The following is a 115,343-nucleotide window of genomic DNA, read 5'->3' on the forward strand; positions in this document are numbered from 1 at the left end:
ATTATTTAAGTGTGACAGCAGCATTTTTATTAAAAATAAACATTGATTATGATTATATGAAATTAACTATGTATATTATTATGTTTACTATCGGCAATATAGTGCTGTTTCCGCCGTCGATAATATTGATAGATTTATTGGTTCCCTCAATGGTTCAGCTGGATATCTATCTTTGTTTTGCCTCTATCTCAGAAGATGACGAACTGGCAAATAATGCTATCGCAATGACCTCACTTATTCTTGCTGCTATTTTAGATCTGGCTCTTCTGTTCAGCATTGCCTGCATTTGGCTTCGTCTAACGCAAGGCAAAAGCGCGAAATAGTCTCATGCTGTTCAAAAAGGAAAACGCAGCAATTGAACATCCTCAGCCGTCACTTTCACCATCGACCCTTCCGTATGCCAGGCACCGAGCACGACGCGATACGCGGGTTGGCCGTTAGCGCTCAATGTATGTACATCCGGGCGATGCGTGTGCCCGTGAATCAGCCACTGCACGTGGTGCTTTTCCATCACATCCACAACGGCCTGCGGGTTCACATCCATAATCTCCATCGATTTATGGCTGTTGGCGGCTTTACTGTCGGCGCGCATGCGGGCGGCAATTTTCTGGCGGATAAACAACGGCAGTGCCAGGAATAATTTCTGGATCCACGGCGTATGCACTTTGGCGCGAAACGCCTGATAGCCTTCGTCATCGGTGCAGAGCGTATCGCCGTGCAAAATTAGCACCGGGCGACCGTACAGCTCAAGACGTTGTTCCTCTGGCAGCAGTGTCATGCCGCTTTCCCGGGCAAAGCGTTTACCGAGCAGGAAATCACGATTACCGTGAATGAAATAACAAGGAACACCGGAATTGACCAGCGCTTTTATGGCGTGGGCTATTTGCTGGTGCAGGGGATTCGGATCGTCGTCGCCAATCCAGGCTTCGAAGAGATCGCCGAGAATGTAGAGCGCATCGGCGTGACGCGCTTCACCGGCTAAAAAACGCAGAAAACCGGCGGTGATCGCCGGTTCTTCTGTCTGCAGGTGCAAATCTGCAATAAAGAGTGTCGCCACGATTACTCGCTGACGGTCACGCTTTCGATAATAACGTCTTCTTTAGGAACGTCCTGGTGCATACCGCTGCGGCCCGTGGCGACAGCTTTGATTTTATCCACCACGTCCATACCTTCGACGACTTCTGCGAATACGCAGTAGCCCCAACCCTGCAGGCTTTCGCCGGAGAAGTTCAGGAAGTCGTTATCAGCCACGTTGATGAAGAACTGCGCGGTTGCGGAGTGCGGAGCCTGAGTACGCGCCATTGCCAGCGTGCCACGGGTGTTTTTCAGACCATTGTTGGCTTCGTTTTTGATAGCCTCTTTGGTCGCTTTCTGATTCATGCCCGGCTCAAAGCCGCCGCCCTGAATCATAAATCCATTGATTACACGGTGGAAAATCGTGTTGTTGTAGAAACCTTCGCGGCAGTAGTCCAGGAAGTTTTTAACTGTTTCCGGCGCTTTGTCATCAAAGGTTTTGATTACGATATCGCCGTGATTAGTGTGGAAAGTAACCATTTCTGCATCCTGTTCCGTTATAGTGGTGCGTTAACTCGCGTGCGAGTCGTATATAGGCGCCTGTTATAGCATAACCGCGAGGTTCGATCACCTTGCAATGTGTGCTGCTTCAGAGTTGAATTAAAGGTAGAATACGCCGTTTCAGGCGCAAGCCCAGATCACACACGTCAACATGGAATTATCGATGCTAAAAATCTTCAATACAATGACCCGCCAAAAAGAGGAATTTAAGCCTATTCACGCCGGTGAAGTCGGCATGTACGTGTGTGGAATTACCGTTTACGATCTCTGTCATATCGGTCATGGACGTACCTTTGTTTCCTTTGACGTGGTAGCCCGTTACCTGCGTTTTCTTGGCTATAAGCTGAAATACGTCCGCAACATCACGGATATCGATGACAAAATCATCAAACGCGCCAATGAAAACGGCGAAAGCTTTGTGCAGCTGGTTGATCGCATGATTGTCGAAATGCATAAAGACTTTGATGCGCTGAACATTCTGCGCCCGGATGCCGAACCGCGCGCGACGCACCATATTCATGAAATCATCGAGATTACTGAACGTCTGATTGAACGCGGTCACGCATATGTTGCCGATAGCGGCGACGTGATGTTCTCGGTGCCGACCGATCCGAACTACGGCAAACTGTCGCGTCAGGATCTGGAGCAGTTGCAGGCCGGTGCGCGCGTCGAAGTCGCGGAAGTGAAACGTAACCCGATGGACTTCGTACTGTGGAAAATGTCGAAAGCGGGCGAGCCGAGCTGGCCATCGCCGTGGGGTGAAGGCCGTCCGGGCTGGCACATTGAATGTTCCGCGATGAACTGCAAACAGCTGGGGCATCATTTTGATATCCACGGCGGCGGTTCTGACCTGATGTTCCCGCACCACGAAAACGAAATCGCCCAGTCTACCTGTGCGCACGATGGCGAATACGTTAACTACTGGATGCACTCAGGGATGGTGATGGTTGACCGCGAGAAGATGTCAAAATCGCTGGGCAACTTCTTTACCGTGCGTGACGTGCTGAAGTATTACGACGCGGAAACCGTGCGTTACTTCCTGATGTCCGGCCACTATCGCAGCCAGCTGAACTACAGCGAAGATAACCTGAAACAGGCGCGTTCCGCGCTGGAGCGTCTCTACACGGCGCTGCGCGGTACCTCGGCTACGGACGTTGAATTCGTTCGCAGCGCGCAGTATGTCGATCGCTTTAAAGAGGCGATGGACGACGATTTCAACACCCCGGTGGCTTACGCCGTACTGTTTGATTTGGCGAAAGAAGTGAACAACGCGAAACAGGCAGGCAACAGCGAAGAAGCGAATGCGGCGGCCACTTGTCTGCGCACACTGGCGGCTGTTCTCGGCCTGCTGGAGCAAGATCCAGAAGCATTCCTGCAAAGTGGTGCTCAGGCGGATGATGGTGAAGTCGCGGAAATCGAAGCCCTGATTCAGCAGCGTCTCGACGCGCGTAAAGCGAAAGACTGGGCAGCAGCGGATGCGGCGCGTGACCGTCTGAATGAGATGGGTATCGTGCTGGAAGATGGCCCGCAGGGGACGACGTGGCGTCGTAAGTAACCCCTCACCCTAACCCTCTCCCATCGGGAGAGGGGACCGATTGTGTCAATGTTTAAGTGAGTGCGGTTTTCTCCCTCTCCCTGTGGGAGAGGGCCGGGGTGAGGGCATCAGCGCCTTTGCCACCACAATATTCCCATCAACATGGCTCCCGGCAGCCATACCCACAACAACTCCGAAAACATCACCTGATGACCATAGGGCGTGGTGTAACTCGACAGCGCGAACGGCGCGACTTTTATTACCTGCCACGGCGCAAAGAAGCGTTCCTCTGACCATGGCCACAGCCAGCCGACGCCTTTTCCGCCTGTGGTCACTGAATCCAACAGACTGTGCGATAGCAGCGATACGCTCAGAAATAGCCAGCAGCGGATGAGCCCGGACCGGAACCATTGTCGACCAATCATCACGCAAAGTAGCGGAACCACGAAAGCGAAAAGCAGTGAGTGGGTAAACCCGCGATGACCAAACGCATTGCCGTAAGCCACGCCAAACTTAAATGCCAGCACGTCGGCGTCTGGGAGCATGGCGAGCACAACGCCGGTAAAAAGTAATCGGGGAGGGATGACTCTGCTGCCAAGGCCTAAGCCCAGGCACAGAGGAACCGCGGCGTGTGTGATAACGGTCGGCATGGCTAAATATTCCCGGGAAATCAGGAGAATATAGCAGCAATTGGGCGCATCAGGCCCCGGGCACAATTCCGAAACTACGCCGATTCCCGCGTAATCAATTGACCAGAAAGTGTAATTTTCTGCGTTTGCAGTTCAGGTTCTTTAAGCTTCCGCATCATTAAGCCCGCAGCCTGTCGACCGGTCTCTTCGCTTGATGATGAGACATAGGTAAAAGAGGGGGAGGTGAGGTTCACATTAAGCATATCTTCAAAGCCAATCAACGCGACTTGCTGAGTCAGAAACACATCTTTCCCCACGGTACGCCCAACCTGATGAATTCCGGTTATGCTGCCAATCATCGCCGCAGGCGAGTGGCATAATAGTGCAGTGAAGGTGTTATTTTTCTCAAGCAACTGACGTGTGACGAGACTTGCAGCATGGGTATCCTCGCTACAGCACGGCGTCGCTTCTTCGCGATTCACCAGCCCATATTGCGTTAACACGCTGCGAAAACCCGCCAGCCGCTGCTGGCGAATTAAATCGTCTTCGCGCCCGCCAATGTAGGCAATGCTGCGATGCCCACGCTCAATCAGATACCGTGCTGCAAGAACGGCGGCCTGACGGTTATCGCGCATCACCAGGTTGCACTGTTCATCAAGCGGCGACTGGGAAACCACCACATAAGGTAGCGGACAGTGGCGTATTTTGTCCGGAATATGTGGGCTAAAGGCGTCAGATGCGAGGTAGATAACCCCCGCTACGCCTTGCTGTTTAAATGACAGCAGGCAGCGTTCTAAATGATCATGGCTGTTGAGCGGTTGACCGAGAAAAACCATAAATCCCTGTTTTTCCAGCTCCTGCACGATGCTTGCCATCACTTTGATGGAAAAACTGTCGCTGAAATCCGGGAGGATAAGGCCAATCAGATTGGACGTGTTGGCGCGAAGGTTAGCAGCCGCGACGTTGTGAACGTAACCGAGCGCCTCGATAGCAGCATGGACTTTGCCGATGGTTGCGTCAGAAATTTTCCCTTTCTGACGCAGTACCAGAGATACGGTCGACACTGACACGCCTGCCTGCTTTGCGACATCAATAATGCTGACTTTCTTCAATTCCGCTCCCTGAAATAATCGATTTATATCACGACGCCCCCTCAGCCTAACGGAGGCGCCGTCGAGCGGCATAGTATTATTTGCCAATCATCGTGGACATGGTCTGAGCGATAAACTGTGCTCTGGCACCGAAAATAACCTGAATACCTTTATCCCCGACAAACACCACCCCGCGTGCGCCGACACCGTTAAGGCCGTCTTTATCCACCTTATCACCCTGCGTGACTTCCAGACGCAAGCGGGTGATGCAGGAACCTACCGAATCGATATTCTGCGCGCCGCCCAGCAGAGCGATAATTTCCGTTGCCAGTTCGGTATCGGTTTTATCTTTGGCATCAGCCACCACATCGGCGCGGCCCGGCGTTTTGATATCAAAGCGACGGATCACGAAACGGAAGGTGAAGTAGTAGATAATCGCCATCGGAACACCGACGATTGCTGCGCTGAGGAAGTTGGTCTGATAACCGTTAAACGACGGTAGAATACCGAACGAGATGTAGTCAATCATCCCCGCAGAGAAGGATTTCGCGATGTGTGCGTGCAACAGGAACATACACATGTACGCAAGACCAGCCATGATGGCGTTAAAGACGTAAAGGATTGGCGCAACGAAAATAAAGGTAAACTCGACTGGCTCGGTGATCCCTGTCAGAAAGCAGGTGAGGGCGGCGGAGAACAGAATACCGAAAGCGATTTTCTTGTTTTTGCTGTTCGCTTCGTGATACATCGCCAGACAGGCGGCAGGCAGCGCAAACAGCATCAGCGGGAATTCTCCCTGCATGAATTTACCGGCATTCTGGTAGGTATCGCTGCTGAAGGATTTCACCCCTTCTTCCAGCATTTTGAACCAGATAGTCTGGTCGCCGTGGATGACCTGGCCTGCCTGCGTGGTGTAGTCCCCAAAGGAGTACCAGAAAGAGGGATACCAGATATGATGCAGGCCGAGCGGAATCAATGCGCGTTCGACAAGACCAAAAATAAACGTCGATGCTGCCTGATTATCACCGTTCACCACCGTGGAGAGCGCATCAATACCCGCCTGGATATGCTGCCAGACGTAAGGTAGCAGCAGGCCGAGCAGGAATGACAGCACTGCCGTGGCAATCGCGACAAAACGTTTGCCGGAGAAGAACCCCAGAAATTCCGGCAACTGCATGGCATGGAAGCGGTTATAACACCAGGCCGCGAGAATACCGCAAATCAGGCCGCCAAAGACGCCCATTTGCAGCGTCGGAATACCGACCACCATCGCATATTTCCCGCCCTGAGAGGCCATTTCCGGCGTAATCCCCAGCACGGTACCGATAGTGATATTGGTGACAAACACGGAAACGGCGGCAGAGAGTGCTGCGATACCCGATTCCGATGCCAGCCCGACTGCAGAACCAATCGCGAACAACATCGGCAGATTATCGAAAATAACCCCCCCTGCGTTCATCATTAGCGGCAAATGGAATTTATCACCGAACGCCAGCAGCAAACCCGCCGCAGGCAGGAGTGAGATTGGCAGCATTAATGCGCGACCAATCATCGATAGTTTTGACAATGATTTAACAATACCGGACAGCAAACCCATACCCGTTCCCCCGACTGGAGATAATGAATTGCGCGTAAAGCGCGCTGTTATTGTAAGTAGAACGTTCTAGTAGAACGTTCTACTTATGGTCGGAGAAACGTAAAATTTCCGCAACAAGATTATGACGCGTAGCGATAGGAGATTGTGATTATTTGAAGTTGATCAATAAGTGACCGCGCTGAAAGCAGGGGAATATAATAGGTGTGTGACGAGTGAAATAATACCCGGCAGGTTGCCGGGTATTAACAGGCTTATGCGATAACGCTAATGCTTTGTCCGGCAAAGCTCACCGTTTGCCCGGCGACGATTTTGCAGCGTTTGCGCGTTTCAACCGCGCCGTCAACTTTCACCTGACCATCGGCGATGACGATTTTCGCCTGCGCGCCGCTTTCGGTCCAGCCTTCCAGTTTCAGCAGATCGCACAGTTCAACGTGCGGGTGTTTTCCTAAAGAGAATGTGGCCATTATGCTTCCTCGACGTCGTGATACTCTTCACAGGCCTGAAGCGTATTCTGAATAAGTGTTGCAACGGTCATCGGGCCGACGCCGCCCGGAACCGGCGTAATGTAAGACGCGCGTTTGGCTGCATCTTCAAAAACTACATCGCCCACTACTTTGCCATTTTCCAGTCGGTTAATGCCGACATCCATGACGATAGCGCCTTCTTTGATCCAGTCGCCCGGAATAAAGCCCGGTTTACCGACGGCGACAATCAACAGGTCGGCATTTTCGACATGGTGACGCAGGTTTTTAGTGAAGCGGTGAGTCACGGTGGTGGTACAACCGGCCAGCAGCAGCTCCATGCTCATCGGGCGACCTACGATGTTAGAGGCGCCGATAACGACGGCATTGAGCCCATAAGTGTCGATGTTGTAGCGTTCGAGCAGCGTGACGATACCGCGCGGCGTACACGGGCGCAGACGCGGCGCGCGCTGGCACAGGCGGCCCACATTATACGGGTGAAAACCGTCAACGTCTTTATCGGGTGCAATGCGTTCCAGCACTTTCACGTTATCGATGCCTGCCGGGAGCGGCAACTGCACTAAGATACCGTCAATGGTTTTGTCGGCGTTCAGGGTGTCGATAAGGGTCAGTAGCTCGGCTTCGCTGGTGGTTTCCGGCAGGTCATAAGAGCGGGAGACGAACCCCACTTCGTCGCAGGCTTTGCGTTTGCTTGCGACATAAATTTGTGAGGCCGGGTTGCTGCCAACCAGCACAACGGCAAGCCCGGGGGCACGTTTTCCTGCTGCAACGCGCGCCTGCACTTTTTCCGCAACCTCAGAGCGCACCTGCTGCGCAATCGTTTTACCGTCAATAATCTTAGCTGCCATCAGAGAGAAGATTCCATCTGTCACTTTCGAAAGGGGGATGGCCATATTTTGTCAGATGCGGGGCTTTCTGTCAGTCATCCTTTACGAGTTTTCGCGCGAAAGCCCTTCCTGCTAGCGATAGTCTTACGGTTTACAGGGTTTTGTCCTGGTAAAAATTAGGACGCGGCTTAGCCTGAGCTCAGTGTTTATACGTATTTTCTCTTATTTAATTTCTGTACCTTAGCGTCGAAATAAATTCTTCCGGTGTTATCGCCGGAATATCTCACTGCCTGTTATTTGGTAGTGCTTTTAACTCTCTCAAGGACGCTGAGGTTATGCGGTCTGGCAATTATTTGCCGTGCTATGTCATGCGAGTCGTACAGGATATTCGGTTCGTCACAATGTTTTAATTCATCAAGGAATACCTATGAAACTGAGTACTATTGCCTCTACTGTGATGGCGTCTTTCGTATTAATGACGGGTGCGGCGCAAGCTGCGGCAGTTTCCGTAAATGGCGGCAGCGTTCACTTTAAAGGTGAATTAGTCAACGCAGCGTGTGCGGTAAATACTGAGTCTTCAGATCAAATTGTTGAACTGGGCCAGTATCGCACGGCGAAATTTACTGCAGTCGGCGATACCACCACCAATATGCCGTTCACCATCGTTCTGAACGATTGCGATCCGAGCGTATCGGCTACCGCTGCTGTTGCATTTAGCGGCCAGGCTGACGCCACCGACGCAACGCTGCTGGCAGTGAACTCTTCCAACAACAATACCGCGGCGAAAGGCGTGGGTATCGAGATCCTCGACAGCAAATCGAAAACGCTGAGCCCGGATGGCGCAACCTTCTCTTCTGCACAGACTCTGCTGCAGGGCACCAACACCCTGAACTTCTCCGCACGCTACAAAGCAACGGCGGATACCGCAGAGCCGGGTCAGGCGAATGCGGACGCGACCTTTGTGATGAAGTACGAGTAATTGCTCATACAGGGAGTGACTTTGCCTCAGGGATGAGGCTCGAATCACCTGAAGAGAGCCACGAATGAGAGGGATTGTGTTCCTGCTGGCCACGCTGATGCTTTCTCTGCCCGCGCTGGCGCACAGAGTTGTCATCGAAGGTGGAAAAGTACAAATGCGCGGCGAGCTGGTTAACAGCGCCTGTGCTGTCGCCACCGAAAGCCAGAATATGCGCATTGAGATGGGGCAGTACCGAACCAACGCGTTTACCGGGCCGGGAAGCTTTGCCACCACGCAGGTGCCGTTTACGCTGCGCCTGGTCGATTGCCGAAAAGATGTTTCGCAGACCGTGGGGATTGCCTTCCAGGGGCTGACGCCAACGGAAGATCCGCTGGTGTTTATGACCACGTCGCGCGTCGATGGCCGTCAACCAAACAGCGGGGTAGGTCTGGCGTTATTTGATAACAGCCAGCGGCATATTATTCCGAACGCCCAGCCGGTTTCTTATTTTCCAATTAATGATGACGAGCTGATATTTCATTTCAGCGCGCGCTATCGGGCTATTTCTGGCCAGGTTATGCCAGGCGCAATTCAGTCTGATGTCTGGTTTACGTTGCTTTATCCCTGAAGCGTCAAAAAGAGAAAAGGTATTGTTGTGATTAACGCAATTATTAAATCAAGCATGGCCCTGTCATTTTTACTGCTGTGTGTTTCATTACCTGCACAGGCATCCGGGGGAGTGGCACTGGGCGCTACGCGCGTTATTTATCCGGCGGACGCCAAACAGACGTCGCTGGCCATCACTAACAGCAATGATAAAGAACGTTATTTAATTAACGCATGGATTGAAAACGACCTCGGGAAAAAAGAATCAACATTTGTCGTGACGCCTCCGCTGTTCGTCAGTGAGCCAAAAAGCGAAAACACCCTGCGTATTATTTATGCTGGGCAGCCTTTGCCGTCCGATCGCGAGTCGCTGTTCTGGATGAACGTGAAGGCGATTCCGTCCGTCAATAAAGCAAATATCGAAGGGAAGAACGTTCTGCAACTGGCGATTTTGTCGCGCATCAAACTGTTCGTTCGCCCGAAAAATCTGGCTATGCCACCGGAAGAGGCCCTGTCGCACCTGCGTTTTGAGCGCAGCGGCACGCACCTGAAGGTGACCAATGCGTCGCCTTATTACGTTACGCTTGTCAATTTGCAGCTTGGCGGTCAGCGCATCAACAACCTGATGATTGCGCCGAAAAACAGCGCCCAGCAGGCGATTCCCGCCTCGGCAAGCGGTACGCTTTCGTGGCAGAGCGTGAATGATTACGGGGCTATTACCCCCGTTCACCGCGTCAACCTTTGATGAAGTCAGGGCAGGCCGACACCATGAAAAACCTTCACCCGCTCAGTATGCTGACGCTGGCTGTGATGGCGGCGCTCTGGTCACCCAACGGGCGCGGCGAGAGCTACTTCAACCCCGCATTTTTGTCGGAAGATACGGCCACCGTGGCCGATCTTTCGCGTTTTGAGCAGGGGCATCAGCAAGCGCCGGGCGTATATCGCGTCGATATCTGGCGCAACGATGAATTTATCGGTACTCAGGATCTCACCTTTGTCGCCGCCGAAGGGGCGGCGCCTCCTGCTGCGGGCCTTGCGCCCTGTATTCAGCGTGATTTTTTACAACGTTTGGGCGTCAACATGACGGCCTTTCCGGCGCTCGCCAGTGAGCCGAAAGGGAACTGCGTGGCACTGGAAAACCTGCTGCCGGGAAGCGTCGTGGCGTTTGATTTCGCCTCGCTACGCCTGCGACTGAGCCTGCCACAGGCGGCGATGAGCAACAGCGCGCGCGGTTATATTCCGCCGGACGAGTGGGATGAGGGCATTCCCGCGCTGCTGTTGAACTATAGTCTGACCGGTAACAAAGGCAGCGATGACGACAGTCATTATCTCAATTTGCAAAGCGGCCTGAACTACGGCCCGTGGCGGCTGCGTAATAACGGCGCATGGCGCTATACCCGTAATAACGGGCAGCGCCACAGCGAATGGGAAAATATCGGTACCTGGCTCCAGCGCTCGATTATCCCGCTGAAAAGCGAAATGGTGTTGGGCGACAGCAATACCGGCAATGATGTATTCGACAGCATCGGTTTTCGCGGCGGCCGATTGTACTCCTCAGACAGCATGTATCCGGACAGCCTGCAGGGCTACGCCCCGACAGTCCGCGGGATTGCGCGTACGCCAGCGAAGGTGGTGATCCGCCAGAACGGCTACGTGATTTATCAAAGCTACGTGCAGCCGGGCGCTTTTGCGATAAGCGACCTGAACCCGACCTCTTCAAGCGGTGACCTGGATGTGACCGTAGAGGAGAAAGACGGTAGCCAGCAGCGCTACACCGTACCCTATTCCACGGTGCCATTGCTGCAACGTGAAGGGCGACTGAAGTATGACCTGGTTGCCGGGGAGTATCGCAGCGGGAATAGCCAAAAAGACACGCCGTTCTTTGGTCAGGGCACGATGATTGTCGGCCTGCCAGGCGGTTATACCGTTTATGGCGGTACGCAGATGGCGTCGCGCTACGCGGCAGCAGCCATTGGCGCGGGGAAAAACCTTGGCGACTGGGGCGCAATTTCTCTTGATGTGACCCATGCGCGGAGTCAATTGGCTGACGATAGCTGGCATGAAGGGCAGTCTCTGCGTTTCCTGTACGCCAAATCCCTGAACGGCTTCGGCACCAACTTCCAGCTTCTGGGCTATCGCTACTCGACGCGTGGTTTTTATACCCTTGATGATGTGGCGTGGAAACGGATGTCCGGGTATGAGTACTCCGAAACGGAAAACGATAAAAATGGCGTGCCGGATGTCGTGAGTTATCACAACCTCACATGGAGTAAAAAAGGACGTTTTCAGGTCAACATTTCGCAATCGCTGGGCGATTACGGTTCGGTGTATCTCTCCGGTAGCGAGCAGACCTACTGGGGAACCAGCGACTCCAATATCTGGTATCAGCTCGGCTATGCCGGCGGCTGGAAAGGCATCAGCTACTCGTTGTCCTGGTCCTGGAACCGCTCCGTGGGCATTGATGGCACCGATCGCATTGTTTCTGCGAACGTCTCTATTCCGTTCAGTCTGTTTACACCGAACGGCTATCGTCGCGATAGCGTGCTGGATCGCGCCTATGCGACAGCTTCCGCCAGCCGTAATAAAGACGGTGATAGCAGTTGGCAAACCGGCGTGAGTGGCACGCTGCTGGAAGGACGCAACCTGAACTACAGCGTGACGCAGGGCCACACCAGTAACAACGGTTCCAGCGGCAGTGCATCGGCGAACTGGCAGGCGACATACGGTACGGTTGGCGCAGGCTACAACTACTCCCGTGACCAGCATGATTTCAACTGGCAATTGGCCGGTGGCGTGGTCGGTCATGCTGATGGCGTGACGTTCAGTCAGCCGCTGGGCGATACCAACGTACTTATCAAAGCGCCGGGCGCCAGTGGGGTGAAAGTTGAAAACCAGACCGGAGTGAAGACCGACTGGCGCGGTTACGCTGTCATGCCTTACGCCACGGTGTATCGCTATAACCGTGTGGCGCTCGATACCAACTCCATGAATGACCATACGGACGTGGAAAACAACGTCAGCAGCGTGGTGCCAACCCGTGGCGCGCTGGTGCGTGCGGCGTTTGATACGCGAATTGGCGTGCGTGCGTTGATCACCGTTCGCCGTGGCGATCGTTTTGTACCGTTTGGCGCAATCGTGCGCGAAGTCAACAGCGGCGTCACCAGTATGGCGGGTGAAGAGGGGCAAATCTATCTCAGCGGCCTGCCGTTGAGCGGGGAGCTGCTCATTCAGTGGGGCGACAGCGCGCAGGAACGCTGTCGTGCAACGTATACGCTCCCGCAGGAGAGTTTAAATCAGGCGATTACCATGATGGGAGCACGCTGTGAACGTTAATAAGAGAATGAAAGGCGCCCTTGCACTGGCGGGGGTATGTCTGGGAATGACGGCGCTTCCCGCCTGGGCTACGGTGTGTGCGAACTCGGACGGTGTGTCAAAAGATATTGCTTACAACCTGACTGATGTCTTTACCAGTGCCAATAACCAGGTGGGGCAGATAGTCACGTTGGCGCAGAAATCGGGCTTAGTCGGTGTTAACGCCATTTGCCCCAAAGGAACCTCAGGCAATACGACCATGCGAAGTTACACCACCGATCTCACGGTCACCAGCGTGGAAGATAAATTTCAGTATGTAAAACTGAATGAATATCTTGATGGCGCCATGAAAATAACGGATGACTTTGCTGGGGAGTTTTACCCTCCTGTGAAATATATCCAGATGGGATCACACCCTAACGTATCGAAAAACAAAGCTTTTCCGGTAACCGATTCGAAGCTGGTTTTCCGCCTCAAAGTGACCCGGCGCTTTATCAATATGGTGGTCATTCCCCAGCAGACTATGTTTCGGGTCTATGTGACAACCACAAAGGGAGACCCCCTCACCACGGTGGTCTACACCATTAGCTACAGTGGCATCATTGAAGTTCCGCAAAGCTGCGAAATTAACGCCGGGAATGTGGTTGAATTCGATTTTGGCGATATTGGCGCATCGCTGTTTTCTCAGGCGGGAGCCGGCCAGCGCCCGCCGAGCGTGCCTGCGCAGAGCAAAACCATCGGGATTAAATGCACTAACGTGGAAGCGAATGCCTATCTGACGATGCGTATCGAAGCTGAAAAAGTGTCGGGTAATGCGCTGGTTTCCGACAACCCCGATTTAGGCTTCGTGGTTGCCGATGCAAACGGCAATCCGTTAACACCGAATACGCTGGGCAGCACCATTCCGTTCCGCCTGGATGACGCCGCACAGGCGCAGGTGGGGATTCGCGCATGGCCGGTCAGTATTACCGGCAATAAACCGGCAGAAGGGATATTTACATCGCGAGGCTATTTGCGTGTTGATTACGATTAAGAGAGGCAAGATGCCACGTTATTTCACTTATGCCCTGTCATTGCTGGCGATGATAAGTACTTCGCAGGCAGCAACGCCATTGGGCGAAATCAACATAGAACTGCGCGGTAATATCGTGGACTTAAGCTGCGTGGTAAACGCCAGCGATAGCGCGAAAGAAGTCCAGTTGGGATCGTGGCCCACGAAGCAGTTGCAAACCGCAGGCAGCAAAACTCAGGCGATGCCATTTTCGATTCGCTTGACCGGTTGCCCGCCGGGGGCGGTATCAATCACTTTTGCCGGAACACCCGACGATCAGGACAACACCTTGCTGGCGCTGAATGGCGCAAGCCAGGCCAGTCGTGTTGCGGTGGAGATCCTTGATGAGGACAAAACTCGCCTACCGTTACAGCAGGAGAGTAAAGAGGTGGCTATCGACGCACAAGGGGATGCCACATTGTCGTTTTACGCCAATTATATTTCCACGGCAGACAACCCTCAGCCAGGCAGTGCCGATGCGGATGCGACCTTTACGCTTAACTATAACTGACTTCCCGGGCCCGTTTCAGGGCCGGGATTCATGAATGACTAGAGTAATTCGTGGGCTTTCGCATAATCAATCAATTCCACGATAGTATGCACGCCAAGTTTGGTGAAAATATTTGATTTATGTGCACTAATGGTTTTATTGCTCAACAAGAATTGGGCTGCTATCTCTTTATTAGATAAACCATTAGCAAGATAACGTAGTACGGTAATTTCTCGGTTGGATAACGGCATGTCGCTAAACTTATGACGCATGTTACCGCCACCAAAGATATTCATGGAATCTGCCGGGAAGAATGAATATCCGGAGAGAAGCATCTCCACTGCTTTATAGATATCACACAGATCCTTCCGCTTGCTGACAAAACCATTTGCGCCAGCTCTAATCGCCCGACAGGCATAGAACGACTCAGATTTAGATGACAAGAAAAGAACTTTGGTGCTTTCACTGATGTTCTTTATCCGTTTGAGTAATGAAAACCCGTCTGAGCCGGAAAGCTCAATATCAAGTATTACCATATCTACGTCATTATTTCTAATATATTCAATAACTTCATGGCTATTGTCTGACTTGAGAACGACCTTAATCTGTGGGTTTTTTTGGAGCAGGACCTCGATCGACATTCTGACTATAGGGTGTTCGTCCATAATGATAACGGATGCCGGTTTCATCTTTATATGCCTCAGACTGGTGGAATAGTTACGTGGGATTCCTTTACGGAAACTATTACAAGTCGAATGGATAAATAAAAAATTTAATTCTTGTCTTACTTCCAGAGGAGTTATCTATCCCTACTTGTACCATTATAAAGTGACAATTTTGTCCGGTACTTAAACAATGCCTAAACCCTTAAAAAGGCTTTTCTTATAACACGATAAGTACATGGCTATTATACTTGCTATGAATTGTCCGAAAAGCATTATTAAAGTCGCAACAATCAGTAATTAATATGATGTTCTAGTCAGAAAGTTTATTCAAATTATTTTTGGTATTTACCTCCAGGTGTTTAAAATCCTGTAGAGGAGTTAACTTTTTTCTCTGGCATAAATATAAATAGATGCTAAATGTTGAAAACGTGTTAATTGATATGGCGCAATTATTGGGGAATAATCGATCGGTAAACATATCTGGAATGACGCAATTCAACGATTATTCCACAAAAAATTCCTTTTGATCTCAACTCAAGCTATGGGGAGGGCTTAAGGAAAATATTTTATCAGCACAATGCAAAACCCTACTATATCTGGTGGTTACCGACTGACAGGCCTACAAATAGCGCTAATCAGGAGGTTCCTGCCTGAATGTGCGACAGAGTAATGCTCTTTAGAGGCCTTTTTCCATAGTGATTTTTGCTATCCAAATCCGGGTCTTAGGAATAGTTATAAACTTTGCAATATTGTTAAAATTTAACAAAAAAAGATCATTTTGATTAAGTAATTTCTTAAAACAATCTAAGATTTAAGAGGTTAATGAAATTGTCAGTTTGAACTAGCAGAAAGATTTTGCAGCAAGTGAATAAGTTCTGAGCGATGCTGAAGCTTGAGTCGTTCCACTATGCGCCCCAGACGATAGATAATCCTGTGGTAATCTTTGTCATGATCGCTGGCAATAGATTTCAACGAACGCCCCTGGGTCAGCGCCATCAGAATGAGCCACTCATCGCGCGAAAAATGGCTTTTCCGGTTGAACTGTATCGGCTGAGGCATGAGCAGTTTTTTACGCAGGGTACGAAACGGCGAATGTCGACTGATTATCCGAAGTGCCGTCACTGCTTTCATAAAGCGCAGGGCTTTTTTATCCTGTGTCGGCGCAATCAGATGAATATAATTTTGTGGATACTCGAAACTGATGCGGCGCAAGCGATCCAGCGTTTCGATGGCGGGCGCATCAGTGTAATAAATATCGACCAGCAACTGTACGCCAGGTGCTTTGGGGAGCAGGTCCAGCGCATTATCCAGCGTTGATGTTACCCAGCCGTTACTCAGCGGATAAGGGGCGAAACGAAACCCGTGACGCAAGAATTGATCGCTGCTGACCAGTATAAAATGGGGAGAGTCGGTTTTATGCGTGAGGGCAAGTGAGTGAGTAAGGCGTTCGAGTCTGTCAAAAAATGGGGGCCAGTCATGTGGATTCTTAAATCCAGGGTGATCGGTGCCTGAACGACGCCTCCTTTCTCTGCGAATTGCGATGCGCATGCTTCTCTTCCTGGCGCCGTCACGCGCGTATTCACTTATAGCTTATCTAACGGTGCGGTCAAACAGCCAGTAGCAGACATTGTGACACCAGAGGCAGGTTCTTCCCTAAGGCAATACTTAAAGTAAGGTAAGGGTTTTCGCAGTGCTCGGGCTGAAACAGGAAGGGTGGTTAAAAATAAGACAAGGGCTGCTCGCGTTATGTGCATCATCGCGAACAACCCTGATTTAACATTGAAATGGATTGACTCACCGCCCGGTGACCGTATAATTCCTCGCGTTTCACTCCCGTGAAGTCACAACTTCTTCAGTGCGCCCTTAGCTCAGTTGGATAGAGCAACGACCTTCTAAGTCGTGGGTCACAGGTTCGAATCCTGTAGGGCGTACCATTTCACTGCAAACCGTTATTTTCCCTTAGCAAGATAGTTCTCAAGCCACGGCAATAACTGTTTTTTACGGCTCAGCATCCCTTCTACAACACAGGGAGCGTCTGCTTGCTGGCCTTCCGGCGCGGCAAAGTAGAGAGTCGAATACCCAGCATTGATATCCGTCAGCATGACCACCACCCGTTGCGCGCCGGTTTCCTGGATATTCCGCGCCATCTCTTGTTGCAACTCATCCAGTACTGCATCCACCTGACTCAATGAAAACAGTTCGATCTGTGCGGCGTTAACCTTCACACCCTGAATCTGGAATGTTTTGATATCTTTATTCAGCAGCGCTTTCCCGCTTAGCCCCTCAATACTGGTTTTCGCGGTCAGTAGCCCGGCAATAAAGGCATCTTTCTCGATACCCGCGAGAGCCGACAGTTCTTCAACGGCAAGCGTGTCATCCGATGTCGTGGTGGGGGAGCGAAGCGCGACGGTGTCGCTTATCACGGCTCCCAGCATTAATAGCGCTTCGGCGGGCGTTATCATGCGGCGGATCTCTGGCGTCATCAATTGCCAGAGCAGCGTACTGCTGCTGCCTACCGGCTTCACCCACACTTCCGGCGGCAGGCGCGTGACCAGGCCACCAAGACGATGGTGATCGATGATACCGACAACATTACTTTCCGCTAAAGAGGCGGGGCCCTGAGTGGGCTCGGTAAAATCGACCAGCCAGACATCGCGATCGGCGAGAGAATCGGTGAGTAAGGCGGGAACTGGCAGTTTTGCCTGTTCAAAAATAAACTGCGTTTCGCGATTGATTTCCCCACAACGCCAGGCCTGTGCCTGAAGACCGCGCAGCGTAAGCCAGCGGCTTGTCATATACGCGGTGCAAATGGCGTCGCTATCCGGGTGAAGATGTCCAAGTACATTTATCATTGCATAAACCTTTTCAGGGAAGCATGCTGAGCCGGAAAAAAAAGACCAGCCTGACACGCCCCATCGTGAATGAGAGTCATATCAGGCGTCATTAGCCTACGAACGAGGCGGTTGGGGAAGGTGGAACGCCATCACCTTGAGGGGAGTTTGAACCAGGTGGTATCCGCTTTCAAGTTTCTTTCTCGTCAACCTCGCCAGTACTTAAAACCAGAAATTGTGATCGTATTGCAAAACTTATTTAAATGACAAGCGCTTAGGTGAAGAGAAGATGATTTAAGCCAACCTAATAAAATGAACCTCCATTTTAAAATTATGGATAGTAGGTCTAATAAAACTGCTCCCCTCTTAGCCAGTGCGGTAAAATGATTTCCCACTGAGATCGTTGACTATTGGTATTATCACCTTCTTAGAATAAAAAATTTTTTAGTGGCAAAATTCTTAATGCCGGTGTCATAACTCTTAGTTTAATTCGTCTAAAATCTGATGCTTGCTATTTTTTTTGAGTGTTTTGGGACTCTTGTTAAGAACATTTTTTTTGAGCTGCTAGGATTATTCTCGTATATCGAAATTTATTGGCGATTGGTATGATCATTCACCGAATCAATGGATGTTGACAAGGCTTTTTGTCAGTGAAATTATACAAAAACAAAGGGAAGGAGGGAGAATGCCGGATAGGTTTAATCTTCAAAAGATGAATTGTATTACGTGCCCTCTTAATTGTGAGATAAAACCCAAAACATCTTTGCGGGTGTCATTTTGTCAAAATTTCTGTTTTGGGACATGGCCAGAGGGAAGTGGTTATTTTTCAATAGGTATTGTAGAAGGAGTGCTGAAGCAAAGTCATAATTATTTTTACAATGGTTGTGTGTTTGTTGATTTTTCGATCAGTTTTCTCAGGTTGCTAATGGACAGGCAATGGATCGATTACCTTCTGGAAACTCGATTGAATATTATTGTCGTTTGCGATAAGCATTTGCAACCGTTAGCGAATTATTGGCTGAAAAACGAGTCGGGGATTTTTCTAATTATCTACCCCAACGACAGTATGCCTTATGTTACTGAAAAAATTAAAAATAAGTTTATCGGGCGAGGTGCCGTACCCGTAAAGGGAGAAACCCTGTCGAAACTAGAGCTAAACGTATTACGTGAATTAATGGCGGGCCGTGATTGTACTTCTGTTGCAGCACTTTTCAATATTGATATTAGAAGTGTGTATGCGGCAAAGCAGCGTGTAGAAAAGAAGATGGGAAATGATGTTAACGATCTCTTTCGCTTTTCTTTGGCAATTTGATTAATTTTCATGAAAAATCGCAAGAACTGCGGTTGATATAACAATTCGTTCTTTCAATTTTTGCATCTGGTTTGTCCGATAGATGCTCTGGTTGGCTATTGTCTCCTGTTAGCCGTATTCCTCGAATACGGCCATTGTTTATTATTTACATCAAAGAACATTGTTTATTTCTAATGCTTTTAACAATGAGGGGAAACCCAAGGAGCTCTCTATGATGTTGATACCTCTAAGGCCAAATAAGGTTGCGTTGTATATATCATTTGCTTTAATGACGTCCGGAGGCTATATCTCAGCCTCCAATGCGGCTGTACTGGATGCCACAAGCACACTCTATTACTATGGTTCGAATAATCCCAATGGCGCAGGACGCGATTACACAAATTATGATGAAGTTAACATCGTTACCGGAGTAACGGCAAAAACGAGTCCGCTACAAGGTTGGGCGATTTATTTAAACGATGGTTCAACGTACAAATTTAACGATCTCACTGTCAACACAACGGGCATGCTGTCAGACGGCATTCATACTAAAAATGGCGGCGGGCAGGTCGAAATTGAAAATTATAATGCCGTTACCAGCGGCTTCAGTTCCGATGGGATTAACCTTGGACGAGAACTTACTGCGAACTACGCCAAAGTCACTATAAATAATGAAACCAATATCAAAGCAACAGGAATGGGCGTTCGTGCCAATGCCTCAATAGGCAGCGCAAATGCGGTGGCAACGATCACGCTCAATGGTCAGTCTACTATAGAGACTACCTCATCAGGAGCGACCTGGTCGGGATATGCCGTGTATGCAGGGCAGGATACGGAAAATAGCACGACGCCATTAGGCAAAGCCGAAATATATATCAATGGCGACAGTAAGATAACTACCGTCGGCAATAATGCGCATGGGGTTTATGCCCGCGCAGCGGGGATGATCTCACTGGGTAATGTGAATATTTCAGCCACAGGGAAAACCGCAAACGGGATTTTTGCTTCCTCCACAATTGCAGATAAAACTGCTGCAATTTATCTTGCGAAAGATGCAAATATTAGCGTAGGGACGGGGTCTGCAATCTATGCCACCGGGAGTGAAGCGTTAATCAAATCTTGGGATGCGGCCTCTAATGCTGAGACATCGGGTGCCTACACTATCAATGGCAATATTCTCAGCGATAAAGGAGCCCTTGTGTCCCTCAATATGGCGCAAGGAAGTGCTTTTAAAGGGATAACAAACTCCTATTCCGATACGGCTGATGCAGGCACGCTGAATTTATCGATTAATGGCGATAATAGCGTCTGGACCATGACGGGTGACTCGGTATTGAATTCGCTCAACCTGGATAGCGGTGCAACGCTGCAATATGACACCGTCGCGAATATCAGCACCGATGAGTTTGTACTCAATGGCGGCGGTGGAGCAGTTGACACTAACGGTTATGACAACACTCTTGGTGAAGTGATTTCCGGTACGGGATCACTCAGCAAAACGGGTGAAGGCACGCTTCTGCTCACGGGAGTCAATACCTACACGGGTGGCACGAATGTAAAAGAGGGCACATTACAACTCGACCCGACAACGGCAACGTCACAGGTAAATCTTGGTAGCGGTGTAGCCAATATCGCACTCGACGCTACGCTCGCCACGCTTGCCGACGGCGCGTTTACCTTCAACAACGCGCTGACCGGCGATGGGTTGTTAGTTGCATCGAACAACGGCGAAGCCTTTAATTTCTCTTCAGCGGTCGGCACAGCGTTTACCGGTACGGCGGCACTGGCTAATAACTCATTTGCGCTTACAGGCGAGAATACCTCCGCCTTGAGCCAGGCCACGTTACGGCTTGATGCCGGCAACATCACCACGGTAGGCGATGGTTCATTAACCGATACGAATCAACAAATTGGTGGCCTGAGTTTTAACGGCGGGAAGGCGATATTCAATGCGAATGTCCCTGCCGATAAAAAAGCCGTCAGCACGATTACGGCGGGTGAACTTGATATCACCGGTACCGGCACTGTACAGGTCACCGTTCCGGCAGATTTCAACAACAGCCAACCCGTACCGGATACGTCTTTATCGCTGCTTGAGCAGGACGACCAGGGGGCGATGGTACAACTGGTCAGTGCCAGCAATGTCACGGGAACCGGCGGCGCTATCGATTTAGTCGATCAAAATGGTAACGCGATTTCCGATGCACGCACGCTGGGTATTACTCAGGATGGCGTCACTGTGGCGGAAGGCACCTATGATTTCGGTCTGACAGCGGGAACAGCATCTGACGGTTTGTATGTTAATTATGGACTTCAACAGGTGAACCTGCTCGGCACGGGTGAGCAGGCGTTAGTGTTGACGCCTGTTACCGGGGCGACGGGGGCGGCAACCGACCTGGGGGCAAAAGTAATTGGTACAGGCGACCTGGCCATTGTTGCAGGTACAGGCCAGCAGGTATCGCTCTCCAACGGAAGTAACAGCTACAGCGGCGTAACCGATGTGCGCTCAGGCACGCTGGTATTGGCCAACAATAACGTACTTGGTCAGACCTCGGCGCTGAATCTGGATGCGGGTACAACGGCAGACATGCAGGGTTACAATCAGGCTGTAGGTGCATTGAATACGGCACAAGGGAGCCAGATGACTCTCTCAGGGGCACTCACTATCACCGATAGCCAGCGTGCCGCAGGTGATCACCTCGGAGGCATGATTGAAGCGGGTACGTTGGCGGGTAACGGTTCTCTGAACATTGATCCGAGCGTCGTTCTGGTCAATGGAGCTCAGGATGATTTTACCGGACAGATTGCTCTCACTGGTGGTGCCGAACTCAAGCTGAACGCTGCCAGCGCCTTTAACAGTGCGCAGGGGATCACCCTTACAACGGATGCCGATAGGCTGACTTTTGGCAACCTGAGCAGTGACAATGCCGCATGGACATCGCTCCCGGTAGGTGTGGCAAGCGTAGCGATTGCCGGGCTGGGTAACGTTCAGGCTCAGCAAGGCACAGATATCACGCTTGCGGGGGACAACAGCCACTTTTCTGGCCATTTCCAGGTGGATGAGGGGGCAACACTGCAGGTTTCTGAAGCGAAAAACCTGGGGAGCGCAGATGTCGCAACGGAAGGGACCCTGGTCGTTAACAACGCAACTGACTGGATGTTGGCGAATAACGTCACCGGTAGCGGCCTGACGCTGAAAAACGGCAGCGGTACATTAAGTGTAGGCTCTTCGATGTCAGGCTTCAGCGGCACCACTGAAGTGGCATCCGGCACGTTGGTAGTGGGAGAAATGGATACGGCGTCCTCAGCACTAGGCGGTGATGTCACGGTAGGGACTGGCGGTATTCTGTCAGGAACCGGCAACGTTGTGGGTCATGTGGATAATGCCGGCGTGATCGCCGCGTATAACGCTCTGGCGGCGATCTCTGGCTACGGTGACGCAAACCGTGCGACCAACCTGAATCTCGGTTCGTTAAATAATACCGGCACAGTTCAACTGGCGGGTTCCAGCGTTGGAAATACGCTCACCATCAACGGTGACTACGTCGGCGATAACGGTACGCTGGTGATGAATACCGTATTGGGTAGTGATAACTCATTAACGGATAAGTTGATTGTTGAGGGTGATACTTCCGGCACGACCAACGTGGTTATTAATAATGCGGGCGGTAGCGGAGCAAAAACCATTAACGGTATTGAAGTCGTTAATGTTGGGGGAAGCTCCGACGGTGAGTTTGTTCAGTCCGGGCGTATTGTGGCGGGAAGTTACGAATACTTTCTGGGGCGTGGGGAAGGCAGCAACACCGGAAACTGGTATCTGACCAACACAGTGCAACCGACTGATCCAACCGACCCGACGGACCCTACAGACCCAGTCGATCCAACAGACCCGGTTGATCCAACGGACCCGGTTGATCCAACAGAACCAACCGACCCGACCGATCCGGTGCACCCTGGCCCATCAACCCATCGTCCTGAAAGCGGCTCTTATCTCGCTAACCTGGCGGCGGCTAACACGATGTTTAACACCCGGTTGCACGATCGCGTGGGCGACACACAGTATACCGATCTGTTAACAGGCGAAGAGAAGGTGACCAGCCTGTGGCTGCGTCAGGTCGGTGGGCACAACCGCTTTGATACGGCGAAGGGACAGTTGAAAACGCAAAGTAACCGCTATGTCGTGCAGTTAGGCGGCGATCTCGCTGCGTGGAGCACCAACGGCCAGGACCGCTGGCACCTTGGCGCGATGGCGGGTTACGGTAATAGCAAAAGTAATACGCAATCGAATGTCACAGGCTACCGTTCTCGTGGACAGGTAACGGGATACAGCGTGGGGCTTTACGGCACCTGGTATGCCAATGAAGCTGATAAAACCGGTACATATCTTGATAGCTGGATCCTCTATAACTGGTTCGATAACACAGTTTCAGGTCAGGGGCTTGCCAGTGAGAAGTATGATTCTGACGGTATCACCGCATCGGTGGAAGGTGGTTACAGCTTCCTGACCGGCAGCAGTGAACGTTCAACATACTGGGTACAGCCGAAAGTCCAGGTAACCTGGATGGATGTGCAGGCAGACAACCATACAGAAGCCAATGGCACACGCGTTAAGGATAAAAGTGACGGTAACCTGCAAACGCGTCTGGGCGTAAGGGCATTCATCAAAGGACATAACGCGATTGATGATGCAAAAGACCGTGATTTCCAGCCGTTTGTTGAAGCTAACTGGATTTACAACACTAAAACCTATGGCGTCACCATGAACAACGTCTCCAGCTACCAGGAAGGCACGCGTAATATTGGTGAAGTGAAAGTCGGTGTTGAAGGCCAGCTTAATAAAAACCTGCATATCTGGGGCAACGTTGCTCAGCAATTGGGTGATAAAGGCTACAGCGATACGCAAGGTATGTTAGGCATTAAATACGCATTCTGATGTTCCCCTTCAGGTAGTGGCATCATCGCCACTACCGGTTTTTTCTTTCCTGCCAAAAACGTTGATTCACTCCACACTTCTGCGTCATTGTCGAAAAGTGCAAGTTTTGCTTAGAAACTGGCCTTCTTTTTCTCTTTCAGCCTGTCAAAAATGCAGATGAAACAAAATTAAAACATAAATTAAACAAATTAAAACATTCATCTGCGAGGTATCCTATGAACAATCCTGGCAAGCATCTCCTTTTGTGGGATAAGGGGAGAGGCTTATGGCGATGAAGCAACCGGCACGCGAGTGTGACGTTCTGGTGGTCGGTAGCGGGGTAGGCGGGCTTTCGGCGGCTGTGACGGCTGGCCTGAATGGGCTGGATGTACAGGTCATTGAGAAAGAAGCCGTTTTCGGCGGCACCACGGCGTTTTCCGGGGGCGTGCTGTGGATACCAGACAATCATCTGGCGCAGCAACAGGGCATTGAGGACTCTCCCGATGCGGCGCGTACCTATTTGCGTAGTGAAGCGGGCGAGAGCTATCGCCCGGAGCTGGTGGAGGCTTTTCTGCAACAGGCCCCGCAGATGCTGCGTGTTTTTGAAGAGAAAACCCATTTTCGCTGCAACCTCTATCAATACCCCGATTACCATCCGGATGCGCCGGGGGGCGTGATGCGTGGGCGCTCGGTAGTGCCGGAAGCGTTCGATATCCGTCAGTTGGGCGATGACATGAAACGTCTGCGTAAACCGTTACGCACCATCACCTTTATGGGAATGATGTTCAGCTCGTCAAACAACGATCTCAAACACTTCTTCAATGCCACCCGTTCGCTCACATCTTTCGTCTATGTGCTGAAACGGCTGAGTCGCCATCTGCTGGAAATTGCTCGCTATGGTCGCGGCATTACCGCTAACGGGGGTAATGCGGTGGTGGCTCGGCTGGCCTGCTCGGCGCGTGACCTGGGCGTGCCGATTCATACCGGGATGGCTGTTAAAGAACTGATTGTGGAAAACGGCGTGGTACGCGGCGTGGTGGCTGAGCGCGACGGCGAGCGAGTGTCTCTGTATGCGAAGCGCGGGGTGGTGCTGGCTTCCGGTGGTTTTGCCCGCGATGATGAACGGCTGAAGAAGTTGTATCCGCACGTTAAACGTGGCGGCATTCAGCTTTCACCGACACCGCCGGGCGCGGACACCGGCGATGGTATTGCAATGGCCGAACGCATTGGCGCGCGTTTTGATAACAGCTATCCGAACGGTGCGGCATGGATCCCGGCATCGAAAGTACAGATTGGCCGCCAGCAATTTGTCTTCCCGCATCTGGTCGATCGCTACAAACCGGGTTTTATCATGGTCAATCGCCACGGTGTGCGTTTTTGCAATGAAGCGGACTCCTATCATGACGTCGGCATCGCCATGATTGAAACCTGCCGCGACGATAATGAAACCTTTGCGTGGCAAATCTGCGACCACAAAGCCTTGCGTAAATATGGCATGGGATTCGCCAAGCCTGCGCCATTGCCCGTTTCGCTCTATACCCGCAACGGTTATCTGCTGAAGGGCAAAACGCTGACGGAACTGGCAGAGAAGATGGGGGTCCCCGTTGCCGCGTTAAATCATACGGTTACCGCCTTTAATGCTGATGCGCGGTGTGGGAAAGATACCCAGTTTGGCCGTGGAGGGTCGGCGTATAACCGCTATCTCGGCGATGCCAATCATCAGCCTAATCCCTGCGTTGCGCCCATTGAACAAGGGCCGTTTTATGCCGTGAAGCTGTTCATGGGCGACCTGGGCACGTTCCATGGTCTGAAAACCGATGGTGAAGCGCGCGTGCTCGACTTACAGGGCCTGCCCATTCCCGGCCTGTACGCCGCCGGGAATGAGATGGCAAGCATCATGGGCGGCAGTTATCCGGGCGCGGGTATCACCCTCGGCCCTGCCGCTACCTTCGGGTATATCGCCGCCAACTCCCTTGCCGCACGCGGTGAAACCACAGCGCTGCCTCAGCGTGAAGCATCCTGAATTCGGAGATAATTATGTCTACACTCTTTACGCCCCTTACCGTAGGGCCGTTAACGCTGACCAACCGTATTGTCGTCCCGCCGATGTCGCAATATTCCGCCGCCAGCGATGGCATTGCTACGCCCTGGCACGTCCAGCATATCGGTGGCCTGGCGATTTCCGGCGCGGGGCTGGTGATTTGTGAAGCAAACGGCGTCACGCCGGATGGACGTATTACGCCGCACTGCCTCGGCTTGTGGAATGACGAACAGGCGCAGGCATTGAAAAAGCTGCTGGACGATATTCGCACCTACAGCGCCACGCCAATCGGTGTGCAGCTTAACCATGCGGGGCGTAAGGCGGGCACCAATCCGCCGTGGCGCAATCAGGGCGCCTCTCTGTCTGACGAAGAGGGCGGCTGGCCGACGGTCGCGCCCTCCGCCATTCCTTACAAACCCGGCTGGCGGGTGCCGGAAGAACTCGACGAAGCGGGCATGACGCGCATTATTGACGGCTTTGTCGCAGCGGCTTTGCGTGCGCGGGAAGCGGGCGTCGATTTCGTTGAGTTGCACGCCGCCAACGGTTATTTACTGAATCAGTTCCTGTCGCCGCTCAGCAACCAGCGCCAGGATGCTTACGGCGGCAGCCCGGAAAACCGAATGCGTTTCCCGCTGCGGGTGGCAAAAGCGCTGCGCGACGTGTGGCCGAAAACGCAACTGCTGGGGGTGCGTTTCAACGGCGGTGAATTCGCAGAAGGCGGGTTAGGGCTGGAAGAGGTGGTGCAGTTTGCCCGCGAACTTCATGCGCTGGGCTATGATTATCTTCATGTTTCTGGCGGCTACAATATCTACAACCAAACCCCGCCGGCGGATAAACCTGGTTATATGGTGCCGTTTGCGGCAGCGGTAAAAGAGGCATTGCCGGAGGCGGTAGTGATAACCGTAGGGCTGATTTATGAAGCGCAGCAGGCGGAAGAGATCCTGCAAGAGGGAAGGGCCGATCTGGTTGCGATAGGGCGCGGGATGCTCGACGACCCGAACTGGCCGATTCATGCCGCGATTGCCCTCGGCGAAACGCCGCCGTGGCCGAAACCGTATGACCGCTTCGGGCCGCTTGGTTGGCCGACGCATCAGACCCAGGAGGCCAAATGAATACAATGCCGATTGTCGATCACCGCATTTACACCATTCGCCTGCGTAAGATGAACGAGTTCATCGAGGTTTTTGATTCGCTGGCGATGCCGATTTTGCTGGAAACGCTGGGGCATCCGCTGGGGTTCTACACGAGTTTTGTGGGGCCACAGAACCAGTTCGTTCACCTGTGGGGGTACGAAAGCCTGGCGGAGTATGAACGCCGTAGCCGGCTGCGCGACTCGCATCCTGGATTCGCCGCCTATTTAAAAGCGTCGGAACCGTTTATTGTGGCGCAGGAGACGCGGTTAATTCGGGCAACGATGGAATGTGCGCGCTGATGCCCTCACCCCGGCCCTCTCCCACCGGGAGAGGGAGAAAACCGGCGCAGGGACGAGCAACTGAGCACCATCAGTCCCCTCTCCCTTGAGGGAGAGGGAGAAAACCGGCACAGGACGAGCAACTGAGCACCATCAGTCCCCTCGCCCCTTCGGGGAGAGGGTTAGGGTGAGGGGAAAATGCGCACGCCGATGTTCCCCATGATTTCTATCCAATGGAGGCACCATGAACCTGAGCAACAGCATTCCGGTCTTTAAGCTCTACGGTGAAAGCCTGCACTGGCCGACGCCGGATTTGCTGCATTGTGAATCCATTCACAGCCGTAGCAGCCTCTATGACTGGTGTATCCGCGTGCATCAGCATACGGATCTCATCCAGCTTCTCTACGTCCACAAAGGGCAGGGCGAAATTGAAATCGAAGGCGTGACGCACACCTTCAAAGACGCCTGCATCCAGATAATCCCCGCGCTTTGCGTGCACGGTTTTCGTTTTTCACCCGGAACGGAAGGTTTTTCCCTCTCGCTCGCCGCACCGCTGGTGGCGCAGTTCGAGCAGCAGTTTGGCCGCCCGCTCCAGGTGTTAAATCAGGCCACCTGTGTCCCGGTCGGTAATTCGCGAGAGAAAATTCAGTCACTCTTCGAGACGCTCCAGCAGGAATACCAGGCCGATAACGATGCGCGCGATATGATGATCCACTCCCTGCTCAGCGCCCTGATGGTATGGCTGAACCGCCAGGCCGCACCGCAGCCGAGCGCCAGCGACAAAGTCGAGCGCAAGCGCGCCGCCATTCGTCGCTTCAATCAACTGGTGGAAAATCATTATCGCGAGCACTTTCCGGTGGCGCATTACGCCAGTGAAATTGGCATGTCCGGCGTTCATCTCAACACATTGTGCCGGGAGTTTCACGGCTGTAGCGCCCTGAGCGTAGTGCATCAGCGCCTGCTGCTGGAGGCCAAACGTAGCCTGCTGTACACCAGCATGACGGTGAGTCAAATTTCAGATTATCTTGGCTTCAGCGATGCGACCTATTTTTCACGCTTTTTCCGCCGCGCAACAGGCGCCTCCCCACGAGGATTTCGTGACAAACCAACCGCAGCCTGCGAGACGCCTGCCCACGCCTAGTCGCGGGCAGGCGTTTGTTTTTATTTTCCGGTAAACCCGGGTCGCGGCAGTTTCCCCATCAGCATGGTGGGCAGGCCGCCATCGACGCCCAGTTCCGCGCCATTGATATACCCTGATTTGTCGCTCAGCAGGAAAAGTACCGCATTAGCGATATCTTCCGGCTTGCCAATTCGCTGGCTGGCGGTAAAGGCTTCGCGGCTCTCGCGTACGCCTGGCTGCGCATAATAGTCTGCGGTCAATGCCGTTTCGATCATCCCAGGTGCTACCACATTGCTGCGTATTCCATCAGTCCCCCATTCCACGGCAATCTGTTGCGATAACAAACCAACCGCCGCTTTGCCCGGGCTGTACGCGCCGCTCCACGGCTGCGGAATGCGCCCTGAGATGGAGCCAATATGCACAATACTGCCGCTACCCGCCTTGCGCATATCATGGGCAAACTCGCGCGCGCACAGCAAATATCCGGTCAGGTTGACCGCCAGTTGAGCCTGCCATTGCTCAACGCTAATGTCCGCAAGCCCAGCCGGGCGCAAAATTCCGGCGGCGTTCACCAGCCCGCGGCACGGCCCCAGTTTTTCTCGTACGCTCAACGCCGCCTCTTTGATTTGCGCTTCGCTGCTTACATCGCAGGCCACCACTAAACGTCGCCCTGGATATGCCGACAGTCGTTGTTTTACCCCTTCGCAGCCTTCGGGGTTTCGGTCGAGCAAAGCGACATCCGCGCCTTGATGCGCCAGCGCCGTGGCGATGGCTTCACCAATTCCACTTGCTGCGCCGCTAACCGCGAAGACGCGCCCGGCAAGCCCTAACCAGTCGTGAGTTTGATGTGATTCGCTCATTGGGTTACTCCCTTGTTATGTGATGAATGCAGGTGTCGAAGTCAGTTAATTGTTTGATGCGCACGGAAAAAAGGGAATGGACGAAAAGAAAGCGGACTGACACTTTTCGATGCGAAAAGTCTTTTTGCGAACCCGCGCATGGTTGAGTTCATAAAACTGTTAGTGTATTTTTATTCATTAAAATCGCATAATTAACAAAATTGATTATTTAGGGGATGAATCATGTTGAAGAAAATAGCACTGGCGGGATGTGTTCTGGCGGCGCTGGCAGCGCAAACTGTCGCGGCGGCGCAAACCTATGTAGTGGGCTCTGGTGGAACCTATCGTCCGTTTGAATTCGAAAACAGCCAAAAACAGCTGGAAGGCTTTGATATCGATATCATCAAAGCGATCGCTAAAGCGGAAGGTTTTGACATCAAGCTGGTGAATACGCCATGGGAAGGGATTTTCGCCACCCTGAACTCCGGCGACCGTGACATCATTATTTCCGGCATTACCATCACCGACAAACGTCAGCAAATGGTGGACTTCTCTGCGCCTTATTTCCCGGCCGATCAGTCCATTGTGGTGGCAAAAGACTCTGCGGTGAATTCACTCGCCACGCTGAAAGGCCAGAAAGTCGGCGTGGTGAACTCCAGCACCGGCGATATCGTGGTTTCGGATGTGTTGGGAAAAAACAGCACCGATATCAAACGTTTTGATAATACCCCGCTGATGTTGCAGGAGCTGTATGAAGACGGCCTTGGCGCGGCGGTAGGCGATGTCGGCGTGGTGAAGTACTACATCAAAAATCACCCGGAAAAAGCCTTTAAACTGGTGCAGGATGCCAAATTCCAGCGTCAATATTTTGGTATCGCGGTCGCCAAAGGGAACGATGAACTGCTGGGCAAAATCAACGCTGGCCTGAAGAAAATCGTTGCCGACGGCACTTATGCCAAAATTTACACCCAGTGGTTTGATGCGGATGTGCCTGTCTTACCTGCGCAATAACAACGCGGATACTTATTTTAAAAACGGACAGGATGTGTCATGACCGGATTTCGTTGGGAAATCATCCAGGAGTATGCGCCGCTCTTTGTTGATGGCGCGTGGATGACCATTAAATGCACCATTATCTGTGTGATTTTGGGCACTTTGTGGGGGTTATTACTTGGCCTCGGGCGGATGGCAAAAGCCGAGCATGGCCCGTGGCGCTTTATTTTGCGCTACTTTGTGCAACTGCCAGTGCGTATTTACGTCAGCGCATTTCGCGGCACGCCGCTTTTTGTGCAGATTATGGTTGTGCATTTCGCGCTGGTGCCATTGCTGATAAACCCGCGCGATGGCGTGCTGGTGACGAGCGGCATCATGTCGGTCGATTTCGCCCGTATGCTGCGCTCGGACTACGGTGCGTTTCTTTCGTGCATTGTGGCGATTACCCTCAATGCCGGGGCGTATGTTTCTGAAATCTTCCGCGCCGGCATTCAGTCTATCGACCGCGGGCAGATGGAAGCTTCACGCGCGCTGGGTATGACGTGGGGCAAAACTATGCGCAAGGTCATCCTGCCGCAGGCGTTTAAACGTATTCTGCCGCCGCTCGGCAATAATGCGATTGCCATCGTGAAGGATTCTTCGCTGGCCTCGGCGATTGGCCTGGCCGATCTCGCCTACGCCGCGCGGACGGTTTCTGGCGCGTATGCCACCTATTGGGAACCGTATCTGGCTATCTCGATTATCTACTGGGTCCTGACGTTTATCTTGTCGCTGCTGGTCCAGCATATGGAAAAGAGGTTGAGCAAAAGTGATTCACATTGAAAATCTGCAAAAACGTTTTGGTGCGACTCACGTGCTGCGCGGGATCTCCTGCGAGATTAAGCCTCAGGAAGTGGTGTGCGTTATCGGCCCATCCGGCTCCGGGAAAAGTACTTTTCTGCGCTGTTTGAATGCGCTGGAAACGCCTGATGACGGTAAAGTATCGGTGAATGGGTTTGACATTCATGAGCCGAAAACCAATCTCAATAAGATGCGTGAAAGCGTCGGCATGGTGTTTCAGCGTTTTAATCTTTTCCCGCATATGACGGTGCTGGAAAATCTGATTATGGCGCCCATGTCGGTGAAAGGGCTGTCGCGTTCCGAGGCGATAAGTCGTGCGGAAGTGCTGCTGCGCAAAGTTGGGTTGCTCGACAAAATCGATGCCTGGCCGTCCAGCCTGTCCGGCGGTCAGCAGCAGCGCGTAGCAATAGCCCGCTCGATGGCGATGGACCCCTCCATTATTCTGTTCGATGAACCAACCTCCGCGCTGGACCCTGAGCTGGTGGGCGAAGTGCTGGAAGTGATGAAAAATCTCGCTCAGGAAGGGATGACGATGGTGATCGTCACCCATGAAATGGGCTTTGCGCGAGAAGTGGCTGACCGCGTGCTGTTTATCGATCAGGGCATTATTCAGGAAGAGGGAACGCCGGAGCAGATCTTTACCGCGCCGCAAAACCCGCGCACGGCAGCATTTCTGAGTAAAGTGTTGTGAGATTCGCCCGGCCTTTGCCGGGCGTTATTTCAGTGCAGGCCAAACTCCGCCATCAACTGTTGGCGCAGTTCCACAAATGCGCCGTCGCTGCGTTCGCGCGGGCGGGGTAGATTCACATCGATAATTCTGATGGGGTTGCCTTTCACTTTCGGCAAAATCAACACCCGATCAGCCAGATAAATCGCCTCTTCCAGGTCGTGCGTCACCAGTATCATGGTGATATTTTCCGTGGCGCGAATGCGTTCCAGCTCTTCCTGCATGGTGATTTTGGTCATCGCGTCCAGCGCGCCGAGCGGTTCATCCAGCAGCAGAATTTCCGGGTCGATTGCCAGCGCGCGGGCGATACCCACGCGCTGGGCCATGCCGCCGGAAAGCTGGCCGGGCAGGGCATTTTCATACTGACTCAAGCCGACCAGTTCAATGGATTGCTGTGCACGAAGGCGCGCCTGTGCTTTTGACTTGCCCTGTACGTCCAGGCTGAAGCTGACGTTATCCAGCACCGACAGCCAGGGCAGCAGGCGTGGCTCCTGGAAAATCACCGCGCGTTCGCGGCTCATTCCCTGTACTGCGCGCCCGTCGATGACCACCTCTCCGGCATCGGGCTGCTCGAGCCCGGCAAGGATACGCAGCAAGGTGGTTTTACCGCAGCCGCTGGGCCCGACGATGGCGATGCTTTGCCCGCTTTCAATATGCAGATTCAAATCGCGAAATACATCAAACGGCTGGCCGTCGAGAGAAAACGCTTTATGGAGACGGCGAATGGCGATATCGCCGCGCGGTAAATTCGTGTGTGGGATCGTCATGGCGGTCTCCTCAGACTTTTAACAGAATATCGCTGGTTTTCAGCTGATCTTTTTGCAGCACACCGCCGCGTTGCAGAACATCCAGCCAGAACTGTACATCGTGATCTTCCGCCAGCCCGCCTTTACGCACGCCGTAGCCGGTGAAATATTTCGCCAGTTCCGGGTTTTCGCCGCGTTCTTTCAGCTTCTGTGCCAGAATTTCGCGCGTTTTTTCCGGGTTCTCACGGGCGAAATCGAGTGCACGCGCCGATTGCAGCACAAAGTCACGCGCCGCCTGTGGGTGTGCTTTGACGAAATCCGCACGCAAAACGGTAAATCCACCGGCGATAGGGCCAAGCACTTCTGTGTCATTAAGAATCGGGCGCAGGCCACCGTGGCTGCGGGCGACACCTTCAAAGGTGGTTTGCCAGTAGCCAAACGCGGCGACATCCACCTGGCCGGAGCGCAAAGTTTGTTCAAGCTGCGGGCCCGGTACAGCCACCAGGCGCGCGGCTTTTTCCGGTAGCCCGGCTTTATGCAGCGCTTCCCGGACGGTGTAATCGAGGTGCGCGCCTAACGTATTGATAGCAATGCTTTTCCCCGCCAAATCTTTCACTGATTTAATCGGGCTATCTTCCCGAACGTAGAAAATCGATTTGGTGGTGGCATCGATGCCGTTGGTCGGATAAGCGGCAACAAACTGATTGCCTCCGGCGATGGAGTTGATCACCGCAGGTGTGGCTGCAGAGCCGATATCGATGCTGCCAGACGCCAGCGCGAACAGCGATTCTGGCCCGCCACTGGCGTAACCGGCACTTTTAAAGGTAATGCCTGTGCCCTTGAAATACCCTAAGGCATCCGCCAGTTCATGGGCCGAAATGCCGCCGTGGCTGGTCATATAGCGCATCGTTACGGCATCCTGCGCCTGTGCTGTGGAGGAGGCGCCAAAGAGCATCAGCGTGGTCGCCCAAAAAAGCGGAAGAATTTTTTTCATGATCTGTTCCTGTCTGCGATGAGTGTTTTCTTATAGTGGGTGGTGCAAAACATTACTGGTCACGCGGATTCCAGCGACACAGGCGGCGCTGCAGGAACACCAGAATGGTATTGGCGAGCAGCCCGGCCAGCGCCAGCAGGAAGATGGCGGCAAACATCAGCGGGATCTGGAAATTGTACTGGGCGTTCATCACCTGGAAGCCAATTCCGCGATTTGCGCCAATCATCTCGGCGGCAATCAGCAGCAGCAGGGCGGTGGTGGCGGAGAGACGCAGGCCGACGAAAATGCCCGGAATTGAGGCCGGAACGATCACCCGGCGGAACAGCGTCAGTTCGCCTGCGCCGAACGTTCGCGCCATTTCCAGCAGCTTGCCATCGACCTGCTTCACACCGCTAATGGTTGATAACAGAACCGGGAAGAGCGCGGCCCAGAAGATGACGAACACTTTTGACGTTTCGCCAAGGCCGAAGAGCAGAATAAAGACCGGATAGAGTGCCAGCGCGGAGGTCTGACGGAACAGTTGCAGAATCGGATCCAGCGCGCGTTCAATCGGGCGGATTTGCCCCATAAACAGGCCCAGCGGAATACCGATAATCACCGCCGAGAAAAACGCCAGCCCGGCGCGTTGCAGGCTGATGGAGATATCGCCCAATAATGCGCCGGAATGAACGCCGTTCCATAATGCCAGCACCACTTTATCGAGCGGTGGGATCACCGCCGGGTTCAGCCAACCGACGCTGCTGGCGACCTGCCAGCCCGCGAAGAAAAGCATCAGCAACCCGTAACGAGCGAAAAAGTTCAGGCTGCGCGTGGACCAACGCGCCGCGGTTTTTGCCGCCGCACGCGGGCGGGAAAGAGGGGCGCCAGTGGAGGGATATAACATGCTCATCATTCACTCCTCAGGCGACTTTGGCGCGGTGCAAGGGGGAGTGCCGATTCTCGGCAAACGGCAGCCCGAGGTTTTCGCGCAGTGTCGTGCCTTCGTACGCGGTGCGGAACAGCCCGCGCTGTTGCAGGATGGGCAGCACCAGTTCAATAAAGTCATCCAGCCCGCCCGGCAGCCACGGTGGCAGAATGTTAAACCCATCGGCGGCTTCGTTCTCGAACCACTGCTGGAGCGTATCGGCCACCTGTTCGGCATTGCCGACGATGGTAAAGTGACCACGGGCGGTGGCGACCCACTGATAGAGCTCGCGAAGGGTGAAGTTGTTTTCATCGGCGATCTGGCGGATCAGCTCCGGGCGCGATTTCATCCCTTCCGTCACCGGCAGAGGCGGCAGCGGCCCATCGAGATCGTAGTCCGCCAGATTGATCGCTCCTCCGACCAGACCATTGAGCAATGCAATACCGTCAGACTCGACAATCAGCGAGGTAATTTTGCGGTACTTTTTCTGCGCTTCTTCTTCCGTGCGGCCAACAAACGGCGCGACGCCCGGCATGATCAACACGTGCTCCGGGTCACGGCCTGCTGCTCTGGCGCGCGTTTTGATATCGCGGTAGAACGCCTGTGCGGTGTGCAGATGCTGATGGGAAGTAAATATCACCTCGGCGGTGGCGGCGGCCAGCGCGCGTCCGCTCTCGGATTGGCCGGCCTGGACAATCACGGGTTGCCCCTGCGGCGAGCGTGGCACGTTCAGTGGGCCCTTCACCTTGAAGAATTTTCCCCGGTGATGTGTGGCGTGCACCTTCTGCGCATCAAAGAAAACGCCGGAGGCTTTATCGCGGATGAATGCGTCGTCTTCAAAGCTGTCCCACAGCTTTTTCACTACATCAACATGCTCGGCCGCACGCTGGTAGCGATATTCATGAGGATGTTGCGTATCGAGATTAAAGTTGTGCGCGGCGGCGTCGGTCGCGGTCGTCACCACGTTCCAGCCTGCACGACCGCCGGAAATGAGATCCAGCGAGGCGAATTTGCGTGCCAGGTTGTAGGGCTCTTCATAAGTGGTGGAGGCGGTGGCGATAAAGCCGATATTTTTGGTTAACGGGGCGAGGGCGCTGAATAAGGTGACGGGTTCAAAACCGGCCACTTTGGCGCTGCCGCCTTCGGTTCCTCCGGCTGCGGGGACCGCCAGACCGTCCGCCAGAAAATAGGCGTCAAACAAGCCGCGTTCGGCCGTTTGCGCGAGCTGTTTATGAAACTCGAAACTGGTTGCGCCATCTGCTGGCTGGTCCGGATGACGCCATGCCGCGATGTGTTGACCACCGCCGGGCAGAAAAGCGCCGAGCTTTATCTGTTTAGTCATGTGCCTTACCTCCTGATGGAATGCGGGATGTTCCGCCTGAAGGCCAGAATAGCGAGGGTCTTTCGCCAATTTGAAATAACAAATGTTGAATAGATTATCTGTTTTTTTGTTATAGCCTCGCGAGACCAGGTAATGCGTTATCTTTTGAACTAATGTTGTATTAATTGTTACGCTAACTTAACGACAACTTTACCTGTAATCGAAAGTACGACTAAGTGGGTAGGTTATTATTTAGTTTTACCAATAGTTTTCCCGCTTTTAATTTGCAATAACGTATAATGAAAAATGCATTGCTGAGTAAAATAACAATAAAAAAGATCGTGTATGGGTTATACTGAATAGACACGATAACTAAAGTGATCGTATTATTTATTAATTGCAGGGTCTTCAATCTGCCACGGGAAGGCGACGGTTTATCATAGGTTAAAAGAGAGAAAAATAGAATCGTATCATGTATATATCCCTGCAATTATCAATCAAGTTTATTAACGAAGTTATAAAAATCGTCTCTCCGGAGTTAGTGAAACACATGGAACGGACGACCATTGTCGCGATGGAGCTTTGCGAGTATTTGGGGCTGAGTAAAGAGCAGCAGAAAAATCTCTATATTGCTGCGTTACTCCATGATATCGGGGAGCTTATCGATATACGTACTCGTGAGTGTGGCGATTTTCATTCTAATAACGAATTGCACCAACGTTATACTTATAACATGCTGAATGGTCTGGATATTTTTGAACAGACTAAAGCGATTGTTTACACCCGTCGTGCTGGGGCTGAAGACAACTATCGGCTGGAAAAATCCATCCTCTCTTTCTGCGATCGGTTTGAGTACGATTTACGTCTCTATCCGGAAAACCTGGCTTCCTGTAGCGAGGATATCTGCAACGGATTTGCTCAGCGTTACAGTGATTTTCCTGCTGAGTTCTACGATTTTCTCAATGCCGTCAGCCAGAGAGAATATTTCTGGTTCCGTTTGCAAACCGATAATATTCCTCGGGTTGTTAATGTTATCTCGCCGATAAGAGTCATTCATCTGGATATCGATGACTTCCAGCAAATTTGTACGCTGATTGCCCGTATTGTCGATACCCATAGCGGATTTACAGCGGCCCACAGCATGACCGTAGGGCTTGTGGCGAGAGAGCTGGCATATTACAGCGGAATGACCAGCTACGATCAGCAGCGAATTGAAATTGCCGGTTATCTTCATGATATCGGCAAGCTGTATGTTCCTATTAGCTTGCTTGAGAAAAAAAGCGCGCTCTCGCGCAAAGAGTACAGCATGCTGAAAGAGCACAGTTATAAAACCGCAGAAATTCTCAGCGTTGTGACGGAATTAGGCGAGATTGCAGCCTGGGCAGCGAACCATCATGAACGGCTTGATGGTTCAGGATATCCTTACCATCTGAACCGTATTTATCTCGATATCCCCAGTCGTATTGTGGCGGTGGCAGACTTCTTTACCGCATTGACAGAAGTCCGTCCGTATCGTGGTCCTCTGAGTATTCAGGATGCGCTGGACATCATGGATAAAGCTGTAGAGGACGGTTCGATTGACGGTGAAATCGTCGCGTTGCTGTATCAGCATAAAGAGGCTTTTTACAGTATTGTTAACCAGGCTCGCGAAGGGGGTAGGGCGCTGGTGCGGGATGTGGCGTCTATTCCTTAATAGTTGGGCTGCGATCGGCATAGATAACCAGCCCAATCCCTGACAATGTCACCACGATCGACATCAGCATTCGTACTGTTAATGCCTCACCCAGAAACACCATTCCACCCAACGCCGCCAGACAAGGCACGCTAAGTTGTAGGGTACTTGCCGTGGCCGGGCTGAGCATCGGTAGCAGGGAATACCACAGTAAATAGGCGGCGCCTGACGCCAGCGCGCCCGAGATGACCGCCAGTATAAATCCGCTCGCATCTATATGGCTTTGCATTCCGCTTAGCAGAAAAACGAGCAGCGCAATCGGCACTGCCAGAATAAAATTCCCGGCGGTGGCAGCGGCGGCATTTTGTACTCGTTTCCCGGTAATGCAGTACGCGCCCCAGGCGGCGCCGGATGCGATCATCATTAACGCCGCGCTGAGCGGCGGATGCGCAGCACCTGGCAGCAACAGTAGCACCAGCCCTGCCATGGCGGCGATGATACCGACAGTTTTCAGTAGTGTCAGGCGCTCGCCGCCCAGAAATCCCCACCCGGTCATGACCAGCTGTACTGTGCCAAATAACAGCAATGCGCCCATTGCCGCGCCCATCGAGACATAAGCAAGAGAAAACGCGAAAACGTAGAGTGCGAGCAGGCAAGCGTTCAGCCAGTTAAATTCTGGTTTCTGCTTAAGGGCGGGTAGCTGGAGCAAAAGAAAAAGCGCAATTGCGCCGCTGAGCAGGCGCACGCTGCTGAAAGAGACCGCATCCATATGCAGACCCTTTAATGCCAGACGACAGAGCAGGGAATTTGCCGCGAACGCGACCATCGCCAGAATAATTTTCAACAGCACCGATATTCCCCCTCTGTATAAGCGCTCCATTCTACAGGCTCTGCTTCGTGCGTCATCCCTTTCATTACCCGGCTAATTATGCTTGATTGCTAAAATTTAATGAGTATAGTTCTCGTTCTCTTTATCGTTTGCGGCGAGTTCTGACGCTGTTCATCGGGCGTACAGGCAAATAAATAAGCATCGCCGCAAACGTCATCTTCAGCGTCTTTCACGAGCGAATTATGCACAACACAAAGGGTTTCACTTCTCCATTACGCAAAACGCTGCTGGCGTTAGCGATAGGCAGCATCGCACACTCCGCCAGCGCGGCAACCACCAGCGATACTCCGGCTAAAAAGGCCCAGGAAGAGACGATGGTGGTTCAGGCCGTTGAGGGCAGCGATTTTAAGCCGGGCGGCGACCAGCCGGTTCCGGCCTATCTTGATGGACAAATCGCCCACGGCGGGCGTCTGGGCATGCTGGGTGAGCAGAAAGCGATGGATGTGCCCTTTAACGTCATTGGCTACACCTCAAAACTGATGGCCGATCAACAGGCAAAAACCATCGCCGATGTGGTCAGCAATGATGCGGGCGTGCAGACGGTGCAGGGCTACGGTAACTTTGCAGAAACCTATCGTATTCGCGGCTTTAAGCTTGATGGCGATGACATGACCATGGGCGGCCTGGCCGGCGTGGTGCCACGTCAGGTAATGGATACCCAGATGCTGGAGCGCGTGGAAGTCTTCAAAGGCGCGAACGCCTTGCTGAATGGCGCGGCGAGCAGCGGCGTGGGTGGGATGATCAACCTTGAGCCAAAACGGGCTGAAGATACGCCAATCACCCGCGTGGGTGTGGACTACACCTCTGACTCTCAGGTGGGGGGTTCGCTGGATCTGGGGCGTCGCTTTGGTGATAACAACCAGTTCGGCGCGCGCGTGAACGTGCTGCACCGCGAAGGAGAGGGGGCGGTCGATAACGACAAACGCCGCACGACGCTGGCGTCGGTGGGGCTGGACTATCGCGGCGAGCGATTCCGTTCATCCCTTGATTTTGGCTACCAGAAGAAAACCTTCCACGGTGGCACGATGGGCGTCAACATCAGCGGCGTCGATTTCGTTCCTTCCGTTCCGGATACCACTAAAAACTACAGCCAGAAATGGGGCTACAGCGATATCGAAAATGAATTCGGTATGGCGAAAGCTGAATATGATCTGACCGATAACTGGACGACCTACGCGGCCTGGGGCATGCAGCATGGTCATGAGCAGGGAACCTACAGCGCGCCGAAGCTGATTAATGCCAATGGTGATGCGACGGTTGGTCGTCTGGATACCAATCGTCTGATCGATTCTTACAGCGGAATGGGCGGCGTGCGCGGTAACTTCGATACCGGGCCGGTCAGTCATCAGGTGAATATCGGTTATGCCGCACAGGTACGCAAAGATGCGACGGCATGGCGCATGTCCTCCAATAACCCGACCACGAACATCTATGATAATCATGATGTTGCGATGCCAGATAACGCGTGGTTTGGCGGTAATTATACCGACCCGCTGACCACCTCGCGCAGCCGCGTTCAGGGCTGGCTGTTCAGCGATACGCTGGGCTTCTTTGACGACAGCGTGCTGCTGACGGCGGCAACGCGCTACCAGAAAGTGGTGGTACGTAACTACAGCAACGCCACGGGCAATGAAGACCTCTCTGGCCGCTACACGGAAAGCCGCTGGACGCCAACCGTGGGCCTGGTCTACAAACCGTGGGAAGAGGTCTCGTTCTACGCCAACCATACCGAAGCACTGCAACCGGGCTCTAACGCACCGAGCACCGCCGCCAATGCCGGGCAAAGCACCGGTATCGCACATTCCAAACAGAATGAGCTGGGCGTGAAGGTGGATTACGGCAACGTCGGCGGTTCGCTGGCGCTGTTTGAAATCAAAAAACCAAATGCCATTTCCGATGCGCAGAATTATTACAAAATGGACGGCGAACAGCGCAACCGTGGCGTTGAGTTAAACGTCTTTGGTGAACCGATGCTGGGCCTGCGCCTGAACGGCAGCACCCAGTGGTTGAACGCGGAACAGCGTAAAACGGCTAATGGCGCAACCGACGGCAAAGATGCCGTGGGCGTGGCAAACTTCTACATGGTGCTGGGCGCTGAGTACGATATCAAACCGGTGGAGGGCTTAACCGCCACCGCACGCGTGAATCATACAGGCTCTCAATATGCCGATGCGGCAAACACCAAGAAACTGGATAGCTATACCACCCTCGATCTCGGTATGCGCTACCGCATGCGTCTGAACGCGGATCAAAACGAAATGGTCTGGCGCGTCGGTGTGAACAACGTGACCAACGAGAAGTACTGGTCTGGCGTGGATGATACCGGCGTTTATCTGTTCCAGGGTGAACCAAGAACGCTGAAAGTCTCAATGACGTACGACTTCTAATCGCGCTATTTTGTGGTCTCGCGCCCCGGTAAGCCTGGCTTATCGGGGCGTTTCATTAATCACCACTCTGAATGTATTGCCTTGCGACAACGGCATCGAAGTGTTAAAAGATGCGCCTTCATAAAAAAGCTACAGGGGTTTGACGTGAAAGACACGTCCTCAGCATCCGAGCGTATTCAGGATGCTTCGTCGGAACAGGTTCCGACGCTGCAACGCGGCTTACAAAACCGACATATTCAATTGATAGCTCTTGGCGGCGCGATTGGCACCGGTCTGTTCCTCGGCATTGGCCCGGCGATTCAGATGGCGGGCCCGGCGGTTCTGCTGGGCTACGGCGTTGCCGGGATTATCGCATTTCTGATCATGCGCCAGCTCGGTGAAATGGTCGTGGAAGAACCGGTATCCGGGTCGTTTGCTCACTTTGCCTACAAGTACTGGGGGCCGTTTGCGGGCTTCCTCTCCGGCTGGAACTACTGGGTGATGTTCGTGCTGGTCGGCATGGCGGAGCTCACCGCAGCGGGCATTTATATGCAGTACTGGCTGCCGGATGTGCCTACCTGGATCTGGGCGGCAGGCTTCTTTGTGCTGATTAACGCCGTCAACCTGGTAAACGTTCGCTTATATGGCGAAACGGAGTTCTGGTTTGCGCTGATTAAGGTGCTGGCTATCATCGGCATGATCGGCTTTGGCCTGTGGATGTTATTCACCGATCATGGTGGCGATCGCGCCAGCATTGATAATCTGTGGCGTTATAACGGGTTCTTCGCCACCGGCTGGAATGGGCTGATTACCTCACTGGCAGTGATTATGTTCTCCTTCGGCGGGCTGGAGCTGATTGGTATTACCGCTGCAGAGGCGCGTAACCCGGAGACCACCATTCCAAAAGCAGTAAATCAGGTGGTGTACCGTATCCTGCTGTTTTATATCGGTTCGCTGGTGGTTCTGCTGGCGCTTTACCCGTGGGTGGAGATCAAGTCCGATAGCAGTCCGTTCGTGATGATCTTCCATAATCTGGATAGCAACATCGTGGCATCGGCGCTGAACTTCGTAATTCTGGTGGCGTCACTTTCGGTGTACAACAGCGGCGTCTACTCCAACAGCCGTATGCTGTTTGGGCTCTCAATGCAGGGTAACGCGCCGAAGTTCCTCACCAAAGTCAGCCGTCGCGGTGTGCCGGTGAATTCACTGCTGCTTTCCGGGGCGATCACCTCGTTGGTGGTGCTGGTGAACTACCTGTTGCCGAAAGAGGCCTTCGGCTTGCTGATGGCGCTGGTTGTTGCCACGCTGCTGCTGAACTGGGTGATGATCTGCATGGCGCACCTGAAGTTCCGTGCGGCGATGCGTCGCAAAGGCCGTGAGCCGAAGTTTAAAGCGCTGCTGTCGCCTGCAAGTAACTACATCTGTATCGCCTTCCTGCTGATGATCCTCGGCCTGATGTGCACCATGGACGGCATGCGGCTGTCGGCAATTCTGCTGCCAGTGTGGGTGGTGTTCCTGTTTATTGCGTTTAAGACGTTGCGGCGCAAAGGGTAAAACTCAGTCGGCGAAAACGTCTCTGTTTTCGTGCACGCATTAAGCCCGGTGGCGCTATGCTTACCGGGCCTACAAACATCGTACCCGCACAGATACTGCTTCCAATATTTTAATCGTGACCCATCTCCCAGATCCCACTTATGATCCGCGATCTTCTTATTGTAATCGATTACTTTTCTTTTCAGGGTTAATTGTAATCGATTACTTTTTGAGGGTGGCAAACATGGTGTCAACAATCGAAAGTCGTAATGGCCTCGCCGTTCAGCATCGTATGCTGGTTCCACGGCTGTCGTTAATGATGTTTATGCAGTTCTTTATCTGGGGCAGTTGGTCGGTCACGCTCGGGCTGGTGATGACTCAGCACAACATGTCACTGTTAATTGGCGATGCGTTCTCCGCAGGCCCCATTGCGTCTATTCTTTCCCCGTTTGTGCTGGGCATGCTGGTGGATCGCTTCTTTGCGTCGCAGAAAGTGATGGCGGTGATGCATCTGCTGGGCGCGGCGATCCTTTGGTTTGTACCGCAGGCGTTAGTGGCGCAAAACGGCTCGCTGCTGATTGCGCTGTTGTTTGGCTATACGCTTTGCTATATGCCGACTCTGGCGCTGACCAATAACATTGCCTTCCACAGCCTGGCGAATGTCGATAAAACGTTCCCGGTGGTGCGCGTGTTCGGCACTATTGGCTGGATTGTGGCGGGTATTTTTATCGGCGTGACGGGGATTTCCGATACCACGGGCATCTTTACCCTGGCGGCGATGTGTTCGGTGGCGCTGGCGGTCTACAGCCTGACGTTACCGCATACCCCGGCTCCGGCAAAAGGGTTGCCGGTTAAGCTGCGCGATCTCTTTTGCGCCGATGCTTTCGCGCTGCTGAAAACGCGCCATTTCCTGGTCTTTGCTATCTGCGCGACGCTTATCTCTATTCCGCTGGGCACCTATTACGCGTATACCGCGTCCTATCTTGCCGATGCGGGCGTGGGAGATGTCAGTACTGCGATGACATTCGGTCAGATGTCCGAGATTTTCTTCATGTTGGTTATTCCTCTGCTGTTCCGCCGTCTGGGCGTGAAGTACATGCTGCTTATCGGCATGCTGGCGTGGTTTGTGCGCTATGCATTCTTTGCGCTGGGCGTCAGCGAAGAGGGGCGCTTCCTGCTGTATCTCGGCATTTTGCTGCACGGCGTATGCTATGACTTTTTCTTCGTGGTGGGTTTTATCTACACCGACCGCGTGGCGGGCGAGAAGGTGAAAGGGCAGGCGCAAAGCATGGTGGTGATGTTCACCTACGGTATTGGCATGCTGCTGGGCTCGCAGATTTCCGGTGCGCTCTACAACCGTCTGGTGGCCGGGCACAGCGTGCCGCAGGCATGGGTAACCTTTTGGTGGATCCCGGCGGTTGCCGCCGCCGTTATTGCCATTATTTTCCTCTTCTCGTTTAAGTATGACGATAAGACGCAGGCGTAGTGTTTAAGGAGGTGGTATGAAAACAATCAAAGGACCGGGCATTTTTCTTTCTCAGTTTATCGCAGGTGATGCGCCCTTTAATACCCTGGATGGCCTGGCGGAGTGGGCTGCCGGGTTAGGCTATAAAGCGCTGCAAATTCCCTGCAATCATCCGGCGATATTTGACCTGGAAAAGGCGGCTGCCAGCCAGACTTACTGCGATGAGATTCGCGGCAGTTTGGCTGAAAAAGGGCTGGAGGTAAGTGAGTTATCGACGCATCTGGAAGGGCAACTGGTGGCGGTGCATCCGGCCTATGATGATGCGTTCGATCACTTCGCGCCGACCGCGCTACGCGGCAACCCGCAGGCGCGCCAGCAGTGGGCGGTAGAGACGGTGAAGAAAGCCGCGCAGGCATCCGCCCGGCTGGGGTTATCGGCGCACGCAACCTTTTCTGGCGCGCTGGCGTGGCCCTATTTTTACCCCTGGCCGCCGCACAATGCCGCCCTGTTGCAGGACGCCTTTGCTGAGCAGGCGCGTCGCTGGCAACCGATTCTGGATGTGTTTGATGAGCACGGCGTGAACCTGTGTTATGAAATTCATCCGGGTGAGGATCTGCATGACGGTCTGACGTTTGAGCGTTTTCTGGAAGGTGTAGGACATCATCCGCGCTGTCATATGCTTTACGACCCCAGCCATCTGCACCTGCAAAATATCGACTATCTGGCGTGGATCGATATCTATCATTCACGCATTAAAGCGTTTCACGTTAAGGATGCCGAGTTTGAGCGCAACGGGCGCAGTGGCGTGTACGGCGGTTATCAAAACTGGCTCACCCGAGCCGGGCGCTTTCGATCACTGGGCGACGGACAAATCGACTTTAAAGGGATTTTCAGCAAGTTAACCCAGCATGATTACGATGGTTGGGCGGTGCTGGAGTGGGAGTGTTGTCTGAAATCCGCAGAAGTGGGGGCACGCGAGGGAAGCGAGTTTATTCGTCGGCACATCATCCCGGTATCCACTCGGGCGTTTGATGATTTTGCCGCCGGCAGCGAGGCAGAGAAATGATTCAGGTAGGAATTATCGGCAGCGGATTTATTGGCCCGGCGCATCTTGAAGCGCTACGTCGTCTCGGTAACGTGCAGGTGGTGGCGTTATGCGACAGCAGTCTGGCGCATGCGCAGGCGAAAGCGGATGAACTTTCGGTGCCGCACGCGTATGGCGACGTCGACGCCTTTCTGGCGCATCCGGGCTTGCAGGTGGTTCACAACTGCACGCCCAATCATCTGCATGCGCAGATTAACCGGCAAATTCTTGCCGCCGGGAAGCATATCTTCTCGGAAAAACCGCTGTGCCTGACGCCAGATGAGGCGCGGGAACTGGTGACGATGGCGGAGGGCGCGGGCGTCGTGCATGGCGTCAGCTTTGTTTATCGCCAGTTCGCGATGGTGCAGCAGGCGGCAAGTATGCAGCGCAGCGGCGCAACCGGGCGGCTGTTCTCGGTTTACGGTAGCTATTTACAGGACTGGATGCTCAACGAAACGGATTTCAACTGGCGCGTAGATGCCGCACAGGGCGGGGCATCGAGGGCAATGGCGGATATCGGTTCACACTGGTGCGATACGGTGCAGTTTGTAACCGGCAAGCGCATCGTAGAAGTGATGGCGGATCTCGCGATTGTCTGGCCGACGCGCAAAGCGAATGTTGCAGGTTCCTCAACGTTTAGCCCGCAGACGCAGGCCACGCAGTACGCGGATTATCCTGTCACCACGGAGGATGCGGGTTCGGTACTGTTTCGATTTGACGATGGCAGCAAAGGTTGCTTTAGCGTCTCGCAGGTGAGCGCCGGGCGTAAAAATCGTCTTAGCTTTGAGCTCAACGGCAGTGAATGCTCGCTGGCGTGGGATCAGGAAGTGCCGCAGCAGCTGTGGATTGGCAAGCGTGAAGGGGCAAATCAACTGCTCAGTGACGACCCTGGATTGCTGAATCGGGATATTGCCGATAGCGCCCATTTTCCCGGTGGCCATATTGAGGGCTGGCCGGACGCCTTCAAAAACATGATGCAGAACTTCTATCGCGCGGTGGCGCAGGGGGAAATGCCGCCAGCCAGGTCGCGACGTTTTGCCTCCTTCCGGGACGGTGCAAATGTGATGTATATCATTGACGCAATTATGAAAAGCCATCAGCAACAGCGTTGGGTACGCGTAGCGGATTAAGCGTCTGCCCGGTTCGCCGGGCGGCGTTTTTATGATAGCCTGCATCCCACGCGTTAATAGCAGGATATCTCCTTCCTATGTCCATTCAGAAAATTGCGCGGCTGGCCGGTGTGTCGGTCGCCACGGTGTCGCGCGTGCTGAACAACAGCGACACCGTAAAGCCAAAAAACCGCGAGCGGGTACTGCAGGCGATTAAAGAGAGTAACTACCAGCCAAACCTGCTGGCGCGTCAGCTACGCACAGCGCGCAGTTCGATGATCCTCGTGATGGTTTCTAACATCGCCAACCCGTTTTGCGCCGAGGTGGTGAAGGGCATCGAAGAACAGGCCGAGAAAAAGGGTTATCGCATTCTGCTGTGCCATTCCGGTTCTGATATCGAACGTTCGAAATCCGGTTTGCGCTTGCTGACCGGTAAGATGGTTGACGGCATTATCACTATGGATGCGTTCAGTAAGTTGCCGGAGCTGAAAATGATTATCGGCGATGCGCCATGGGTGCAGTGTGCGGAGTATGCCGACACCGGCTCGGTTTCCTGCGTGGGAATTAACGATGTCGATGCTGCTCAGCATGTGGTGAGTCATCTGGCCGACAGTGGCCGCCAGCGCATTGCGTTGATTAACCATGACCTGAGCTATAAATATGCCCGTCTGCGCGAGCGGGGCTACAAAAGCGTGCTGCATGTGCGTGAGCTGGAGTATCAGACAGTAGAATACGCGGCCGAGCTGAGTTCTGCGGCGGGGAAAGCGGCAATGGAAAAATTACTGGCGCAACAGCCGAGGCCGGATGCGGTGTTTGCCGTTTCTGATACCCTGGCCGCCGGGGCGATGCGCGCGATTGAACAGGCGGGGTTGAAGGTTCCGCAGGATATCGCTGTGGTGGGGTTCGATGGTACCGAGCTTGCGGAGATGGTCTCCCCGCAACTGACGACGGTGCAGCAGCCTTCGCGCGAAATAGGCGCGAAAGCGGTAGAACTGCTGCTAAAAAGAATTGAAAACCCGGCCTCACTGGCCGAGCGAGTGATGATGGACTGGCGCTTTATTTCACGCGCCAGTGCCTGATTATTGCGGTTGAATCGCGCCTGCCAGCGAGCGAATATCGTTCCCGGTAGGCGACTGATATACGCGCAGGCCAAACTCTTCCACCACCGCAAAAATATGGTCGAAGATATCCGCCTGAATGCTTTCATATTCCGCCCATACTACCGTATTGGTAAAACAGTATATCTCCATCGGCAGGCCGTTATTATCTGGCGCAAGCTGGCGGACCATCAGCGTCATATCTTTACGAATACGCGGATGGTTGCGTAAATATTCGTTGAGATACGCGCGGAACGTACCGACATTGGTCATTTTGCGCAGATTCAGTACCGAGGCTTCGCTACCGTGCTCGCGGTTCCATTCATCGATTTCCTGATGGCGCGAATCCATATACGGTTTTAGCAGTTTAGCCTGAATCAGACGCTGCTGTTCCTGCTCATCGAGAAAATGTACGCTGGTGGTGTCGATATTAATGCTGCGCTTAATTCGACGCCCGCCGGATGCGGACATACCACTCCAGTTTTTAAAAGAGTCAGAGACCAGCGACCAGGTTGGAATGGTGGTAATGGTGTTATCCCAGTTACGCACTTTTACCGTGGTCAGGCCGATATCCGTTACCGCGCCGTCTGCGCCATATTTTGGCATCTCCAGCCAGTCACCAAGCTTCAACATGTCGTTGGCTGAAAGCTGAATACCCGCAACCAGGCCCAGAATCGGGTCCTTAAACACCAGCATCAGCACGGCGGCCATTGCGCCGAGGCCGCTAATCAGAATCGCCGGTGATTGCCCCAGTAGCAGAGAAATAATCAGAATGCCGACCAGGATGGCGCTGACCAGTTTCACGCCCTGGAATATACCTTTAAGCGGTAACTGAGACGCAGCGGAAAATTTCTGGCTGAGATTAAAGATGACGTCTAATAATGAGAAGAAAGACAACAGGGCATAAAGCATGACCCACAGTTGGGCACAGGTTGTCAGAATTTGTGCCGCATCACTGCCTTTTTGTAGCCATAAAACGGCCTGTACGTTGACGATAATCCCTTGCAGGGTAAACGCCAGTCGATGGAAAAGTTTATTCTGGGTAATGATTTGCAGCCATAATTTGCTGCTGGCCTGTGCGCGTCGTTCAAACGTCCGTAGCACAATGCGGTGCAGGATAATATGTACGACAATTGCGGTAAGTAAAATAATACCAAAGATAATCACCAGGGAACTGGTGTGATTTATTTCGATGCCGAGTTCTTCGACCTGAGCTATCAATTCCTGCATAACATCTCCTTTATAACCAGTGCCTATAATGGCTGCTGAGGGAATATTATGCAAATTGGGGGCACGGTGCAGTTTGGTGCCCTCACCCCGGCCCTCTCCCACAGGGAGAGGGAGAAAACCAGCACCAAAATTTCACCTGGCGCGATCGGTTCCCTCTCCCTGTGGGAGAGGGCTAGGGTGAGGGGGATAAGTTAAATCTCAGTCAAGATTTCTGACAGCGGCAGACGCGATTTTGGCAGTGCAGCGTTGAAATCTTCCACGCTGTGATGACCTACCGGCACAACCACCAGGCTGGTGAAGCCTTTCTCTTTCAGGCCAAATTCGGCATCGAGCACGGCGGCGTCGAAACCTTCAATCGGTACCGCGTCCAGGCCCATCGCGCCCACGCCCAGCAGGAAGTTACCGACGTTCAGGTAAACCTGTTTTGCCATCCATTGATCGTCGTCTTTCAGATCTTTGCGATGCATATCGGCGAAGAAGGTACGACCTTTGTGGTTTGCGGCTTTTGCTTCCGGGGTGGCAAAGCGGCCATCGGCCTCTTCCTGATCGACCACTTTCTCAAGCCAGGCGTCATCCATTGCAGTTTTGGCGCAGAAGACCACCACGTGAGAAGCGTCCAGCATTTTACGTTCGTTGAAGACGTAGTTACCGGCAGCGGATTTCGCGACGCGCGCTTTACCTTCATCGGTGCTGGCGACGATAAAATGCCACGGCTGTGAGTTGGTGCTGGACGGGCTGAATTGCAGCAACGTCTTCAGGTTGTCTGCCTGCTCAGCGGTCAGTTTTTTGCTGGCGTCGAAGGCTTTAGTGGAATAGCGCTTTTTGGCAACGGAAATGATATCCATAACAACTCCTGAATGATAAAAAGCACCGCGCAAGCGGTGCGTTAAGTCGGAAAAGGGTACAGCGCGGAAGGCGATTTGAGAAGTGTGAAAAATGCGATAACAGTTATTGATAAAAACGGAAAATCATTGAGGACGAAACCGTTTTTGCTCTCGTTTTGGTAACTTATCGACAACGCGCTCCCATGAATCGGTAATCAGCGATTCCAGTAACTCAGGCGTAATATCATCACCCGGATAGACGGAGATCCAGTGCTTTTTATTCATATGGTATCCCGGTTTGATGCTGGGATAGATAGCCTGATTGAGCAGCGAAATTTCCGGGTTTGACTTCAGGTTAACCACCGGCAGACCACGCGTCCACAGGTTGATCATAAAGATTTTCCCGCCGATACAGAACACATCGTACTCCGGGCCAAAAGGCCAGGTCAGCTCGGCAAACGGCATCTCCAGCGCCAGGCGTTTTGCGCTGGCATGCAGTATTTCACTGTCCATAGCGCCTCCATTTTGCAAAACGGGAACGGCGGCACCGTTCCCGCCAGATTTACAGTGATTTTGCCAGGCGATCGACCGCCTCAATTAACCCCTCGTGTGACACGGTGGAGTAAGAGAGACGCAGCGTCGTAACATCTGGTGCGTCGTTATAAAAGGCCTCGCCGGGTACAAAGACCACGCGGTTTTCCAGCGTCTTTTTCAGCCATTCGGTGGCATTAAATGGGTAGCGGAAATGGGCCCACAGGAACATCCCGCCTTTCGGACGGCTGAAGGCAAGATGATCGCCCAGTTTGGCTTCCAGCGCACTCGCCAGGGTTTCGCATTTTTTACGATAATCTTCGCGGATCAGCGCAATTTGTGCGGGCAGGCGATTAAGCGAGAGATATTGTGCCGTGATTTGCTGCGACAGGGTGCTGGTATGCAGATCGGTCGCCTGTTTTATGATAATGGCTTTGCTCGCCAGCCATTCCGGCATCACCAGCCAGCCCACACGCATCCCCGGTGCCAGAATTTTGGAGAAGGTGGAGGTATAGATAACCTGGTCAGTGCAGCCGAGCGCCATGGCATGTTGATAAAGCGGCTGCGGGCGTTCATCAGTAAAGCTGATTTCACCGTACGGGTCGTCTTCAACGATGATAAAACCGTGCTGTTTTGCCAGCTCGACCAGGCGACGGCGGCGCGGTTCACTGAGGGTTTTACCGCCCGGGTTACCAAAGGTAGGCACCAGATACACCACTTTGACCGGGCTGGTTTGTACTAAATCGGCCAGCTGTTCAACCAGCATGCCATCTTCGTCAGTATCGACACTCTGAATGTTGGCCTGCGCCAGCTGGAAGACCTGCAACGCTGCCAGGTAAGTTGGGCGTTCGACAACCACCACATCGCCAGGGTTAAGTAACGTACGGGCGACAATATCCAGCGACTGCTGAGAGCCAGACGTGATGTAAACCTGTGACGCGTCGCAGGCCACGCCGCGCTGGCGACAAATATCGGCAATCGCCTGACGCAGCGGCGGGTAACCTTCACTCAGGCTGTACTGCATCGCTTCCTGAAATTGTGACGCCATAACCTGCTGTACCGCGAGTTGAATACCTTCGTTATCAAACAGTTCTGGCGCAGGAATGCCGCCGCCCAGCGAGATAACGCCGGGCAGTTTGCTGTGTTTGAGAAGTTCGCGGACGGCGGAAGGTTTCAGCCCTGTGGCGCGCGATGCCAGCTGATGTTCGAACATAATGACCCTGATTTCATGATGATGAGAAGAGGGTCTACTATAAAACAGTCTGCGGCAAAATGGCCGCAGCTTTTTAATTTTCAGAATATCGTGCTGTCAACGTGGGGGAATCCGCTCTCTGTCGGATGGGGTTAAGGCTTTTCCTCGGCCAGGGCACGCCACATCGCTTCAAAGCCCAGTGCTTTGAGTTTGTCCGCACGCGCAGGCTGCTGGCTGGCGAATTCAATGGTGGCTTCCGCCAGTGAAAGGAACAATGCGTCGCCGAAGGTCTCGAACTCGCCGGACAGATACACCGGGCGCACCGAGCGTTGGCACAGGCGGTTGAGTTCCGGGAACATCTCTTTCACCTGCAGTTTTGTCTCTTCGGTGATTTTCTCGCTCATCGACATACGGCGCATGGCGCGGTTGCCGACCGGATTGCGCACGCCCCAGTCGATGTAACTGTTCCAGATACTGTGAATCACCTCTTTTGGTGCTTCAGAATTGCTCAGTCCGGCGATCATCGCCTGGCAAAGGTCGTATTTCAGATGCAGGTAAAGCGCATTGAGCAGATCGTCTTTGGTAGCAAAATAGCGGAACAGGGTGCCTTCAGCGACTCCCGCGTTGCGGGCGATCAGCGCCGTAGAGGCCGCAATGCCGGATTGGGCAAAAGCCACCGTTGCGGCATCCAGTAACGCCTGCTTTTTATCTTCACTCTTGGGACGAGCCACTACACTTTACCTCACTGCGAAAAAGTAGAGATTGAAACACGCAACCCGGCCTCACTTCAACGAGGCAGGTCAAAATTCGAAAATCGGCTTGACGATTTTTTCTTCCTTTCTCTATAATGAGTGCCTACTCACTCATAATCAAGTTTTTCACGCTGCTTCAGGATGAGGCATCTGTCTGGTCAGGAAATGAAACCTTTCATCATCAGTGTGGTTGTCATCATGCTTATTGCATCCGCAGCGAGTCTGCCATTTGTTCTGAATGCCGGTTTCGGCCAGGCTCCCCAGGGGGCGGAGAAAAGCCGGGTAGAGGCGTCGCCAAACTACCGTGACGGTGTGTTTAACAATCAGCTGCCCACGCCGGGGTTTACCAGCGACAAAAACATGCTGGTGGCCTGGTGGGAGTTTTTGACGGTCAAACGTGAGAACGCGCGTCCGGCGCAACCGCTGCCGATGGTCGCCACCGATCTGGCAAACATCCCGTTGCAAGAAGACGTCACGGTTTGGCTGGGCCATTCATCGTGGTACCTGCAACTGGCCGGGAAACGCATTCTGATCGATCCGGTGTTCAGCAGCTACGCCGCACCGTTCTCGTTTCTGAATAAAGCGTTTGCCGGGGACTATCCATGGCGTGCGCAAAATATGCCGGAAATCGATCTGCTGATTATTTCGCACGATCATTACGATCATCTGGATTACGCGACGATTAAGTCGCTGATCCCGAAAGTAAAAAGGGCGGTGGTCCCGCTGGGCGTTGGGTCGCATCTGCGTTACTGGGGAATGAATGAGGCGCGGGTGACCGAGGCCGACTGGCAGGAACAGGTTGAAATCAGCCCGTCGCTGAGCGTGCATGTGTTGCCCGCGCGGCATTTCTCCGGGCGCGGTATTAAGCGCAATCAGACCCTGTGGGCCAGCTTTATGTTTGTTACCCCGCAGCGAAAAATTTACTACAGCGGTGACTCCGGTTATGGGCCGCACTTTAAAGCCATTGGTCAGCAGTTTGGTTTTGTCGATGTCGCGATTCTGGAAAATGGTCAGTATGACCAGGACTGGCGTTACATCCATATGCACCCTGAAGAGACCGCGCAGGCCGCCGTTGACCTGCATGCCGCTGCCGTGCTGCCGGGCCACTCCGGGCGCTTTGTGCTGGCAAAGCACACGTGGGATGACCCGTACAAGCGGCTTGCGCAAGCCAGTCAGGGTAAGGCTTATCGTCTACTTACGCCGATGCAGGGCGAGCCCGTAGCGCTTGCCAACCGTACACAACAATTCCGGGCCTGGTGGGAATAATCACCAGCAGTAATAAAAAAAGAAGGAGAGGGAAGCATGACTATTTCCGCTCAGGTTATCGACACTATCGTTGAGTGGATCGATGACAACCTGCACCAACCGCTTCGCATTGACGATATCGCACGTCACGCGGGCTACTCGAAATGGCACCTGCAACGACTCTTTTTGCAGTATAAAGGCGAGAGTCTGGGGCGCTATATTCGCCAGCGCAAACTCAGCCTGGCGGCGCAGGAACTGAGGACGACCAATCAGCGTGTGTATGATATTTGTCTGAAATATGGCTTTGATTCGCAGCAGACATTTACCCGCGTTTTCACCCGCACGTTTAACCAGTCGCCGGGCGCGTACCGTCGGGAGAATTATTGTAGTCAGATGCATTAGTGGCGGGTGCGACCTGTTCCCCTAACCCTCTCCCGTAGGGAGAGGGGACCGATGGTGCCAGTGGTCAGGCATGTGCGGTTTTCTCCCTCTCCCTGCGGGAGAGGGCCGGGGTGAGGGGGAAGCAACCCTCACCCAGTCCCACCTCACCTATTGAAAACAATTCCCATTTGCATTAGCGTTGTTAACAAATTTCAACGGGAATGTGTGTTCGATGAAGCTGGCGTGGAGTGGATTACTGATTGGGCTGACGGCGCTGCCTGCCTCGGCGATGGAGTGCGAAACCTCTCCCAACCGGGGCGAGCAGAAAGGGAAATTTGATGCCAGCGGCGAGGTTTGTTTTACTCTGCCGACACTGGGGGAGAATTATGTGTCGGCGCGCTTATCGGGCGTGACCGATGCGCGTTTACTGGATGAGCAAAATAGGGCCATCCGCACGCTGGTTTCCGGTGGTCCGGCGGACGGGCAGCATACGTTGCTGTTTTCTCTGCCTGTTAAACAGGCCTCTTCGCTGGTATTACACGGTGAAGCAGGCTCCGCCTGGCATTTCCAGTGGCAAATCAATGAAACTCACGCGCTGGCAGTGGAAGAGCAGCAGTCGCCTGCCAGCCCGCAACTACAAAAACTCTCACGTGAACTTGCCGCAGGCGGAAATACTAACGCGTTCTGGCTGGCGCGCCAGCACGAAAGAACGCCGATGGTAGAGCCGGTCGACGCGCAGCATAAACGGGTGACTTTTCTGTGGCGCGGCGCGCGCAGCAATGTTTATTTGCTGGGCTCACCCGGTGGCGATCATGATGCGCTGTTTCGCTTAGGGCAGTCGGATGTTTGGTTTCGCAGTTACGTTGTGCCTGCCGATACGCTGATGCAATACAAACTCGCCCCGGATGTGCCTAAAGTCGCAGGCAGTTTGCGCGAGCAACAGCGCGCTATTCAGGTCAGCGCGCAGGCAGATCCGCTCAACCCACAGACGCTAAGCCCATTGAAGCTCGATCGCTGGAACCGCTTTTCCTTACTGGCGCTGCCTGCTTCTCGCTATTTTTCCACGCAACGCATGGCGCAGCCTATCCGCTACGGCAGCCTGACGCGACATACGCTGAGTAGCCAACATCTTGGTAATAGCCGCGAAATCAAAATCTATCGCCCCCGCGTCGCGCAGCCCGCACGCTGGACGCTGTTTATGTTTGATGGGCAAAACTGGCAGGATGAGTATCGCACTGCTAACGTGCTGGATAGCCTGATTGCTCGCCATCTGCTGCCGCCGATTAATATTGTTTTCATTGATAGCCTGGACCACGCAAGACGCGGAAAAGAGCTACCGCCAAACCCCAAATTTGCTGATTTTATGGCGCATGAGCTGGTGCCGTTCCTGCAACGCCAGGGCATTACGCTCACGCGACAGAAGACGATTCTGGCCGGATCGAGCTACGGCGGGCTGGCCTCATCGTGGGTGGCGCTGCGCTATCCGCGTCTGTTTGGCAATGTGCTGAGCCTGTCGGGCTCCTACTGGTGGACGCCGAAAGGCGAGCTGGTCAACTGGCTCGCCCGGCAATATGCGCAGGCACCACGCTACCCATTACGCTTCTGGTTACAAGCCGGGCAGTTTGAGAGCAGCGGGCCGGGCGGTGGCAACTATCGCCATACGCTGGCGTTTGAGCAGGTGCTGAGGGAGAAAGGGTATCCGGTCAGTTTTCACGCGTCATCCAGTGGACACGATTACGCCGGATGGAGTGAAGCCCTGGTGCTGGGGTTGCGTGATTTAACCGGCTTAGCGCACGGCAAACCAGCGGCGCCATACGTAGCGCAGAATAAAGTACTCTATAGCGCCCAGCACTAAAAACCACAGACAAAACAGCAAGGTATAAAGCTGGTCGAGATCCATCAGATGGAAGGTGTCGACCAGTTTTTGTGCCAGCGTAAGGCCGAGCGAGGGCGCCGGTAGCAGCAGGCAGGAAAGCAGTGCCATAAGCAAAATACCGGCGGCAGAAATCAGGGTTTCGAGCGGGTGTTTCATGCGATGTTAATCTTAAGTTAAAAACCGTATTTTCCGGCAATAGACGGCATAACGCAATAACGCTGAGTAAACATATTTTTGAATTTAGAAAAACAGCCACTACGTTTTAATTCGTAGATGAATTAAATAAATATTCCTGGGTTTAAATGAACGCTAATTTACGTAAATAATCGTCATGTTTAACCCAGTAATTTTACAAATGTATAGGTGCTGTAGCCGATCAGCGTAGCAACGATGATTGCAGCGGCGATGTACAGCGCCAGGCGGCGTCCGCGGTAGATTCCGAACATAATTCACCTCCGTTTAGTTTGAGTTTAAGAACATTCTGTAATATTAATATTATTAAATCAACTGGCATCATCTTTGAATTTTATTGGAAAGTGAATATTGCGTGAGATCAATTTTTTCATCCGCAAGGATTAATAATTATTAAACCAATTTAGCCTTGGCCAGAAATGATTTCAGGCCTTCCGTATACAGGAATTTAGAAGGAAATTTATCGTGTCTAAAATGATGAACCCGCAGAACATACCGCCAACGGGCGGTAACACCCACCGGCAGGCTTATCAGCAAACCATTGCCCAGATCCTTGAGCAAAAGCAAACCCAGCCGGAAGGCCTGAACCAGGCCGAGGCCGCCGATCGCTTGCAGAAGCTTGGCCCTAATGCGCTGCCGCAGAAGAAAGGTAAGCCCGCATGGCTGCGCTTCCTTGCGCACTTTAACGACGTCCTGATCTACATCCTGCTGGCCGCTGCCGTGATGACGGCGGTGATGGGCCATTGGGTTGATACCGCCGTGATTCTCGGCGTTACGGTAATCAACGCGTTGATTGGTTATATCCAGGAGAGCAACGCGGAGAAATCGTTGCAAAGCATTCGCAATATGCTTTCCAGCGACGCGCAGGTGATCCGCGACGGCAAACATGCCACCATCCCGACCACCGATCTGGTGCCAGGCGATATCGTGGTGCTGCGCGCGGGCGACCGTATTCCGGCGGATATGCGTCTGATTGAAGCGCACAACCTGCGCGTGGAAGAGGCGATTCTCACCGGTGAGTCGACGGTTGTCGATAAGCACACCGACGCGCTGACCGGCGACCTGCCGCTGGGCGATCGCACCAATATGCTGTTCTCGGGCACCACCGTGAGCGCGGGCGGCGGCATAGGTGTGGTGGTGGCGACCGGGCAGGCGACCGAGCTTGGTCGTATCAACCAGATGATGGCTGATGTCGAAACTAACCGCACGCCGCTGCTGGTGCAGATGGACAAACTCGGTAAAGCGATTTTCGTCATTATTCTGGCAATGATGGCAGTACTGTTCGTTTTCAGCGTCCTCCTGCGCGATATGCCGATGGGCGAATTGCTGCTGTCGTTGATTAGCCTGGCTGTTGCGGCGGTACCTGAGGGTTTACCGGCGATTATCTCAATTATCCTCTCGTTGGGCGTACAGGCGATGGCGCGCAAGCGGGCGATTATTCGTAAGCTGCCAACCGTTGAGACGCTGGGCGCAATGACCGTGGTGTGCTCTGATAAAACCGGCACCCTGACCATGAACGAGATGACCGTAAAAGCGGTCATTACCGCCGATAGCTGCTACCGCGTGGATGGCGATAGCTACGAGCCGGTCGGTAATCTTTATCTTGAGGGTAGCAACGAGCCGGTAAAAGTACAGCCTTACACGGTGCTGGAAAAATACCTGCGCACAATTGATCTCTGTAACGATAGCCAACTGGTACGTAATGAGCTGGGTCACTGGGGAATTACCGGCGGGCCGACCGAAGGCGCGCTGAAGGTACTGGCAACGAAAGCGTCGCTGGAGCCGGTGACCACACAGTTGGTGGCGAAGATCCCGTTTGATTCACAGTACAAGTACATGGCAACGCACTACAAGCTGGATGCGGAAGAGTGGGTGATGGTCACCGGTGCGCCAGATGTCCTGTTTGCATTGTGTGAGCAGCAGCAGACCGCACGTGGCCTGGCGACGTTCGATCGCGCCTACTGGGAGTCAGAGATGGAGCGCTTTGCTCGCCAGGGCCTGCGTATGGTGGCGGCGGCCATTAAACCTGCTGATATCGGCGCGACCACGCTGGATCACAGCGATCTCCAGCAGGGTCTTATCTTCCTCGGTATTGCCGGGATGATGGACCCGCCGCGCCCGGAAGCGGTGGATGCAATCCACACCTGCCAGACAGCGGGGATCCGCGTGAAAATGATCACCGGCGATCACCCGCAAACGGCGATGAGTATTGGCCAGATGCTGGGCATTCATAACAGCACCGAAGCGATGACCGGCTACCAGCTGGAGCACATGGATGACGACGAGCTGGCAAAAGCGGCAGTGGAGTATGACATCTTTGCCCGTACCAGCCCGGAGCACAAACTACGTCTGGTTAAAGCATTGCAGAAAAACGGCGAAGTGGTCGGGATGACCGGTGACGGCGTGAACGACGCGCCAGCGCTGCGTCAGGCTGATGTCGGCATTGCGATGGGCATTAAAGGTACCGAAGTCACCAAAGAGGCGGCGGACATGGTGCTGACCGACGATAACTTCGCGACCATCGCCAGCTCGGTTAAAGAGGGGCGTCGGGTATACGACAACCTGAAGAAAACGATCCTCTTTATTATGCCAACTAACCTGGCGCAAGGGCTGCTGGTGGTGATTGCCCTGTTGGCCGGAAATATGATCCCGCTGACGCCAGTGCTGATTCTGTGGATGAACATGGCGACCTCCGCGACGCTCTCTTTCGGCCTGGCCTTCGAAGCCGCTGAGCGTAACGTGATGAATCGCCCGCCGCGTAAAACCGGTCAGCACGTAATGGATGCGTTTGCGGTCTGGCGTGTGGCGTTTGTCGGCTCGATGATTGCCATCAGCGCCTTCATCCTTGAGGCCTGGCTGGCCCCGCGCGGCCACAGTGCAGAGTTTGTCCGCACCGTGCTGTTGCAAATGCTGGTGACCGCGCAGTGGCTGTATATGATTAACTGCCGTAACTCCGACGGTTTCTCTATCAACCGTGGCCTGCTGAAGAACAAAGGTATCTGGATGGTGACGGGCGTTCTGTTGCTGCTGCAGCTGGCGATTATCTATCTGCCGGTGATGCAGATGATGTTCGGTACCGAAGCGCTGCCTGCTCGCTACTGGTTCGTGACGCTGGCGATGGGTGCGGTGATGTTCTTTATCGTCGAGATTGAGAAGCGCCTGACGAGGAGATTCCGCAAGGCTGCTTAATTGAAAAATGCCCGGTGGCGCGTTGCTTACCGGGCAAATTCATGTGTAGGCCGGATAAGGCGTAGCCGCCATCCGGCACCTTTCAGGAAGACGTTTTCCTCTCCACCGTAAACATCGTGACAAACGGATGATACTGCCACGGTATCGAACTTCCCTTCTGATACATCTTCGAAATGGTGCCATCAAGGTACAGCATCTGCCGGATATCCAGTTTCGACTGGGCATAGCAGGCGAAATCATAAAAATTGGTTTCTTTGGCGCTCAGCATAAACACCACTCGACCCTGACGGTTAATCCCCACGGCATTACGTAATTTTCGCGAACTGGCCGACGGCTTTAGACGCCAGTTTATCACGCCGTTTTCAATCAGCATTGGGCCGGACTGCACTGCGTAATCCATGCCTTTGGTGCTTTTCAGCGCATCGAGGGTCACAATGCCCGCTTTTTGATCCTTGAGATAAAACACGCCGCCCGGGCGAATAAAGAAGTTGCCGCCGCCGGATGCACGGTTAATCGGCGCGAGCTTTTTTCCCTTTTCGATATAGAGCCCCAGCGGCGCATAATCTTTGCCATAAATCCCGCCGTTCATCGCCATCAGCACCTGCCCGTTACCGTTGATATCCGCCAGCAGTGAATAGAGTGAGCCCCAGGCTTTACCATCCGGTTTCTTCCAGCGCAACGTGATGTTTTCTTGCTGTAAATCGACTTCATAGCTTTGAACTTGTAGCGATGGGTCGGTCAACGAACAAGCCGCATGGGTAAAAGTCGTTAGCGGGAGCAGGAGGGCGGGCAACAGCCAAAGAAGCAACATATCTTCGTTCCTTGTGCGATGAGCGGGAGGGCAAAATAGCGCGTAATCCCGCTTATGCAAAGGTTTTCTGTGCTTACGCCGCCCAGGTTTCGCAGTGCTGCTGTACCAGGCTTATCAACGAGCCGCCATCGGCAATGAACTCACGCATGCGTTGCGCTTCGCTTTTCCCGTGTTTTACCATCAGAGCCAGTTCTTCGAGCGCGCTGCCAGCACGGTGTTGATCGGCGTAGGGTTGCAACTGTTCCAGTAAGATCTCCAGTTCGCTGGCGATGGTGTGTTGCTCGCCGCTTGCAACATCGGTGACCACACCCTTCAAGCCGTATCGACAGGCCTGAAAGCGGTTAAATTTATACAGCAGATAGTCCTGCGGGCTGGGTTTATGCGGGCGTTTTTCGAGCAGCCAGTGCGCCAGTGCCTGAATCAACCCGGCCATGTTCACCGCGTGACCCAGGGTGAGCGGCGTATCCATTACGCGCACCTCCACCGTGCCAAAATGCGGGCTGGGGCGAATATCCCAGTGCAAATCTTTAATGCTTTCGACCATGCTGGTGTAGCTCAACTGGCGAAACAGCCGGGTAAACTCCTGCCAGTTTGCTGCCCAGGGCATGGGGCCGTTATCGGGAAAAGCCGAGAAAATGTTGAGCCGCGCGCAGGCGAAGCTGCTGTCGGCACCCTGTAGATAGGGTGACGCGGCGCTGAGCGCAATCAGATGTGGAACGTATCGCGAAAGGCCATGCAGCAGATAAAGCGCATCGTCACCGTTGGTGCAGCCAATATGCACGTGTTGACCAAACACTGTCGCCTGGCGGGCAAGGTATCCATAGGCTTCCAGGGTATGTTGATAACGGGGATTATCGCCGACTTCCTGACTTTGCCAGCGCTGGAATGGATGCGTACCGCCGCCGCAAATTTTGACATGCTGCTCTGACGCCGCGCGTAGTACGGCGCGTTGGATGGCGGCAAGCTGAGTGGCGGCCTGGTGGATATCGTCGCACACGCCTGTTGCCACCTCCAGCATGCTGTTAGTGATGTCATGCTTGATTTCCCCCTGCGTCACACCGCGACTGGCGGCGGCTATCAGGGCGGAAGAGTCCTGGCAAAGATCGTAACCTGGCGGGTTAATGACCTGAAGCTCGAGCTCAATGCCGAGCGTAAAAGGCGCAGAAACATGAAAGTCAGGTAAAGGCATAGTCGTCTCACGATGGTGACTGGTGCCTTTAGTATAGGTGGGAGAAAAAAACAGAGTGGACGGCACTGTGAAGTACCGTCCGTAAGGTGAGGATTAACCCGCGCTCCAGGTATACGGTGCCGCCACGCCAAGCGGCATGCCCAGCCCCCACCAGGCCAGCAGGAACAAGCTCCAGCTAATAAAGAAAGCGATGGAATAAGGCATCATCATGGATACCAGCGTGCCGACGCCCGCGCCCTTCACATAGCGCTGGCAATAGACCACCACCAGTGGGAAGAAGACCATTAACGGGGTGATAATATTGGTGCTGGAATCGCCGATACGAAACGCCGCCTGGGTCAGTTCCGGAGAGATACCCACAGCCATCAGCATCGGCACCATAATCGGCGATAACAGGCCCCATTTGGCCGAGGCGGAACCAATCAGCAGGTTCACGGCGGCGGTCAGCAGGATCATGCCGATAATCGTCGCTTCGCCCGGCAGTTCCATCGCTTTCAGGCCATCCGCGCCGACCAGCGCCAGCAGTGTGCCAATGTTCGAGTCGCTGAAGGCTTTAATGAACATGGCGCAGAAGAAGGCCATCACCATGTATGAGCCCATTTTGCTCATCGAGTCATTCATCGAAGCAATGACATCTTTTCCGGTTTTAAACGTACCGGAGGCAAAGCCGTACACAATCCCCGGCAGAATGAAGATCAGGAAAATCAGCGGAACGATAGATTTCATGATCGGCGCGCTGTAAGAAGTGAGTGAGCCGTCGGTCCCGCGTAGCATGGAGCTTTCCGGCCAGGCCGCTGCTGCCAGCGCCGCTAGGCCCAGCAGCATCACCAGCGACGCGCGATTAAAGGCGCGGCTCTCTTTTTCTGAGACGCTGGACATATCTTCTTCATGCTTATAATCGCCGTCGATCGTCATTTTGCTGACGCGCGGCTCAACGATACGCTCGGTGACCCACCAGCCGACCAGGGTTATCAGAATAGAAGACGCAATCCCGAAGAAGAGGTTACACAGGGTGTTGACGGTATAGGTGCTGTCGAGCAGTTGTGCAGCGGCCTGGGTAAAGCCCTGCAACAGTGCATCGTTTCCGGTGGGCACCATGTTAGCGGCGAATCCGCCCGAGACGCCTGAGAACGCTGCGGCGATCCCCACCAGCGGGTGACGCCCGGCGGACATAAAGATAATGGCACCCAGTGGGATCACCAGCACATAGCCCGCATCTGCTGCCACATGGCTGAACATCGCGACAAAAATCAGCATCGGCGTCAGCAGTTTCTTCGGCGTCACGCGCAGCATCTTCTTCAGGCCGACGTTAATAAAGCCGGAGCTTTCGGCTACGCCAACGCCGAGCATCGCCACCAGCACGATACCGAGCGGGGCGAAGGTGGTGAACGTCGTCACCATATTGGCCAGCGTGTTGGTAAGTGCTTCGGCGGAGAGCAGGTTGTTGACCTGTACGGTCTCCTGCGTCATGGGGTTGACGACATCAAAGGTCATCATCGACAGGACCGCAGAAAGCCCCATCACGACCAGCAAAAAGTAGAAAAAGATCAGCGCCGGTTCAGGCAGTTTATTCCCGGCCCGTTCAATGGCATTGAGGAACCCACTCATCAGACGGCTTTCACCGGCCCCGTTCCCTGGTGTTGTTATGTTTGTACTCATTCGCTTCCCTTAACACTGACAAGGTGTTTCATAATTTGTCTGAATGTATCATCGGGGATGATAGGGGTAATTGCGCGGCTAAACTATCTTTTTTGCCCGCAAAAACTCGACGAATGTCTGATTTATTTACTCACTATGCTGATTATTCGGTAATTATTGGTGGTTTACTCGGTGTGGTCGAATGATTTGGCGAGTTATCTATACCAGGGGGCATTTTTGCGCGATAGTAAAATTTATCGGAATTTAACAGTCACGCTGGAGAAAAAGGTATGTCGCAACCTAAGCTGTTTACCCCTTTCCGCATTCGAAACCTTGAACTTGATAATCGCATCGTGATTGCACCTATGTGCCAGTACTCGGCAACGGATGGCTGCATGAATGACTGGCATGTACAGCATCTGGGTCAACTGGCGCAGTCTGGCGCGGGGTTACTGACCATTGAAGCAACCTCCGTTTCTCCCGAAGGGCGCATTACATTTGCGGATGTAGGTTTGTACGACGATCGTTGTGAAGAAGCCATGGGCCGGGTGATAGCCTCCATTCGCCAGTGGTCAGATATGCCTATCGCAATCCAGCTGGCCCATGCGGGCAGGAAAGCGTCCACGTCCAAACCGTGGGAGCAAAAAGGGCCGCTCGCGCCCGATGAAGAGGGCGGTTGGCAGACCGTCGCGCCCTCCGCGATTCCCTATAACGAGGGGCATTCGACGCCTGCGGCACTGGATGGCGAAGGCTTAGAAAGCGTGCGTCAGCAATTTGCGCAGGCAGCGAAACGCGCGGCCCGGCTGAATGTGGATCTTATCCAGATACACGCTGCGCACGGCTATCTGTTGCATCAATTTTTATCGCCGCTGTCGAATCAAAGAACGGATAATTATGGCGGTTCTTTTGAAAACAGAGTCCGGTTCCCACTGGAAATCTTTGACGTCGTTCGCGCCGCGATCCCGGCGGACAAAGCAATCAGCGTACGCATCTCGGCAACGGATTGGGTCGAGGGCGGGTTCAACATTGACGAGGCGGTAGCATTCTCCAGACTGCTGGAAGAACGCGGGGCGGATGCAATACATGTCTCCAGTGGTGGTTTGCATCCTGAACAGCAGATTGATGTTTTCCCTGGCTACCAGGTTCCGCTTGCAAGGGCGGTGAAATCCGCCGTTAACATCCCGGTCGTTGCGGTGGGATTAATTACCGAGCCAGAACATGCCGAGGCGATCGTGGCGGGCGGTGATGCTGATTTTATCGGGCTCGCGCGCGGCGTACTTTATAACCCAAGATGGCCATGGCATGCCGCGGCGGCGCTGGGAGCGCAGGTTCACGCGTCGAATCAATATCTTCGCTGCCAGCCGCACAATCTGAAGCATTTATTCAAATAATCACAGTGCGCGATGCGAGACAACGTATCGCGCTTTGATTAAAGGGGGGTAACCGTACAGGTCACCACCTCATCGCCCTCCACCTCATAAGCCACGCTGATTTCCTTCCCGGCAAGCTGGGCTGAAAACGCCGGTGTTAAGCGTAGACAAAGCGTGTTCTCATCAATCGCGGTCATCTCAGCTGCCGCGAATCCCGGGCAGGGCTCCGCCTGTGAGGAGAACGCTTTATACACGCTCTCTTTGGCAGAAAACGCCAGCGTCAGGGCAACCGCAAAAGGCAGGCCGCTGGTTTGCAGGCGGAAAATTTCTGCAGGCGAGGCAATTTGTGTCGCCACTTCGGCGGCTAACTGCGAGCTGAAGATGTGCTCGATATCGATGCCCACGGGTGTTCGTGAAACAGCGGCTATCGCCCGTTTTCCGTTGTGGCTGATGCTGCCAAAAATACCTTCCGGCCACAGCGGCTGGCGCTGTTCGCCTATGCCTGGAATAGCTTTCACGCCCAAAGGCTGTAACGCGTACGCGGCGGCAATCCGTCCGGCAAGATGCTCGATACGACGTTTTTTGCCGAAATGCGCCAGGTCGGCGTGATGCGGTAACCACAGCAAATCGCCGTCGCTAAAGGTTTCAGGCTGAAAATCAATACGGTGCAGAAGATGACGGGCGAGGGTAAATGTAGAATGGTTAGTTTGCATCTTTTCTCCATCATCCCCTCCCCTGGCGGGGAGAGGATACGGAACACTATTACGATTAGAAGTGGGTGTTCACGCTCATAAACCAGGTACGGCCAGATTCGTTATAGGTATTAGCGCCCGCGCCGTACATATAACCCGCTGCGCCGCCCGTAGTCTGGGCATTACCTTCACGCCAGTGGCGTTTATCGAAGACGTTATCCACGCCGCTGGTCAGGCTGACGTTTTTGGTCACATCCCAGGTCGCGCTCAGGCCAACAATGCTATACGGGCTGACTTCTTTCGTCTCCGGACCAACGGCTGGTTGTCCCTTATAGTTGTATTTCTTCGGCTCCTGCTTGCCGTACCAGGTGAAGGTAGACTGTAAAGAGACATCCTGATGTACCTGCCAGCTCAGGGTTGAGTTTAGCGTGTACTCCGGAATGATGGACAGGCGATCGCCAGTCTCTTTGTTCTTACTTTGCAGCATATAGGTGATGTTGTTGGTCCAGTTAACGGTTTCGCTAACCGGAATGTTCAACGTTCCTTCCAGGCCTTCAACCACGGCTTTTGGCACGTTTTCCCATTTGTAGATATCGGTACCGCTGGCGTTGCTGGAAACCGCAGAGTAACCCGCTTCTATTTTGTCGCGGTAATCGTTACGGAACCAGGTCACGCCCGCCAGCCAGCCGTCACGTTTGAACTCCAGACCAATCTCTTTGTTGATACTGGTTTCTGCTTTCAGGTCGTCGTTACCCTGCAAATAGCAGGCGCCGCCGCTGGCGTAGCAACCCTGACCTTTGCTGTAGAGAATGTAGTTAGGGTTAGTCTGATACAGGCTCGGCGCTTTGTAAGCACGCGCGATACCCATTTTCAGCGTGAAGTCATCGCCCAGACCCTGAGACAGGTTCAGCGATGGGCTCCAGTTATTGCCGACAATGGTGTGGTGGTCAAAACGCAGCGCTGGCGTCAGCATGGTGCTATCTGTCAGCTCAATGTTGTCTTCGGCAAACAGAGAGAAAATCTCCGCCTGCGAGTAAGGGCTACGGTTAGTGCTGGTTGCGCCAGGAACATCGCCACCCATAAAGCTTTGCGTATTAGAGCCTAAATCCTTCATGCGTTGCTGGTTCCATTCGGTGCCCAGCGTCAGGTTCTGATTAACCAGCAGGTCGAGCGGAATGCTTACTTCGCTGTGTAACATCAGATCGGCCAGATCGATATTTACATAGTCGTTCGTGGAGAAGATCCCTTCCGTACCGCCCGCCAGACCTTCACCTTTACGGGAGTTGCGGGTGTGTTCGTACTGTACCCAGTTGCTGGTGGTAATGCCGTTATCCCAGCCGCCGTTCCAGGTGACAGAGTAGTTCTGACGGTAGAGACGGTTCGTCTCTTTGCCGTAGTTATCTTTCACCAACTGGTTGCTGTTGGTGTTCTGAGTATCACCCGCATACAGGTTGCCCTGACGGCTGTAGCCCGCTTCGAATTCCAGAGACTGCATTGGCGCAAAGTCCCAACGCACCTGGCCGTTGATATCTTTGTTGATGACGCCTTCACGCCCTGCTGGCAACGTGCTGGAGTAAATGCCGGTACGTTCAGACTGATGCCCTTTGTTAATATCCCACGCATCCGCCTGGGTCTTATCCAGGTTACCGTACAGACGGAAACTGAAATCGCCGCCCATCGGGCCGCTCAGGCTAAAGTTGGTACGCTTGGTGGCGCCTTCGTCTTTGTGTTCCGGCACGTTGAAGTAGGTATCCCACGACCCGTGCCACTCATTGCCGCCTTTCTTAGTGATGATATTCACCACGCCGCCCGCTGCGCCGTTACCATAACGGGCCGCTGCCGGACCACGGATGACTTCAATACGTTCGATCATTTCCGGCGGCACCCAGTTGGTGTCGCCACGGGTATCACGCTCGCCGCGCCAGCCCTGACGAACAGAGTTACGGCTGCTGACAGGTTTACCATCAATCAGGATCAGGGTGTTTTCCGGGCCCATCCCGCGAATATCAATCTGGCGATTATTACCGCGCTGGCCGCTGGTGGAGTTACCGGTCAGGTTGACGCCCGGCATGGTACGGATGATTTCCGACACATCGCGCGCCACCGGATTTTTACGGATTTCATCAGCGGTAATGGTGGAAACACCGGGAGCCTGCAGGTTCTGCTGCGCGGCGGTAACGACCATCGTCTCGCCAGTTGATTCGGTTTCGCTGGTGGAGGCGGTCTCTGCGGCGTTGAGGGGGAAGGCGACGCCGTAGATACCCAAATTGACCAGTAAGGCCAGGGATTTGATCTTGTTATTCATCACTAATCCTGCTTTTCTTCGCCGTTCTCTCCACTTGCTCCATTCCCACGGGGAGGAGAGGCGGCATGAGTTGTGTCAGGGAACTGCGAAAGCTGCCGTCCATGGGGAAGAAAGCGGTTCCTGACAAATCTTTTATTTTGAAAGACATCTCTTGCGCGCCAATACGTTATTGCAAATGCAAATAGTTATCAATAATATTATCAATAGATTTTCACTTGTAACAAAAAATTCCACACTAAACATGGGGTTAACGTGACGGAGAAGTTAGCAGCAGGAAGCGATGCCTGGTGGGCGACAATAAAAGGCCCGCAATTTGAACGAGTTGGCGATCGCTATCAGGTGACATTCTGGTGGCGCGATCCTAATGGCACCGCGCAAACATCCCCTGTTCGTCGGGTGTGGATTTACATCACCGGCGTCACCGATCATCACCACAACTCAGCACCACAGACGCTGGAACGCCTGCCTCATACTGATGCCTGGTTCTGGAAAACGACCCTTCCCGCCACCTGGCGAGGAAGCTACTGCTTTGCGCCTTCTGCACGCGAAGATGATTTTCCGGCGGCAATTTTTAGCCAAAGCGAGCCGGATCGCACGCTGCTGCGCGAAGGCTGGCGCAAGCTCCTGCCGCGTGCGGTGGCGGACCCGCTGAATCCACAAAGCTGGAAGGGCGGGCGCGGGCATGCGGTATCGGCGCTGGAAATGCCCGAGGCCCCAGAACAACCCGGTTGGTCTGCTCCGGCTACCGCGTGGAACGTGCCGCTGTGTATTGAGTGGCGTAGCAGCAAACTGAACAACACGCGGCGGGTATGGATTTTTACCACAGGCGAAGCCGATGCCAGCGACAGGCCGCTGGCGGTATTACTCGATGGCCAGTTTTGGGCAGAAAGCATGCCCGTTTGGCCGGCACTGACAGCGTTAACCCAGTCTGGAAAACTGCCGCCCGCGGTCTATCTGCTGATCGACGTGATCGACAATGCGCACCGCAGCGTTGAACTGCCCTGCAACCCGGCATTCTGGCAGGCGCTACAACAGGAACTTCTGCCACAGGTACAGGCCATTGTGTCGTTTAGCGATCGCGCCGATCGCACCGTGGTGGCCGGACAGAGCTTCGGCGGCCTCGCGTCGCTCTACGCCGGGCTTTACTGGCCAGAGCGTTTTGGCTGCGTCTTAAGCCAGTCGGGATCGTACTGGTGGCCGCATCGAGGCGGCCAGGAAGAAGGGCTGATTTTGCAACGCCTCAAAAGCGGCGAGATACAGCCAACAGGATTGCGCATCGTGCTGGAAGCCGGCGTGCGTGAGCCGATCATCTTTCGTGCCAATCAGGCGCTTTTATCACAACTACAGCAAACACAGCAGTCGATTTTCTGGCGTCAGGTTGACGGCGGGCATGATGCGCTTTGCTGGCGTGGCGGGTTAACCGCAGGGCTGATGACGCTCTGGGAACCTTTGGTTCACGCCGACTAGCAAAGCACGATTAACGACAGGAGTTTGGTATGCAAGTCAGTAACCCCTTCGACGATGTGCAAGGGCAGTTTTATCTTCTGCAAAATGAACAGCAACAATTCAGCCTGTGGCCTGCCCAGTGCGCGCTGCCCGAGGGCTGGCGCGTGATTAGCGAGCCGCAATCTGTTGATGCCTGTAATGCCTGGCTGATGGATAACTGGTCAACGCTTACCCCGTCGCATTATGCGTCTGAGAAGGGGGCTGCATGAGCCCGCGTTTACCGTTAGTTGCCGCGCAACCGGGGATCTGGATGGCGGAAAAACTCTCAACGTTACCGAATGCCTGGAGCGTGGCGCATTACGTTGAGCTGGAAGGTGAAGTCAATGGCGAACTGCTGGCACGTGCGATTGTCGTCGGGGTGAATCAGGCGGATACATTACGTATGCGCTTTGGCGAAGACAACGGCGAGCCGTGGCAGCAGGTCGATGACAGCCTGACGTTCACCACGCCTGATATACGCGATCTTCGCGCTGATGCCGACCCGCACCAGGCCGCCATGACCCTGATGCAGGACGACCTTGCGCAGAACCTGCGTCTGGAAAGCGGTAATCCATTGCTGTGTCATCAGCTTTATCGCGTCGGCGATCGCCGCTGGTACTGGTATCAGCGTTATCATCATTTGCTGGTGGATGGCTTCAGTTTCCCGGCGATTACCCGTCAAATCAGCGAAATTTACCGCGCATGGCTACAGGGCGAACCGACGCCGGAATCGCCATTTACCCCGTTTGCGGAGGTGGTGGAGGAATACCAACGATATCGGGAAAGCGAGGCGTATCAGCGTGATGGTGCATTCTGGCGCGAGCAGCGTCAATCACTGCCGTCACCGGTCTCTCTCTCGCCCGCTCCGCTCCCGGGGCGTGCGGAAACCACCGATATCTGGCGGTTGAAACTGACCGCCGATCGCCACGCGTTTTCTCGCCTGGCGGCCTCGGCGCCGCAGTGCCAGCGCGCTGATTTGGCGCTGGCATTGAGCGCACTCTGGCTTGGGCGTTTATGCGGGCGCAGCGACTTTGCCGCCGGGTTTATCTTTATGCGTCGCATGGGGTCCGCGGCGTTAACCGCCACCGGACCCGTGCTGAATGTGTTGCCGCTCTCCGTTACCTTGAACGGCAAAGAAACGCTGGCAGAACTGGCGGTTCGCCTTTCCGGGCAACTGAAGAAAATGCGTCGTCATCAGCGTTACGATGCTGAGCAGATTGTGCGCGACAGCGGTCGCGCAGCGGGCGATGAACCGCTGTTCGGCCCGGTCTTTAACGTCAAAGTGTTTGATTACCATCTGGCGTTCACCGACATACAGGCGACGACCCATACGCTGGCGACCGGCCCGGTGAATGATCTGGAGTTGGCGCTGTTCCCGGATGAGTCGGGCGGCCTGACGCTGGAAGTCCTGGCAAATCAACAACGCTACGATGAGCCGACGCTGAAACGTCACATCGCGCGCCTGAGTGCTTTATTGCAGCAGTTTGCCGATAACCCGGCGTTGGCCTGTGGCGATGCGGATCTGCTCTCTGACGACGAATACGCGCAGTTAGAAAAAATTAATGCCACCGCGCAGGCGATCCCGGCGGCCACGCTGAATTCGCTGGTGGCGGAGCAGGCGGCAAAAACGCCAGACGCCCCGGCGCTGGCGGATGTACGCTATCAATTTAGCTATCGTGAATTGCGTGAGCAGACGCTGGCTCTTGCGCGGTTATTACGCGCTCACGGCGTTCAGCCAGGCGACAGTGTCGCAGTTGCGCTGCCGCGTTCAGTGTTCCTGACGCTGGCGTTGCACGGTATCGTGGAAGCGGGAGCCGCATGGCTGCCGCTCGATACAGGCTACCCGGACGATCGTCTGCACATGATGCTGGAAGATGCGAAACCGAAACTGCTGATCACCTCAGCCGATCAGCGTCATCGTTTCCCGAACATCGAAAGCCTTTGCTACAACGAACCGCTGCCGGTAGATGGTGATGAACCGCTGGCGATCACCACGCCGCAGCAGACGGCCTATATCATTTTTACCTCAGGCTCGACAGGCAGACCAAAAGGTGTGATGGTGGGCCATGAAGCCATCGTTAACCGCCTGCTGTGGATGCAGGATCACTATCCCCTTGGCGCGGATGACGTGGTGGCGCAGAAAACGCCGTGCAGTTTTGATGTCTCGGTATGGGAGTTCTGGTGGCCGTTTATTACCGGCGCAAAACTGGTGATGGCCGAACCGGAAGCGCATCGTGACCCGCAGGCGATGCAGCAATTCTTCGCGGAATATGGCGTTACCACCACCCACTTTGTGCCGTCAATGCTGGCGGCGTTTGTCGCCTCGCTGACGCCGGAAACGGCAACGTGTTGCCGTACGCTCAAGCGCGTGTTCTGTAGCGGCGAAGCGCTGCCTGCGCAACTTTGCCGCGAGTGGGAACAGCTTACGCACGCGCCGCTGCACAATCTTTATGGCCCGACGGAAGCCGCCGTGGACGTCAGTTGGTATCCGGCGTTTGGCGCAGAACTGGCGAATACTACCGGCAACAGCGTGCCGATTGGCTATCCGGTCTGGAATACCGGGTTACGCATTCTTGATGCGATGATGCGTCCGGTACCGATGGGGATTGCGGGCGATCTTTATCTGACCGGCATGCAACTGGCGCAAGGCTATCTGGGGCGACCCGATCTTACCGCCAGCCGCTTTATCGCCGATCCATTTGCGCCTGGCGAGCGCATGTACCGCACCGGGGATGTCGCGCGATGGCTGGAAAACGGCGCGGTGGAGTACCTGGGGCGCAGTGACGATCAGCTGAAAATTCGCGGCCAGCGTATTGAGCTGGGTGAAATTGACCGCGTGATGCAAAGCCTGCCGGATGTGGCGCAGGCGGTCACCCATGCCTGCGTCATCAACCAGGCGGCAGCCACCGGCGGCGACGCGCGTCAGCTGGTCGGCTATTTGGTTTCGGAATCAGGTTTACCGCTGGATCGGGATGTCTTACTGGCGCAGCTGCGTGAACAACTGCCGCCGCATATGGTGCCGGTTGTGTTGCTTCAACTGGATTCTCTGCCGCTGAGCGCCAACGGGAAGCTTGATCGTAAAGCCCTGCCGCTGCCGCAATTGACCGTGAGCACGCAAAGCCGCGCGCCGTTGCCTGGCACGGAAACGGTGGTGGCACAGGCCTTCGGCACGCTTCTCGGTTGCGAGATTACAGATGTGGAAGCCGATTTCTTCGCGCTGGGCGGGCATTCGCTGCTGGCGATGCGTCTTGCCGCGCAGCTGAGTCAGCAAACCGGGCGTCAGGTGACGCCGGGGCAGGTCATGGTGGCCTCTACGGTGAGCAAACTGAGCGCGCTGCTGGCTGCTGAAAATGACGAACAGGCGCAGCGTCTGGGTTATGAAACCCTGCTTCCGCTGCGTGAGAGCCACGGTCCAACGCTGTTCTGTTTCCATCCGGCCTCGGGTTTTGCCTGGCAATTCAGCGTGCTGGCGCGTTATCTGCCGGCAAACTGGTCGATAACGGGTATTCAGTCCCCGCGCCCGGCAGGGCCGATGGAGCAGGCGGCGACCCTGGACGAGGTTTGCGACCATCATCTTGCCACGCTGCTGGCACAGCAACCGCATGGGCCATACTATCTGTTCGGTTATTCGCTGGGCGGCACGCTGGCGCAGGGCATTGCTGCGCGGCTGCGTGCGCGTGGCGAAGCGGTGGCATTCCTGGGATTACTCGATACCTGGCCGCCGGAAACGCAAAACTGGTCGGAGAAAGAAGCCAACGGTCTGGATCCGGAAGTGTTGGCTGAGATTGCCCGCGAGCGTGAAGCGTTTCTTGCCGCCCAGCAGGGGCAAGCTTCTGGCGAACTGTTTAACGCTATCGAAGGCAACTATGCCGATGCGGTGAGGTTGCTCACCACCGCGCATAGCGCCAGTTTCGATGGCAAAGCGACGCTGTTTGTGGCTGAACGCACCCTACCGGAAGGCATGGACCCCCAGCAGACCTGGGCGCCGTGGGTCGGTGAGCTGGAGGTTTACCGTCAGGATTGCGCCCACGTCGATATTATCTCGCCGCAGGCGTTTGTGACGATTGGCCCGGTTCTGAAGCGTATCCTTGGCAAACACTAACCGCTTACCCTCCCTTTCGGGGGAGGGCATCAGTTAAGTGCGGTAGTCAGTCGCGTGCGCTGTTTTTTGCTTTCGTGAAATGAAAGAGAAGGCGAAAGTGAACGAGAAAACAGGATGTCACTTAGTCTGCGATAGTAATTATCTGCATAAAACGCGTCGATGGTGGCCGGAATAGCCGCGTGGTCGAATGTTATCTCACCGCTTAACATGGCTGAAAGGATTGCTGAAAGTTCTGACTGTTCGTCTGGCGGATAGAGGCAACCATTCACGCCGGGAATGATGATATCGCCCGGCCCGGAGACGCAGTCTGAACTGATGCAAGGAATGCCGCGTGCCATCGCTTCCAGTAGCGTCATCGGGAAACCTTCAAAAGAGGAGGTCAGCAGCAACGCAGTAACCTGGCCAATCTCTTCCTGCACCACTTTCCACGGTTGCGCCTGCCAGCCATGCCAGGTAATTCGATTCGCAATACATAACTCCTGTGCATAGGTTTTGCAGCGATCGCTGTCAGAGCCGTCGCCGATAATATGTAATTTCCAGCGACCGGGAACGCGGGAGAAACTGTCGAGTAAATCTTTTACCCGTTTCTGTCCTTCAAATTTTAATCTACCTATATAGATAAATGTGGAAATATCATCCTGACGCTGCCTGGGAATAATAATTGGGCTTTTATCAGTTGGGTTGTAAATAACGTGAATATTCTTTTCAGGTATACCGCGTTTAATCATCTGCTGGCGGATGCCGCAACTGATAGCCAGATGCTCATCGGCGCAGGTGATATATTTTGCGTGTTTTTTATGATCCAGCGAAAAATGTGGCCAGGAAAATAGCGTGAAGTCGCCGTTCATTTTCAAGCGCGCCTTACTGGCATACAGACACGATAGCGGGTCGATAGCGATAACGACATCAGGTTGTTCATCTGAGAGCCATGCACTCAAGGCATGAAGGTGCTTTGCCCTGCGTAAGGGGGAGAGTTTGATACCTGAAATAGAGTAATGAGCATCAATATCTTTAAGCCATTTCTTATCCATGTCATTTTTACGACAGGTGAAAAATATTTTACATTGCGCAGAAAATGGTGCGGCGCTTAATGTCTGGATGACATTTCGAATCACCGTTTCCATTCCGCCAAAACCTGAAATAGCTTCACCGATAAATACTATTTTCATTATTATCTATCCACTTAAACCTTAATGTGATGGTACTGTTAATGAAATAGCTGAAGGGAATCGTCACTATTTTGCTAATTTTATCTTTCCAGGATGAAGGGCTCAATTTGAAAGCATTCCGGAAGGGGATCGAATCTATAAAAATGTGAATCAAGTCACGGACTATTCACGCTGTTAGTATTTGAGTGCAGTGACACTTTTTGAAGTATTATTTTTAAGATGAATTATTAGTATTCGTTATATTTTGGCTGGTGTTGTTTTGTTACATAGTCATAACAATGTGAAGGGGTTTCCTGCCATTATTGGTAGCGTGATTACAATATAAGCAATTTTGAGTAGGATTAATCTGAAGTTCTGCTATTATGTTGTCGGGATGTTATCTATCAGAACCGCTGCAGGACATACAGCATGTCATCACTCAATATAAAACCTAACAAAGATTCAGACTTCTCTTCCTATCCGGCGCTCTCATCAAACAGTAAAGAAATTGATTTGCTCCACTTGTTGGATATTTTATGGCGCGCGAAAACACGCATCATTGCTATCGCTTTTGGATTTGCCGTCGTAGGGCTATTAGCATCGTTTCTTCTGCCGCAAAAATGGACCAGTCAGGCGGTAATCACAACAGCCGAACCGAGCCAGTGGCAGGAGCTTGAGAGGACGCTGGTGGCATTACGCGTGCTGGACGTTGATGTCAGCGTCAAAAAATCCGATGTGTTCACCCAGTTCATAAAGAAATTTAACTCACTTTCGCTGCTGGAAGAGTATCTGCGCACATCACCGGTAATTATGGACCAGCTGAAAGGGGCCGATATTGACCCGCTGGATCTGCACCGTGCCATTGTTGGCCTCAGCGACAAAATGAAAGCGGTAGATAACAACTTCGGTAAAAAGAATGAGCCGGCGCTATTCACCTCCTGGACGCTGAGCTTTACCGGACCAAATCCGGAAGAAGCGCAGAAGGTTCTTAAGGGGTATATCGACTATATCTCAGCGATAGTGGTGAAAGAGACGCTGGACGATATGCGCAACCGTCTCGATATTAAAACCCATTTCGAGAAAGAAAAACTGGCGCTGGAGCTGATAAAATTAAAGAACCAGCTCGATGCGAAGATTAATCGTCTGCACTATTCGCTGGAGATTGCGACCGCAGCGGGCATTGCTAAACCGGTATACAGTAATGGTCAGGCAGTTAAAGACGATCCTGATTTTTCTATTGCATTAGGTGCCGATGGTATTGCGAAAAAACTGCAGATTGAAAAGGCCGTGACGGATCTTGCGGATATTAACGGTGACCTGCGTAACCTGCAATATCATGTCCAGCAGTTAACGGCGCTGAATATCTCTGATGTATCGTTTGAGCCGTTTAAATATCAGCTTACTCCGTCCTTACCGGTGAAGAAAGATGGCCCGGGGAAATCGCTGATTATCCTGTTGGCTGGGCTGGTTGGTGGGATGGTGGGCTGCGGTGCGGTGTTGCTGCAAAATGCACTGCTTTCCCGCAAGCTTGAAGAAGCATCGCCGCTGGAAGAGCAGTTAGCGTAATGAGCATTTGCCGGATGCGGTGCATCCGGTCTACCAATCTACACTCACGTAGGCCCGGTAAGCGCAGCGCCACTGGGCAAATCTCAGGTGCGCCCCGTTCGCCCTAGCGGCACTACCAACGGTGTTCCGGCGACCGGGTCTTCAATGATCAGGCATTTTAAACCGTAAACCTGCTCAATAAGCTCTGCGGTGACGATTTCACCCGGAGCGCCTTCCGCTACAATCTTTCCTTCCTTCAATGCAATTAAATGTGTGGCGTAACGGCAGGCCTGATTGAGGTCGTGCAATACGGCCGCCAGCGTGTAACCCTGTTGGCGATTGAGTTCGCTTAGTAGCTCCAGCAGGTCGATTTGATGGCTAATATCAAGCCAGGTGGTCGGCTCATCCAGCAGCATAATGGCCGTTTCCTGCGCCAGCACCATTGCTATCCACACGCGCTGGCGTTGACCCCCCGAAAGCGTATCGACGCTTTGACTGGCGAGATTTGTCACGCCAGTGGCCTGCATCGCGTTCGCCACGGCACGTTCATCCTCCTCACGCCAGCGGGTAAACAGCGGCTGATGCGGATAGCGCCCGCGCGCGACCAGTTCCTGTACGGTGATATCGCCAGGCGTGGTGGCGTTTTGCGCCAGTAACCCAATGCGACGCGCCACTTCTTTACTGGCATAATGCTGTATGTGCTCACCATCGAGAAAAACATGCCCCTGCGTGGGCGTCATCAAACGGCTGAGCGTGCGCAGTAGCGTAGATTTGCCGCAGCCGTTGGGGCCTATAATGGCGGTGAAATGGCCGTTGGGAATGGTGACGTTAAGGTTTTCCGCAATCGTCTTTTTGCCATAGGCCAGTGTTAACTGTTCACCGCGTAAACGGGGCTGAGAAACGGTCATTTTTTGCGGGACTCCTGAATAAGCAACACAATGAGGTAAATACCGCCCAGGCTGACGGTCACGACGCCAACCGGAAGCTGATAAGGCAGGAACAGCTGCTGCGCGCAAAAATCGGCAGCGGATAACAGCAGGGCGCCACACAGTGCTGCCTGCATCAGACCCCAGCGCGCCGTGCCGCTGAGGCGACGGGCGATGTGCGGCGCAACCAGTGCGATAAAGGAAATTGGCCCTGCCAGCGCAGTGGATGCCGCGGTCAGGATGACGGCAACAAACATCATCAGCAGGCGTGAGAATTCTACGCGAACGCCAAGCGCGCAGGCGGTGTCATCACCCATCTCCAGTAACCGCAGACGGCGGACCAGCAGAGCGGCGCAGACCAGCATTACGATAATAATCGGCACCGATGGCCAGGCTTTTGCCCAGGTCAGGCCATTGAGCGAGCCCGCATACCACAGCCCGGCGGAAATCGCGGTTTCCAGTGACGCGCGTAACAGCAGCCAGGTATTGAAGGCCATCAACATGGCTCGCACGCCGATGCCAATGATAATAAGCCGGAAGGTATCAATTCCGTCACGCCAGGCCAGCAGCCAGACAATCAATGCGGTCAGAACACCGCCCGCCATCGCGGCGACCGCAATGGCGGTGAGGTGCTGATCGAAGAACACCATGGCGACCAGTACGCCACTCCATGCGCCGGTATTAAAGCCCATGACGTCGGGGCTGCCGAGCGGGTTACGCATCAGCGATTGAAAGATAGCGCCGCTGACGCCGAGCGCTGCGCCAATGACCAGCGCCATGATCACCCGCGGAAGACGCCATTCGGTCACCACCATGGTGATAGCGCGTGGAGCATCGCCAAATAACGCGGAGATCACCTGGCTAAACTCCAGGGTGACCGCACCGCTGCGAAGACTCCAGAACATCACCAACAGACAAGCGGCCGCCAGTAGCAGGCAGGTTGTCACTAAACGACGAGACGGGGTTATCATCGGCCACCTCCCGCGCGCTGGCGACGCACCAGGAAGATAAGCACCGGCGCACCGATAAAGGCGCTGACGACCGAGACGCGCATCTCACCGGGCACAATTAAGCGGCCCATAATATCGGCGAATAGCAGCAGGGAAGGGGTTGCCAGCAACGTAACAGGCAACGATCTCCGGTGATCGGCCCCTACCAGCCAGCGAGAAATATGCGGCATCATCAGGCCAATAAAGGCGATCGGACCAACAACCGCCGTGACGCTGCCGCACAGGACGGTGATGATCAACAGACCGAAAATTTGTGTGCGCGCCACTTTGCTGCCGAGAGCGGTGGCGGTGTCGGTGCCGAGACTCAGGCTGTTCAGCGCCCGGCTGAGCATCAGGGCGGCGATCCCGGCAATGAGTACCGGGACCAGTACCACTTTCAGGGTGGTAAAAGTGCGGATTTCCAGCGAGCCCGCTTGCCAGAAGCGCAGTTGGTCGTATACGTCAGGGTTGAGGAGAGCGATGCCGCTGGTTAAGCCTTCGAGCACCGCCGCCAGCGCGACACCCGCCAGCGTCAGGCGAACGGGGCTCAACTGGCCGCCGCCCTGACTGCCGGTAAAGGCCACAATCAATGACGCGACAAACGCGCCGCAAAAGGCCATGACCAGTTGCTGTTCCGGTGAGGCAATGCCAAGTAGTGCTGCACCCAGCACGATGGCAAAACTGGCCCCGGCGTTGACGCCGAGCAGGCCGGGGTCTGCCAGCGGGTTACGGGTGAGCGTTTGCATCAATGCTCCGGCCAGGCCCAGCGCGCCGCCCACCAGTAATCCAGCCAGTGTACGGGGTAGACGGGCATCAAGCACGATAGTGCAGTCCGCACTCTGACAGGTGCCGCTAAAGGCATCGACAACCACGGAAACAGGAAGCGCTTTCGCGCCGATAAGTAAGCTGAGTGTTACTGCGAGAAGTAGCAGCAAAAACAAACCGGGCAGCGCAACGGCGCGCAGCGCGGTAGTGGAAAACGACATAACACATCCCTGAAGTTGATAATGATAGTAATTATCGTTATCTATCTTATTCGTTTATGTTAGCATGTGCGCCCACGAAAATGGTATGAAAAAAAAGCATCAAGGCGCTGTAATGAATCGACAATCCTGGCTGCTGAACCTTAGCCTGCTCAAAACGCATCCGGCCTTTCGTGCCGTTTTTATCGCCCGATTTATCTCTATTCTCTCTCTGGGGCTCCTCGGTGTTGCCGTCCCGGTCCAGATCCAAATGATGACCCACTCCACCTGGCAGGTGGGGCTTTCCGTCACGCTTACCGGCGGGGCGATGTTTATCGGTCTGATGGTCGGCGGCGTGCTGGCCGACCGGTACGAGCGCCGCAAGTTGATTCTGCTGGCGCGAGGTACCTGCGGCATCGGTTTTATTGGCCTGTGGCTGAATGCTCTGCTGCCGGAACCGTCGCTAATTGCCATCTATTTGCTGGGACTGTGGGATGGCTTCTTTGCTTCGCTGGGTGTCACGGCATTACTGGCGGCGACGCCGGTGCTGGTCGGACGCGAGAATTTAATGCAGGCCGGGGCGATCACCATGCTAACAGTGCGTCTGGGCTCGGTGATTTCCCCGATGGTCGGCGGCCTGCTGCTTGCGTCCGGGGGCGTTTCCTGGAACTACCTGCTGGCGGCGCTGGGCACCTTTATTACCACGCTGACTCTGCTACGCCTGCCGCAATTGCCCCCTCCGCCACAGCAGCGTGAACATCCGCTGGCTTCGCTGGTGGCGGGGTTCCGCTTTCTTCTTGCCAGCCCGTTGATTGGCGGCATTGCCCTGCTGGGCGGTTTGCTGACCATGGCGAGTGCGGTGCGTGTGCTTTATCCGGCGCTGGCGCTGAACTGGCAGATGTCGGCGGCGCAAATTGGCCTGCTGTATGCGGCAATCCCGTTGGGCGCGGCGTTTGGCGCGCTGACCAGCGGCAATCTGGCACGCCATGAGCGGCCTGGGCGCATTATGCTGTTTTCTAGCGTGGCAGCATTTGTGGCGATTGGTCTGTTTGCGCTGATGCCGATGTGGGCACTGGGCGTGGTGTGTCTGGCGCTGTTTGGCTGGCTGAGCGCGATTAGCTCGCTGTTGCAGTACACCCTCATTCAGACGCAAACGCCGGAATCGATGCTCGGACGTATCAATGGATTATGGACGGCGCAGAACGTGACGGGCGATGCCATTGGCGCGGCGTTACTCGGCGGATTAGGGGCAATTCTGACGCCGATTGCATCGGCCAGCGCCAGCGGTTGGGCGCTGGCAATTGTTGGCGTTATCCTGCTCGGCTTGTTGACCGAGCTGCGACGTTTCCGCCAGCAGCCGGTGATTGTTGAAGGGTAAGCGCTCTGTGCGGTTGCCCGGTGGCGCTGCGCTTACCGGGCCTACAAGGTGCAGGTGCGGCCGGTAATACCCGTACATGTTGCCAGGCCGCTATGCGGCAAAACGTTACTTCGCGCTAAACAGCGCAGACAACCGCTCCAGCACCAGCATCGCACTGTAGTAATCGAGTCGGAAGGTTTCGGTACCCAAAGCATAAACCTGCTTTTGCTGTACCGCAGGCAAATGAGATAGCAGGGGGTTGGCATAGATAGCATCGCTATCTTTCTGGTCACCCGCGAACAGGAACAGGCTTTTGCCGTTCAGGCCCGTTGCCAGATTTTCCCCGCCAAGTTGAATAATATCGTGACGTTTCCCCTGACTCTGGCTGGCGTGTAAACCTTCAGGCAGCGTCGCAAGCGTAAAGCCCAGTTGTTCCAGCAGCTTGCCCTGCGCCGACTCCGGCGTCCACAGGTTGGCGCTGTGCGCGGCGGCAGTGTAAACCATGGCGCTCACCGGCTGTGGCGGCAGGGTGATGTGCTGTTTCACCTCGGCGAGTTTTTTATCAAAGCGTGCAATACGGGCGCTCGCTTCTTTTTCCTGGCCGGTGATGTGCCCAAGCTGCGTCAGCAGTTCCTGCCAGCTTTTATCGTCATAGTTGATGATAAGCGTGGGCGCGATAGGGGAAAGCTGGTCGTAGAGCGCCAGCGCCGAGTCACCACCGGTGGCGCTGATCAGAATTAAATCCGGCATTTGTGCGGCGACGGCTTCCGCGCTGGGTTCACCAATATAGAGACGCGCCAGTTTGCGCTGTTTCGCCACCTCGCTCCACTGACGCAGGAAACCCTGACCGTCGGCCACACGGTTGTTCGGCGTGGTGGCCCCGCTGGCAATCACCGGCGCATCAATCGCCAGCAATGAACCGGTCAGCGTGACACTGGTGGAGACAATGCGTGCTGGCTTGTGTTCAAGCGTGAGCGTGCCACGGCTGTCGCTGACCTGGCGAGGCCAGTCGGCGGCGGTAGCTGAGGATAGTCCTAAAAGGCTGACAAAGCACAACAGCAACGTTTTGTGGTGCAGGGAGAAAAAGTTCACAGCGCGGTATCCTGTTTATGGTGTGGTGAATGCTTCTCATTTTCAATCATTGTGCCTGCTGGATGCAAGTCCATGAAGAAATACCGTAAACAGCGCGAGGTTTAGCGCATTTGTACGGCAAAGCCGTCCATTGAGCACAACTTACTACCCCGTGCAGTTGACATACGAAGCATTTACTTTTAGGTTACCGAGCGAAAATATAAATGATAATTATTCGTAATATCTTTATCGTTTTTTGGAGGATGATATGGAAACGTCACTGGCTGTGGATACGAACGAGCAGCAAGAAACACTCTGCGCGGATAACTTCTTCTTTATGTCGCCTTACCGGAGCTTCACTGCCACCGGTTGTTTTCGTCGTTTTTCCTGCCCGGCGGCGGGTGGCGATGCCCTGAACAGTCCTTTCCAGCAACAACTTGCCGCCGCATTTGCCGAGGCGAAAGCAGCGGGAATCGAAAAGCCGGTGATGGTTGGCGCGATCCCTTTCGATACCAACCAACCCTCTTCGCTCTTTATCCCGAAACAGTGGCAATCCTTCTCGCGCACCGGGAAGCAGCACTCTGCGCGTTATATCGCATCGGCCTCGCCGGTTGGCGTTACTGAACGCCGCGAAATTCCGCAGCAGCCGGTGTTTATGGAGATGGTCGCACGCGCCGCGGCGCTGACCGTCACACCGCAGGTCGATAAGGTTGTGCTCTCGCGTCTGATTGAAATCGCCACCGATCGCCCGCTGGACAGCGGTGTACTGCTGGAGCGCCTGGTCGCACAAAACCCGGCGAGCTTTAACTTCCATGTGCCGCTGGAGAACGGTGGCGTGCTGCTGGGCGCGAGCCCTGAACTGCTGCTGCGTAAAGAGGGGAGTCATTTCAGCTCTCTGCCGCTGGCCGGTTCCGCGCGTCGTCAACCGGATGATGTGCTGGACAGGGAAGCGGGCAACAAGCTGCTGGCATCGGAAAAAGATCGCCACGAACACGAACTGGTGACCCAGGCGATGAAAGCCACGCTGGCACCACGCAGCCGCTCGCTGTCGCTGCCGGAAACCCCGCAGTTGATTACCACACCAACCCTTTGGCATCTGGCGACACCGATTGAAGGCGAGGCGAATCCGGTGGAAAACGCGCTGTCTCTGGCATGCTTGCTGCATCCGACGCCTGCCCTGAGCGGTTTCCCGCATCTGGCGGCGAAGCAAATCATTGCCGAACTGGAGCCTTTCGAACGCGACCTGTTCGGCGGCATTGTGGGCTGGTGCGATGCCGAAGGAAACGGCGAGTGGGTGGTCACTATCCGCTGCGCTGAAGTGAATGCGAACAAAGTGCGTCTGTTTGCCGGAGCCGGCATTGTGCCTGCTTCTTCTCCCGAAGCGGAGTGGCGTGAAACGGGCGTGAAGCTTTCCACCATGTTGAACGTTTTTGGTTTGCAGTAAGGAGCAACGATGTCTGTGGAATTTACCCGCTGGCCAGCGGACCTGGCGGCACGCTACCGTGAAAAAGGCTACTGGCAGGATCTGCCGCTGACCGATATTTTGACCCGCCATGCGAATAGCGATGCCGTTGCGGTCATTGATGGCGAACGTGAAATCACCTATCGCCAGCTTAATCAGGCGGTCGATAACCTGGCATCGGCGCTTCAGCGCCAGGGGCTGAAACAGGGTGAAACGGCACTGGTACAGCTTGGCAATATCGTCGAGTTCTATATGACGCTGTTTGCGCTGCTGCGGATTGGCGTCGCGCCAGTGAATGCGCTGTTCAGCCATCAGCGCACCGAGCTGAATGCTTATGCCGATCAAATCGAACCGTCGCTGCTGATTGCCGACCGCGCCCATGCTCTGTTTGCCGATGACAGTTTCCTGAACACCTTTATCGAAACCCATCCATCAGTACGTGTGGTGCTGCTGCGTGGCGGGGAAGGTGAGCACTCACTTGATGCGGCGCTGACGCAGGCGGCGGATAACTTCAGCGCCACGCCTACGCCTGCCGATGAAGTGGCGTTCTTCCAGCTTTCCGGCGGCAGCACCGGTACGCCGAAGCTGATTCCGCGTACGCATAACGATTACTACTACAGCATTCGCCGCAGTAATGAAATCTGCAATTTCACCCCGGAAACCCGCTTCCTGTGCGCGATTCCATCGGCGCACAACTATGTCATGAGCTCGCCGGGTGCGCTGGGTGTGTTCCTGGCCGAAGGCACTGTAGTGCTGGCCGCCGACCCGAGCGCCACCCTCTGTTTCCCGCTGATTGAAAAGCATCAGGTGAATGTGGCTGCGCTGGTGCCGCCAGCCGTCAGCTTGTGGTTACAGGCTATCGCCGAGTGGGGCAGCAATACGTCGCTGCGTTCGCTGAAGCTGCTGCAGGTGGGCGGGGCGCGGCTTTCCGCTACGCTTGCCGCACGTATTCCGGCAGAAATTGGCTGCCAGTTACAGCAAGTCTTCGGCATGGCGGAAGGGCTGGTGAACTACACCCGGCTGGATGATTCCCTGGAACGCATCATCAATACCCAGGGCCGCCCGATGTGTCCTGACGATGAAGTGTGGGTGGCTGATGAAAACGGCGAACCGCTGCCGCGTGGCGAAGTCGGTCGACTGATGACGCGTGGGCCCTATACCTTCCGCGGTTACTACAAAAGCCCGCAGCACAACGCCAGCGCCTTTGATGCTAACGGTTTTTATGGTTCCGGCGATCTCATCTCCATTGATGAAGAGGGCTATATCACCGTTCAGGGGCGTGAAAAAGATCAGATCAACCGTGGCGGCGAGAAGATCGCCGCCGAAGAGATAGAAAACCTGCTGCTCAGGCATGAGTCGGTTGTCCACGCCGCGCTGGTCAGCATGGAAGACGATCTGATGGGGGAAAAAAGCTGCGCGTATTTGGTGGTGAAAGAACCGCTGCGCGCCGTTCAGGTTCGTCGTTTCCTGCGTGAGCAGGGCGTTGCTGATTTTAAATTGCCGGATCGCGTCGAGTGTGTGGATGAACTGCCGCTGACCCACGTCGGTAAAGTCGATAAAAAACAACTGCGTCAGTGGCTGGCTTCCCGCGCGCTGTGCTGAAGGAGAGAACAGAATGGCTATTCCAAAATTAAAGGGTTACCCACTGCCGACGGCAATGGAGCTTCCGGATAACAAAGTGAGCTGGGCGTTTGAGCCTGAGCGCGCGGCGCTGCTTATCCATGATATGCAGGAATATTTCCTCAACTTCTGGGGCGATAACAGCGAAATGATGGAAACCGTGGTAGCGAATATCGCTGCGCTGCGTGATTTCTGTAAAAAGAATAATATTCCGGTCTACTACACCGCCCAGCCGAAAGAGCAGAGCGATGAAGATCGCGCCCTGCTGAATGATATGTGGGGGCCTGGCCTGACCCGTTCGCCTGAGCAGCAAAAAATTGTTGCCGCGCTGGCGCCAGACGAAGCGGATACGGTGCTGGTAAAGTGGCGCTACAGCGCGTTCCACCGCTCGCCGCTGGAGCTGATGCTGAAAGAGACGGGCCGCAATCAACTGATCATTACCGGCGTGTATGCGCACATTGGCTGCATGACCACCGCGACCGACGCGTTCATGCGTGATATCAAGCCGTTCTTTGTCGCTGACGCGCTGGCGGACTTCAGCCGTGAAGAGCATTTGATGTCGCTGAACTATGTCGCCGGGCGCAGTGGTCGCGTGGTAATGACGGATGAACTGCTCCCTTCCATTCCAGCCAGCAAATCCGCACTGCGAACGCTGGTGCTGCCGCTGCTGGATGAATCCGACGAGCCGATGGATGATGAGAACCTGATCGACTACGGCCTGGATTCCGTGCGCATGATGGCGCTGGCGGCGCGCTGGCGTAAGGTGTACGGCGATATCGATTTTGTGATGCTGGCGAAAAACCCGACGATTGATGCCTGGTGGGCGCTGCTTTCCCGCGAGGTGAAGTGATGAGCGGCTTCGATTTCAACGGCAAAACGGTGTGGGTCACCGGCGCGGGCAGAGGCATTGGTTTTGCTACTGCGCAGGCGTTTGTCGAGGCTGGCGCAACGGTGGTGGGGTTTGATCTCGCTTTTGCCGACGAGGTGTATCCTTTTACCACGCAGGCGCTGGATGTTTCTGATGCGCGTCAGGTGGCAGAGGTGTGTGAGCGCCTGCTCGCGACCACGCCGCGTCTTGACGTGCTGGTAAATGCGGCCGGTATTCTGCGCATGGGGGCGACAGATGCATTGAGCATTGACGACTGGCAGCAGACTTTTGCGGTCAACGTCGGCGGCGCATTCAACCTCTTTCAGCAGACCATGGCGACGTTCCGCCAGCAGCAGGGTGGGGCGATTGTTACCGTGGCATCCGACGCCGCGCATACGCCGCGTATCGGCATGAGCGCCTACGGCGCGTCGAAAGCGGCGCTGAAAAGCCTGGCGCTCACGGTGGGCCTCGAACTGGCGGGTTCCGGCGTGCGCTGTAATCTGGTCTCGCCGGGATCGACGGATACCGATATGCAGCGCGGAATGTGGCAAAGCGACGATGCCGAACAGCAGCGTATTCGCGGCTTCGGCGAACAATTTAAACTCGGCATTCCGCTGGGGAAAATCGCACAACCGCAGGAAATTGCTAACACAGTGCTGTTCCTCGCCTCTGATTACGCCAGCCATATCACGTTGCAGGACATCGTGGTTGACGGCGGCTCGACGCTGGGGGCCTGAGATGATCTGGAAACGTCATTTATCGCTCGAAGAACTCAACGCTACCAGCCTGAATACGATGGTGGCGCATCTGGGGATTGTTTACACCCATCTCGGGGATGACATTCTCGAAGCGGAAATGCCGGTGGATGCGCGCACTCATCAGCCGTTTGGCCTGCTGCACGGTGGCGCCTCGGCGGCGCTGGCTGAAACGCTGGGGTCGATGGCAGGTTTTATGATGACTCGCGACGGTCAGTGTGTGGTAGGAACAGAACTTAACGCCTCACATCACCGCCCGGTCTCACAGGGTAAAGTGCGCGGTGTCTGCCGCCCGCTGCATTTAGGTCGGCAAAGCCAAAGCTGGGAAATCGTCGTGTTCGATGAACAAGGACGACGCTGCTGCACCTGCCGTTTGGGGACGGCGGTGATCGGCTAGATTAGCACTGAATTGCCCGATGGCGCTGCGCTTATCGGGCCTACGGTTTGTGGAAATTCGTAGGCCGGGAAAGCGAAAGCGCCACCCGGCAAACCCGCGACAGACTTCACTCATCCTGCTTGTTTTTACACTTCTTTTCGCCACTAAAGTGATCCCGTTAACAATGTGATGTAAATACGTAGTGTTCTTGTTGTACTTATTGGTTTCTGAGTTGTTAAATCAAACCTGTTTATACAGAAATAAAATGTAACATTCTCAGCGACTCACACGGACAACATCTATGAACAATTCAGGGAAATACCTCACATGGGCATTGCTCTCCATTGTCGGAGCGTTTGCCCTGGGCTACATAGCCCTCAATCGTGGTGAACAGATTAACGCCCTTTGGATAGTGGTGGCGTCAGTTTGTATCTATCTGATTGCTTATCGTTTTTATGGCCGCTATATCGCCAAAAATGTGCTGGCGGTTGACCCAACGCGTATGACGCCTGCCGTGCGTCATAACGATGGGCTGGATTATGTACCGACCGACAAGAAAGTGCTGTTCGGTCACCATTTTGCGGCGATTGCCGGGGCGGGGCCGCTGGTGGGCCCGGTGCTGGCGGCGCAGATGGGGTATCTGCCCGGGATGATCTGGATCCTCGCGGGCGTGGTGCTTGCCGGTGCGGTGCAGGATTTTATGGTGCTTTTTGTCTCCACGCGCCGCGATGGTCGTTCACTGGGTGAACTGGTGAAGGAGGAGATGGGGCCAACCGCCGGGGTTATCGCGTTGATTGCCACCTTTATGATCATGGTGATTATTCTGGCGGTACTGGCGATGATCGTGGTGAAAGCCCTGACACACAGCCCATGGGGAACCTACACCGTAGCGTTTACCATTCCGCTGGCGCTGTTTATGGGGATCTACATTCGCTATCTGCGCCCGGGGCGCATTGGCGAAGTCTCCGTCATTGGCCTGTTCTTCCTGATATTTGCCATTATTTCTGGCGGTTGGGTGGCAGAAAGTGAAACCTGGGCACCGTGGTTTGATTTCACAGGTGTCCAGTTGACCTGGATGCTGGTGGGCTATGGTTTCGTGGCGGCGGTATTGCCGGTGTGGTTGCTGCTGGCGCCGCGTGATTACCTTTCTACCTTCCTGAAAATCGGTACCATTGTTGGGCTGACTGTTGGCATTCTGATTATGCGCCCGACGCTGACCATGCCTGCACTGACCAAGTTTGTCGATGGCACCGGCCCGGTGTGGACCGGCAACCTGTTCCCATTCCTGTTTATCACCATCGCCTGTGGCGCGGTGTCGGGCTTCCATGCGCTGATTGCTTCAGGCACCACGCCGAAGATGCTGGCGAATGAAGGCCAGGCGTGCCTGATTGGCTATGGCGGGATGTTGATGGAATCCTTCGTCGCGATTATGGCGCTGGTTTCTGCCTGTATCATCGACCCGGGTGTCTATTTTGCGATGAATAGCCCGATGGCGATGCTGGCGCCGGCAGGCACTGTCGATGTGGTGGCTTCTGCTGCACAGGTGGTGAGTAGCTGGGGCTTTACGGTGACGCCGGAAACCCTGAACCATATTGCCAATGAAGTGGGTGAGCAGTCGATTATCTCGCGTGCGGGCGGTGCGCCGACGCTGGCAGTCGGCATGGCGTACATTCTGCACGGCGCGCTTGGCGGCCTGATGGATGTGTCATTCTGGTATCACTTCGCTATTTTGTTTGAAGCGCTGTTTATCCTGACGGCGGTGGACGCCGGTACCCGTGCGGCGCGCTTTATGTTGCAGGATCTGCTGGGCGTCATTAACCCGAACCTGAAGAGGACGGACTCGCTGCCCGCAAACCTGCTGGCGACGGCGCTTTGCGTGCTGGCGTGGGGCTACTTCCTCCACCAGGGCGTGGTTGACCCGTTAGGCGGGATTAACACCCTGTGGCCGCTGTTTGGTATCGCTAACCAGATGCTGGCAGGTATGGCGCTGATGCTGTGCGCGGTGGTACTGTTTAAGATGAAACGCCAACGCTATGCGTGGGTGGCACTGGTGCCAACGGCCTGGCTGCTGGTATGTACGCTGACGGCTGGCTGGCAGAAAGCGTTCAGCCCGGACGTGCGTGTGGGCTTCCTGGCTATCGCCAATAAATTCCAGGCGATGATCGACAGCGGGGCGATTCCGCCGCAGTACACGGAATCCCAGTTGGCTCAACTGGTGTTTAACAACCGTCTGGATGCTGGCCTGACCATCTTCTTTATGGTAGTGGTTGTGGTGCTGGCGCTGTTCTCGATTAAGACCGCACTGGCGGCTCTGAAAGAGGACAAACCGACGGCGAAAGAAACGCCTTATGAGCCAATGCCGGAAAACCTGGAAGAGATTGTGACCCAGGCGAAAGGGGCGCATTGATAGATGCCCTCACCCTAACCCTCCCCCTCAGGGAGAGGGGACCGACCGAGCTCATTGTGACATTTGCGTCGGTTTTCGCCCTCTCCCTGTGGGAGAGGGCGGGGTGAGGGGAACAAAACGCACCAACTCAACGAGAATTCACCATGTTCGACACATTATCAAAAGCAGGAAAATATTTAGGCCAGGCCGCAAAAATGATGATTGGCGTGCCGGATTACGACAACTATGTCGAGCATATGCGTGTTACACACCCTGACCAGACGCCAATGACCTATGAAGAGTTTTTCCGCGATCGTCAGGATGCTCGCTACGGCGGAAAAGGTGGCGCGCGCTGCTGTTAACCCTCTTTTGGCAGATACAGGCTGATTTGTTCCTGTTTACAGCCGTAAATTGCCGCCAGTTTCTCACGCGTGCGTTTTTGCGGGCGGGATTCAGGAGATTCGAGTTGTGATACGGCAGACTGGCTAATACCCAGTTTCTCCGCCACGTCCTTTTGTGATAAGCCGCAATGTATGCGCCAGGCCGCCTGTAAGCTTACGCCTTCTTTATCCATGATGTCGCACACGATTCCGGGCAGACTGGTGTTGTCATCGTCATCATGTTCGCAGGGGATATCTTCCCATTCATCGTCATCGTCGCTTGTGGACTCAGCCAGTTGCAAACGCAGGCGATAATATTCGTCGTAAGGGATCACAACGTACTGCGGTTTCCCGTTTTCATCCTTAATTAGCTGAATAGCCATAGGGTGCCTTCTCCTCGTGCAGATATGTCGTCGTAGTTCTGCGCTTCACGGCCACAATGTAGCAGGTGTTTTCGTCGTCTATCACCGTAAAAACAATGCGATAGTCGCCCACGCGCAGGCGATAGTGGTCCTTTGGTGTAGAAAGCTTAACGAGATCGGGCATCGGTGCGTTTCGGTCATTTAACGCCATTATCTTCTCAGTGACCTTTAGCCGATATCTCACATCAATGCTGTCTAACTGCCGCCTTGCCACTCTTGACCAGGTAATAATCATCCTGTACCTCCACTGTACGCTTACGTTTTTAATAAGTAAAATATAAGTTTATTAGAAAATAAAAATTTTCTAATAAACGCTACGATAAGCAAGATTAGGGAGAGGGGGAAGGGGCAAAAGGCAAGGCTTCGCGCAGGTTCGCAAAAGCCTCTGTCAACTGACAGAAGCTTGCACATGCAGTGGATTAACCGGCGAAGTTTTCTACTTTTTCAAAGGCCGCAAATAGCGTGTCTGGCGTGAGTTCGACGGGCAGGAAATGAATGGATTCCACCGGGCGCAGCGTGTGGGCGATGACCTTATCCAGCTCTTCTCGGTTGTGAATATCCACCTCAAGCTGCGCAAGCGTAGTGGGTAAATGGAAGCGCTTGTAGGCATGAATCAGTTGCGCCAGTACATCGTCCTGGCCGAGCAGGGCGCTTTGAACCAGAATGCCGTAAGCGACTTTGGTGCCGTGGAGAAACTTCTCCGTCTGGGGCAGTACGGTGAGGCCGTTATGCACCGCATGCGCTGCGGCAACGCGGGTGAAGCGCTCGCCCAGGCCGCCAACCATACCGCCGCCCGCGATGATGGCATCCACTACGTCGCGAAAGGCCTGTGTTACGTTTCCTTGCTGCTGATCAATGAGCGCCTGCTCGCTGCTATCGAGAAGCACATCCCGAATCGCCAGCGCGCCATTAATGCCCAGGCGTACTGTCAGCGGCAGCGTTTCCGGTTGCGGGGCGAGAACCACGGCTTCGTACCATTTTGCTAAGGTATCGCCAATGCCTGCCAGCAGATATTCCGCCGGCGCGTTGAGGATAATGCGCGGCTCGACCAGCACCAGGAAGTTTGCATCGTCGAAAATTTCAAAATGCAGCGCCTGACCGGCATCGTTATACCACACGGAAAGCGGCGTCCACGCGGCGCAAGTCGCGGCGATAGTTGGGATAGCGACAAACGGTAAATTCAGTCGGCGTGCAACGGCTTTCACCGTATCAAGCAACGCGCCGCCGCCTACGCCAATGACAACGCTATGGTTATCGCCAGCCTGTGCGACCAGTGCGTTCACATCCCGTTCGCTACAGTGGCCGGTGAACAAAATCTGCGTAGCGCCCGGCGCGCTGGCGCATTCCGGCAGATAAGGGCGTGCGCCTGCAATGGCTTTTTCACCGTAAATCCATATTGCGCGGGAGAGTTGCTCCGGGCTGAAAAAATCGTTGAGACGTTGCAGGCTGTCGGGGTGCGAGAAGTAGTTAGCGGGGCCGGGGACCACGCGAATATCTGTTTGATTCATAGATGTTGTGCCTCAGGGTATTATTGTTTTATAGACGTCTAAACGTCTTGATTGCCAAATACTAACATCGTGTTATAGTGGCTTCAACACTGCATCACAGATGGAACAACAATAATGACGCACAACCCACTGATCCCACAGAGTAAATTACCCAATCTCGGTACCACGATTTTCACGCAAATGAGTGCACTGGCGCTTAAACATCAGGCGATTAATTTGTCGCAGGGTTTCCCTGATTTTGACGGTCCGCGTTATTTACAGGAGCGACTGGCGTATCACGTTGCCGCAGGCGCGAACCAGTATGCGCCGATGACCGGCGTACAGGCGCTGCGTGAGGCCATTGCCGAAAAGACCGGCTCGCTATATGGCTACACCCCAGACGCCAATAGCGATATCACCGTGACGGCGGGCGCGACAGAAGCACTTTATGCGGCAATTACTGCCCTGGTGCGCCCAGGCGATGAGGTCATCTGTTTTGACCCGAGCTATGACAGCTATGCGCCAGCGGTGGAGCTGTCGGGTGGCGTCCTCAAGCGCATTGCATTGCAGCCGCCACATTTTCGTGTCGATTGGGCGGCGTTTCACGCATTGCTGAGCGATAAAACGCGTCTGGTTATTCTTAATACGCCGCACAATCCTTCAGCCACCGTCTGGCATGCGGCTGACTTTTCCGCACTCTGGCAGGCGATTGCGGAGCGGGAAATCTACGTGCTGAGCGATGAAGTTTACGAACATATCTGCTTTGATACGCAGGGCCACGCCAGCGTGCTGGCGCATCCGCAACTGCGTGAACGGGCTATCGCGGTGTCCTCGTTTGGTAAAACCTATCATATGACGGGCTGGAAGGTTGGCTACTGCATTGCACCCGCGGCGATAAGCGCCGAATTGCGTAAAGTGCATCAGTATTTGACCTTTGCGGTTAATACCCCGGCGCAGCTGGCATTGGCGGATATGCTGCGCGCGCAGCCGGAGCACTATCGCCAGTTGCCCACGTTTTACCGTGAGCGACGAGATCTGTTTATTGAAGCATTGAGAGAAAGTCGACTGGAAATTCTGCCCTGTGAAGGAACCTACTTCCTGCTGGCCGATTACAGCGCTATCTCTGATATGGACGATGTGAGCTTCTGCCAGTGGCTAACCACTGAAGTGGGCGTTGCTGCTATTCCGCTATCGGTTTTTTGCGCCGATCCGTTCCCGCACAAACTTATTCGCCTGTGCTTTGCCAAGCAGGAATCGACGCTGCTGGCGGCGGCAGAACGCTTGCGCCAGCTCTGATTATTTAACGGTCCAGGCCTGTGAGAAATTACGATCGCCAAACATTTCGAGCAGGCCGTTAATTTGCTTCAGACGCAGCACTTCGTCGCTGTCCATCCCCAGTTCTTTGCTGATTCTCTCTTCATTCCAGCCCAAACGCGCCAGTTCCAGCACGATATCTGACATGGCATTAATCTGATGCCGCCCACGCGCGCGGTTATGACGCACGGTTGCTGCCATACGTGAAGGTAGCGTGGTGCTGCGACTGTCGATACTGGTGACCGGCAGGTAGCCCTTAAACTGCTTTTTTAAACCCGCTTTGCTGCTGGCAAGCGCAAATCGATGAAATCCATCAACTATTTCGTATTGATGGTCATTTTTTTTCATCACGACAAGCGGTTGCGTAAAACCGTCCGCCTCCAGCGATTTTTGCAGCAGCCGCTTTTCCGGCGGCGCCATGTTATTCGGGTTATAGGCGTTTGGCGTAATCTGTTCCTCTTTGACCCAAACGACACAATCAACAGGCTGATCGTTAAACGGGCTGACACCGTGCAGCGCCTGGCGAAAGTGATTGATCGCCTCTACGCGGGCGTCAAAATCAAGCGATTGTAGCCAGGTGGTCATATCATTAATTAATCGTTGTTGCACAGAATCCCCCATTGTTGACGTTTTTGGTGCATCCGTTCGCGGTAGCGCTGATAGTGCATAGACTTTGTCGGGCTAAAAGAGAGCGCCCGACACCAGTAGTCGTTGTTTAACATGACCTTGCAGATACGTCGCCAGGACGGGATATCTTTTGAGCCGACATCGCCCTCCTGGCTGTCCGGAATATCCTCCATGCCCTGTTTTTGATACCAGTGCAGGTAGACCGCGATTTTATTGCGATAATGTTCGGCGGTGGTTTGCGGCATGCTTTGCAGCAGAAACATCGCGTAGCTGCGCCAGGTGTGATGCGCGGGCTTTTCGAGTTTTCGGTGACCGTAAAACTGATTGTCGCGCCCGGCGTATACCCCGCCGCTGTGTACGCCGCTCACACGCTGACACATAGCGGCCCAGCGTTCCGGCTCCAGCACATGATAGAGCCACAGCCCCTGGCGCTGTTCCGGCCCGAAGGGTTCACAAATGCGCATATTGCGGGGTGGTACGCCTGCCTGATACATCAGGTTATACAACGGGTTGTAACAGTGCTTTGTGCGCGCGAACCACGTCCAGATATCCGCTGTTTTCCAGTCGTACAGAGGATAAACATTCCAGGCATGGCCCCCGGGTGCGGCAGTTGTCCAGGGTTTGTCATCGGCAAAACGTTGCTTGCGTTGTGAAGAAATGGTCAGGAATCGGTTATAGGATTCATCGGCGCGGATCCCAATCAGCATGGCTGCCGGGCGCTGCTGTGAAAACCACTCCGCAAAGCTTTGCACAAAGCTTTCGAAAGTGCAGCCCTGATGATAAAACGGAAATATTGTCGGGTCGGTTATCGCGCCTTCTGGGGGCTGCCGTACCCATTGTGCGCCGGGTTCCCAGCATTGCCATTCGGGTTCAAACTGGGTAAGGGCATTTTGTGTAGTAAGGGGAATCGCCACCCAATAGAAATTCTCGATAACATCCTGATAGAGATCGCGCATGCGTTCGCAATGGGTGATGGTACTGGAAAACTGCGCCTCCCAGTCGATAAAGAGGACGCTGATTTTCTTGCCCATTTCTCGCGCCAGTAGCGCGGTAATATGGAGCATGACCGTGGAATCTTTACCGCCAGAGAATGAGACGCAAACACGGGGAAAATTCTGTAAGGCCCAGGCTGCGCGATGCTGGCTGGCTTCCAGCACAGTACAGGATAATGGGACCTTTGATAACGACATTGTCGGCAATCCTTGCGAAATAGGTAATATGATTTTTTACTATCATATAACGACAAGGATGCCGAAGGTAATATTTTAATTAATGGTTACCGTAAGATACATTTGTTGCAGGGGATGTATTCTGGATAAGAATACATACCCACAATCAATTTATTAAAGTGATTTATTGTTTGTCGCAATTTTTTCTATCACTTTGGCAAATGATGGCGTATTCATCGACGAACGATTATAGATAGTATATATCATTATCGAAGGTAATGGTTCAGGCGTGATAATCTCTTTGAGCTTACTGTTTTCACCCAAATAATCGAAAAGTTCACGCGGAATGATGCCAATTAAATCGGTTTTCTGAATAATGTTGACCATACCAATAAGTGAATTAGTGCGTAATCCTGTGCGCCTTCCCTGGTACTGTTCATCTACTTCTGACTGATAACCTTTAATGCCGGGTTCGTCCGTCGTGTAAGTTGCGAAACGTTCAAGAAGAATCTCTTCCCGCGTTGCCTGTTCCCCCAAACGAGGGTGATCCTCGCGGCAGACTAAAACCGTCGGCACCTCTTTAAAAGGTTCGCAGACCACCGAACGGTTAATGATAGGCGAGGTGCTTAAAACCAAATCTGCCTTTCTGTAACTCATTAAATCTTCTATGTTATCGGATGTTGCGACGTAATCGTAATGGGCGACTTCAATGCTGGGGTCGTCCAGCAAATGTGTCACGATATTGATAATAGGGCCAGAGATGAAAATTTGCGGGCCATAAATGACAAAGCGTTTCGTGAGCTCTGAATGGCTCATGATATTGATGGTTTTTTCCAGCTGATTCAGGTTATCCGCGAGGTGATGATGCAGATTAACGCCAACCGTAGTCGGCGTGATCCCTTTGCCGGAACGCACGAACAATGGGTCGTTGAGCTGAATGCGCAAGCGCTGTAATGACTGGCTGACGGCGGACGGGGTAATAAACAGCGTCTCGGCGGCTTTACTGATGCTGAGATGTTGATAAATGCATTCAAAAATAACTAATAAGTTAAGATCGAATCGCTTTAGATCATAGAGGTTAGCCATTATGTTGTCCTTGTTTCGGCGCAGGCTGCAGTGAAGGCACCATTGCGCTCCTGTACCGCGAAGATTATTAACATTCCATGTTTTCGTAAAACTAAAAGCACCTTACATCCTGACTTAATATATATCAGAAAATAGTGTTTTACTACTGATCCTAGAAAACAAGGTGATTGATATTTTATTTTTATACAATCACCTTGCGTTAATTACTCTTCGCCCATCATGACCTTCAATTTTTGGGCATCAGGCAGGCCGACGACCTGCTGTAACTGGCCTTCTTTATTCATATAGTAAATGGCTGGGGTGACGTTTGCGCCCAGGTCATCCATCAGTTTTTGGTTTTCATTTAACGTGCGCATCGCATCGGCAGCGGGCGTAGCGGGCAGCGTGAGCTTCAGTTTTCCACCGGATTGCTCATAGTCATGCCAGGTTTTGGCGGGATCTTTCGTCGCCAGGATTGCGGCGGCGGTGTCCGGGCTTTCAGGCTTGATGACGCCAACCAGCAGCGTACGAAGTTGAACTTTTCCTGAATCTACCCACGGGCGCGCCTGTTGCCAGAACTGTTTGCAATACGGGCAGAAGGGATCGGCGAAAACATACAGAATGATCGGCGCATCTTTTTTACCGTCCAGTAACCACGTGCTTTTTTCCATACGCTTCCACATTTCCTGCCCGGCCGGGGTATAAATCTCTTTCTGGAACAACTGCTCGCTGAGATTTTGCCCTTTCTCATCATACATATAGCCGGAAATGGCGTGTTTGCCGTCTGGTGTCACGTAGATAGCCACGCCCATATCCTGATATTTACCGAGATAGCCTTTCATGCCTGCGGGCGCATCAAACGGCTTTATGATGGTAATACCCTGTTTTTCGATGGCTTTTACCGGGGCAGGGAGTTCTTCCGCATGGGCGAGCAAAGGGAGGAGAGTAAGGAGTAAAGAACGTTTTAGCATAGAAAATCTCTGTAAAATCAGTCCGTAAGATGAAAGGAATGGTGTAGCCTATCACAACCATAGATAAGACCAACCGAGGGTGGATTGCCCTTTAAAGGGTAGGGTGATGTAATCCCCTGGCTGTTACAACCTTTGTTAAGGTAATGTAGAGCGCAACATATAGCCAGCCTGGCTGGCGCTGAATCCACCGACGGGTGTTCAGGTAACGGGGCCGCCTGAAGAGGGGGCCTTTTTACGTTACGCGGATTTTTACGGGAAAGGGGCGTTTTGTGCCTTACCCATTTTCAGGTTCACAATGTTGTCTTGAGTCGGTTGTAAGGTAACGCTTATTGATTTGATAATGGAAACGCATTGGCCCTATCAACCAAATTTCGTTAACTTACAACTCAACGAAAACACGGAGGAAGTATAGATGTCCTTAATCAACACTAAAATCAAACCTTTCAAAAACCAGGCATTCAAAAACGGCGAATTCATCGAAGTCACCGAAAAAGATACCGAAGGTCGCTGGAGCGTATTCTTCTTCTATCCGGCTGACTTTACCTTCGTTTGCCCGACTGAACTGGGCGACGTAGCAGACCACTACGAAGAACTGCAGAAACTGGGCGTAGACGTGTACTCTGTTTCTACCGACACCCACTTCACCCACAAAGCATGGCACAGCAGCTCTGAAACTATCGCGAAAATCAAATACGCGATGATCGGTGACCCGACTGGCGCCCTGACCCGTAACTTCGAAAACATGCGTGAAGATGAAGGTCTGGCTGACCGTGCGACCTTCGTAGTTGACCCGCAGGGTATCATCCAGGCTATCGAAGTTACCGCTGAAGGCATTGGCCGTGACGCATCTGACCTGCTGCGTAAAATCAAAGCAGCACAGTACGTTGCTTCTCACCCAGGCGAAGTTTGCCCGGCTAAATGGAAAGAAGGCGAAGCAACTCTGGCTCCGTCCTTAGATCTGGTCGGCAAAATCTAAGTCTTTATTGCCCGGCGGCGCGACGCTTGCACGGGCCTACAAATGTAGGCCGGGTAAACGCAGTGCCACCCGGCAACCAACGGGTGCATAGCACCCGTTTTTCTTCCCCTCACGCACTATGATGCAAGTTGCATCCAGGCCGCCCGAATGAGGCAGCTTGCATGATGATGTATTTAGCCCAGGAGATTAACAATGCTCGACACCAACATGAAAACCCAGCTCAAAGCCTATCTTGAAAAGCTGACCAAACCTGTTGAGCTGATTGCCACGCTGGATGACAGCGCCAAATCGGCAGAAATCAAGGAACTGCTGGCTGAGATTGCTGAACTGTCAGATAAAGTGACCTTTAAAGAAGATAACACGCTGGCCGTTCGTAAACCGTCGTTCCTGATTACCAACCCGGGTTCCCACCAGGGCCCGCGTTTTGCCGGCTCCCCGTTGGGGCATGAGTTCACCTCGCTGGTACTGGCGCTGCTGTGGACCGGCGGTCATCCGTCGAAAGAAGCACAGTCTCTGCTGGAGCAGATCCGTAATATCGACGGCGATTTTGAATTCGAAACCTATTACTCGCTCTCCTGCCACAACTGCCCGGACGTGGTGCAGGCGCTGAACCTGATGAGCGTGCTGAACCCGCGCATCAAGCACACGGCGATTGATGGCGGCACCTATCAGAACGAAATTACCGAACGTAATGTGATGGGCGTTCCGGCAGTGTTCGTGAATGGTCAGGAATTTGGTCAGGGTCGTATGACGCTGACGGAGATCGTGGCCAAAATCGATACCGGTGCGGAAAAACGCGCAGCGGAAGAATTGAGCACCCGTGATGCTTATGACGTGCTGATCGTCGGTTCCGGCCCATCCGGTGCAGCCGCAGCTGTCTATTCAGCACGTAAAGGTATCCGTACCGGCCTGATGGGCGAACGGTTTGGCGGTCAGGTACTCGATACCGTTGATATTGAAAACTATATCTCCGTACCGAAAACTGAAGGTCAGAAACTGGCTGGCGCACTGAAAGCCCACGTCACTGAGTATGATGTTGACGTGATTGATAGCCAGAGTGCTTCGAAACTGATTCCGGCGGCGCAGGAAGGCGGCTTACACCAGATTGAAACTGCGTCTGGCGCCGTACTGAAAGCGCGCAGCATCATCATCGCGACCGGTGCAAAATGGCGCAACATGAACGTGCCGGGTGAAGATCAGTATCGCACCAAAGGCGTAACCTATTGCCCGCACTGCGACGGCCCGCTGTTTAAAGGCAAACGCGTCGCGGTTATCGGTGGCGGTAACTCCGGTGTGGAAGCGGCAATCGACCTGGCGGGCGTGGTTGAACACGTGACTCTGCTGGAATTTGCCCCGGAAATGAAAGCGGATCAGGTTCTGCAGGATAAAGTTCGCAGCCTGAAAAACGTCGATATCATTCTGAACGCGCAAACCACGGAAGTAAAAGGCGACGGCAGCAAAGTGACCGGCCTGGAATACCGTGACCGTGTAAGCGGCGATACGCATCAGGTAGAACTGGCGGGGATCTTCGTTCAGATCGGTCTGCTGCCAAATACTACCTGGCTGGAAGGCGCGATTGAGCGCAACCGGATGGGTGAAATCATCATCGATGCGAAATGTGAAACCAGCGTCAAAGGCGTCTTTGCCGCGGGTGACTGCACCACCGTTCCGTACAAACAGATTATCATCGCCGCAGGCGAAGGCGCGAAAGCGTCACTCAGCGCCTTTGATTATCTGATTCGTACGAAAACGGCATAAAAAAAGAAGTAAGACGACACCTGCAAAAAGAAAAAAGGGTACCGAAAGGTAGCCTCTTGAGAAAAACGTAGAAATGCCTGATGGCGCTGCGCTTATCAGGCCTACATAGTTTATGCAATTTATTGAATTTGCATGATTTTGTAGGCCGGATAAGGCGTTTACGCCGCATCCGGCAAGAACAACGCGCACTTTGTCAGCAAGCTGAAGAGGCTACCGAAAGGTAGCCTCTTTTTTTTTATCTCACTACCATCACCGGGACATGGGCGTGGCGAATAACGCTGGAGGCATTCGAGCCCAGCAGGTGCGTGGAGATGGACGGGTTACGGGAACCGATAACCACCACGTCCGCTTTCAGTTCTTCAGCAAGCTCGTTCACCACGTCGCGAACGCTGCCGATGCGCACGTGCAGTTTCAGGCGCTCGGGGTCGATACTGAAGTGGCTTTTCATCGTTTCTAAGCGGTTGATCGCTTCCTGATGAAGATGTTCTTCAAAGCGACGCACATCCGCCGCGAAACGGCTCATGGTGTAGCTGGCCGAACCGGGAAGTACGTGGAGCAGATGAATGATCCCATCCTGCTGCGCCAGAAATTCAGCGTGAGCGATAGCCTTATCACTCAATTCCATCTCGAATACGTCAACGGGCATAATGATTGTCTTGTACATATGCATTCCTCCTTGTCTCTGTATTTGATATCAAAGCATATTATGGCTTTTTAGTTTGTCATTGATATCTCAAATTTATCGTTCGCTGGGTGGAAGGGTGTAAAGTTTTTTCAATCTCACCAGATACCGCCGCCAGAAACAGAAAGAGGATGCCGGGGCATCCTCTTAATTCATCGCAATTAGCGTTGGTAATCACCGGCTGCTTCCGGCTGGTAGAGCAGTTCCAGCACCTCGAGATGCGTGGACGTGCCGCCGGGGAGTTCCCAGTGAATCGTGCTACCAACGCGCAGGCCAATCAGCGCCGCGCCCACCGGGGCCAGCACGGAAAGCTGCGTGTTGCTGTCTGTCATTTGCGTAGGAAATACCAGAGTTCGCACGCGCTCTTCGCCGCTGGTCAGATCGCGAAATCTCACCTGGCTGTTCATGCTCACGACATCAGGTGGAACCTGTTCCGGCGGGCACATTTGCGCGCGGTCCAGTTCGTCGTTCAGCGCGCCAGCCACCGGAGAGTTTGCGTAAGCAGGCAGTTCCAGCAGTCTGTCGATACGCTCCGCATCGAACTCATTAATGATGATGGCAGGTCTGGTCATAGTTACTCCATGTCGTTCCAGAAACGTCTATCCAAAAGAAAACCCTCACCGCCAGCGGCAAGGGTTCATCTCACACCATCATACGCATTCAATCATCAGGTTTGAAGTGATACAACGCACATTCAATCACTGAAAATTATCGATTTATCTCGATTATTGTCAGTATCCCACTTTATCCAGCACAAACTGTTTACCGCAGTTGCCCGGGTGCGGCTGAGGCAGGAACGAAGAAGCAGAAAGTGGTGCATTGATGTTCCCGGCTTTTAGCGAAATTTGCATTTCGGTAAGGTAGTTCGGGTTGCCATTACAGGTCAGTTTAAACGCTTTGACGTTCTCTTTGCCAAAGGCGCTGGCGACGGCGGCATCAAAGTCGCTGCGGCTCACTTTTTTTCCATAGTTGGCGGCTAAAAATTGTCCCAGCGCGCTGGCTTTGACTTCGCTGTTCAGGCGCACCATGGTGCCGAAATACGCGTCAGGATCGAAACCAAAACAGACGCCATGTTTGGCATATTCATAACGCTCAAGGCAGGATTTTCCACCGCTGCCGGGCATCACGCCGTTCAGCTTGTTTGCCATTTCCAGCGATAAACCGGTTTCGGGGGCTGAACATTTACGGCTGCCTTTGGCTTCAGGCATATTCGGAATAGGGCGCGTCGCGCAACCAAAGCGCATCCAGCGACCTTCATCAACGCCGCGAGAGGCGATAGATTTTGGCAGCCCCGGCCAGAGGCCGTGAACGGTGAGATGATCGGCTTTGTTGGCCGTCTCTTTCTGGATTTTGCACTCCTGCGGCGCTTTGCGATTTCTGTCGTTCATGCTCTGACAAAAACCAGTTTGCCACGACAGCGCCAGCACATAGCGGTCAAAATCGCCATATTGCGTGGGAGTGAGGGGGGCAGCGCTAGCGCATTGCGCGACGAGCAGCAGGGTGCCGACGCATCCGGCCAGAAGATCCTTCCTGAACATAGTACGTATCCGGGGGAGTTAATAATTCAAGGCAATTATTAAAGCATAAAAAAGGCGTCCTTAGACGCCTTTTATCCGTTTCACGAATACTTACAGCGCGCTACCCGGCACCAGAATCTCAGTCGCGATGATTACTACGACCAGGCCAACCAGTACCGGAACGGAGGTGCGTTTCACCACTTCGAACGGCGAAATTTTTGCCATCCCGGCCACGGCTACCACGACGCCGGAAACCGGGGAGATAGTACGTCCAAGGTTGGATGCCTGCAGCATTGGAATGGAAAGATAAGCCGGGTTAATACCGGAGGTGTGCGCCAGCTTAGGAATCATTTCCACAAACGCATAAAACGGCGCATTACCGGAACCGGTGGTCATCGCCGCCAGCATGGTCAGCACCACCAGCACCAGCATCAGAATAATGCTCGCGGAGCCGAACGAGGTGGCGATGGAAATCAGGCTATCGATAAAGCCTATCGTGCTCAGGCCCTGCGCAAAAACGCCCGCCGCAACTAACAGCATCACCACGCCGGCGAAGGCGTCCGCCATGCCGCGATAGGCCACTTCCAGGCCGGAGAAGACGTTCTGCGTGTTGAAACTGCGGCAGAATTCCAGCACCGCCGCCAGCAGCATGCAGATAACCAGAATGGTAATAATGTGTAGCTGTGGGCCCCATTTACCGTCAAAGATCAGCACGCCAATGATTGGCGCGAACGGCAGAATGGCGTAAAAGCTCGGTGCGGTGGTGGTGATTTCATTCACATCGAGCATTTCATGGGACACGTTCTCTTTTTTATCGAGATAGCGCTGCCAGAAGAAGTGGGCAATCGCCATTGCGATAATCGCGGCGATTGAGATAGGAAGCGTCGTTTTAAAAGCAAAATCAATCAACGGCATCTCTGCCGCTTTTGCCGCCAGCACAACATCGCCGGAGGTAGGAGAAAGAATAATCGCCGCCGGAGAGGCGCAGATCGCGGCAGCCGCACCACGGCTAATACCGACGTTAACCATCACCGGGAACAGCGTCGCCATTAACAAAACGCCAAGGCCCGTTGCAGACGATACGGCCAGTGACATCAGGCAGGCGACGAAATAGGCGGCAATCATCAATAAATAGGGTGAGTTAATATAACGCAGTGGTTTTGAGGCCAGTTTTACGACCATGTCGTTGGCACCAATATGCGTCATGTAGGCGGCAAAACCACACAGCATCATGATCATCATGCCGAGGTCGCCGCCGCGGCTCATCAGCAGGATTTTGATGTATTCAACGATATCCGTTGCGGAATAACCCGTGCTTGCTTCGCTGGCGGGTAACACTTTATGGCCCATCAGCGCGCTTGCGATCAGCAATACAATCCCGCCGACGAATAAAACGCCCGTGGCGGAAAAGCCCTTAATGATATAGCGGGCGACGCCCACAATGACCACAACCCCAATCAGGAGCTCAAATGCCGTTAACATAGTTTTACCTGTCACCATTGTCGAAAATATGTACTGAGAAAAGCACATAAAAAAGAATAATAAAGGGAATGTGCCGAAATAAGCGGCAATACTTGCTGATGGAAATCAATAAAATGATTATTTGTAGTAATACAACAGACAATTGATCGAGTAAATCACAAAGCTGAAAACCTCTTAATTATAGCGGGGCAGGAGGTATCTGAAAGCAATAAGTAAATTAATTGTTATAATTATTTCCATTTTGTTGAATCGTAAAGCAATTAAAAAAGACTTTATTTCGCGAATATTGCCTGCGTATACTCCGGTTACTTTCATTAACCGAATCGTGATTATGTACGCATCCTGGAACTGGCGCTTACGCTTCATCAGAAAACATTTTCTGATGCTTCTGCTCGCGTTCGGTTTTTGGTTTATCCAGTGCCAGGTAGCGATTGCTTCTCATGACTGTCAGTTAAGCCCGGCGGGCGAGGCGGCGATGATCCAGCATATGGATCACCAGATGTCATCACATGCGAGGCAAACTAATATGTCGCTGTGCGGGCAGCACTGTGTGCCTGACTCCTCGCAGAAAACGCTCGATAATTCCTCTTTAGTCGCGATTCCGGTGGTTTACAGCCTGGCGTTAGTTATGCCGACCTGCGAAGCCGTACAGGAAGACGCGTGGTCACTGGCACCTCCTGCCGTAGGGCCTCCGGCAACGATTCGTTTTTGCCGGTTCCGCGAATAGAAACCTGATAATCCGTTTAACTATCAATTAATTAACGATTATCAGGAGTTTACTATGTCTGCAATTTATACTCGTGCGCTGGCTGGCGTACTGTTTGCTGTATCCGCATTTTCCGTTTCTGCGCACGATATGAGCGCACACGCCACAATGACAATGCCCTCCGCCGCCACCTGGCAGGGCGAAGGCATTATCAAAAAAGTGACTGCCACTTCCATCACTATTGCCCATCATCCCATCCCCGCGCTGAACTGGCCTGCGATGACGATGCAATTTGCTCAACCGACTGCTCAACCTGTTACCGCGCAACGCGTGGGCGAAGAGGTGGATTTCACCTTTACCGAGGGTGAGGGCGGTTACCAGATTGTATCCCTGAACTCGCACCGTTAAGACGGAGGTGACATGAAACAACGCACGTTGAGCCTTTGGCTTGGCGGGGTGTTGCTTGGGTTTTTTGGCTCCGCCGCGCAGGCGGAGTCATGGACACTCACGCAAACCCTGTCGCAAGCCCAGCGCTATTCCGCTGAACTTTCCGCTAATCGCAATGAAGCGCGGGCGCTGGAAAATATGGCGGATTCTGCAGGTGAATTGCCCGATCCGAAACTGAAATTTGGCATCGAAAACGTTCCGGTACAGGGCAGTAATAACCAGCGTTTGACCCGCGAAGGGATGACGATGCAACGCGTGGGCATCATGCAGCGCTACGTCAGCGCCGAAAAACGCGAACGCAAAGCGCAGACGTTACAGGCGCAGGCACAAAGCGTTAGCGCGAAATCAGAAGCGATTCGCGCCGCCCTGCAACGCGATACCGCGCAGGCTTGGCTTGATCTCGCACTCTCGGAAAAAGCGCTGCAATCAGCCAAAAAGCTGGTGGCGGAAACCGAGCGACAGCAGGGCACGCAGCGCGCCAGCGTCGGCAGCGGAACCGCCGCGCCGGACAGCGTACTGGCGCTGAAGGTTTCGCTCAATGCAATGCGCGATAACGTTACGCTTGCAGAGCGTGACGTGCAGGTGGCGCGGGCAAAACTGATGAAGTTTACCGGTCAGCCGATTGATTCGGTTTCCGGCGCACTGCCACCGTATCAACGCTTGCCTGCAGATGAAGCCACGCTGCTCGCCGGTGTGGATCAGCACCCGGAAGTGATTGCCGCCGCGCGGGAAGCCAATGAAGCCAAAGCACGCTCGGCGCAGTCGGCGGTGGCGGCCATCCCTGATGTCGATGTCGAGGTGTACTACGGTCATCGCTCTGAAGGGTATGACGATATGGCGGGGGTGATGTTTACCGTGGATTTGCCGCTGTTTAAAGATAAACGTCAGGATAAAGATTACGCGGCAGATGTCTCTCGCACCATGCAGGCCAACGATCAGCTTTCGCTGACTGAGCGCGATCACGCTGCCCAGATTAGCTCGCTGATTGCCGAATATCAGGCTGCGCAACATATCTGGTTACGCCTGCGCGATGAAACTCTACCGCTCCAGCAGCAGCGCCTTTCTTTACTGACCGCCCAGTATCGCGCCGGTCAGTCTGATCTTTCTTCCTTACTTGCCGCACGTCGCGATGTGCTGGACAGCACCCTTGCCACCAGTCAGGCCGAACGCGAAGTCGCCCGGACCTGGGCTGCCATTCACTATTTGATTCCACAGGAGCTGGCGCTATGAACAAGAACTTACTGACGCTGGCGATTGTGGCCGTGCTGGCGGCGGGAGCGGGCTATTACGCCGGACATCGCAGTCCGGCGACAGACTCCGCCGCCACTGAATCTACGGCGCGCAAAGTGCTTTACTGGTACGACCCGATGGTTCCCGGACAGCGATTTGATAAGCCGGGGAAATCACCCTTTATGGATATGCAACTGGTGCCGCGCTATGCCGATGAAACGCCGGATAACGGCGGCGTTAGCATTAGCCCGCAACAGCAGCAAAGTCTTGGCATGCGAATCGGCACCGTAGAAAAACGTGCGCTGGTACAGCCTTTTTCCGCGTTTGCGACGGTCACCACCGATGAGCGTAGCCTGCAAATTATTCCGTCTCCGGCCAACGGCGTCGTCGAGAAATTGTTTGTTCGTGCTCCGCAGCAGTGGGTAAAAGCGGGTGAGCCGCTGGCACAGCTGTGGATCCCCGAATGGACGGCGGCGCAGCAGGAGTATCTGGCCGTGCGTCAACTTGGCGATGCCGCGCTCAGCCGGGCCGCTCGTGAGCGCCTGACGCTGACCTTTATGCCGGAATCCGTCATTCGCCAGGTGGAACGCAGCGGCAAACCGCAGTCGCGAATGGTGCTGCGTGCCGAGCAGGAGGGCTACGTGTCGAAGCTCGACACGCGCGAAGGTGCTCAGGTTAACGCCACCGCGCCGTTGTTCGAACTGGCAAGCCAGAACCCGGTCTGGGTGGTGATCGATTACCCACAAAACCAGGCGCAACGCCTGATACCGGGCAGTGACGTCGTGGCGAGCGCTGACGGCTGGCCTGGAGAGCAATTCCACGGCAAGGTGAGCGAACTGCTGCCGCAGATGGAAACCACCACGCGCACGCTGAAGGCGCGTATTGTACTGGATAACCCGCAGCACAAACTGAAGCCCGGCATGTTTTTAACAGTGCGTTTGCAGGATGAATCTGCGCAACCGCCGGTGTTGGCAATTCCGGAAGAAGCGTTGATCGCCACTGGCAGTGAGAATCGGGTGATTGTCGCCACCGGAGACGGGCACTTCGCACCGGCACGCGTCACCACTGGCGTAACCGCCAACGGCTGGACGGAAGTCAAAGAGGGGCTGAAAGAGGGTGACAAGGTGGTGACCTCCGGCCAGTTCCTGATTGATTCCGAAGCCAGCCTGCGCAGCGCCTTGCCGCAGGAAACCCAAAAGACGCAAGAGTATGTCGGCAACGGCGTCGTCAAGGCCATCGAAGGAGACACGGTGACGCTGTCGCACCAGCCGATACCCGCGCTGCACTGGGGGGCGATGACCATGGACTTCACCCTAAGCGCCAGCGCGGCAAAACCGAAGCCTGGCGATAACATCATGTTCCACTTTACGCTGGATGATGCGCAGGGGCCGCTGATTTCACAATGGATGCCAATGACGGGAGGCGAGAAATGATTGCCGCCGTGATTCGTGCTGCGTTGCGTAATCGCCTGCTGGTGATTTTTGCGGCGCTGGGGATGGCGCTGTGGGGCGCCTGGGCGGTGCAACGCGCGCCGCTGGATGCGCTGCCGGACCTCTCTGATGTGCAGGTGATTATTCGCGCCAGCTATCCGGGAAAAGCGCCGCAGATTATAGAAGATCAGGTGACTTATCCGCTTACCACCACCATGCTTTCGGTGCCAGGCGCGAAGACGGTGCGCGGCTTTTCGATGTTTGGCGACGCCTATGTGTACGTGTTGTTTGAAGATGGTACCGACCTTTACTGGGCGCGTTCGCGCGTGCTGGAGTATCTGAGTCAGATTCAGGCGCAAATGCCGGAAGGCGTCACGGTGGCATTAGGGCCGGATGCCACGGGGGTGGGCTGGATTTACGAGTATGCGCTGGTTGATCGTACCGGCAAACACAGCCTTGCAGATCTGCGTGCGCTCCAGGACTGGACGCTGAAATATGAACTGAAAACCGTACCTAACGTGTCGGAAGTCGCCAGTGTCGGCGGGATGGTGCGCCAGTATCAGGTGATTGCCGATCCGACGCGGATGCGGGCGTTAAACGTGACGCATCAGCAAATTGTCGATGCACTGAAATCTGCCAACCAGGAGGGCGGCGGCGCACTGATGGAGATGGGCGAAGCGGAATACATGGTGCGCACCACCGGTTATCTGCATTCGCTTGATGAGTTCCGCCAGGTGGTGGTGACCAGCCGTGATGGCGTGCCGGTGCTGCTGACAGATGTCGCCGATGTGCGGATGGGGCCAGAAATTCGGCGCGGCGTCGCGGAACTTAACGGCGAGGGGGAAGTGGCCGGCGGCATTATCATCATGCGTTATGGTAAGAATGCCCGTCAGACCATTATGGATGTGAAAGCGAAGCTTCAGTCGTTGCAAAAAACTTTGCCGGAAGGGGTGGAGATCGTCCCGGTTTACGACCGTTCGCAGCTTATCGACCACGCGATCGAAACGTTAACCCATAAGCTGATTGAAGAGTTTATCGTCGTTGCCCTGGTCTGTACCCTGTTTCTGTTCCATTTCCGCTCGGCGCTGGTGGCAATTGTTTCGCTGCCGCTTGGCATACTTGGCGCGTTTATCGTCATGCACTATCAGGGGATTAACGCCAACATTATGTCGCTGGGCGGGATTGCGATTGCTATCGGTGCCATGGTGGATGCGGCGATCGTGATGATCGAAAACATGCATAAAGTGCTGGAGCAGTGGCGGCACGATCATCCCGACAAAACGCCTTCCGGCCCCGATTACTGGCACATTGCCGGGCAGGCGGCAACGGAAGTCGGGCCTGCGTTGTTTTGCAGCCTGCTGATTATCACGTTGTCGTTTATTCCGGTCTTCTCGCTGGAGGCGCAGGAAGGGAAGATGTTTGCGCCGCTGGCGTTCACCAAAACCTGGGCGATGGCGATGGCGGCGGGGCTCGGCATCACCTTAGTGCCGGTACTGATGGGCTATTTTATTCGCGGAAAAATTCCTGATGAGCAATCCAACCCAATCAACCGCTGGCTGATTCGTGCCTATGAGCCGCTGCTTGATAAAGTGCTGGCCTGGCCAAAGGCGACACTGGCGCTGGCATTGCTGCTGCTGGGCATGACGCTCTGGCCGCTCAGCCAGTTGGGTAGCGAATTTATGCCGCCGCTCGACGAGGGGGATTTGCTCTATATGCCCTCTACGCTGCCGGGTATTTCTGCGCGCGAAGCGAGCCGCCTGCTGCAACAAACCGATCGGTTGATTAAAAGCGTGCCGGAAGTAGCCAGCGTGTTTGGTAAGGCCGGGCGTGCGGAAACGGCTACCGATCCTGCGCCGCTGACCATGCTGGAAACCACCATTCAGTTTAAACCTCGCGACCAGTGGCGACCGGGCATGACGCCGGATAAACTCATTGAGGAACTGGATAAAACGGTGAAAGTTCCGGGGATTGCCAACGTCTGGGTACCACCGATCCGAAATCGTCTCGATATGCTGGCGACAGGTATCAAGAGCCCGGTGGGAATTAAAGTAAACGGCAATAACCTGGCGGACATCGAACGTGTCGCCCGCGAAATCGAGCAGGTGGTGAAGGGCGTTCCGGGTGTGACATCCGCGCTCGCCGAGCGACTTTCAGGTGGGCGTTATGTTGATATCGCGATCAATCGCCAGCAGGCGGCCCGCTATGGCGTGTCGGTGAAAGAGTTGCAATCTTTGGTGTCGACGCTGGTGGGCGGCGAGAACGTCGGTCAGACTATCGAAGGGCGCGAACGTTATCCCATTAACATCCGTTACCCGCGAGAATGGCGCGATAATATCGACAAACTGCGGGCAATGCCGGTGGTGACGGCCAATGGGAGCCAGGTGGCGCTCAGCGAACTGGCGGATATCCGTATCACCGAAGGTGTGCCGATGCTGAAAAGCGAAAATGCGCGACTGTCGAACTGGATTTATGTCGATTTACGCGGACGTGACCTGAAATCCGCAGTGGATGAAATGCAGCAACGAGTAGCGCAACAGGTGACCCTGCCGCAGGGAGTCACGCTCTCCTGGTCCGGACAATTTGAATATCTTGAACGCGCCACGGCAAAACTGAAAATAGTGCTTCCGGTTACCTTGGTGATTATTTTTACACTACTTTGGTTAACCTTCAGACGTATTTCAGATGTATTACTGATAATGGGAACGCTTCCCTTTTCTCTGATTGGCGGCGTCTGGTTGTTATGGCTTCTCGGTTATAATCTCTCGGTGGCCGGAGCGGTAGGGTTTATTGCCCTTGCGGGGGTGTCAGCGGAGTTTGGTGTGATCATGGTACTCTATTTGAATCATGCGCTTGAGAAACATCGTAAATCCGATCCTGATGGCGGCACACCGCTATTAATGCGCGCGATTCATGAGGGGGCGGTGCTACGTGTGCGCCCCAAAGTGATGACGGTGGCGACCATCATGGCCGGCCTGCTGCCTATCATGTGGGGCAGTGGTACGGGTTCGGAAGTGATGAGCCGGATTGCCGCGCCGATGATCGGCGGAATGATTTCCGCACCATTACTCTCGATGTTGGTTATTCCCGCACTTTATCGCATCATCCACCGTAAACAATGAATACAAGCACCCTGCGGGGTGCTTAATTACTTTACTTTATTTACTAAGAATTACCCTAAAATAAAGAATAACCCGATATTGTTAAGCCTTGATTAAGGTTAGCATTGGTACGCTATTTCTATTATGTAATAAGCTTTGGTAATGCTAACGTGTTAATGCTCAAAAGAATTTATTTATTTGCTGCGATAATTGCGGCTCAACTCTGCGTTCTGCCTGCGGCGAATGCCTCATTTACCGAATCGGTGCGCAACGGCTTCTCCACGCTCAACGATAATATTGCGCAAACCTGGGATGAACCCCAGCATTACGATCTCTATGTTCCGGCGATCACCTGGCATGCGCGCTTTGCCTACGATAAAGAGAAAACCGATCGCTACAACGAGCGTCCCTGGGGCGCGGGTTTTGGTGTCTCTCGCTGGGATGAAAAAGGGAACTGGCACGGTATATATCTGATGGCGTTTAAAGACTCCTGGAACAAGTGGGAGCCGATTGGCGGGTACGGCTGGGAGAAAACCTGGCGACCGCTGACCGACGATAATTTCCGCCTGGGGCTGGGTTATACAGTCGGGGTGACAGCACGTGATAACTACAACTATGTGCCCATTCCGGTGCTGCTGCCGATGGCGTCAATCGGCTATGGCCCGGCAACGTTCCAGATGACCTACATACCGGGCACTTACAATAACGGTAACGTCTACTTTGCCTGGATGCGCTTCCAGTTTTAACCGCTGATTTTGCGCACGGGAGCAGTGGGGTTGACTGGCTTGCTAACAAACTCGAAGTAAAGTCAACCCCCGTATAAAAGTTAGAGACATTTATCACTTTTTAGCTAACCTGCACTGGACAAAACACAGCTTTATTGATGTACTGATACCTGACACAGCATTTGTGTCGTTTTTTCATATAAAGGTAATTTTGATGTCTAAGATTAAAGGTAACGTTAAGTGGTTTAATGAGTCCAAAGGATTCGGTTTCATTACTCCGGAAGATGGCAGCAAAGACGTGTTCGTACACTTCTCTGCAATCCAGACCAATGGTTTCAAAACTCTGGCTGAAGGTCAGCGTGTAGAGTTCGAAATCACTAACGGTGCCAAAGGCCCTTCTGCTGCTAACGTAATCGCTCTGTAATCAGCGCATTAGCAGTCAGAATTCAAAACCCGCCTAATCGCGGGTTTTTTTTCGCCTGCTATCGGCTGGCGTTAAACAGCCAGAAGGCCAGGGCGGTCATCGCAAACGAGCCCAGCAGGTTAACCCCGACATTCAGCAGCGCCCATCCCGGCTTCCCCGCCTGTAACAGAAAGACCACTTCCGCTGAAAAGGTGGAGAAGGTGGTTAAGCCGCCGCAGAACCCTGTCGTGATTAGCAGTTTCCACATCGGGTCAATATGCGCCATCCGGTTAAACCACGCCAGCCCCGCACCAATAATAAACGCGCCCAGCAGGTTTGCCGTTAACGTGCCAATCGGCAGTGCATGATGCATCGGGTTGAGTCGGGTGCTGAGCATCCAGCGCGCGACGCTACCGGTTCCGCCGCCGATAAAAACTGCCAGGAGAACGTTGAACACCTGATTTTTCCTGTTTTCAAACCATCGAAGTGGGTGAGTTTAGCGTTGAAGCTGCTAATCTTGCCAGAACCAACGTAAAAAAGAGGACGTCATATGTGGGTCGCGGCGGGTCAATTTAGCGTTTCTGCCGACTGGCAGGCCAACGCGCAGGAATGCATCTCGCTGATGCGCACGGCAGCAGAACGTGGTGTCTCATTGCTGGTACTGCCTGAGGCGTTGCTGGCGCGCGATATCGCTGACCCCGATCTCAGCGTGAAATCCGCTCAAATGCTCGATGGCGGCTTCATGCAGCAACTGAAGGCCCAGAGTCGACAGGACACCCTGACGACCATCCTGACGCTGCACGTGCCCTCTACGGCGGGCAGGGCCGTGAATACGCTGGTGGCGCTGCGTGGCGGAGAGGTGATCGCGCAATATCAGAAGCTGCACCTCTATGACGCGTTTAACGTTCAGGAGTCCAGGCTTGTGGATGCGGGCGCGGTGGTGCCACCGCTGCTTGAGGTTGGTGAGATGCGCGTGGGGTTGATGACCTGTTACGATTTGCGTTTTCCGGAGCTGGCGTTAAACCTGGCGCTTCAGGGCGCAAATCTGTTGGTTCTGCCTGCGGCATGGGTACGCGGGCCGCTGAAGGAGCACCACTGGTCAACGCTTCTGGCGGCACGGGCGCTGGATACGACCTGTTATATCGTCGCCTCGGGCGAATGTGGCAGTCGGAATATCGGCCAGAGCCGCATCATTGACCCTTTAGGCGTCACCCTCGCCGGTGCCGGAGCAACGCCGCAACTTATAATGGCGGAAGTCTTTGAACAGCAGGTTAAAGAGGTGCGCGCACAATTACCGGTATTAACTAACCGTCGCTTTGCGCTACCGCAATTACTGTGACGTTTTTTTAAACAACACTTGATTCACCTTGTTACAGATTGCTATTGTGTGCGCGCGGTAAGATGACCGTTAATACGTTATGGTCATTTATTGCATTTTGCAGCCTGTTTTAGAAAAGAAGGTATCTATGGGTGAGATTAGTATTACCAAACTGCTGGTTGTCGCAGCGCTGATTATTCTGGTGTTTGGTACCAAAAAATTACGTACGCTGGGCGGCGACCTGGGCTCAGCAATCAAGGGCTTCAAGAAAGCCATGAACGAGGATGAGGTCAGCGCGAAGAAAAGTGTTGATGTGGATGACATCCCGGCGGAAAAACTCTCTCACAAAGAGTAAGCTGCAAACATTATGTAAGGCGTGCGGATAAATTCTGCTTTAAGCAGGTGCATGTCTTATAGCGGGCAATTATAGCCTGTTAAAAAGGCCAACGCGGAGACGCAATGGCCTTTTTTGATACCTGAAATATGACGAAAGGTATTAAGTTGCAATCAGATGTTTCTAATGCCGGTATAAAAAAAGACGCTGCTTAAAAGCAACGGCTTCGCTAAACGCAGTGCCTGCGTTTATTTCACTTCCATCCCTTTCGCCTGAAGATCGGCGTGATAGGAGGAACGAACGAACGGGCCGCATGCGGCGTGGGTGAAGCCCATCGCCAGCGCTTCCGCTTTCATCTCTTCAAACTCATCCGGGCTTACATAACGCTGTACCGGAAGGTGATGGCGGCTTGGCTGCAAATACTGCCCCAGGGTCAGCATGGTGACACCGTGGCGACGCAGGTCGCGCATCACTTCAATGATTTCCGCGTTGGTTTCACCCAGACCGACCATCAGGCCAGACTTGGTTGGGATTTCCGGGTGCGCTTCTTTAAAGCGTTCCAGCAGCTTCAGCGACCAGTTGTAGTCCGCGCCCGGACGCACCTGGCGATAGATTCGCGGCACGTTTTCCAGGTTATGGTTAAAGACATCTGGCGGTGTTGCCGTCAGGATCTCTAACGCGCGATCCATACGTCCACGGAAGTCAGGAACCAGCGTCTCAATTTTAATGGTTGGGCTTTTCTCGCGGATAGCGGTAATGCAGTCGGCAAAGTGCTGGGCACCGCCGTCGCGCAGATCATCACGGTCAACCGAGGTAATGACCACATAACGCAGTGCCATGTCAGCGATGGTTTGCGCCAGTTTTCCCGGTTCGTTGGCATCCGGGGCAATCGGGCGACCGTGGGCAACGTCACAGAACGGGCAACGGCGGGTACAGATAGCACCCAGAATCATGAATGTCGCGGTGCCGTGGTTAAAACATTCCGCCAGGTTTGGGCAAGAGGCTTCTTCACAAACAGAGTGCAGGCCATTCTTACGCATCGCCGCTTTGATACCCTGAATACGGGAGGAATCAGCCGGAAGTTTGATTTTCATCCACTCGGGCTTGCGTAGCAGCGCTTCGCGCTCGGTGGCCACGTTTTTGACCGGGATAAGTGCCATTTTATCGGCGTCGCGGTACTTGACACCGCGTTCCATCACAATGGGTTTACTCATAGCGTGCGTGTTCCAGTTGCGAGTCTTTAAGGAAAGCGTTTCAATTCAATGAAATGTTGCATTTATCAACTATTTTTGAATTCATTGTAAGCAGTATACCATTGAAACGGGTGTCAAAGCAGCCTGCCAGTGCGGCAAATTGTAAAATAGTTGTTGTTTTATGCTTTTTAGTTATCGGACGGTCTACCTGTTTTCGCGATCAGAATGCCTGACGAATGACATCAATGACACCTTCTAAAAGTGGATCGCGCAGGCTGAGCTTATTGTAATGCAATGAAAATTCGACCTCTTCTTGTTGAATGGCCGCAAAATCAACGCAGGCCAGCGGCCAGCACTGGCGATAGAGAGAGAAGAACCGGCGCGGCATAATCCCCAGCAAGTCGCTACCGCCAATCAGTGAAGCAATGGTGAACAAATTGTAACTGCTAAAACTCACCTGTCGGTCTGGCAGCATCTCATGGATGCGTTTATGCAGGGGGCTATGGCTGCTGCCATCGGGCGTCAACAGCGTATATTCATACGCCTTCAGCAATGTCAGGGTAACGGATTGCTGTAAAACGGGATGCCCATGGCGACAGACCAGCACCAGCGGGTCGCGAAAGAGCGTGTGGCTGTAAAGCGCTGGCATTGTCTGAGCATGACTATCGATGATCAAATCCGTCTGGAACTGGCTGAGCTGATTGCCTGTGTCGTTGACGGCAACATTGCGTACCAGAATTTGCGGATAGCTTTCTTTAATCGTCTGATAAATCGTTGGCATAACCAGTGCCCCGATGGAGGGCGGCGTACCGATGGTGAGGATACGCTGTTTATCATAACTGCCGGTAAGATCCAGCGCGCCAAGTATCGACTCCAGCCCCTGGCTAATATATTCATGCAGGTGAGTGGCATAGGCCGTTGCCGTCACCCCCTGACCTTTACGGATAAACAGCGGATCAGGAAAAAGACCACGCAGTTTTTGAATCGACTGGCTGATGGCAGACGGCGTGATATTTAACACTTTCGCTGCGTTAACAATCCCTTTATGGACATAGACCGCTTCAAAAATTGTCAGCAAATTAAGATCAATATTACGTAAGGTGCGGAAAATCTGGGTGGTATCATTATCGATACGTGAAAGTGATTTATTTTCTAACGGTTGCTGATTTTCCACTCTATTTACCTTTATACATTCATTAAATGAATGCGTTATTGCGTGTGGCGTTATTATTATCGGCGATGAAAAATTTAATTTTGGGATTTTATTTCAATTTTATTGCTTTAATTCAATAGGTTGTCTTAATACATTGATTGCTGTGGTAGTCTGGCTTGTTAATTTCGCTGAGTGAAGCTGAAGAGAAAATATAGAATTTTGATATTTTTGTAAAGGGGGCAGGGAGGGAAATAACGCCAGCCCAATGGTAAGGTTGGGCTGGGGAGAATATATATTAACTGTGAATATATTCGTGTGGTGGATTGTTTAGCAGCGCTAAAAAATGTGAGACTAAAAGCGGTGATATATTGTCAGGCGTGGCATCAGCTTTCCACTGCTGTACCTGGGTCATCTCCATACCGGCGTAACCGCAAGGATTGATGCGCAGGAAGGGCGATAAATCCATCGCAATATTCAGGGCCAGGCCGTGGAAAGAACACCCTTTACGAATGCGCAGCCCCAGAGAGCAGATTTTTTTCTCACCTACGTAAACGCCCGGTGCATCGGCGCGCGGATGCGCGTCAATACCGCATTCCGCCAGGGTATTCACCACCGTTTGTTCCAGCAGTGTCACCAGTTCACGCACGCCAAGCTTACGACGCTTCAGATTCAGCAACACGTACATCACCTGCTGACCCGGCCCGTGATAGGTCACCTGGCCGCCACGGTCGCTTTGAATTACGGGAATATCGCCCGGCACCAGTACATGTTCCGCTTTACCGGCCTGGCCCTGAGTAAAGACAGGGTGATGCTCAACCAGCCAGATTTCATCGAGCGTTGTGTCGTCGCGTTGATCGGTAAACTCATGCATGGCCTGCGATACGGGGTCGTACGGCTGTAAGCCAAGCTGGCGGATGAGAAGGGTATTGGTGTCCAAAACAGCATCTCCGTAGAGAGAAGAATTCATGGACGGGGAGTATATCACAAACAATTAACGTTACCCGGCAGGCCGGGTAACGTGGCAGGGATTACAGCACCATACGAACAATTTCGATATTGCCTAACTCTTCGTACAGCGTCTCCACTTGCTCAATATGCGTCGCGTTGATGGTAATGGACACCGAGTGGTAGTTGCCTTTGCTGCTCGGTTTTATCTGCGGAGAGTAATCACCAGGCGCATGGCGCTGTACCACTTCCACCACCTGGTCAACCAACTCAGGTTTCGCCAGACCCATCACTTTGTAAGTAAAGGGAGTCGGGAATTCAAGCAGTTCGTTCAGTTTGGTTTTCATGTCAGCTCCAGTGGTAAAAAGAACAACTCCCGCCGGACAGGCGGGAGTTGCTTAACGTTACATAGTATATGGGGATCGAAATCACACTTTCAAGTGGGTGATTTTTAACCAAACCAGTGATGGAACATTAATTTAATATAATCAATGATTTTGCCGAAGAAGTTACCTTCCGGAATTTCCTGCAGCACCACCAGCGGACGCTGTTCAATGGTTTTGCCATCCAGCTGGAAGTTAATAGTGCCCACGACCTGGTTTTTCTGCAGCGGTGCATGCAGTTCAGTGGAGGTCAGCACATAGCTGGCTTTCAGATCTTTCATGCGGCCACGCGGGATGGTCAGATAAACGTCTTTGTCCACGCCCAGGGAAGCACGATCGCTGTCGCCGAACCAGGCGGGCTCAGAGGCGAACTCTTTACCGGCTTTCAGCGGGCTGACGGTTTCAAAGAAGCGGAAGCCCCAGGTCAGCAGTTTTTTACTTTCCGTTTCGCGACCTTTATAGGTACGACCACCCATCACGGCGGAGATCAGACGCATCTGACCTTCTGTCGCGGAAGCCACCAGGTTATAGCCTGCTTTATCGGTGTGGCCGGTTTTAATACCGTCTACGTTGAGGCTGTTGTCCCACAGCAGGCCGTTGCGGTTTGTCTGGCGGATACCGTTAAAGGTGAACTCTTTCTCTTTATAAATCGTGTAT

General features: G+C 53.8%; 102 protein-coding genes, 1 tRNA gene and 1 riboswitch (1 of these 104 running past the window's edge). Of the genes, 54 read left to right on the plus strand and 49 right to left on the minus strand.

Annotation, left to right across the window (positions count from 1 at the left end; all coding sequences use genetic code 11):
• Window positions 1-323, plus strand: a 323-nt coding sequence (locus tag NMC31_RS00005) for a hypothetical protein (protein WP_253896542.1), incomplete at its 5' end; no start/stop codon positions are given.
• A gap of 11 nt (window positions 324-334) precedes the next feature.
• Here the strand turns inward: NMC31_RS00005 and lpxH are convergent.
• Both lpxH and ppiB read right to left on the minus strand, forming a co-directional pair.
• A complete protein-coding gene (lpxH, locus tag NMC31_RS00010; protein WP_253896543.1) occupies window positions 335-1,057 on the minus strand; it encodes a UDP-2,3-diacylglucosamine diphosphatase in 723 nt (240 codons plus the stop codon).
• 2 nt (window positions 1,058-1,059) lie between these two features.
• Complete coding sequence (ppiB, locus tag NMC31_RS00015; RefSeq protein WP_149464289.1) at window positions 1,060-1,554, minus strand: peptidylprolyl isomerase B; 495 nt, start codon at window positions 1,552-1,554, stop codon at window positions 1,060-1,062.
• A gap of 184 nt (window positions 1,555-1,738) precedes the next feature.
• Between ppiB and cysS the strand changes: the two genes are divergently transcribed.
• Complete coding sequence (cysS, locus tag NMC31_RS00020; protein WP_253896544.1) at window positions 1,739-3,130, plus strand: cysteine--tRNA ligase; 1,392 nt, start codon at window positions 1,739-1,741, stop codon at window positions 3,128-3,130.
• Window positions 3,131-3,237: 107 nt separating this feature from the next.
• On the opposite strand, the gene NMC31_RS00025 is transcribed toward cysS, so the two are convergent.
• The 5 genes from NMC31_RS00025 to folD all read right to left on the minus strand — a co-directional run bounded on the left by NMC31_RS00025 (window position 3,238) and on the right by folD (window position 7,756).
• Window positions 3,238-3,759: a metal-dependent hydrolase gene (locus NMC31_RS00025; protein ID WP_253896545.1), complete on the minus strand. Its 522-nt coding sequence runs from the start codon at window positions 3,757-3,759 to the stop codon at window positions 3,238-3,240.
• A gap of 74 nt (window positions 3,760-3,833) precedes the next feature.
• Complete coding sequence (locus tag NMC31_RS00030) at window positions 3,834-4,850, minus strand: substrate-binding domain-containing protein (protein WP_253896546.1); 1,017 nt, start codon at window positions 4,848-4,850, stop codon at window positions 3,834-3,836.
• A 76-nt stretch (window positions 4,851-4,926) separates the two neighbouring features.
• Complete coding sequence (locus NMC31_RS00035; RefSeq protein ID WP_149464293.1) at window positions 4,927-6,426, minus strand: PTS transporter subunit EIIC; 1,500 nt, start codon at window positions 6,424-6,426, stop codon at window positions 4,927-4,929.
• A gap of 251 nt (window positions 6,427-6,677) precedes the next feature.
• The gene (gene ybcJ, locus NMC31_RS00040) at window positions 6,678-6,890 is read right to left on the minus strand and encodes a ribosome-associated protein YbcJ (RefSeq protein WP_149464294.1); all 213 of its coding nucleotides are present in this window, start codon (window positions 6,888-6,890) and stop codon (window positions 6,678-6,680) included.
• A complete protein-coding gene (gene folD, locus NMC31_RS00045; RefSeq protein WP_015965477.1) occupies window positions 6,890-7,756 on the minus strand; it encodes a bifunctional methylenetetrahydrofolate dehydrogenase/methenyltetrahydrofolate cyclohydrolase FolD in 867 nt (288 codons plus the stop codon). The genes ybcJ and folD overlap by 1 nt, the downstream gene beginning before the upstream one ends.
• Before the next feature lie 406 nt (window positions 7,757-8,162).
• Here folD and fimA point away from each other — a divergent pair, with 406 nt between their 5' ends.
• The 6 genes from fimA to sfmF all read left to right on the plus strand — a co-directional run bounded on the left by fimA (window position 8,163) and on the right by sfmF (window position 14,173).
• A complete protein-coding gene (gene fimA, locus NMC31_RS00050) occupies window positions 8,163-8,714 on the plus strand; it encodes a type 1 fimbrial major subunit FimA (protein WP_253896547.1) in 552 nt (183 codons plus the stop codon).
• Between the two features lie 64 nt (window positions 8,715-8,778).
• On the plus strand, window positions 8,779-9,321 hold the full coding sequence (fimI, locus tag NMC31_RS00055) for a type 1 fimbrial protein subunit FimI (protein ID WP_113858834.1): 543 nt from the start codon (window positions 8,779-8,781) through the stop codon (window positions 9,319-9,321).
• A gap of 30 nt (window positions 9,322-9,351) precedes the next feature.
• On the plus strand, window positions 9,352-10,044 hold the full coding sequence (fimC, locus tag NMC31_RS00060; RefSeq protein ID WP_255690519.1) for a type 1 fimbria chaperone FimC: 693 nt from the start codon (window positions 9,352-9,354) through the stop codon (window positions 10,042-10,044).
• Between the two features lie 23 nt (window positions 10,045-10,067).
• The gene (locus NMC31_RS00065) at window positions 10,068-12,632 is read left to right on the plus strand and encodes a fimbrial biogenesis usher protein (protein ID WP_253896548.1); all 2,565 of its coding nucleotides are present in this window, start codon (window positions 10,068-10,070) and stop codon (window positions 12,630-12,632) included.
• Window positions 12,633-12,639: 7 nt separating this feature from the next.
• Window positions 12,640-13,644, plus strand: a complete 1,005-nt coding sequence (gene fimH / locus NMC31_RS00070) for a type 1 fimbria D-mannose specific adhesin FimH (protein ID WP_253896806.1) — start codon at window positions 12,640-12,642, stop codon at window positions 13,642-13,644.
• A gap of 10 nt (window positions 13,645-13,654) precedes the next feature.
• Window positions 13,655-14,173 carry a fimbria assembly protein gene (sfmF, locus tag NMC31_RS00075; protein ID WP_149464296.1) on the plus strand — a complete coding sequence of 173 codons (519 nt, stop codon included), beginning with the start codon at window positions 13,655-13,657 and terminating at the stop codon, window positions 14,171-14,173.
• A gap of 38 nt (window positions 14,174-14,211) precedes the next feature.
• On the opposite strand, the gene fimZ is transcribed toward sfmF, so the two are convergent.
• Together fimZ and NMC31_RS00085 are read right to left on the minus strand one after the other, a co-directional pair.
• Window positions 14,212-14,841, minus strand: a complete 630-nt coding sequence (fimZ, locus tag NMC31_RS00080; protein ID WP_253896549.1) for a fimbria biosynthesis transcriptional regulator FimZ — start codon at window positions 14,839-14,841, stop codon at window positions 14,212-14,214.
• A gap of 807 nt (window positions 14,842-15,648) precedes the next feature.
• Entirely contained in the window at window positions 15,649-16,365 is a 717-nt protein-coding gene (locus NMC31_RS00085) for a DNA-binding response regulator (RefSeq protein WP_253896550.1), read from the minus strand.
• 309 nt (window positions 16,366-16,674) lie between these two features.
• Here NMC31_RS00085 and NMC31_RS00090 point away from each other — a divergent pair.
• Window positions 16,675-16,751 (plus strand) — tRNA-Arg (locus NMC31_RS00090).
• Between the two features lie 15 nt (window positions 16,752-16,766).
• Here NMC31_RS00090 and NMC31_RS00095 read toward each other — a convergent pair.
• Window positions 16,767-17,669 (minus strand): DHHA2 domain-containing protein, encoded by a 903-nt coding sequence (locus tag NMC31_RS00095; protein ID WP_253896551.1) that lies wholly within the window; start codon window positions 17,667-17,669, stop codon window positions 16,767-16,769.
• Between the two features lie 75 nt (window positions 17,670-17,744).
• Window positions 17,745-17,814: riboswitch (Fluoride riboswitch) on the minus strand.
• A gap of 519 nt (window positions 17,815-18,333) precedes the next feature.
• Here NMC31_RS00095 and NMC31_RS00100 point away from each other — a divergent pair.
• The 6 genes from NMC31_RS00100 to NMC31_RS00125 all read left to right on the plus strand — a co-directional run bounded on the left by NMC31_RS00100 (window position 18,334) and on the right by NMC31_RS00125 (window position 28,444).
• The gene (locus NMC31_RS00100; protein ID WP_253896552.1) at window positions 18,334-18,960 is read left to right on the plus strand and encodes a helix-turn-helix transcriptional regulator; all 627 of its coding nucleotides are present in this window, start codon (window positions 18,334-18,336) and stop codon (window positions 18,958-18,960) included.
• Window positions 18,961-19,171: 211 nt separating this feature from the next.
• Window positions 19,172-23,872 (plus strand): autotransporter outer membrane beta-barrel domain-containing protein, encoded by a 4,701-nt coding sequence (locus tag NMC31_RS00105; RefSeq protein WP_253896553.1) that lies wholly within the window; start codon window positions 19,172-19,174, stop codon window positions 23,870-23,872.
• A gap of 265 nt (window positions 23,873-24,137) precedes the next feature.
• Entirely contained in the window at window positions 24,138-25,874 is a 1,737-nt protein-coding gene (locus tag NMC31_RS00110; RefSeq protein WP_253896554.1) for an FAD-dependent oxidoreductase, read from the plus strand.
• A 14-nt stretch (window positions 25,875-25,888) separates the two neighbouring features.
• Window positions 25,889-27,004: an NADH:flavin oxidoreductase/NADH oxidase gene (locus tag NMC31_RS00115; RefSeq protein WP_253896555.1), complete on the plus strand. Its 1,116-nt coding sequence runs from the start codon at window positions 25,889-25,891 to the stop codon at window positions 27,002-27,004.
• On the plus strand, window positions 27,001-27,324 hold the full coding sequence (locus NMC31_RS00120) for an NIPSNAP family protein (RefSeq protein ID WP_149464304.1): 324 nt from the start codon (window positions 27,001-27,003) through the stop codon (window positions 27,322-27,324). The genes NMC31_RS00115 and NMC31_RS00120 overlap by 4 nt, the downstream gene beginning before the upstream one ends.
• Before the next feature lie 223 nt (window positions 27,325-27,547).
• On the plus strand, window positions 27,548-28,444 hold the full coding sequence (locus NMC31_RS00125) for a helix-turn-helix domain-containing protein (RefSeq protein ID WP_149464305.1): 897 nt from the start codon (window positions 27,548-27,550) through the stop codon (window positions 28,442-28,444).
• A gap of 20 nt (window positions 28,445-28,464) precedes the next feature.
• On the opposite strand, the gene NMC31_RS00130 is transcribed toward NMC31_RS00125, so the two are convergent.
• Complete coding sequence (locus NMC31_RS00130) at window positions 28,465-29,283, minus strand: SDR family NAD(P)-dependent oxidoreductase (protein ID WP_253896556.1); 819 nt, start codon at window positions 29,281-29,283, stop codon at window positions 28,465-28,467.
• A 222-nt stretch (window positions 29,284-29,505) separates the two neighbouring features.
• Between NMC31_RS00130 and NMC31_RS00135 the strand changes: the two genes are divergently transcribed.
• From NMC31_RS00135 to NMC31_RS00145, 3 genes are read left to right on the plus strand one after another with little or no spacing between them, the layout of a single operon-like run.
• On the plus strand, window positions 29,506-30,273 hold the full coding sequence (locus tag NMC31_RS00135) for a basic amino acid ABC transporter substrate-binding protein (protein WP_253896557.1): 768 nt from the start codon (window positions 29,506-29,508) through the stop codon (window positions 30,271-30,273).
• Between the two features lie 39 nt (window positions 30,274-30,312).
• Window positions 30,313-31,077: an amino acid ABC transporter permease gene (locus NMC31_RS00140; protein WP_253896558.1), complete on the plus strand. Its 765-nt coding sequence runs from the start codon at window positions 30,313-30,315 to the stop codon at window positions 31,075-31,077.
• Entirely contained in the window at window positions 31,064-31,786 is a 723-nt protein-coding gene (locus NMC31_RS00145; RefSeq protein WP_149464309.1) for an amino acid ABC transporter ATP-binding protein, read from the plus strand. The genes NMC31_RS00140 and NMC31_RS00145 overlap by 14 nt, the downstream gene beginning before the upstream one ends.
• Before the next feature lie 29 nt (window positions 31,787-31,815).
• On the opposite strand, the gene NMC31_RS00150 is transcribed toward NMC31_RS00145, so the two are convergent.
• From NMC31_RS00150 to NMC31_RS00165, 4 genes are read right to left on the minus strand one after another with little or no spacing between them, the layout of a single operon-like run.
• Window positions 31,816-32,589: an ABC transporter ATP-binding protein gene (locus tag NMC31_RS00150; RefSeq protein ID WP_253896559.1), complete on the minus strand. Its 774-nt coding sequence runs from the start codon at window positions 32,587-32,589 to the stop codon at window positions 31,816-31,818.
• 10 nt (window positions 32,590-32,599) lie between these two features.
• Window positions 32,600-33,562 carry an ABC transporter substrate-binding protein gene (locus NMC31_RS00155; RefSeq protein WP_253896560.1) on the minus strand — a complete coding sequence of 321 codons (963 nt, stop codon included), beginning with the start codon at window positions 33,560-33,562 and terminating at the stop codon, window positions 32,600-32,602.
• A 52-nt stretch (window positions 33,563-33,614) separates the two neighbouring features.
• A complete protein-coding gene (locus NMC31_RS00160) occupies window positions 33,615-34,454 on the minus strand; it encodes an ABC transporter permease (RefSeq protein WP_253896561.1) in 840 nt (279 codons plus the stop codon).
• A 7-nt stretch (window positions 34,455-34,461) separates the two neighbouring features.
• The gene (locus NMC31_RS00165) at window positions 34,462-35,808 is read right to left on the minus strand and encodes an LLM class flavin-dependent oxidoreductase (RefSeq protein WP_253896562.1); all 1,347 of its coding nucleotides are present in this window, start codon (window positions 35,806-35,808) and stop codon (window positions 34,462-34,464) included.
• Window positions 35,809-36,337: 529 nt separating this feature from the next.
• On the opposite strand from NMC31_RS00165, the gene NMC31_RS00170 reads away from it, so the two are divergent.
• On the plus strand, window positions 36,338-37,480 hold the full coding sequence (locus tag NMC31_RS00170) for an HD domain-containing phosphohydrolase (protein WP_253896563.1): 1,143 nt from the start codon (window positions 36,338-36,340) through the stop codon (window positions 37,478-37,480).
• Here the strand turns inward: NMC31_RS00170 and NMC31_RS00175 are convergent.
• Complete coding sequence (locus tag NMC31_RS00175) at window positions 37,470-38,309, minus strand: DMT family transporter (protein ID WP_253896564.1); 840 nt, start codon at window positions 38,307-38,309, stop codon at window positions 37,470-37,472. The two genes, NMC31_RS00170 and NMC31_RS00175, sit on opposite strands and share 11 nt — an antisense overlap.
• Window positions 38,310-38,530: 221 nt before the next feature.
• Between NMC31_RS00175 and NMC31_RS00180 the strand changes: the two genes are divergently transcribed.
• The 6 genes from NMC31_RS00180 (at window position 38,531) to NMC31_RS00205 (ending at window position 46,984) form a co-directional block, all read left to right on the plus strand.
• Window positions 38,531-40,735: a TonB-dependent receptor gene (locus NMC31_RS00180; protein ID WP_253896565.1), complete on the plus strand. Its 2,205-nt coding sequence runs from the start codon at window positions 38,531-38,533 to the stop codon at window positions 40,733-40,735.
• Window positions 40,736-40,879: 144 nt separating this feature from the next.
• Window positions 40,880-42,268, plus strand: coding sequence for a phenylalanine transporter (gene pheP, locus NMC31_RS00185; protein ID WP_253896566.1), 1,389 nt, complete (start codon window positions 40,880-40,882; stop codon window positions 42,266-42,268).
• A 223-nt stretch (window positions 42,269-42,491) separates the two neighbouring features.
• Window positions 42,492-43,733, plus strand: coding sequence for an MFS transporter (locus NMC31_RS00190; protein WP_253896567.1), 1,242 nt, complete (start codon window positions 42,492-42,494; stop codon window positions 43,731-43,733).
• Between the two features lie 16 nt (window positions 43,734-43,749).
• The gene (locus tag NMC31_RS00195) at window positions 43,750-44,778 is read left to right on the plus strand and encodes a sugar phosphate isomerase/epimerase family protein (protein ID WP_253896568.1); all 1,029 of its coding nucleotides are present in this window, start codon (window positions 43,750-43,752) and stop codon (window positions 44,776-44,778) included.
• Complete coding sequence (locus tag NMC31_RS00200; protein ID WP_253896569.1) at window positions 44,775-45,926, plus strand: Gfo/Idh/MocA family protein; 1,152 nt, start codon at window positions 44,775-44,777, stop codon at window positions 45,924-45,926. Before NMC31_RS00195 ends, NMC31_RS00200 begins: the two co-directional genes overlap by 4 nt.
• 77 nt (window positions 45,927-46,003) lie before the next feature.
• A complete protein-coding gene (locus tag NMC31_RS00205) occupies window positions 46,004-46,984 on the plus strand; it encodes a LacI family DNA-binding transcriptional regulator (RefSeq protein WP_149464321.1) in 981 nt (326 codons plus the stop codon).
• Here NMC31_RS00205 and NMC31_RS00210 read toward each other — a convergent pair whose 3' ends face one another.
• From NMC31_RS00210 to NMC31_RS00230, 5 genes are all read right to left on the minus strand, one after another.
• Entirely contained in the window at window positions 46,985-48,232 is a 1,248-nt protein-coding gene (locus NMC31_RS00210; protein ID WP_149464322.1) for a mechanosensitive ion channel family protein, read from the minus strand.
• A gap of 191 nt (window positions 48,233-48,423) precedes the next feature.
• The gene (gene nfsB / locus NMC31_RS00215; protein WP_015965445.1) at window positions 48,424-49,077 is read right to left on the minus strand and encodes an oxygen-insensitive NAD(P)H nitroreductase; all 654 of its coding nucleotides are present in this window, start codon (window positions 49,075-49,077) and stop codon (window positions 48,424-48,426) included.
• A 123-nt stretch (window positions 49,078-49,200) separates the two neighbouring features.
• Window positions 49,201-49,569, minus strand: coding sequence for an MmcQ/YjbR family DNA-binding protein (locus NMC31_RS00220; RefSeq protein WP_253896570.1), 369 nt, complete (start codon window positions 49,567-49,569; stop codon window positions 49,201-49,203).
• A 49-nt stretch (window positions 49,570-49,618) separates the two neighbouring features.
• Window positions 49,619-50,800: an aminotransferase-like domain-containing protein gene (locus tag NMC31_RS00225; protein WP_253896571.1), complete on the minus strand. Its 1,182-nt coding sequence runs from the start codon at window positions 50,798-50,800 to the stop codon at window positions 49,619-49,621.
• 131 nt (window positions 50,801-50,931) lie between these two features.
• Entirely contained in the window at window positions 50,932-51,510 is a 579-nt protein-coding gene (locus tag NMC31_RS00230) for a TetR/AcrR family transcriptional regulator (protein ID WP_149464325.1), read from the minus strand.
• 171 nt (window positions 51,511-51,681) lie between these two features.
• On the opposite strand from NMC31_RS00230, the gene NMC31_RS00235 reads away from it, so the two are divergent.
• From NMC31_RS00235 to NMC31_RS00245, 3 genes are all read left to right on the plus strand, one after another.
• On the plus strand, window positions 51,682-52,797 hold the full coding sequence (locus NMC31_RS00235; protein ID WP_253896807.1) for an MBL fold metallo-hydrolase: 1,116 nt from the start codon (window positions 51,682-51,684) through the stop codon (window positions 52,795-52,797).
• 36 nt (window positions 52,798-52,833) lie between these two features.
• On the plus strand, window positions 52,834-53,178 hold the full coding sequence (locus tag NMC31_RS00240; RefSeq protein WP_015965440.1) for a RamA family antibiotic efflux transcriptional regulator: 345 nt from the start codon (window positions 52,834-52,836) through the stop codon (window positions 53,176-53,178).
• Window positions 53,179-53,389: 211 nt separating this feature from the next.
• A complete protein-coding gene (locus NMC31_RS00245) occupies window positions 53,390-55,012 on the plus strand; it encodes an alpha/beta hydrolase (protein WP_253896572.1) in 1,623 nt (540 codons plus the stop codon).
• On the opposite strand, the gene NMC31_RS00250 is transcribed toward NMC31_RS00245, so the two are convergent.
• Window positions 54,944-55,189 (minus strand): DUF1158 domain-containing protein, encoded by a 246-nt coding sequence (locus NMC31_RS00250; RefSeq protein ID WP_253896573.1) that lies wholly within the window; start codon window positions 55,187-55,189, stop codon window positions 54,944-54,946. The genes NMC31_RS00245 and NMC31_RS00250 overlap by 69 nt on opposite strands.
• A 510-nt stretch (window positions 55,190-55,699) precedes the next feature.
• Here NMC31_RS00250 and NMC31_RS00255 point away from each other — a divergent pair.
• Window positions 55,700-58,414 carry a cation-transporting P-type ATPase gene (locus NMC31_RS00255; protein WP_149464555.1) on the plus strand — a complete coding sequence of 905 codons (2,715 nt, stop codon included), beginning with the start codon at window positions 55,700-55,702 and terminating at the stop codon, window positions 58,412-58,414.
• 82 nt (window positions 58,415-58,496) lie between these two features.
• Here NMC31_RS00255 and NMC31_RS00260 read toward each other — a convergent pair whose 3' ends face one another.
• The 3 genes from NMC31_RS00260 to NMC31_RS00270 all read right to left on the minus strand — a co-directional run bounded on the left by NMC31_RS00260 (window position 58,497) and on the right by NMC31_RS00270 (window position 62,073).
• On the minus strand, window positions 58,497-59,225 hold the full coding sequence (locus tag NMC31_RS00260; protein ID WP_253896574.1) for a phosphodiester glycosidase family protein: 729 nt from the start codon (window positions 59,223-59,225) through the stop codon (window positions 58,497-58,499).
• A 73-nt stretch (window positions 59,226-59,298) separates the two neighbouring features.
• Entirely contained in the window at window positions 59,299-60,414 is a 1,116-nt protein-coding gene (locus NMC31_RS00265) for a YbdK family carboxylate-amine ligase (protein WP_253896575.1), read from the minus strand.
• Window positions 60,415-60,507: 93 nt separating this feature from the next.
• The gene (locus tag NMC31_RS00270; RefSeq protein WP_149464331.1) at window positions 60,508-62,073 is read right to left on the minus strand and encodes an AbgT family transporter; all 1,566 of its coding nucleotides are present in this window, start codon (window positions 62,071-62,073) and stop codon (window positions 60,508-60,510) included.
• Between the two features lie 269 nt (window positions 62,074-62,342).
• On the opposite strand from NMC31_RS00270, the gene NMC31_RS00275 reads away from it, so the two are divergent.
• On the plus strand, window positions 62,343-63,443 hold the full coding sequence (locus tag NMC31_RS00275) for an NADH:flavin oxidoreductase/NADH oxidase (protein WP_253896576.1): 1,101 nt from the start codon (window positions 62,343-62,345) through the stop codon (window positions 63,441-63,443).
• A 38-nt stretch (window positions 63,444-63,481) separates the two neighbouring features.
• Here the strand turns inward: NMC31_RS00275 and entD are convergent, their stop codons facing one another.
• Both entD and NMC31_RS00285 read right to left on the minus strand, forming a co-directional pair.
• Complete coding sequence (gene entD / locus NMC31_RS00280; RefSeq protein WP_253896577.1) at window positions 63,482-64,135, minus strand: enterobactin synthase subunit EntD; 654 nt, start codon at window positions 64,133-64,135, stop codon at window positions 63,482-63,484.
• A gap of 55 nt (window positions 64,136-64,190) precedes the next feature.
• On the minus strand, window positions 64,191-66,419 hold the full coding sequence (locus tag NMC31_RS00285; protein ID WP_253896578.1) for a TonB-dependent siderophore receptor: 2,229 nt from the start codon (window positions 66,417-66,419) through the stop codon (window positions 64,191-64,193).
• A 252-nt stretch (window positions 66,420-66,671) separates the two neighbouring features.
• On the opposite strand from NMC31_RS00285, the gene fes reads away from it, so the two are divergent.
• The 3 genes from fes to entF are packed head-to-tail and all read left to right on the plus strand — an operon-like array spanning window position 66,672 to window position 72,006.
• Complete coding sequence (gene fes, locus NMC31_RS00290; protein ID WP_253896579.1) at window positions 66,672-67,886, plus strand: enterochelin esterase; 1,215 nt, start codon at window positions 66,672-66,674, stop codon at window positions 67,884-67,886.
• Window positions 67,887-67,915: 29 nt separating this feature from the next.
• Window positions 67,916-68,134 carry an MbtH family protein gene (locus tag NMC31_RS00295; RefSeq protein ID WP_253896581.1) on the plus strand — a complete coding sequence of 73 codons (219 nt, stop codon included), beginning with the start codon at window positions 67,916-67,918 and terminating at the stop codon, window positions 68,132-68,134.
• Entirely contained in the window at window positions 68,131-72,006 is a 3,876-nt protein-coding gene (entF, locus tag NMC31_RS00300; RefSeq protein WP_253896583.1) for an enterobactin non-ribosomal peptide synthetase EntF, read from the plus strand. The genes NMC31_RS00295 and entF overlap by 4 nt, the downstream gene beginning before the upstream one ends.
• Before the next feature lie 29 nt (window positions 72,007-72,035).
• Here the strand turns inward: entF and waaB are convergent, their stop codons facing one another.
• Window positions 72,036-73,175 carry a lipopolysaccharide 1,6-galactosyltransferase gene (waaB, locus tag NMC31_RS00305; protein WP_253896585.1) on the minus strand — a complete coding sequence of 380 codons (1,140 nt, stop codon included), beginning with the start codon at window positions 73,173-73,175 and terminating at the stop codon, window positions 72,036-72,038.
• A gap of 408 nt (window positions 73,176-73,583) precedes the next feature.
• On the opposite strand from waaB, the gene wzz(fepE) reads away from it, so the two are divergent.
• The gene (gene wzz(fepE), locus NMC31_RS00310) at window positions 73,584-74,720 is read left to right on the plus strand and encodes an LPS O-antigen length regulator Wzz(fepE) (protein ID WP_253896587.1); all 1,137 of its coding nucleotides are present in this window, start codon (window positions 73,584-73,586) and stop codon (window positions 74,718-74,720) included.
• 83 nt (window positions 74,721-74,803) lie between these two features.
• On the opposite strand, the gene fepC is transcribed toward wzz(fepE), so the two are convergent.
• From fepC to fepD, 3 genes are read right to left on the minus strand one after another with little or no spacing between them, the layout of a single operon-like run.
• Entirely contained in the window at window positions 74,804-75,607 is an 804-nt protein-coding gene (gene fepC / locus NMC31_RS00315; protein WP_253896590.1) for an iron-enterobactin ABC transporter ATP-binding protein, read from the minus strand.
• Window positions 75,604-76,596: an iron-enterobactin ABC transporter permease gene (gene fepG / locus NMC31_RS00320; RefSeq protein WP_253896591.1), complete on the minus strand. Its 993-nt coding sequence runs from the start codon at window positions 76,594-76,596 to the stop codon at window positions 75,604-75,606. Before fepG ends, fepC begins: the two co-directional genes overlap by 4 nt.
• Window positions 76,593-77,600, minus strand: coding sequence for a Fe(3+)-siderophore ABC transporter permease (fepD, locus tag NMC31_RS00325; protein WP_253896593.1), 1,008 nt, complete (start codon window positions 77,598-77,600; stop codon window positions 76,593-76,595). Before fepD ends, fepG begins: the two co-directional genes overlap by 4 nt.
• A gap of 112 nt (window positions 77,601-77,712) precedes the next feature.
• Here fepD and entS point away from each other — a divergent pair, with 112 nt between their 5' ends.
• Window positions 77,713-78,954, plus strand: coding sequence for an enterobactin transporter EntS (gene entS, locus NMC31_RS00330; protein WP_253896595.1), 1,242 nt, complete (start codon window positions 77,713-77,715; stop codon window positions 78,952-78,954).
• 105 nt (window positions 78,955-79,059) lie between these two features.
• Here entS and fepB read toward each other — a convergent pair whose 3' ends face one another.
• Window positions 79,060-80,025, minus strand: a complete 966-nt coding sequence (gene fepB, locus NMC31_RS00335) for a Fe2+-enterobactin ABC transporter substrate-binding protein (RefSeq protein ID WP_436649062.1) — start codon at window positions 80,023-80,025, stop codon at window positions 79,060-79,062.
• Window positions 80,026-80,272: 247 nt separating this feature from the next.
• Here fepB and entC point away from each other — a divergent pair, with 247 nt between their 5' ends.
• The 7 genes from entC to NMC31_RS00370 all read left to right on the plus strand — a co-directional run bounded on the left by entC (window position 80,273) and on the right by NMC31_RS00370 (window position 87,833).
• The gene (entC, locus tag NMC31_RS00340; protein WP_253896597.1) at window positions 80,273-81,448 is read left to right on the plus strand and encodes an isochorismate synthase EntC; all 1,176 of its coding nucleotides are present in this window, start codon (window positions 80,273-80,275) and stop codon (window positions 81,446-81,448) included.
• Window positions 81,449-81,457: 9 nt separating this feature from the next.
• Window positions 81,458-83,068: a (2,3-dihydroxybenzoyl)adenylate synthase EntE gene (gene entE / locus NMC31_RS00345; protein WP_253896598.1), complete on the plus strand. Its 1,611-nt coding sequence runs from the start codon at window positions 81,458-81,460 to the stop codon at window positions 83,066-83,068.
• A gap of 13 nt (window positions 83,069-83,081) precedes the next feature.
• Complete coding sequence (locus tag NMC31_RS00350; protein ID WP_253896599.1) at window positions 83,082-83,936, plus strand: isochorismatase; 855 nt, start codon at window positions 83,082-83,084, stop codon at window positions 83,934-83,936.
• Complete coding sequence (entA, locus tag NMC31_RS00355; protein ID WP_253896600.1) at window positions 83,936-84,691, plus strand: 2,3-dihydro-2,3-dihydroxybenzoate dehydrogenase EntA; 756 nt, start codon at window positions 83,936-83,938, stop codon at window positions 84,689-84,691. The genes NMC31_RS00350 and entA overlap by 1 nt, the downstream gene beginning before the upstream one ends.
• 1 nt (window position 84,692) lies before the next feature.
• A complete protein-coding gene (entH, locus tag NMC31_RS00360) occupies window positions 84,693-85,106 on the plus strand; it encodes a proofreading thioesterase EntH (RefSeq protein WP_015965415.1) in 414 nt (137 codons plus the stop codon).
• Between the two features lie 280 nt (window positions 85,107-85,386).
• Window positions 85,387-87,492, plus strand: a complete 2,106-nt coding sequence (cstA, locus tag NMC31_RS00365; RefSeq protein WP_253896601.1) for a pyruvate/proton symporter CstA — start codon at window positions 85,387-85,389, stop codon at window positions 87,490-87,492.
• 143 nt (window positions 87,493-87,635) lie between these two features.
• Window positions 87,636-87,833 carry a YbdD/YjiX family protein gene (locus NMC31_RS00370; RefSeq protein ID WP_015965413.1) on the plus strand — a complete coding sequence of 66 codons (198 nt, stop codon included), beginning with the start codon at window positions 87,636-87,638 and terminating at the stop codon, window positions 87,831-87,833.
• Here the strand turns inward: NMC31_RS00370 and NMC31_RS00375 are convergent.
• The 3 genes from NMC31_RS00375 to NMC31_RS00385 form a co-directional block, all read right to left on the minus strand.
• Entirely contained in the window at window positions 87,830-88,234 is a 405-nt protein-coding gene (locus tag NMC31_RS00375; protein ID WP_253896602.1) for a helix-turn-helix domain-containing protein, read from the minus strand. The two genes, NMC31_RS00370 and NMC31_RS00375, sit on opposite strands and share 4 nt — an antisense overlap.
• Complete coding sequence (locus tag NMC31_RS00380; RefSeq protein ID WP_253896603.1) at window positions 88,215-88,508, minus strand: type II toxin-antitoxin system RelE family toxin; 294 nt, start codon at window positions 88,506-88,508, stop codon at window positions 88,215-88,217. The genes NMC31_RS00375 and NMC31_RS00380 overlap by 20 nt, the downstream gene beginning before the upstream one ends.
• A 184-nt stretch (window positions 88,509-88,692) precedes the next feature.
• Complete coding sequence (locus tag NMC31_RS00385; RefSeq protein WP_253896604.1) at window positions 88,693-89,781, minus strand: oxidoreductase; 1,089 nt, start codon at window positions 89,779-89,781, stop codon at window positions 88,693-88,695.
• 114 nt (window positions 89,782-89,895) lie between these two features.
• Here NMC31_RS00385 and NMC31_RS00390 point away from each other — a divergent pair, with 114 nt between their 5' ends.
• Window positions 89,896-91,056, plus strand: coding sequence for a pyridoxal phosphate-dependent aminotransferase (locus NMC31_RS00390; RefSeq protein ID WP_253896605.1), 1,161 nt, complete (start codon window positions 89,896-89,898; stop codon window positions 91,054-91,056).
• Here the strand turns inward: NMC31_RS00390 and NMC31_RS00395 are convergent, their stop codons facing one another.
• The 4 genes from NMC31_RS00395 to dsbG form a co-directional block, all read right to left on the minus strand.
• Window positions 91,057-91,683: an IbrB-like domain-containing protein gene (locus tag NMC31_RS00395; protein WP_253896606.1), complete on the minus strand. Its 627-nt coding sequence runs from the start codon at window positions 91,681-91,683 to the stop codon at window positions 91,057-91,059. It abuts the gene before it with no gap.
• On the minus strand, window positions 91,668-92,891 hold the full coding sequence (locus tag NMC31_RS00400) for a phosphoadenosine phosphosulfate reductase (RefSeq protein WP_253896607.1): 1,224 nt from the start codon (window positions 92,889-92,891) through the stop codon (window positions 91,668-91,670). The genes NMC31_RS00395 and NMC31_RS00400 overlap by 16 nt, the downstream gene beginning before the upstream one ends.
• A 153-nt stretch (window positions 92,892-93,044) precedes the next feature.
• Window positions 93,045-93,956 (minus strand): DNA-binding transcriptional repressor CitR, encoded by a 912-nt coding sequence (citR, locus tag NMC31_RS00405; protein WP_253896608.1) that lies wholly within the window; start codon window positions 93,954-93,956, stop codon window positions 93,045-93,047.
• A 203-nt stretch (window positions 93,957-94,159) separates the two neighbouring features.
• Entirely contained in the window at window positions 94,160-94,906 is a 747-nt protein-coding gene (gene dsbG / locus NMC31_RS00410) for a thiol:disulfide interchange protein DsbG (RefSeq protein ID WP_253896609.1), read from the minus strand.
• Window positions 94,907-95,318: 412 nt separating this feature from the next.
• Between dsbG and ahpC the strand changes: the two genes are divergently transcribed.
• Both ahpC and ahpF read left to right on the plus strand, forming a co-directional pair.
• The gene (gene ahpC / locus NMC31_RS00415) at window positions 95,319-95,882 is read left to right on the plus strand and encodes an alkyl hydroperoxide reductase subunit C (RefSeq protein ID WP_015965404.1); all 564 of its coding nucleotides are present in this window, start codon (window positions 95,319-95,321) and stop codon (window positions 95,880-95,882) included.
• A gap of 192 nt (window positions 95,883-96,074) precedes the next feature.
• Window positions 96,075-97,640 (plus strand): alkyl hydroperoxide reductase subunit F, encoded by a 1,566-nt coding sequence (ahpF, locus tag NMC31_RS00420; protein WP_253896610.1) that lies wholly within the window; start codon window positions 96,075-96,077, stop codon window positions 97,638-97,640.
• A 235-nt stretch (window positions 97,641-97,875) separates the two neighbouring features.
• Here the strand turns inward: ahpF and uspG are convergent, their stop codons facing one another.
• The 4 genes from uspG to dcuC all read right to left on the minus strand — a co-directional run bounded on the left by uspG (window position 97,876) and on the right by dcuC (window position 101,321).
• Entirely contained in the window at window positions 97,876-98,304 is a 429-nt protein-coding gene (uspG, locus tag NMC31_RS00425) for a universal stress protein UspG (RefSeq protein ID WP_015965402.1), read from the minus strand.
• Between the two features lie 179 nt (window positions 98,305-98,483).
• Entirely contained in the window at window positions 98,484-98,894 is a 411-nt protein-coding gene (gene rnk, locus NMC31_RS00430; protein WP_149464360.1) for a nucleoside diphosphate kinase regulator, read from the minus strand.
• Between the two features lie 159 nt (window positions 98,895-99,053).
• Window positions 99,054-99,860, minus strand: coding sequence for a ribonuclease I (rna, locus tag NMC31_RS00435; protein WP_149464361.1), 807 nt, complete (start codon window positions 99,858-99,860; stop codon window positions 99,054-99,056).
• 90 nt (window positions 99,861-99,950) lie between these two features.
• Window positions 99,951-101,321 (minus strand): anaerobic C4-dicarboxylate transporter DcuC, encoded by a 1,371-nt coding sequence (gene dcuC, locus NMC31_RS00440; RefSeq protein ID WP_015965399.1) that lies wholly within the window; start codon window positions 101,319-101,321, stop codon window positions 99,951-99,953.
• Between the two features lie 382 nt (window positions 101,322-101,703).
• Between dcuC and NMC31_RS00445 the strand changes: the two genes are divergently transcribed.
• From NMC31_RS00445 to cspE, 7 genes are all read left to right on the plus strand, one after another.
• Window positions 101,704-102,048: a DUF2946 domain-containing protein gene (locus NMC31_RS00445; RefSeq protein WP_366938195.1), complete on the plus strand. Its 345-nt coding sequence runs from the start codon at window positions 101,704-101,706 to the stop codon at window positions 102,046-102,048.
• A gap of 54 nt (window positions 102,049-102,102) precedes the next feature.
• Window positions 102,103-102,435, plus strand: coding sequence for a copper-binding protein (locus NMC31_RS00450; protein WP_149464363.1), 333 nt, complete (start codon window positions 102,103-102,105; stop codon window positions 102,433-102,435).
• Window positions 102,436-102,447: 12 nt separating this feature from the next.
• On the plus strand, window positions 102,448-103,704 hold the full coding sequence (locus NMC31_RS00455; RefSeq protein ID WP_149464364.1) for a TolC family protein: 1,257 nt from the start codon (window positions 102,448-102,450) through the stop codon (window positions 103,702-103,704).
• Window positions 103,701-105,137 (plus strand): efflux RND transporter periplasmic adaptor subunit, encoded by a 1,437-nt coding sequence (locus NMC31_RS00460; protein WP_253896612.1) that lies wholly within the window; start codon window positions 103,701-103,703, stop codon window positions 105,135-105,137. The genes NMC31_RS00455 and NMC31_RS00460 overlap by 4 nt, the downstream gene beginning before the upstream one ends.
• Window positions 105,134-108,253, plus strand: coding sequence for an efflux RND transporter permease subunit (locus tag NMC31_RS00465; RefSeq protein ID WP_253896613.1), 3,120 nt, complete (start codon window positions 105,134-105,136; stop codon window positions 108,251-108,253). The genes NMC31_RS00460 and NMC31_RS00465 overlap by 4 nt, the downstream gene beginning before the upstream one ends.
• Before the next feature lie 149 nt (window positions 108,254-108,402).
• Window positions 108,403-108,978: a lipid IV(A) palmitoyltransferase PagP gene (gene pagP, locus NMC31_RS00470; protein WP_436649078.1), complete on the plus strand. Its 576-nt coding sequence runs from the start codon at window positions 108,403-108,405 to the stop codon at window positions 108,976-108,978.
• A 193-nt stretch (window positions 108,979-109,171) separates the two neighbouring features.
• Window positions 109,172-109,381: a transcription antiterminator/RNA stability regulator CspE gene (gene cspE, locus NMC31_RS00475; RefSeq protein WP_000034825.1), complete on the plus strand. Its 210-nt coding sequence runs from the start codon at window positions 109,172-109,174 to the stop codon at window positions 109,379-109,381.
• A 58-nt stretch (window positions 109,382-109,439) separates the two neighbouring features.
• On the opposite strand, the gene crcB is transcribed toward cspE, so the two are convergent.
• The gene (crcB, locus tag NMC31_RS00480) at window positions 109,440-109,817 is read right to left on the minus strand and encodes a fluoride efflux transporter CrcB (RefSeq protein WP_253896615.1); all 378 of its coding nucleotides are present in this window, start codon (window positions 109,815-109,817) and stop codon (window positions 109,440-109,442) included.
• Between the two features lie 93 nt (window positions 109,818-109,910).
• Between crcB and NMC31_RS00485 the strand changes: the two genes are divergently transcribed.
• On the plus strand, window positions 109,911-110,699 hold the full coding sequence (locus tag NMC31_RS00485; RefSeq protein WP_253896616.1) for a deaminated glutathione amidase: 789 nt from the start codon (window positions 109,911-109,913) through the stop codon (window positions 110,697-110,699).
• 127 nt (window positions 110,700-110,826) lie between these two features.
• A complete protein-coding gene (tatE, locus tag NMC31_RS00490) occupies window positions 110,827-111,033 on the plus strand; it encodes a twin-arginine translocase subunit TatE (protein WP_149464369.1) in 207 nt (68 codons plus the stop codon).
• Between the two features lie 227 nt (window positions 111,034-111,260).
• Here the strand turns inward: tatE and lipA are convergent, their stop codons facing one another.
• The 5 genes from lipA to dacA all read right to left on the minus strand — a co-directional run.
• Entirely contained in the window at window positions 111,261-112,226 is a 966-nt protein-coding gene (gene lipA / locus NMC31_RS00495; protein ID WP_149464370.1) for a lipoyl synthase, read from the minus strand.
• A 199-nt stretch (window positions 112,227-112,425) separates the two neighbouring features.
• The gene (locus tag NMC31_RS00500) at window positions 112,426-113,379 is read right to left on the minus strand and encodes a YbeF family transcriptional regulator (RefSeq protein ID WP_253896617.1); all 954 of its coding nucleotides are present in this window, start codon (window positions 113,377-113,379) and stop codon (window positions 112,426-112,428) included.
• Between the two features lie 274 nt (window positions 113,380-113,653).
• Entirely contained in the window at window positions 113,654-114,325 is a 672-nt protein-coding gene (gene lipB, locus NMC31_RS00505; protein WP_370516894.1) for a lipoyl(octanoyl) transferase LipB, read from the minus strand.
• 61 nt (window positions 114,326-114,386) lie between these two features.
• The gene (gene ybeD / locus NMC31_RS00510; RefSeq protein WP_015965386.1) at window positions 114,387-114,650 is read right to left on the minus strand and encodes a DUF493 family protein YbeD; all 264 of its coding nucleotides are present in this window, start codon (window positions 114,648-114,650) and stop codon (window positions 114,387-114,389) included.
• 104 nt (window positions 114,651-114,754) lie between these two features.
• Window positions 114,755-115,343, minus strand: partial view of a D-alanyl-D-alanine carboxypeptidase DacA gene (gene dacA, locus NMC31_RS00515; RefSeq protein WP_149464373.1) — the end only. 611 nt of this gene lie beyond the right edge of the window; 589 of the gene's 1,200 nt are visible here — the last part of the coding sequence; its start codon lies beyond the right edge, outside the window; the stop codon is at window positions 114,755-114,757.

Origin of the sequence: Pseudocitrobacter vendiensis, from assembly GCF_943590815.1 — a bacterium.
GTDB classification, from domain to species: domain Bacteria; phylum Pseudomonadota; class Gammaproteobacteria; order Enterobacterales; family Enterobacteriaceae; genus Pseudocitrobacter; species Pseudocitrobacter vendiensis.

Bases quoted from the DNA above. Each gene is read 5' to 3' on its own strand.
- ppiB (WP_149464289.1), bottom strand. From the start codon at position 1,554: ATGGTTACTTTCCACACTAATCACGGCGATATCGTAATCAAAACCTTT.
- cysS (WP_253896544.1), top strand. From the start codon at position 1,739: ATGCTAAAAATCTTCAATACAATGACCCGCCAAAAAGAGGAATTTAAG.
- NMC31_RS00025 (WP_253896545.1), bottom strand. From the start codon at position 3,759: ATGCCGACCGTTATCACACACGCCGCGGTTCCTCTGTGCCTGGGCTTA.
- NMC31_RS00035 (WP_149464293.1), bottom strand. From the start codon at position 6,426: ATGGGTTTGCTGTCCGGTATTGTTAAATCATTGTCAAAACTATCGATG.
- ybcJ (WP_149464294.1), bottom strand. From the start codon at position 6,890: ATGGCCACATTCTCTTTAGGAAAACACCCGCACGTTGAACTGTGCGAT.
- folD (WP_015965477.1), bottom strand. From the start codon at position 7,756: ATGGCAGCTAAGATTATTGACGGTAAAACGATTGCGCAGCAGGTGCGC.
- fimA (WP_253896547.1), top strand. From the start codon at position 8,163: ATGAAACTGAGTACTATTGCCTCTACTGTGATGGCGTCTTTCGTATTA.
- fimI (WP_113858834.1), top strand. From the start codon at position 8,779: ATGAGAGGGATTGTGTTCCTGCTGGCCACGCTGATGCTTTCTCTGCCC.
- NMC31_RS00065 (WP_253896548.1), top strand. From the start codon at position 10,068: ATGAAAAACCTTCACCCGCTCAGTATGCTGACGCTGGCTGTGATGGCG.
- fimH (WP_253896806.1), top strand. From the start codon at position 12,640: ATGAAAGGCGCCCTTGCACTGGCGGGGGTATGTCTGGGAATGACGGCG.
- sfmF (WP_149464296.1), top strand. From the start codon at position 13,655: ATGCCACGTTATTTCACTTATGCCCTGTCATTGCTGGCGATGATAAGT.
- fimZ (WP_253896549.1), bottom strand. From the start codon at position 14,841: ATGAAACCGGCATCCGTTATCATTATGGACGAACACCCTATAGTCAGA.
- NMC31_RS00085 (WP_253896550.1), bottom strand. From the start codon at position 16,365: ATGCGCATCGCAATTCGCAGAGAAAGGAGGCGTCGTTCAGGCACCGAT.
- NMC31_RS00095 (WP_253896551.1), bottom strand. From the start codon at position 17,669: ATGATAAATGTACTTGGACATCTTCACCCGGATAGCGACGCCATTTGC.
- NMC31_RS00100 (WP_253896552.1), top strand. From the start codon at position 18,334: ATGCCGGATAGGTTTAATCTTCAAAAGATGAATTGTATTACGTGCCCT.
- NMC31_RS00105 (WP_253896553.1), top strand. From the start codon at position 19,172: ATGATGTTGATACCTCTAAGGCCAAATAAGGTTGCGTTGTATATATCA.
- NMC31_RS00110 (WP_253896554.1), top strand. From the start codon at position 24,138: ATGGCGATGAAGCAACCGGCACGCGAGTGTGACGTTCTGGTGGTCGGT.
- NMC31_RS00115 (WP_253896555.1), top strand. From the start codon at position 25,889: ATGTCTACACTCTTTACGCCCCTTACCGTAGGGCCGTTAACGCTGACC.
- NMC31_RS00120 (WP_149464304.1), top strand. From the start codon at position 27,001: ATGAATACAATGCCGATTGTCGATCACCGCATTTACACCATTCGCCTG.
- NMC31_RS00125 (WP_149464305.1), top strand. From the start codon at position 27,548: ATGAACCTGAGCAACAGCATTCCGGTCTTTAAGCTCTACGGTGAAAGC.
- NMC31_RS00130 (WP_253896556.1), bottom strand. From the start codon at position 29,283: ATGAGCGAATCACATCAAACTCACGACTGGTTAGGGCTTGCCGGGCGC.
- NMC31_RS00135 (WP_253896557.1), top strand. From the start codon at position 29,506: ATGTTGAAGAAAATAGCACTGGCGGGATGTGTTCTGGCGGCGCTGGCA.
- NMC31_RS00140 (WP_253896558.1), top strand. From the start codon at position 30,313: ATGACCGGATTTCGTTGGGAAATCATCCAGGAGTATGCGCCGCTCTTT.
- NMC31_RS00150 (WP_253896559.1), bottom strand. From the start codon at position 32,589: ATGACGATCCCACACACGAATTTACCGCGCGGCGATATCGCCATTCGC.
- NMC31_RS00155 (WP_253896560.1), bottom strand. From the start codon at position 33,562: ATGAAAAAAATTCTTCCGCTTTTTTGGGCGACCACGCTGATGCTCTTT.
- NMC31_RS00160 (WP_253896561.1), bottom strand. From the start codon at position 34,454: ATGATGAGCATGTTATATCCCTCCACTGGCGCCCCTCTTTCCCGCCCG.
- NMC31_RS00165 (WP_253896562.1), bottom strand. From the start codon at position 35,808: ATGACTAAACAGATAAAGCTCGGCGCTTTTCTGCCCGGCGGTGGTCAA.
- NMC31_RS00170 (WP_253896563.1), top strand. From the start codon at position 36,338: ATGGAACGGACGACCATTGTCGCGATGGAGCTTTGCGAGTATTTGGGG.
- NMC31_RS00180 (WP_253896565.1), top strand. From the start codon at position 38,531: ATGCACAACACAAAGGGTTTCACTTCTCCATTACGCAAAACGCTGCTG.
- NMC31_RS00190 (WP_253896567.1), top strand. From the start codon at position 42,492: ATGGTGTCAACAATCGAAAGTCGTAATGGCCTCGCCGTTCAGCATCGT.
- NMC31_RS00195 (WP_253896568.1), top strand. From the start codon at position 43,750: ATGAAAACAATCAAAGGACCGGGCATTTTTCTTTCTCAGTTTATCGCA.
- NMC31_RS00200 (WP_253896569.1), top strand. From the start codon at position 44,775: ATGATTCAGGTAGGAATTATCGGCAGCGGATTTATTGGCCCGGCGCAT.
- NMC31_RS00205 (WP_149464321.1), top strand. From the start codon at position 46,004: ATGTCCATTCAGAAAATTGCGCGGCTGGCCGGTGTGTCGGTCGCCACG.
- NMC31_RS00210 (WP_149464322.1), bottom strand. From the start codon at position 48,232: ATGCAGGAATTGATAGCTCAGGTCGAAGAACTCGGCATCGAAATAAAT.
- nfsB (WP_015965445.1), bottom strand. From the start codon at position 49,077: ATGGATATCATTTCCGTTGCCAAAAAGCGCTATTCCACTAAAGCCTTC.
- NMC31_RS00220 (WP_253896570.1), bottom strand. From the start codon at position 49,569: ATGGACAGTGAAATACTGCATGCCAGCGCAAAACGCCTGGCGCTGGAG.
- NMC31_RS00225 (WP_253896571.1), bottom strand. From the start codon at position 50,800: ATGTTCGAACATCAGCTGGCATCGCGCGCCACAGGGCTGAAACCTTCC.
- NMC31_RS00240 (WP_015965440.1), top strand. From the start codon at position 52,834: ATGACTATTTCCGCTCAGGTTATCGACACTATCGTTGAGTGGATCGAT.
- NMC31_RS00245 (WP_253896572.1), top strand. From the start codon at position 53,390: ATGAAGCTGGCGTGGAGTGGATTACTGATTGGGCTGACGGCGCTGCCT.
- NMC31_RS00250 (WP_253896573.1), bottom strand. From the start codon at position 55,189: ATGAAACACCCGCTCGAAACCCTGATTTCTGCCGCCGGTATTTTGCTT.
- NMC31_RS00255 (WP_149464555.1), top strand. From the start codon at position 55,700: ATGATGAACCCGCAGAACATACCGCCAACGGGCGGTAACACCCACCGG.
- NMC31_RS00260 (WP_253896574.1), bottom strand. From the start codon at position 59,225: ATGTTGCTTCTTTGGCTGTTGCCCGCCCTCCTGCTCCCGCTAACGACT.
- NMC31_RS00265 (WP_253896575.1), bottom strand. From the start codon at position 60,414: ATGCCTTTACCTGACTTTCATGTTTCTGCGCCTTTTACGCTCGGCATT.
- NMC31_RS00270 (WP_149464331.1), bottom strand. From the start codon at position 62,073: ATGAGTACAAACATAACAACACCAGGGAACGGGGCCGGTGAAAGCCGT.
- NMC31_RS00275 (WP_253896576.1), top strand. From the start codon at position 62,343: ATGTCGCAACCTAAGCTGTTTACCCCTTTCCGCATTCGAAACCTTGAA.
- entD (WP_253896577.1), bottom strand. From the start codon at position 64,135: ATGCAAACTAACCATTCTACATTTACCCTCGCCCGTCATCTTCTGCAC.
- NMC31_RS00285 (WP_253896578.1), bottom strand. From the start codon at position 66,419: ATGAATAACAAGATCAAATCCCTGGCCTTACTGGTCAATTTGGGTATC.
- NMC31_RS00295 (WP_253896581.1), top strand. From the start codon at position 67,916: ATGCAAGTCAGTAACCCCTTCGACGATGTGCAAGGGCAGTTTTATCTT.
- entF (WP_253896583.1), top strand. From the start codon at position 68,131: ATGAGCCCGCGTTTACCGTTAGTTGCCGCGCAACCGGGGATCTGGATG.
- waaB (WP_253896585.1), bottom strand. From the start codon at position 73,175: ATGAAAATAGTATTTATCGGTGAAGCTATTTCAGGTTTTGGCGGAATG.
- fepC (WP_253896590.1), bottom strand. From the start codon at position 75,607: ATGACCGTTTCTCAGCCCCGTTTACGCGGTGAACAGTTAACACTGGCC.
- fepG (WP_253896591.1), bottom strand. From the start codon at position 76,596: ATGATAACCCCGTCTCGTCGTTTAGTGACAACCTGCCTGCTACTGGCG.
- fepD (WP_253896593.1), bottom strand. From the start codon at position 77,600: ATGTCGTTTTCCACTACCGCGCTGCGCGCCGTTGCGCTGCCCGGTTTG.
- entS (WP_253896595.1), top strand. From the start codon at position 77,713: ATGAATCGACAATCCTGGCTGCTGAACCTTAGCCTGCTCAAAACGCAT.
- entC (WP_253896597.1), top strand. From the start codon at position 80,273: ATGGAAACGTCACTGGCTGTGGATACGAACGAGCAGCAAGAAACACTC.
- entE (WP_253896598.1), top strand. From the start codon at position 81,458: ATGTCTGTGGAATTTACCCGCTGGCCAGCGGACCTGGCGGCACGCTAC.
- NMC31_RS00350 (WP_253896599.1), top strand. From the start codon at position 83,082: ATGGCTATTCCAAAATTAAAGGGTTACCCACTGCCGACGGCAATGGAG.
- entA (WP_253896600.1), top strand. From the start codon at position 83,936: ATGAGCGGCTTCGATTTCAACGGCAAAACGGTGTGGGTCACCGGCGCG.
- entH (WP_015965415.1), top strand. From the start codon at position 84,693: ATGATCTGGAAACGTCATTTATCGCTCGAAGAACTCAACGCTACCAGC.
- cstA (WP_253896601.1), top strand. From the start codon at position 85,387: ATGAACAATTCAGGGAAATACCTCACATGGGCATTGCTCTCCATTGTC.
- NMC31_RS00370 (WP_015965413.1), top strand. From the start codon at position 87,636: ATGTTCGACACATTATCAAAAGCAGGAAAATATTTAGGCCAGGCCGCA.
- NMC31_RS00375 (WP_253896602.1), bottom strand. From the start codon at position 88,234: ATGGCTATTCAGCTAATTAAGGATGAAAACGGGAAACCGCAGTACGTT.
- NMC31_RS00380 (WP_253896603.1), bottom strand. From the start codon at position 88,508: ATGATTATTACCTGGTCAAGAGTGGCAAGGCGGCAGTTAGACAGCATT.
- NMC31_RS00385 (WP_253896604.1), bottom strand. From the start codon at position 89,781: ATGAATCAAACAGATATTCGCGTGGTCCCCGGCCCCGCTAACTACTTC.
- NMC31_RS00390 (WP_253896605.1), top strand. From the start codon at position 89,896: ATGACGCACAACCCACTGATCCCACAGAGTAAATTACCCAATCTCGGT.
- NMC31_RS00400 (WP_253896607.1), bottom strand. From the start codon at position 92,891: ATGTCGTTATCAAAGGTCCCATTATCCTGTACTGTGCTGGAAGCCAGC.
- citR (WP_253896608.1), bottom strand. From the start codon at position 93,956: ATGGCTAACCTCTATGATCTAAAGCGATTCGATCTTAACTTATTAGTT.
- dsbG (WP_253896609.1), bottom strand. From the start codon at position 94,906: ATGCTAAAACGTTCTTTACTCCTTACTCTCCTCCCTTTGCTCGCCCAT.
- ahpC (WP_015965404.1), top strand. From the start codon at position 95,319: ATGTCCTTAATCAACACTAAAATCAAACCTTTCAAAAACCAGGCATTC.
- ahpF (WP_253896610.1), top strand. From the start codon at position 96,075: ATGCTCGACACCAACATGAAAACCCAGCTCAAAGCCTATCTTGAAAAG.
- uspG (WP_015965402.1), bottom strand. From the start codon at position 98,304: ATGTACAAGACAATCATTATGCCCGTTGACGTATTCGAGATGGAATTG.
- rnk (WP_149464360.1), bottom strand. From the start codon at position 98,894: ATGACCAGACCTGCCATCATCATTAATGAGTTCGATGCGGAGCGTATC.
- rna (WP_149464361.1), bottom strand. From the start codon at position 99,860: ATGTTCAGGAAGGATCTTCTGGCCGGATGCGTCGGCACCCTGCTGCTC.
- dcuC (WP_015965399.1), bottom strand. From the start codon at position 101,321: ATGTTAACGGCATTTGAGCTCCTGATTGGGGTTGTGGTCATTGTGGGC.
- NMC31_RS00445 (WP_366938195.1), top strand. From the start codon at position 101,704: ATGCTTCTGCTCGCGTTCGGTTTTTGGTTTATCCAGTGCCAGGTAGCG.
- NMC31_RS00450 (WP_149464363.1), top strand. From the start codon at position 102,103: ATGTCTGCAATTTATACTCGTGCGCTGGCTGGCGTACTGTTTGCTGTA.
- NMC31_RS00455 (WP_149464364.1), top strand. From the start codon at position 102,448: ATGAAACAACGCACGTTGAGCCTTTGGCTTGGCGGGGTGTTGCTTGGG.
- NMC31_RS00460 (WP_253896612.1), top strand. From the start codon at position 103,701: ATGAACAAGAACTTACTGACGCTGGCGATTGTGGCCGTGCTGGCGGCG.
- NMC31_RS00465 (WP_253896613.1), top strand. From the start codon at position 105,134: ATGATTGCCGCCGTGATTCGTGCTGCGTTGCGTAATCGCCTGCTGGTG.
- cspE (WP_000034825.1), top strand. From the start codon at position 109,172: ATGTCTAAGATTAAAGGTAACGTTAAGTGGTTTAATGAGTCCAAAGGA.
- NMC31_RS00485 (WP_253896616.1), top strand. From the start codon at position 109,911: ATGTGGGTCGCGGCGGGTCAATTTAGCGTTTCTGCCGACTGGCAGGCC.
- tatE (WP_149464369.1), top strand. From the start codon at position 110,827: ATGGGTGAGATTAGTATTACCAAACTGCTGGTTGTCGCAGCGCTGATT.
- lipA (WP_149464370.1), bottom strand. From the start codon at position 112,226: ATGAGTAAACCCATTGTGATGGAACGCGGTGTCAAGTACCGCGACGCC.
- lipB (WP_370516894.1), bottom strand. From the start codon at position 114,325: ATGAATTCTTCTCTCTACGGAGATGCTGTTTTGGACACCAATACCCTT.
- ybeD (WP_015965386.1), bottom strand. From the start codon at position 114,650: ATGAAAACCAAACTGAACGAACTGCTTGAATTCCCGACTCCCTTTACT.